The organism is Vibrio hippocampi, from assembly GCF_921292975.1.
Taxonomy (GTDB): Bacteria; Pseudomonadota; Gammaproteobacteria; order Enterobacterales; family Vibrionaceae; genus Vibrio; species Vibrio hippocampi.
The window spans coordinates 57,672-173,014 of record NZ_CAKLCM010000003.1 but is presented as its reverse complement, the minus strand read 5'-3'; the positions used below and the strand labels follow the sequence as shown (position 1 = coordinate 173,014).

Here is a 115,343-nt window from a genome sequence, read left to right as displayed (position 1 = left end):
GAATTTGCCGGAGTCAACTAGCCCTGATGGAAGTACAAAGCGAAGCTCACCAGAAGTCGTGGACAAAAGATCCTCAATTCTAGCTGCTTTGGTTTCATATACATTGTCGTCGGCTTTATCAACAGCATCACTTACTGTTTCGTCATCAGAACGATCACCACCAACTATTTCACCAAAATTCCCAGCATCAATTTTTAGTTCATTATTCGCGACTGAATATGTACCGGAAACTTGCATATACTCATTTTGATCTAATGTACCGTCTGAAAAAGCACCGGCTTCATAGTAATTGAAAGAGATTGTTTTACTATCTTCGTCATACAAATAGTCTGAATATTCAACTTTATAAGTTCCGTTTTCTATATCATCATAATAGTATTTCAATTGTTCATCAGAGAACAAGTAAATGTTAGGTAAATCTTCTGATGTGTTTGGTAGTGGTTCTACACCTTGAGACGCTAATTCCCAAAGTACTCCTGTTAACTGACCATTTTCAGGAGGGATAATTGACCCTTCATTTGATTGGTCACTACTATTGCAGCCTGAAATTAAGATAGAAGTAAATAATATAGAAAAAGAAAAACGATTTGTTATCATATAAAATCCTCACCCAATGTTGTCGTCAAGTTTAATGTGAATCTAAATTTGAAAATCAATTTAATAGACCAACCTAAATCAAGATAAAAAACAGAGATTTATTTTGTTAATTATAAAATTAAAATAAACTTTGCACTGACACCAAAATAAGTTCAATGTAAATAATTGATAATTGTTGCATCAATATTTGCCGGCAATACTCTAATACTTGGTGGCTCATACCTTGCTTTAAACTATAAGCGGTTATTCATTCTCGATAATTGCATCATGAAACGTCACTTCATCGGTGTGTTTCGTTGCGAATAAAAGCAGCGTAATATGTTATAAAACTACGCAGGATAGTTATGATACCCGAGATTCTTAGATATATTGCCGCCCGCATTGTGTAGCAATGCAATATAGTCGTGTTTTCTTTTTTCGTCGAATCGAATCGTTGGAAAAGATACTGAAATGGCGGCGATTGTTTGTCCGAAACGGTCGAAGACAGGAACTGCGATACATCTCAAGCCAGGTTCTTGTTCTTCAATATCTTCTGCAAAGTGCTGACGCTTGACTAGCCTTAGTTCGGCTAAAAGCTGTTCCACAGTCTCGTGCGTTTTGTCTGTGTGCTTTTTGAATTCTACGGGAGCAAGTAATGCTCTTACTTCTGCTTCAGGCATGTAACCCATAAGAACCTTGCCAATTGCTGTATTATAGAGAGGGTTACGTCGACCAATCCTAGAATGCATTCGTAGATGATAGCTTGAGTCTACTTTATGTAGATAGATAACAGATTCTTCATCGATAGAACCAAGCTCAACAGTTTCATTGAAAGCCTCACAGATTTCCTCCATCTCTTTGTGAGCTAGGTCTATCAGGTCAACATGGTCGAGTGCTTTTGAGCCAAGCTCGAACAACTTTGAAGTTAAGGCGTACTTATCTGCTTCACTCTCCTGATGCACAAACCCTAATGTTGTCATCGTTTTCAGAAAACGATAGGTTGTCGCTTTCGATATCCTCAATTGTTGAGAGAGTTCAGATACACCGGCTTCTTTTTGGTCAGCTAAAGCCGAGACAATATTAAATACCTTTAGTACCGAGGCCACGGATTCAGGTTGAGTTAATTTTTCCATTCTACGCTCTTACTTTAGTTTTGCGTTGATCAGGGCATCACGACCATGATATTGCGGACAGTTTGAAGCATATAACTGCCTTTTAAACTACTAGAAAATATGTCATCTCGGCATTGGAATTTTTCCTGGTTAGAGCTGATACGTTGCTTGGACTCTTTCAGTTGGTTCTCTAATTGATGTGTTTGATAAAGATTATGTAACTCTTGCTTTAATGCCAAGTTTTCCATTTTTATTTTTTTAATCCAAACATTTAGCCCTCTTTCTATCATCAAAATCACTATTTCATTTTGATAAATATTATTCCTGATTTAAAGGGTAAGTTTTGCACGATTGACAGGCAGATTTAGTCCTAATCTTTTTGTTCCCAGTAGAACTTAGTGGAAAGTTAAATTTAAGTGTAGATTTGATGCGAGTGATTTTTTATACAGTTCACTATAGATTACCACATTGAACAGCAGTTTTAATAACTTAATGTAATTAATAGAGAGACGATAAAAGGGAGTTAACAAAACTATTATTGTTAACTCCCTTATAAATCAAAGGTAATATTTTCTGATAAAGATTATTTTACCTCGCTTACAATTGCAATGATAAATATAACACGACTCTAATTAACTTATTCACTGAGCAAACTAACCACTGTTGCCTGGGCACTTTCACCACGATAGTTAGAGGTTTCGGCTAAACCTTGTCCGTCGCTATAACTTTCAAAGTCATCTAAGAAAATTACTTTTTCTTCATCGTTTGAGTAAACTTCAAAGTTGTCACCTAAAACTTCAAAACGACTTGTGTTTTTGACATCGCCTATTCGAAAAGAAATGAACTTAATCGGACCATTTACAACAGCGTATGGAACAGTCTTATTGGCAACCTCAACATCGTCTTGATTAATTACAAATGTAAATTCGTCGTTACCCCACGTCGCTTCGATTGAAAGAGGTTCACCAATGTCAAATTCACCAACTTCGTCAGAAAATGTTGATTGAGAATCACGATAACGAACCATACCTTTTCCATCTTCATCAGATTTATCACTCAACACGATCTCGCCATAGGTCTTACCTGTTGAAAAGCCTGTATCATAAAGCGTCACATAGGTATTGTTACGCTCAACTTCAGGTGCTTCATTGTCAGTATTTACACGGTAGATTGTGTCTAATTTGAACGTGCCAGAACTGATTCCATTATCAGTTGCAAGTGCAATACGAAGGTCACCAGCAACTTCTGATGAAACATCTTGAACCTTAACAAGTTTGTTCTCACCTGAGTCTGAGTCTGCATTCTCAACAGCATTTTTGACATCATCTCTGTCAGACAGGTCATTACCAGCCAATTGCCCGAAGTTATCGGTATCAATAATCAGTTGTTCATTTTCAAATGCGTATTGACCAGAAACTCTTGTAAACTCATCACTATCTAATACACCATCTGCAAATGCATCGTCATCGTAGTAATTGAATGTAATGGTTTTACTTTCTTCATCATTCGTAATATCAGAATATGCAACTTTATAAACACCATCTACTTGATCATCATAATAATATTTCAACTGTTCGTCAGAGAAGTAGTAGACATTAGGCAGGTTTTCTAATGTGTTTGTTTGAGAATCAACGTTCTGAGATGATAATTCCCAAAGAACTCCAGTTAGGTCGCCATCTACGGGAGGATCGATCGGGTTCGGATTTGAATCGTCATTGCTATTACAACCAGCAAGCAAGACTGAGGCACACAATATAGATAGCGCAATTTTGTATGATTTCATATATTATTCCCATCTAATATCAAAGTTAAATACAGCGCAACTCTTATACCCATAGTAATTAATAAAAGAGTTGTTTTAAAGTTCAGCTTCCGTTAATAACACTTATAATACAACGTAGATAATTGGCATGTGTAACACCAATTTTTGCCAAAACGAATGAATGCCTTACAACTCCATCAGAATAAACCACAAGCTATTGAATTCTTGTGATTAATCTTTATTTGGTCTAATTCTTCAAATCATTGAAACAATTAAATGTTTGACCAAGAACAAATTTGGAACAGCGTTAAAAACCATCCTTTAGATATTAACCCTCGCTTTAGGGAATGGAAACGCACCCACTATCTACAACTTACCTTAAAAAATCTCATGTTTTTTGAATAATAAATATAATTCCTCCTGAGTGTAAATTTGATACAAACTTGCATATTATCCTATAAATATTTTGCTTAAATAAAACTTTAGACATATTCCTTCATCGGCTAAGTTTTATTTAATGAGCCTTTCAAAAAAGAAAATCTCGTAACTAGGTCTTACTATAACAATATCCTATTTACCCACTTATCTAGTCTTGAGTAGCTATTATCCTCGATAACCACATTTGTTGTCTCTCTGCCATCCTCCGGACGGAGTACAATACCCCACGTAGTCGTGTCCTTTTCACGTGATCCATCTTGTGTGATGCCGTTTATTATATTGTTTGAAATCAAGTTACTACCCTGGACACCATTAAGCGAAATCCCTTCATATTGTTGACCGTATTTGTTCGTTGGTATAAGGGAGTCGGCAACAACTGAACCTAAATTATCTATATGATTATTGTCAATAACCACGTCGTTGGCTCTTTCTACACTAATTGGTCTAACGGAATTTGACACACTATTATTAGAAATATTTACGTTTGTTGCAGTCCAGCCGTCATACACTCTTTTTATGCTTAAACCCACAACGACATCATGCATTATATTACTCAGCATTTTTATATTGTCAGCACCACGTTTGCTAGTGATTCCATCATAAGCCCTTTCCACATAATTATTGGTTAATGTAAAGTGATCGCCATACTCCCCGGAAACCCCACCAGCTGAAACATAAATTGCTGCGTCACGAACTCCAAAGAAGCTGTTATTTCTGATTATCGCTTTCAATGCTCCCGTCATTAGAATGCCGCTATCTCCGCCTGCCATATAGTATGGTTCAGTGTCATTTTCAGTTCCGATAAAAACAATATTCTCTATTAGTAACTCATTGAGTTTGCTTTTTCCTGCGCTAGTAGCCCCTCTAACTGAAATAGCATCTGCAGTTTGTTTAGTTCCTTCTCTCCCGATCGGTGTCTTATAAGGAAGTGGCACTACTGTAGATACTTTGGCTTTAGCCATATTAAATGTACCGCCTGACCATTCAAAGTTCGCCATAGCACTCGCACCACCACATTCGTCTGATTTAGTAGAGTGAGTATCGAAACTAAACATATCGCCATCTAGCTGCTCAGTAGCTAAAAATTGGGCATCACTAGCGTCAACTTTAAGGTCGTTCCTCAAATATACTTTTGTATCCTGAGTGATGTAGTAAGTTCCAGTAAGTACCAACTCAACACCTGTATTAGTAGCTTGTTGTAGAGCTGCTTGAAGCTTACTTGTATCGCCTTGGGGGTTCACTGGAACAGAGGTACAGTTTTCAGCGGATACCGAATTTGATGCTAAAGTGATAATAAAAAGGGTTGTCGTTGTCATTGAATTATTGAAGTTCATAGTTTTTCTCTTATTTTGTTTCAGTTACTGTTTTTCGGTGTGTTATTATAATAACAGATAGTCAAGGTTTCGCTTTTACTATAATTTATTGTAACAGACCATTCTGCAAGAACTTTCATTGTCTATATGTATGTCAATATTTGCAAATGACCTTGATAGTTGAATAAATCAGGCAACTTAGAACTGGTCAACTGAATAAATCGTCACGACTTAGCATAATAAAAATAACATCGGAGATTAACAAGTAGAATGTAATATCAGTTGACCGTTTATCTAAAAACCAAAAAACCCTTAACGAGAAATAACTCATTAAGGGTTTTTATCATTTTATATTTATGCTACTGCAGACTCTTCTTTTACTTCAGTGGTCTCGAGTTCACGTTTAGATCTAACCAACAATGTACCAATTAGTGCTAAAATAGCAGCAATAATAACAAACAACATTCTTCCCCACAACGGGTTAGGGACGAGTGTTAAACAAAGAATAAATACTGATGCTGTAAGTACCATTTTACCTAGTACATTGTTCTGTTTGTTGTCCATTGCTACACTCTGTAAACAATCTTCAACGACAACTTCGGTGTCCACATTGGTGAAGAATTGCTTAACTTCAGCTTCACGTTTTGCGGGCAACCCCTTGTAAAAGAACTGAGAACAAACAAAGAACGGAAGTGTGATCGACATATGTCCAATCAAGCCTAGCGTTACTGATTTCATCTCTGTGTATTCGCGCGATGTAAGTGGCTGCTCTAATCCGAGAATCGATTGTAGAACTTCGGGTGTTAGAACAAACGCAATAAAGCCAGAAACACTCATACCTACGACGACTGTACCCCACCCAGCCCAATCAGGTGTTTTTCTTACAAAGAAACACATAATCGAAGGAATAAGGATTGGAAAACCGATCAGGGTACTGACTAACATAGTTAAATCAAAGAGACCGAACTGTTTCAACGACGTTAGGAAAAGAGCTGCAATAATGATGACTATACCGAATAGTGCTGTAAGTAATTTACTCACAAAAATCAGGTGTGATTCGGAGTTATTTTTACAGAAATATGGTTGATACACACTCTTAAGAATAATACCCGCATTACGATTTAACGCCGAGTCCATCGAAGACATGGTAGCAGCAAACATTGCAGCGAGCATCAAGCCAACCATTCCCACTGGCATTTCACGACTAACAAACATGAAGTAAGTCGCATCAGCTACTTTATTACCTAAGCCAGCTAAGCCCCAAGTACTTGTATCTGGGTAATGCGCCGCTACATACCAAGCAGGGACAAACCATAGCAGTGGACCAATAAGCATTAAAGTACCCGCTAGAACAGCTGCTTTACGTGCATTTTTCGTATCTTTTGCCGCGATGTAACGGTATGAGTCCACCATGTTATTAGTGCTGAAAAATTGTTTAATGAACATGAAGATAAACCAGCCAACAAACAGATACGCGTGGTTGTATCCATCACCAATGAATGGTTGCTCGGGAAGACCCGCTTCAAGAAGTGGTGTTAAACCTCCAGATTTCCATATCGCAACACCACCAGTGACCAAAGTCATTGTTGTTAGAATGATCATTTGCATGAAGTCCGATGCGATTACTGCCCAGCTGCCACCCACAAGAGACATAAACAACACAACAGAGCCAGCAACTATGATCGTTAGCTCTAAAGGAAGCCCAATTACGGCACTAGTGAATACAGCAAGCGCATTAATCCAAATGGATGCTTGGAGAACACTCAGCGGCACATTAGCCCATGTAAAAATCTGCTCATTCACTGGACCTAGTCGCATACGAACGCCTTCAAGTGGTGTTTCCACTCGCATTTGGCGTGCTTTCGCAGCAAAAAATAGGTAATTACACAAGTAACCAAGAGCATTTGCATAAAAAACTGTCGTCGCAACCGCAAATCCTCCAGTTAATGCTTTCCCCATGTGTCCAGTAAAAGTCATGGCGCTGACTGCCGTCATGAACGATGTCGACCCAACCATCCACCACAGCATTTTACCGCCACCACGAAAATAATCACTTGTGGAGTTACTAAAGGATTTAAACAATACCCCAATTGCCACAAGGAAGCCAAAGTAAACCAGTACGATTGCTATATCAACCATGTTTCTTCCCTTTCATTTTATTTTATTTCAACGTAATTTATTTTAACTTGTTCGTTTTTCCGAACATTAACAACAAATTTATATTTAGAATATATAGGTGACATATAAACAATGTAAAAAATGATACATTCTACACAACTTATAAATTACCCATGTACCATATGTGGACTAATTTAAATATCAATTATAACCAACATAGCTAACTTACTTTTTCTGGCTCATAAATGTAATGGTAATTTTTGGTAATTTTCAGGGCAAATTTTGCATAAAGATCAGCTTTGTTGCACAACTCAGTTTAGTCGTAGAGGCTATCTAAAACGTGACGTCACATCGATCGTTCAAAAAATGAATGAACTAACGTTAGTCAGTGGTTTGATAGTAAGGTATCGGCATGAAACAATAGAAAGAGAGAGTCAAATCATTGTTATCTATAGATAATAGTGATTCGATGAATAATCCCGCGACGCTATGTCAGATACCCATAATTGGCAGCATTAGAACTTCGTTATCGCATTATTTTTACACCGAAAGATTAGTTTCTCTCATTAAAGTGCCAAGTAAGCAATTAAGCTGACCGAGATGACTACCATAGTCGCTGAATAAACGTGGCGCTCCGACATACGCTTCATCAAATAAGCAGATATGGGAACACCAACAAATGAACCAATAAAAAAGAGTATTGCCGTATTTACATCCGACTGTCCACCTTTCGCATATCCTGCAGCTGCGATTGCTGACAAAGACAATGCGAGAACTACTGAAGAGCCAACGGCTTTCTTAATGTCAAGATGCAGCACGTTGTTGAGCACCGGTAGAAGCAGAACACCACCACCAACACCAGTAGAACCTAAAACTGAGCCACAGAACATACCAGACATGATAGCTTTTTTGGTGTTTGTCTTTGGGTTTGAAGTTACGGCAGTATACCCGACCGCAGCGCCCTTGTATTTTGAGAACACTGAAATCAGTGAGCCAACCATTACGATCGTAACAAGCCAAGTAATCGTCTGCTCCGTCGCTTGGGAATAATACGGATGTGTACTGAAGTAAACCACCATTTGTGTAACAACCAATGTGACCGGTACCGCACCGACAAACAGTAACGCTATCTTATTCCAAGACACGTTGCGCGCCTTAATATGAATCAGTGAAGCGTTAATCTTAACCATTGCAGAAATCATACTTGCTGTACCTACCGCTAACACAGGAGACATACCGCAAAACAACTGTAACATTGGTATTAACAGTACTCCTCCACCAACGCCTGTTAACCCCAGACACAACCCAAAAATGCTTCCAAGAAGCAGCTTCAAAACCACTGCATCCGCAGACCATACGTCCGTCAACAGATCATAGAACGGCATAAACCCTCTCCTTAACGCTATAAATAAAACATCTTTTCAATTAAAACAATCTAACGTATCAATTAGTTTTTGGTTTATGGCGTTGATCATATTTTGGCTTTTTTTTTTGCAGTACACTAACCCTACATATAACACGTAATGACGATCGTATGACCATACCAATACCACCATCACTACAACAAATGACAACTAGGCTCAATGTCAGCAAACGTGAAGCCGTGTACTTCAGCAATACTAAGGCATCAGGATTTTATCGGGTTGAAAGTGGGTTTATAGGGCTTTACCAGATAGCAGATACTGGGAAAGAATCATTGTTGAGGTTATACGGGAGAGGTTCATACTTTGGTTATCGTTCTCTGTTTACCAATCAGCACTATCCGGCTACTGCCAGGGCGATGGAAAACAGTGTTATCAGTAAAGTGAATATCCATACTTTTGAGGTATTGCAACAACTATCCCCCTCTTTGAACAAAGCTCTAACGACCGAAGTCTGCCAAGAGTTGGGAGAAGCGGAGCGACGTCTTGTCCAGTTCAGTGCTTTCAATGCTAAAAATAGAATTATCGATGCCATACAACATTTCTTCACATACTACCCCCATTACCCATGGACTTACCGTGAGATAAGCGAGTACAGCGCTACTGACGTGACGACTGTGATTCGTTTTTGTAAATCACTAAAACAATCAGGTGCACTAAGTGAACACCATCGTAAACCTCACCCTCTAGACCTATCAAAGTTGGATAGTGCTAGGCAGATGTTCAAGGAATCCGCCAAATGAAAAAATTGAGCCCGAAAAAGACGTCGTGGAGAGAACAAGGGATCGCACCTGATTATCGCTTCTCGCTCGCTAACGAACGTACCTACCTAGCTTGGATTAGAACATCACTAGCCTTGTTAGCAGGTGCAATTGCTCTCGATCAACTTACACCAGATCTTGCTAATCCATTAGTGCGACTATTGATTTCTTGTTTCTTATGTTTCTGTTCGGGAATAGTCGCTATCTATGCTTATCGACGATGGTCTCGTAATGAACAAGCGATGAGGCTAAACCAAGAGCTGCAATATACGTCGAATATGAAAATCATCAGTTCGACTATCTTAGTTCTCACCTTCATTATTGCCTTAGCAATCACTTTATGAGCGCCGTTAAAGGTCTGCAGTTAGAACGAACTGCCTTATCGTGGTTAAGAACTCAGTTAGTTCTGTTTGCAATCGGTGTTGTGTTGCTAAAAGTATCGGTGTCTGATTCGGCAACACTCCCTTATTTATGCGGCGCTGCGGCAATGCTTGTTGCAATAGTTTGCTCTCTCTCTCACGCTAGGATCATCAAACTTTTTACTTCAATAATAATAGTACTGATAGCGGTTACATACGCTCTAACAATGCTATCGGAATACTTCATAGGAAAAACATAATGAACCAAATTACTAATTGTCATGTGATGGCTAAGCCATCTGGATCGGTATGTAATATCGATTGTGACTACTGTTTTTACTTAGAGAAAGAAAAACTCTACCCTGATAGACAGAAAAACTGGCGTATGGATAACGCAACGCTTGAGACGTTTATCCAGCAATATATTGCGGCTCAGCAGAGCGATAATGTTCAGTTCGCATGGCAAGGCGGAGAACCTACCTTACTCGGAGTGGATTTTTATCGCTCCGTTGTTCAATTATGCGAACGTTATCAAGGCAACAAAACGATTTCTCACGCATTTCAAACCAATGGAATTTTGATCAACGATGAGTGGTGTGAGCTTTTCAAACAAAACGATTTTCTAATTGGCGTATCTATTGATGGTCCTGAGGATATGCATGATGCCTATCGTACTAACACCAGTGGCAAGGGTACCCATAGCAAAGTAGTCGAAGCTATTGAACTATTGAAAAAACATAAAGTCGAGTTTAATACTCTCACTGTTGTCAATGATAAGAACGTAAAACACCCTCTCAGGGTTTATCAATATTTAAAAAGCATTGGTTCGAATTTTATCCAATTTATCCCATTGGTAGAACGACAAGAATCTAACCAGTTAACAAACGATAGCTGGTTGGTAAATCCTGACCAAAAACACGGTAACGTCACTCCTTGGTCCGTCAAGCCAGATGATTATGGTCAGTTCCTCAATACTATCTTTGACTACTGGGTAACCAAGGATGTGGGTCGTATCTTTGTGCAACAGTTTGATACCACATTAACCACTTGGATTGGTCAACCTAGTCCAATATGCGTATTTTCGCCTAGGTGTGGGCATGCGTTTGCCTTAGAAGCGAATGGCGATCTATTTCAATGCGATCACTACGTATACCCAGAATATAAACTAGGTAATATTCACGACCGCACGATCCAATCAATGAATAATAGTGAAGAAGCTATTAACTTCGGACTAAACAAGTCAAAACAACTCAATAGTAAGTGTCAGTCATGTCGCTATCGATTCGCCTGCCACGGCGGCTGCCCGAAACATCGCTTTTTACCTGGACCAACGGGGGAACTCGACCATAACTATTTGTGTGAAGGCTATTTCAGTTTTTTCGATCATTCTCAGCATGCGATGGCTTACATGGCAAAACTGATAAAGAATGACCAATCTCCCGCCAAGATCATGGGGCAACTTGCTGATAAACCGACTGAGAAAGTTGCCAGAAATGACGTTTGCCCATGCGGTAGTGGTAAGAAATACAAACGCTGTTGTGCATAGACGACAATCCAACTATTGAAACACTCAGCCTGGTGACAAAAAAGTCCATAGTGGTGACACTATGGACTTTAGCCGTGAACATATTAATGTGCGTTAGCACAATCAATTACACTTCCATGATTTCTGGTTTCTTGCCTTCAATGCGATAGATCTCTTCAAGTAGAAGTTTTCGTAGCATCTCTTTAACCGGCTTCAGGTCCTCACTGGTCACCAAATTTTCCAACTGATTAGGATCGTCAACCAGATTGTACAAGAATTCTTCTTGGTACACCTCACTGTGTTTTTCTAGTAACCCACTTTGATCCGGAGCTGCCACTGAGTACGTCCATGTATCGGTACGAATAGCACGACCAATTTGTGATTCACTGATCTGAATGAAGCTAACATTGCTCCTTTTAGCTTTATCGATATACAGATCTTGTAACGGCTGACCTTGCATATAGCTTGGTACTTTAATTCCTGCAGCCTTGAGCAGAGTTGGAACCACATCAATGATGCTCGCGTGGTCATCAATCACCTGACCTGCTCTCGCTCTTGGATCGTAAATCACAAAAGGAATACGAATCGAAGAGTCATGGCATGAACGCTTGTATTCACCATTACGTGTCTTGAAGTGAGAACCGTGGTCACTCAGATAAACAATGATGGTGTTATCATCTAATCCTTTATCTTTTATCGCTTGACGGATTTTGCCCACATTTTGGTCAAGATTGTTACAACAACCTAGGTAGTCTGGGTACTCTTCCGCCCAATCACCATTAACAAAAGGCTCTAGATCGCCAGGGACTTTAAAGTTGCTCCATTTCTCTTGCGATCCATGTGGACCTTCATAGGTCTTTCTATCATTTTGATGATGCGGTTCTAGATAAGACAGGAATAAAAAGAACGGCTCTTCTTCTTGGTAGTTATCGATGTAATCGGTTGTCAGATCCGTCAAAAAGTCTGCACGATAAACATCTTCATCCCAACTTACCTTGTTACCATCAATGTCGAACATATGTCCGCCATAACCATGCGATGTGCCTTCTAGAATATCCGAAGCAATCCAGAAATCTTTATAGCCACCACGATACTGTTTTGGTATCGCCGTGAAACAGTTATCGATTATTTCGCCTGAACTTTCAGTCGGTGCCGCAACGACAAAACCTTCATGAGCGGTATTGTTTGAGGCAAGGTGCCACTTACCGACATAACCGACACTATATCCTTCATCGGACAAAAAGTGAGCCACGGTTTTTTGACCTTGCGGGAGGATGATATCGTTTCGGAAGCAACCCGTCTCCGTTGGATACAGACCGGTTTGCATTGTCGAACGTGTAGGACCACATACAGGGTTAACTGTGAATGCGTTTTCGAACATTACACCATCACGTGCAAGTTCATCAAGATTAGGGGTCACTGGCAGTTCTTGACCATAACAACCTAACGTATCCCAACGCTGTTGATCGCTAAAAATTACGATGATGTTCGGCTTTTTCATATTTACCTCTTGATACTTTATTGTTTCTTCGCGTTCGCTAATCGTAGTTACGCTAGATAAAACATCTCTGTTAACTCTACGGACTTAGGGCTTCTATCTGGATTCGTTTCCATAATATCTTCCATATAACGCCACCACTTTTGACAAGCATCAGTTTTTGAAACGCCGTTCCATTTATCAATGGATTCTAACTCGACATACCCGAACAAACAACCAGTATCTTCGTCTAGAAAAATCGAATAGTTGCTAGCACCAGCAGCTTTAATCGCCTCAATTAGTTCAGGAAAAACATGACCATGACGTTTTTTGTATTCTTCAAACTGACCAGGATTGACTTTGAGTTTAAACGCTTTTCTAATCACCTAACGCCTCCTCAAACCAGTGCTTTTTCATTCAACTTCACATTGAATGCAGACTCGAGCTGTTTGAACTCTTCTGGCTGAATAGTCTGTCGCTTACCACCCATAGCCAGAACTTTTACCAATATTTCCGCAGCCTTCTCCGCAGTATCCATCAAACCAAACGCCAGACTTAGATCTTCAGCTGAGCAGAAAGTACCGTGATGCGCCCAAATAGCAACGTCATACATCTTCATCAACTCACTCGTTTCTTCAGCAATGGCTCGACCGCCTGGCACCATCCAAGGAACAATACCCACGCCTTCTGGGAACACTACTGGACATTCAGTTGCCATCTCCCATAGCTCTCGAGTAAACGTTTCGGCCTCGAGCGGTAGAACGAATGTAAGCGCAATTAGGTTCGTCGTGTGAGAGTGCATCACCACTCGGTGCTGCCCACCCTTAGTATCAAACTTTACTGAATGGTTCATTAAATGCGCCGGCAACTCACTTGTTGGCTTCGCATCATTGATGAGACCCCACAATATTTTGTATTGGGCACCGTCTTCTGAAACTTGAATAATGCCAGCATTTTCTTCTATACATACTTCTACGTTGCGAAAATACTTGCCACTCCCAGTGACGATAAAGTATTCATTTGCTAGGTTAGGTACTTTTACACCAATATCCACCCATGACGTCGGCTCACTAAAAAATGGACTAGCCTGTTCAACTTCTGATTGAGTTAAACGATACGACAGGTTGCCACCATTGCGTTCATGCCACCCTTTTAACCAAGCGTCTTGTGTTGTCTTTTTAAACTCTTGTATAAATGCTAGCTTTTCCATTATTTGCCTCGCTTAAATTGAACGTTTTGCTCATAGATCTCAATCGACTTAAACCAATCTTCATTTGCCGGAACATCGTTGATTTCACAAAAGTAGTTCCAAATATCACCAAGTGGGTAAGTTTTTAACTCTTCCATCAGCACCAAGCGCTGTGTAAAGTCACCCTCATTTTGAAGCTTAGTCAGCTTGTCATGTGGCATGAGCATCGCTTCTAGTAGCGCTTTTTGCATATTGCGAGTACCTAGTACCCAAGCAGCGACGCGGTTAATACTGGCATCAAAGAAATCTAAGCCTAGGTATACGTTATCTAAGCTGTCAGTACGAACCAGTTCTTTGGCAATTTCTTTTACCTCATCATTTAGCGTAACAACATGGTCACTATCCCAACGTACCGGGCGAGTGACATGTAACGCGAGTTCATCTTGATAAAGTAGCATTGACGAAATCTTGTCTGCTACGGATTCAGTTGGGTGGTAATGACCATTATCCAACAAACACAGCTTATTGTTGGCGATGGCGTAACCCATATAAAACTCGTGCGAACCGACAGTATACGACTCAACACCAATACCGAATACTTTTGACTCTACGGAGTCTTTGTTGAATTGCTCATCAACTTCAACAGCAAAAATTTCGTCCAGTGAGTCTTTTAGACGTTGACGTGGTTCAAAGCGATTGCTTGGTGTGTCTTTATAACCGTCTGGGATCCAGATATTGGTTAGACACGTTTGCTCTAACTCTTGACCAAAATATTCACCAATCTTACGCGAAGCAATGCAGTGTTTAATCCAGAAATCGCGAACCCCTTTATCTGGGTGAGACAGTGTCAAACCATCGCTAGCGTTTGGATGTGAGAACAGGCTTGGGTTGAAATCTAGACCGAGATCACGCTCTTTAGCCCACTCTACCCAACCAGCAAAGTGTTCTGGCTTTAGCTCATCACGATCAACAACCACACCATACGTTTCCGCATATAGGGCATGAAGGTTAATTTTGTGCTTACCAGGAATGAGGCTTAGTGCTTTATCTAAATCGGCACGTAGTTCGTGCGCATTAGTCGCCTTACCAGGATAGCTACCCGTAGCAGAGATACCACCAGAAAGTTCATGAGCCACTTCCTCAAAGCCAGTAACATCATCACCCTGCCAACAGTGGATAGAAACTTTAACACGTTTTAGCTTCTCAAGAACGGCATCAACATCAATGCCCCATTTAGCGTAAAGTGACTTACTCTGTTCGTATCTATTTTTTAAACTCTGTTCCATGATAATTCCTAATTAAATGCTGTTTCTAATATAGTTCTTTGCTTGTTTTAAATGAGTAATTTCGCCCATTGATAACATTTGCACGATAATATTACCTACACCAGTAGCTTCTACTGGGCCGACAATAACTTCTTTATTCGTTTCCTGTTCAATTAACTCGTTAAGAAGCTGATTTTTACATCCGCCGCCAATAATATTAATCTTATCAACGGTTCTGCCAGTAACACTGACTAATTCTTCAATATAATGGTGGTAAGACTTTGCCAAACTTCGGTATACACAAATGCAGACTTCACCTATTGTTTTTGGGTGGTCTTGCCCTGATTCCTTACAATAAGCAACAATTTCTTCGATCATGTTTTCACTAACAAAGAAGCGTTCATTATTAACGTCGATTACTGATTTAAATTCACTTGCTTCTCTAGCAAGTTCCGCTAATTCTGCATATGAATATCTGAAATCTAGTATCCTTGACACCTCTTGAACTATCCAAAGTCCCATTATGTTCTTCAAAAATCTAAATCGCTTGTCGTAACCACCTTCATTAGTAAAATTACTCTCAAGCGAAATATCCGAAACGATCGGTTTCTCGAGTTCGATGCCTAATAGTGACCACGTACCAGAACTCAAAATGACACCATCGTCTTCTAGATCAAGAACACTCGCGATAAACGCCGATGCTGTATCGTGTGTTGCTGGTAATACGATCTCACAGTCAAACCCGACTATCTCTTGTATTGATGTTTTTAGGTTACCAATTCGATGTCCTGGATATTCAGGTTTACTGAAAATGTCAGCACTGATACCGCATACTTCTAATAAATCTTTGTCCCAATCGCCATTACCAATGTTTAACATTTGGGTGGTTGTTGAATTGGTATACTCGTTAACCTTCAGACCTGTAAGTAGATAGTTAATATAGTCAGGGATCATTAAGAATGATCTAGCCTTGCACTTATCTTTGATATCCAAAGAACTCATCTGATAAAGGGTATTAAATCCCATAAATTGAATAGCGGTTTTATTGTATATTTCACGTATTCCGACCTGTTCACAAATTTGGTCCATAATACCTTTTGTACGACTATCTCTATACGAAACGGTGTTACCAATGATATTATCTGCGCTATCAAGAAGAACAAAATCAACGCCCCATGTATCAACCCCTACACTTTTTGGTATTTTACCTATAGATACACATTGCTTTAATCCTTCAATAACATGACTAAAAAGCTTATCTAATTCCCAGCAAAGTTGACCGTCAACAGATGAAAGTTTATTTTCAAATCGATATATTTCTTCAAGCACTATTTGTTCATTTTCGATATATCCCAATAAGTGCCTTCCACTAGAAGCACCTATATCGACTGCCAAAAAGTAATTCATAACAATCTCCTAGTGTTTTATTAAATAATACAAGAAAAAGCAGTCGACAAAATGCTATAAATTGCCCTTAATGGTGTCATTTTTTGCAGAAAGCATGCTTAGTAATAAGCTCAAGATAAAGCCTCCTAACTTCAAGCACTTCAAGCCTTTAGAGTTCATATTCCACATTATTTATAGGGTAAGAGTATCACCAGCTTGTGCATTGTATTTATTTGAACTCAAAGAGACTGTGAACAATTGCTTCAAACGAATAGCACGCCAGCCCCGGTTGATCAGACAGTTATCCCGCTGATGGCAGTGAGTGGTTTGGTCCCGAAGCTATGGTATAAATCACAATCGTAAGGGACTGTTTTCGTACAACGATATTTTGGCTCAGTATCCGCTATAAGATCAGAAAAGAAATGAACTGATGATGCTATGTTCAGTTCATTGATAATGATTTGTTGGTAACAAACAAAAATAAAAACCAGTTACCAATAGGTGGTAACTGGTAAACGAGACTCTACGTAAATGAGGGGGGACGTAACAACATAATTACTATATAAAAGTAATTTAATTAGGGTTTATCTTCATGCTAGGTAAATAATAGACAAGTGACTATGCCCATTTTAGCCAAATATACGGTTTATTTTTGCCAATTAGTTAAAATAAACGAATTTACCTATGGAAACATACGCATAGAATTGTGACTTTACTCACCATAATTATGTAATAAAATCCTTTTGATACGAGAATGAAAATCAAGCGATTATGTAGCCCCTAACAAAGATTGTAACAGTAACGAACTACTTAAGGCATAATTAAAATCTCAATATATAATATAAATAATGACTAATTTAATCTTCCGACGCAAAATTTGCCCTATAACATTCCAAAAATTAATGTTGAATCATTCATCGGTAATCCGTAGATTTTAATATGATAGTTTTGTTACGAATACGATTTATTACTTAATAATAAAACATAAGGAATATTGATGAAAATTACTAATGATAACTTATCGAATAAACCACATCGTACCGCCATATCGTCTAGATTTAAAAAACATATGCTATTGTCTTCAATAATATTATCTGTTGGCACCACACCATTTAGCACTTTGGCGGACCAAAATACCACAGATAAAGAGCAAATGGTTGATTACTTTGCAAACAATGGATTTGGAAATTCTCTTGCAATAGTTCAAGCCCCAGCAGGGATATATGAAAACGGCATTACCTATCTTACTTATCAAGGTGATCTAGAAGATCCTTATGTAGTTTCATACAACCACGAGACAAAGGAATGGCAGGGACCGATTAAAGCTGGGTTCAGTGAATTGGGAAAAGATAATTATTGGGCACCTTCTGGTCGCGCCATAGATAATCACGGAAAGCCCACCATGATCATTGACGATCTTGGTTATATCCACATTTTCTTTGGAGGTCATGGGGGTAGTGCACGCCACGGCGACAATCCTTTAGGCGATGTTCATGATGGTAAAAATAAACATATTGTTTCTAAAAAACCACACGATATATCAGATTGGTTGGAGTTAGATAATATTCCTCCTTTTGGAAACTACAACCAAGCAGTAAAAATGGATAATGGTGATATCTATCTATTTTATCGCCATGGTGCTCATGAGAGTGATTGGGTATACCAAAAGTCCACAGACCATGGTCGCACTTTCGAAGAGCCTGTTTCATTCCTTAAGCATAAAGAACGTGACGACGTTGATGCTGTTGATAGTTGGTATGCTTGGGCAGTAAAAGGTCAAGGCGATGACATCATCATTACCTACGATTACCACCTATGTTGGAAAACCCATGCAAATAATGGTAGAGGACATACTACTGAACGACATAATGCCTATTATATGGTTTTCGATACAAAGAATGACACATGGCGAAATGTAAAAGGTGAAACTTTTGACTTGCCCGTCACTCGTGAATTAGCCGATGAAAAAACACTTGCTCTAGACACTAAAGATAAGTGGACTTTTAACGGCTCTGTTCATTTAGACCAAGATGGTAATCCTCATATTGGAACAAACATTGGCGTCGATTTGGGAGTTAAAAAGACCGGTGGTCCAAAACAGACTTCTCACGTTACCTGGACAGGTGAGGAGTGGGTAGGCGGAAATCCAGTCAACCCATCTGCCGTAAACTGGGGCGTTGACACTCGTGGTGATTTCTTTATTTCGTCACCACAAAAGGTGACCTTTGCACTAGGGTACAAAGAAAAGGGAGATGGTGTTATTTCTTATTTTTCTTCTGAAGATGGCGGCGAGACTTTCGCAAAAGGCAAAGAACTATTACGCAAACCTAAGTCTGGTTGGTCTATTTCCGCTATGATTACCAATGCCCACCCAGATGCTCGACTCTTTGTGGCAGAAAAAGCAAGAGGAGAGAAAAGATGGAGAAAGATGTACCTTCTCGGGGATAATGGTCCGATCCAGCGCTCTTTAACAGACGCAAACACTCGAACTAAATAGAGAAGACAGGTAAAGCCTCAACTCATCGATACCAAGGTGGGTTGAGGCTTTTGCTTTTAACCGCTATTTTGGGTTTAGTTTGACGCCATATAGATGGCTAAGTCTACATCGTAGTCATACTTTGCTTCCATACTCAGATTATTACACTCTTCAGAGCTCAGACTCCAAGATCGGTTCACAATTCTAGAACCCATTTCGTCAAAAAACTGCACTTGCTCCTGGGTATTGTTTGACGCTATAGCAACACCATACGCCTCACAAACATTTTGGTCTGTCATTGCATAAGCGCTCAATGACATACAAACTGTAACTACTGCAACAACTAATCTCATATTTTATCCTTACTTCAATGGTGGGTTTCATTAATAAATTTAGTCAACATCACAATTTTATCAAAAAATATTTTTCAATATTACCTATGACAGCAAATATAAACACTTAAAAGGGCTAAAATAGCCTGAGACGCAGTGTTGGGATGAACGGAAGGACAATAGAATTAATTGTAAACTCGTGGTATCTATTGCTTTGTTGAGGCAAACAATATGACGGAGGTGCAAATACCAACTGGTAGTATTTTTCTTATTCTAACTGCGTAACCACTAATAGTATTGAACTACTATGTTTATTATCCTTAAAAAGCAGGCTCTCAAAAGAGAGCCTGCTTTTTTTTAAATGTAAAAACCAAATAAATTACTACAAGTTAGAAGCTATATAAGAAGCCTACCCTTGTTCGAAGTTGGTAGTCCTCTGAAACATTGCTAACTGGAACGCCTGAAAAAGTAACAAATGGAGTCCAACCCTTAGCAACTCTGTAATACGCTTTTAGTTCAAGCAATTGTTTAAAGTCATGATGGTTATACTGCTTTACATTGTCTAAACTCTTGAAATAATCATATTGCAAACCTAAAGTTAACGCTTTTACTTTATAATTTAAATTAAATTGATATTGGCTTTTTTCGGCAGTATCACTGTCGTTATTACGAACAAAAAACTCATGCTTATACTTCAGTTCGGTAGACAAACCACCGCCAAGCTGGTAACGAAAACCCAGTTGTGGTTTCCACATCAGACCACTAGTTGATGATGTCACTTGAAGTTGTGGGGTTAATCTTATCGTGTCATTAACGTCGTAACGATAACCAAGCTGCACCTCACCACTACCCAACTGATATGTACTTAACGTTTTGCCCTTATGAGAAACTTGGGCGCCGAAGAACGTATTACCAGAACTACCACCGATTTTAATTAGCGTGGCATTTGTATTTTGCGGGATATTCGGATCAGACAAGCGCTCTTGACGGACCATCAACGTCGCTGAAAAAGCAGAAGTACTTAAAAGTGTGGATGCCACTACCAATGTTATTAGATTAAATTTTTTCATTTATCAATTCCCTTAATTTATTACTTTATAGCCAAATTTATTAATGGACTCTCTTTGACTTATTAAAAACTTTAGGTTGTCTACGATTTTATTTTCACAAATATACACATCAGTTGTAAGGACTATCTTTGTTAACAAACAAGACAATTTCTGCATATAAACTCGACAAAACAATCAAGATAGTAAACTCTATATTTGTATTACAATCTTACAAAAATCGGAGGTAACGCCTACATCAGCACAGTACAATACGATTTATTTAATTTAAACATGACAAGAAAAGGATATAAAACTTCGTTTCTATTTTCTACTCAGTTATAAACAATATTAATTCCGTTTTCGCGCAACATATGATATCTCGTTGAGCAACAATGATTATTGAAGATTGCAAATACAACGTGAATAATCATTTTTTTGGTTATATATGGTATAAAAGGTATTGCGGTATGAAAAACGTTGCTCTCTTACTCAGCGATGGATTTGAAGAAGGTGAGGCAATCAACGTAGTTGACATACTACGTCGTTTGCAGATTTCAGTTAAGATATTGTCCTGTGATTTAGAGGTTAACCTCACTTCCTATCATGGGGTAAAAATTGTTGCCGACGATTTATTATCTGCCAACAACAATTGTGACTTTGGTGCAATAATTCTTGTCGGTGGTCCACCTAATACCGACAAATTGGGTACCGATTGTAAAGTGCTTAGTTTTATTGAAAGACACATAGACATGGGAGCCTATATAGCCGCACTCTGCTCTTCTGGCGCAAAAGTTTTAGCCAAAAACTCGTTATTAGGTTCTCACCAGTATGTTTGTTGTGGCGACTTCCACCTAAACTACTCAGATGGTTCATATATCAATCAGCCGATAGTAATTGATGGTCAGTTTATTACAGGGCAAGACTATGGGTACACAATAGACTTCGCGTTTGCAGTCGCTGAGGTTATTCTAGGCGATATTAGAACACGATCAAGTGATATGAGTGATGTGGACTGGGTTGCAAGGCATATTAATTATCGTCGATTTACTGGCTACTAGCTTTAAACGCTGTCTAAAATCTACTAATTTCGATAAATAATTTATTTCCCAATAGAAAAATCTAAAACCGCACCTTAAATCCCCTCGATTAGGTAACAACTATCTTATCGAGGGTTAGTTTTAAATGAACAAACATGCCTAAACTAAATTCTACTCATGAACTAGAACGGTAATAGTGGCTAATCTGAACAGTCTCTTGCTTTGTAGCAAGAGACTGTTTTAAAATATTGGAAGAGTTAGGAAATGAATACATCGTTATCGGATTTATATTTTAAAAGGACCAACAAGACTATCATCCTATTAGCCCTATTTATATTTAGAGGTCTAAATCAATCACCTGTAAATAAAGAGGTCGAGAAGAACCCTTTGTGCGCTCCATTAGATAGTAATATAGCTTACCGTCCGTAATATGAACTTTACCATGGCTAAACTTTTTATCTGTCTTAGATTCATAGACACGCTCAAACTCGTTGGTACCGCCTTTAGCCTTTTCAACATATGGCTTTCCATTTTTATTCAAGCCGATTATATAAATATCATCACCAGCAGTATAGATATTGGAAGCGCCAACAAAATCCTCAGTAATAATAAACTCTTTTTCCCCAGCCGGCTTGTAAGAGTGTAGATGAATCATTTCAAAATCCGAACGCTTGTTATCTCTGGACTTAACACGACTGATCATGTGTATATCGCCCTTCTCTGTCACGGTCCAATCAAACTTTTGAACGATATGTACTGAGTCCTTTTCAGTATGTTTGATGTAGTCTCCTGGCTCAAAAACCTTAATTTCATCTGAATTAACAAGTGGGAATGTCATATTTTTACCTGCGTGGTTTTTCCATTGACCATCGCCACTTGGGTTGTCAGAGTATGCGTAGTAAACACCATTTTGATAAACAAACTTATCTTCCACATTAGCGCGTTGTTGGAAACCTACTCTAAGTTTACCATTTACGTACTTCATACTCCCGTATAGACCCCAGTCATATGCGTTACCATGAGACTTAGCATCTAAAACATTAAATTGTTTCCAGTCGGACCAGTGCTGTTGTTCTGCATCATAATGAGCAAATACATAGCCACCATTGTTGTTACCTCCTTTGCGCATGTAAACCAGCAAAGTTCCGTCATCGTTTGTGTAGAACGTAGGGTAAGTTAAACCATGGTAACTGTCGTAATCTATTTTCCCACTCAGTGTTAAGTGCTTATAATCCTTACCACCTTCGCTTAATGGACTTGTATCCTTAACAAAATTTTCAAGGGTGAACTCTTCATCTGAAACTTCCGCTGCTCCAGGTAAACTATATGAATAACGGAAATAATCTTCACTAAATGCTCCATCTACAGGTCGATCTTTGCCATAAGCGTGCATATCATAAAGCATATGAATTGTACCATCGACCGGGCTAATCGAAACGGCAATGGTGTTGTGTGATTCACCAATATGACGTTGATTCAGAAATCCTGTGTGCTGATGTGGAAACTCAATAGTTTGGATAGAGCCAGTCTTGGTATTAAGTCGACTTAGCATGACGTGCCTATCTTGCTTACCGCCACGATACCAAGTCATAAAAACGTAGTCTTTGTATGTTTTTACACTGTCTCCATGAGCAGAAATTTGCGGTCCAAATTTAAAATCATAGATATCAGTGCCATTATCCTCAGCATGTCGAGCAACTCGACGTCCATCAAAATGCAAAGCTCCATCCGTGATTCTGAATTCGTTCTCAAGGGTAATCGTAGCATTTGCCACTCCAGCAGTTACGAATAACATTGAACCCAACAATGCACTCGTACATAGGCTAAATTTAAACTTATCCATAGACATTCCTATAATAGTTACTTTTTCCGTAGATTTATCGCTCAATTATTATTAATTAGCATAGCGGTATTTGAAATATAAATAGTACTGTTTAGACGTTATCAATAAAGCGCACAACGATAAATACTAACTATTGCAGTAGGGCACAACAAAGTTTGCCTGATTCAGTCTATTACAACAAATAAGGGTATAGTAAAATGTAATATTGTCATATAAATAACTTTGCTTTTACGCTCTGTCCTGATCTATAAACTGGGCAAAAACGCCGTACAGGCAACATAGCGAAACAGCATTATATAGATAAAAAAGTTAATTCTTGCTATCGTGACCTATGTCCAAACAATCACACTTAATATATTACTATTGTTGATAATAGTCACATTTAAAACGATGATTCAATTTTACCCTATGTTTTGAGTGTATATTTAAAAGTCAGTATAGATTACCATGGCAAAACTTGATCTCTAGTAAGGCAATATTTGCATAGCATGTCAAAAATCGAACTAGGCACTAAGCGAGGTTTATTATGGATAGAGGGCTGTATGATTTCATGGAAAAAATGAAGTCTACTACTATTGAAGAAGAAGGGATAATCAATAAAAACTCTGGTATCGATAATAGCATTTTTACTGATAGGTATAGAAACATTATCTCTTTTGATAAAGTGTGTCCAAGAGGAAAAATGATATCCATAAGAAAACACACTCGTTTCATACATTACCCTGCACATAGCCATGATTACGTCGAGATCTGTTATATATTAAGTGGACATTCAGTACAAGTAATTGAAAATGAAAGGGTAGAACTTCTGACTGGGGATTTGCTATTTCTAGGTCCAGGAGTCACACATGAAATATATCCCACAGATGATAGTGACATCATAGTAAACTTTATTATACATAAAAAGTTTTTTAGCTATATCTTTGAGTTTATTAGTGAAACTTGTAATTTATCAAATTTTTTTACAGACGTGGTTTTTAAGAAGTCCTCCACTTCAGCGCTCATTTTCTCAACTAAAGGAAATAATAGGTTAGAGATGTCACTTAATGAGATGCTATCAGAATTAGATGGTGATAAGTTCCTAACTGAACCACGCGTTAAGTTCTTGCTTGGTATACTTGTGCTTGATCTAACTCTTGAAAAACCTAAGAAGATTGACAAGGTGTCTTATGACCAAGGAGTTCTTTGCAAGGTAATTACCTATATGGAAAAGAACTTAAAAAGTGCCAACTTAAATGAAATATCAGAAGAACTAAACTTGAAAAATTATAACCTTTCTAAGCTAATTAAAAAAGAAAGTGGTGTTACTTTCAACAACCTTCTAAGAGAAATTAGATTTAATAGATTCTGTGAAATAATTAAAATAAAAAATGTCAGCATTAATGACTTAGCGATAGAGGTGGGATTCTCAAATACTAGTGACTTCTATAAAAAGTTTAAAGCTAAATTTGGAGTTTCACCGAGAGAATACCGTAACACACATTAGACTATCTTATTGGTGCGACTACATTTTAAGGCGACGTAGTTCCTCAATGAAGCCCGTATATATGTGCGAAATCTATCCCCATTTTACTCTGTCTTACCGAGTGCGTATTTCTAAACATTGCGACCACCATTTGCTCCCCTCGTCAAATTCATCCATCATTTGCGCAAAACATTCACAATTTAGCCTCTTTAGTCAAATCTTCAAGAAATGTGAGCGATTTTGTGAGGAGAGGATAGACAACTTTCTGAATTCCTGATAATTATAGATTACAAAAGACAACTCAAATATAGGCATAAAAACGCCCAATAAGGTATATTGGGCGTTTTAACTAACGATAGTAAGCTATGTTGATATATGGTTACCAAAAGATCATGTCATAGTTTCTTGCGCAATCGTTTCTTCTTTCTCTGTTGGTTTGTTTGCAACTAGTTTTGACAAGGCTTCAACAAAATAATAGTCACCATAGATGAGAGAACAATTGACACCCAACCCTTTAGGACAATTGAAAGCCCCTCCTGTAAGAATTCCCTGCTGTTTATCTTCACCTATCGTACAATAGTGGTCATAGAGACTCTTCAGGATACGATTTGCGACATTGAAGAAGTGTGTTTTCTGTGTTTCATCCTCAACAAGCTCAGATATGAGTAACAAACCACTTGCAGCACAAGCTGCAGCGGAGGTATCTCTTGGTGTATTGGCATCTCTTGGTGCTCGGAAATCCCAATGTGGAATTGAGTCGTCAGGTAGTTGGTCGATGAAGAAGTCAGCCGTTTTTATCGCAGCCTCAAGGTATCTTAGTTCTTTGGTATATTTATAGCTTAATGCACAGCCATGGATTGCCCAAGACGCGCCTCGACTCCAAGCTGAGTCTTCATTGTAGCCTTGACCACCGTAATAGCTTTTCACACCACCAGTAATGTAGTCAAACTCTACCATATGTCTTACTGAACCATCCGATCGGATGAACTCTTTAAGCACGGTGTCAGCATGTGCCATAGCAATCAGTTTGAATCGTGGGGCATCTAGCTGCTCAGCAGCCCAATAAAGAAGAGGCAAATTCATCATACTATCGATAATGCTTAAGCCTTTCGGGTCTGCTGCACTAACATCATTTTTGTTCCAAGCAGTTAAAAAGCGTCCATTAATGTTAAATCGGCTTGCCAGATGACTCGCTGCTCTCAATGCTCGATTTTTTGAGCGCTCATTGCCAAACAACTCATACTGTTTGATTGACGTTAGTTGCCACATAAAGCCCACATCATGATGTATGTTGATATACTCATCGAGTGGACCATCCATAATGTTCTCACGCGCAATAGCAATATCTTTAAACGGCTGATAGTGCTCTTTTTCATAGAGTAACCATAGCAACCCAGGCCAAAAACCGACAACCCATGCCCAAGGAGCATGGGTATCTTCATACCTACCTTCAGATGTCATGGAAGGAAACTGTACTGAAATGTCTTCGCTAGTAAATTTGACTTTTTCTAATACATTTTTCCAAGCGTCATTTGCCCACGTTTTATTTGGAACCATTGTTATCCCTCTAGTTCTTTCGGTAATAGTTATATTTAAATTATTGTTTAAATATAAGGTAATCATTATTGAAAAAACATGTCTGTTTTTGGTCTATTCAGGGGTTATTTTTGCCCTCATCATTGACCGTATCCCGTATGATGATCAGGCTCTATTTAACCAATACGGTAAGCAGATAGGTCCAGCTCCTAGATACACCACAACCGCTTGCGCCAGTTTTCTAATACAGCGATTAAAACAGCTGTAATAATGTTCTCTCTACCACTCCGTGCTCTTCAAGGGTTTATGTGGACTCTATTTTTGAGCTTGTGAGCGTCCCTTTGACTTATCCTGATTAAACTTGCATAAGCAAGCACTCAAAAAAGGTTGAAGTTAATTATCTTAGTAACTCTAAAGGTGCAATTAGCCAGATAGCCGACATTACTCAATGCATTACGTAGAAAGGTTCAAACTCTATCGGGAGTTGGTGATTACGACATCACAAAATGTCATGAGGTACTTCGCAAGAAGGACTGTGTTCGCTGCATCCTCCTCGAAACAATGCAGGGTACTGGGAGAGAGGTCATTTGAGAACTGAATTGGTTGGTTCAACACGCCACTTACACCTGCTTCACTTTTGTAGACAAAAGTAGTTACCAAATAACATATTACCCCCTTTTGTTCCAAGAGGATAATATGTTACATCGCCATTTCGCAAGCTGATGAAACCAAGAGTAAGAATAGAGTCACAAATAAGATATTTTCAAACATCGACCCTAGAGCTTCCATTACTATCAACTTAAATTCCTTAGTCGTTACTCAACATTATGAATCCATTATTCAAGTCCATTTGATTTGGCAAACCCTAACCTAATGCAACGGGAACAAGACTTGCCTCAGTCAACCTACTAACTAATCGCTACATGGCTTTTTTATACAAAGCCAACACCTCTTCAGGGTTAGGCTGTCTTGGGTTACCACCCAAACAGACATCAGCCATTGCTTTATCAATCCAAACTTCGAGATCCGTTTCAGCAATACTCAGCTCACTAAACCCCGATGGAATACCAACTTCTATAGAGAGCTTATTGATTAACTCGACGGCAAGCGTCGCCGCCTGGGCATCATTTAAGTCAAATGTTATGCCACCCATTGCTTCCGCTACAGCGCGGAAAGGTTCTGGGTTTGTTTCTGAGTTAAACTCACAGACAACTGGCAATAGAATAGCATTGCACACACCATGTGGTAGGTCATGTGTGGCACCAGGTTGGTGCGCCATCGCGTGGACTAATCCTAAACCAGCACTGTTAAAAGACATTCCGGCTAAGAACTGTGCACACGCCATCTGCTCTCTCGCATTTAAGTTAGAACCATCTTCAACGGCAACTGGAAGCCATTTGGCAATGAGTCTAATCGCTTCAAGCGCTGTTGGTTTGGTAAGTGTATGTGCACCTGGCGTCACGTAAGACTCGATAGCATGTGTTAACGCATCCATACCAGTAGCGGCCGTAACTGATTTAGGTAGTCCGATCATTAGCGTCGGATCATTAACAGCAATATCTGGGATCTGCTTAGCATCTACAATGACCATTTTCACCGCATTATCTTCATCAGTAATGACAGAATTAGACGTCATTTCGGCAGAAGTGCCAGCCGTTGTGTTTATCGCGATAAAGAAGGCACCCTCATTTTTAACAAGCCCGACGCCATCAAAATCACAAATATCACCTTCATTTGAAGTTACAATACGAATAGCTTTGGCGCAATCCACTGGACTACCACCTCCTACTGCAATGAAACAATCACACTCTGATTCTTTGTAAAACGATGCACCTTTTCTCACCAAGCTTGCCGTCGGGTTTGGAGTCACTTCACTAAAAACAACATAATCAAAATCTGCGTCTTTTAGTGCCGAGAACAATGAATCTAAAATCCCAAGATCAACTAAATTTTTATCAGAAACGACCAAAGCCTTCTTCAAATTCTTCTGGCTAAGAATAGCCACAGATTCTTCAACCGCTCCTTCACCAGTAAAACTTAACTTCGGTACATTTAGTGCAAAAGCCATAACGGCATTCCTCTACATAAGATAACTGATTATATTGTAACCAAAGAAATGCAGTCATAACGTGGCTCAGCAGTGAAAGTAGACAAGACGACAATTAATTACAGTGATGTGCCAATTTATTAGTAACACAGTATAATAAATAAACAAAAAACCAGACCTATAACAAAGTCTGGTTTTAGTTTTTACTTATGAATGAAAGCTAGATCATTGCATTCTGTAAGAGATCTTCCTTATGCGTCAAAAAATTTTCATCTCGGAATTCTTGTGGCGTCATTCCATACGCATTCTTAAATACTTTACAAAAATAGCTTGAGCAGGAATATCCTAAATTGCTGGCAATACGAGAAACTGACCAGTCACTATACTGTAACATTTTTTCCGCACCAATTAATCGTTGACTATTAAGGTAGTGATTAAACCCAACTCCGACCTCTTTTTTGAACAACTTACTAAAATAGTGAGGACTTAAATAGACATACTCTGCAACATCCTCAAGCCTTAAGTCTTCAAAATAGTGTCGTTCAATATATCGAATTGCTTTGTGTATACGAGTATGATTTGACTTAATTGGGTGATCACTCGCAAACAATGACTTAATATCACTTTTATCATTAATAACCATTACATCCAACTTGCCCTTTACCGAATCATCAATCAATGTCTCTAATAAATCGGCAGAAGCCAATAATCTCTTACAATCAATTTGCGGAACTTGGTCATAGTACTCAAGGAGTTCAGGGTCTTTCATCCAACTCTTGTCAATTTCTTGCACGTCGTCCAAATTTACTGGATCGTCAAGCTTCACTTGACCACAAAGCGCAAAGCCTACAAGAGTTCCCCCTATTTCAATAGGAATTGAAAAATCCGTTAAACCAGCATGACACTTATAGATACATGGTCGATTAGCCTTAGTCGCCTCCAACCCTCCACATCGATCGCTTGCTCTACATTTCTCATTCAACACATGGTTGTTACGAATCTTTCTGCAAAACTTGCTAAAGTTGATGCTGTCCGATACTTCCTTCCCCTCTAGATTCACGAGAACGACAGCCAAACCGGTTGCATAAGCAAAGTTCTGTATTACTTTCGTGATACCTTGCGACTCCAAAATTAGATCCGTGTTCACTGTGACACCTTCTCAATATGGATGAATTGATTGAAAAGCAAACTACTCAGTACTTTACTTCATGGAGTGACCATATACCCAAGTTACTATGAGCATAAAGCGTGATGGTTTTTTGTAACAGTGGCTTAAGTAGCCTCACGTTCTTTCAATTGAGGCTTAACAACATCTACGCTTTTAATTATGGAGTCCCTATCTCTCTCACAGTCGTAGCATACCGACTTACTGCTTATAAATGAGATGAACCTAAAATACGATTTGTCACGTTTTTTCTTGCAAATCAGACATTTCTTAATTCCGTCAATTGACACACGCTACCCCTTTGGAAAGTGGTGTTTTAGTTTCTAAACTAATAAAAAAACCAGTCTGAAGACTGGTTACCAAGTTCCCAGTAAGGAACGAAGGACAAACCAAATCTAGCTAAGTCTTGGGACCACTTCGAATTTGCCTTAATCGACCAGAGTGCGTATATATTCTGCAATTCCATCCACTTGACGATCTTGGAATTGATTGTTACCTACAGCTTGCTTGACAAGGTCTTAACCAACAATATCGCAACTCGCTTTGTTAAATTACACATTACACAAAAATGAATAGCAATTAAAGTTTTTTTTGAAATGTCGTTTTATTTTAAGTTTTACTTCTGTGATGCACATCTACCTTGAAAAACACCGGTGGTTTTAAGTTTATGAAATAGTTTTTAAACCACTGGGTATATCTCTTTGAACGATAGTTCCTGCATTGATACAACACCTCAACCACACTATTGGAGACCATGTCTAGAAACATATCTTCACGCCAGTACTGATAAGAGAGCATGTAAGTTCGACCTTTTAGTTGTGCCAATATTCAAGAATACTGAGCGCTTGCTGTTTTTCTTCGTTCACTTTCATTTAAACATTCTTCTTATAATTCTCTATTTACTTTAGCGCACATTTGTATAAATCATTCGCCACTAGCGGGAAGCCGTATTTCTTACAAAACAACAGTATTAGATCTACTTTTAGCTTACTCAGTGTTGGGTAACATCATCAATGATGATATTTATCTCTTTACTTATACTATGAGTACCTTATCATTCCACTCAATATGCGATAAGTTTCTCATACTGGTGACCTGCAAATTGCTAATCTATGCTGTTGTTACTAGGGCGTGTTGATCTTTGCTGTACATATTTTTATCAGCAATACATCGGTAGCCACATTAACATAAATACCAGCGATACCATGCTGGCATAATTTCTTTCTAGCTTGTCGTATCTAGTTGAAATAGTTCGATAATGCTTAATTCTTGCAAAGGCATTTTCAACCAAATGACGGTATTTGTATAAGCACCAATCCATGCTTGTTTTGTCTATGTCTTGACCGTAATTGCGTTTGGCAATTACCGCTGCACCTCCATGCGCTCGAACTATAGAGCCATCAAGAAAGACCCACTCAAAGTCAGCCATGCTAGATAAGCTTTTGAAAAGTTTATCTAAAACACCTTTCTTTGACCAAAGGTTAAAGCGCCTGTAAACCGTACTCCACTCACCAAATTCAGTGGGTAAGTCACGCCATGGAATACCTGTTCTCATTCGGTAGAGTATTCCTTCAAATGTCATTCGGTGTTCAGTTTTATCGTAGACTCGACCTGTACTTTTCATGACTTGTAGTAGCAGATCCCAGCGAATGTCGGTTAACATTGTTCTTGGCATGGTTGGGCGTCATTGTTTGTTTTTGGCGAAAGAAATGATAACGCCTAACTATGTCGCTCAAAAATTACCCACGAAAGATCAACACGCCCTAGTAAACAAGGTCCTAATGAAAAAATAATTATTACCTGTATAGCCGCAACTATTTGTTACATCGAAATAAATTCACCTAAAGAAAGAGGTGAAGATTGCCCCCCCATAATGGAAAGTCGAAAGTTCAAAGCAGGACTGGCATTCTAGCGAGCTTGCTTGCTGCTGGTTTTGTTGTCTCGGGTCTGTTTGCTGATACATTGGTCGGATTGATTATCGGTATTATCCTTATCGACCTCGGTGTGTTCAGTGCTCAAGTATCAAACCAAGTCCGGGTATTTTCAATCGACCCACAAGCACAAAGTCGTATTAACGGTGTTTATATGCTGGCTTATTACCTTGGCGGCGCCTTTGGTTCATTTGCAGGTATTCAAGCGTTTGAACGCGCTGGCTGGCTTGGTGTCGTTGGCTTTAGTGTTGTCGTCGTGGCATTGGGGTTTATTGTTAACAGAGTGAGTAAACCATAGCCTACAAGTTTTAGGCTTGCTTCTGCCTTAAAGTATGCTGGAATCATTCCCCCCACACCACAGCTTTGACCGAAGGTGAGCTCGAAGCAGAACCATTATGCACAACTTGGGTCTGGTCGCAGAGAGATTCAGGCAACAGTTTTAAAAAGTGACTTGGGTATAACAGCACAACAAACCCACCAAAAAGACCGATAGTGTTTGCTCGAACACCATCGGTTTAGATGCACCGAAACTTAAAGCGGTTGTGCTTTTTTCTGTTGCCCAAAGCGATCGGCATCAACACCTTGCTTCCAGTAACCAACCGCAAAGATATTCAGTCGACTAAAACCGAGTTGTTCTTGAAGTACTGGACGTAAAGCCCGAATCGCCCCAGCTTCCAATCCCATAAATACGTGGCTATCTTGAGGCATGCTAGTTGCGGTCTCTGTCACCAACTCTACAAGAGTCTGCTCTGTTTCATCTTCAATATGCCAGTGCGTATTGCTGGATGAATCGTAATCAAGATCAATCACATCACTGCGGGTTGGAACAGAGATGATCGCCTTAACGGTAGTGCCTGATGGAAAACGGGGAACATAGCCATTGATTGCATTCATTGACGTTAGGTCAGCAACTAATAAATAACTATGATGCTGAAAGTTGGTCAATTTTAGTGGTCCCGGTCCAGCAATACCAACGGGGTCACCCACCTTGGCTTGTTTTGCCCACTCTGTCGCGGGCCCTTGGTGACGATTAATCACAAAGTCTAAATGAAGTGAATGGCTCTGTTTATCAAACTGACGGATCGTATAAGAGCGCTTCTTATGCTCGCCACTTTCATCTTGAGGAAGAAACACTTTAACGTAACTGCCTTGTTGATCCTCCGGGAAATCAGCAAGGCTGTCACCCGTCACCACAATCCTGCGCAGGTGAGAGGAAAGCTCAATCACTTCTTTAACTACGGTCGCTCTGACATTTGGCTTTTTTGGTTTCATAGATATTTCACTTCACTTGATTTCACAGCAATATATTTGATAAAGTCAACTATATTGCACATTAATTGACCTCGTCAACTAAATTAGGAACTATTATGACCCATCCTATGATCTCTGACGTTATCTTTAGCTTAGCCTACGCCTACAAAACTAGGATGCGAGATGAGCTTAATGCCAATGAATTAGGACTCAACGGCATGCACATTCGTTGCCTAACCTATATTTCAGCAACGCCAAACAGTACCGCTAACGACATTGTTCACCATTTTTCAAGAGATAAGGCGCAGATAGCCCGCTTGGTGAAAGAAATGATTAACAATGGGTGGATCGTAAAATCCCCTAACCCTGAAGATAAACGTAGCCAGCTGCTCTCTCTAACGGAAGATGGCGCCTCTATCGTCAAAAAAGCCGTTGCGGCACAAGCTAAGGTTCACCAGCTAATGCAAGACTCTTTATCAGAACAGGAGCTAAGTGACTTTATCGCGACAGCCAACAAGATCAAATCCAATCTGAGTTTTTAATGGCAGATTAACGAGCAATTAGGCCCAGTGGTCAAATAGTGGTTCACGCTCCAAATAGAACTCCAAATAGAAAAAGCCCCGCATGCTTTGAGGCAATACGGGGCTTTCTATCACTGAGGTTTTATCTAAATCTAATTAGATTTTACCGACTAGGTCTAGAGAGGGTGCAAGCGTCTCTTCACCTTCTTTCCATTTTGCAGGGCAAACTTCGCCTGGGTTCGCTGCAACGTATTGTGCTGCTTTCACTTTACGCATTAGGTCTTCTGCGTCACGGCCAATACCTTCTGCAGTGATTTCCATCGCTTGAATCACGCCTTCTGGGTCAACAAGGAAGGTGGCACGGTCTGCAAGACCTTGACCTTCACGCATCACGTTAAAGTTGTTAGTGATGTTGCCAGTTTGGTCGCCTAGCATGAAGTAGTTGATTTTGCCGATAGTGTCTGAGCTGTCGTGCCACGCTTTGTGAGTGAAATGCGTGTCAGTAGATACAGAGTAAACTTCAACACCACGCTTTTGTAGCTCTTCGTAATGGTCGGCTAGGTCGCCAAGTTCCGTTGGGCAAACAAAAGTAAAGTCAGCTGGGTAGAAGAAGAAGATAGCCCATTTACCAAGCACGTCTTGCTCTGTAACGTCTACGAATTCGCCGTTTTTGTATGCTGTTGCGCTAAATGGTTTGATTTGTGTGTTGATCATGGTTTGTCCCTCAATCGTTTAATCTGCTTTTAAATGGGTTGGCAACACTGTGTGTTCCGTTTCGTTGAGGTAATAATGCAATGAAACCGTTGATAATAAAATTCGACTGTCTCTATCAATTTAATAGGTAACACCTATATACCCAAGTTACCTCAAGATGCGAGGTGGCTTGGGTATATAACCGTTGCGCCTCTCCAGAAACAAAAAAGCCCCGCATACCTCGGGGAGTATACGGGGAAATGTAACAGGTAGTATCAATTTGGTATGTTAGCGTTGGGTGGTGAAACCCATTAGATCTTGCCGACTAGGTCTAGAGAGGGTGCAAGTGTCTCTTCACCTTCTTTCCATTTTGCTGGGCAAACTTCGCCAGGGTTCGCTGCAACGTATTGAGCGGCTTTCACTTTACGCAACAGGTCTTCTGCGTCACGGCCGATACCTTCTGCAGTGATTTCCATTGCTTGAATCACGCCTTCTGGGTCAACAAGGAAAGTCGCACGGTCTGCAAGACCTTGACCTTCACGCATCACGTTGAAGTTGTTAGTGATGTTGCCAGTTTGGTCGCCTACCATGAAGTAGTTGATCTTGCCGATAGTGTCTGAGCTGTCGTGCCACGCTTTGTGAGTGAAATGCGTGTCAGTTGATACAGAGTAAACCTCAACACCGCGCTTTTGCAGTTCTTCGTAGTGGTCAGCAATGTCGCCAAGTTCCGTTGGGCAAACAAAAGTAAAGTCAGCTGGGTAGAAGAAGAAGATAGCCCACTTACCAAGTACGTCTTGCTCTGTGATGTCTACAAATTCGCCGTTTTTGTATGCTGTTGCGCTAAATGGTTTGATTTGTGTGTTGATCATGGTTTGTCCCTCAATCGTTTTAATTTGCTTTTAAATGGTTGGGTAACACTGTGTGTTCCGTTTCGTTGAGGTAATAATGCTACGAACTCGATGATAAATAAAACTGACCGTTTCTATCAATTCAATAGCCTAATCCTATTAAACTTACTGGTATTAGCGATTAAGAGCGCAATAGCCGCCATTCTCTGATTGAAAGTCGCTTAAAGCAGCGGCTGTGCTTTTTTATTTTGCAACTTCAAATTATTGCAACTTCAGATTACTGCAACTTCAAGTTATTACGACTTCACCACACCATACGTTATTACTGGCTCGCAACACGTTGGTTAGGTATATTGTTGCACTCTGTAGTTGAGTCGGATTGATGCGATGTTATTAGCGCAAATTATCGGTGGGGTGGCGTTTGTTTGTGGTGTCATCGCATTTTTACAAAAACAAGATCTTCGCTTTCGAATCGGCATGGTCATCTTCTGTTTTATCATGGCTACCCACTTTACTATGATGGGGGCAACCGTCGCCGCGATTGGCAGTCTACTTAACGGTACCCGTGCACTTGTCTCAATAAAAACGCAATCTAAATGGGTGATGACTTTCTTTATCCTGATGCTTCTCGGCTGTACCTTAGGTCGCGTGCAGCACCCGATAGAGCTATTAACGATCATTGGCTCCGTCGCTGCAACCTGGTCAATGTTTAATCTGCAAGGCATCAAGATGCGTGGTGTGATCATGTTGAACTCGTTTTGCTGGTTAACCCACAACCTTTGGTTAGGTTCGATTGGTGGCAGTCTGGTTGAAGCCACGTTTGTCGTCGCCAACGGTATTACTATTTATAAGATGTACAAGATGAGTCAAAGCAAAGAGAGCAACAGCGTTGAAGCAAACTAGCTAGCCGAAGAAATCTATAACCAATAACCTCAACCCTATCGTCTTATCAATTTTCAAATGGTTGCTGTTGAAGATAGTCGGTGTTGGTGGTCAGTTTATGCAGTGTTCTCGACGCCACCAGACAATCTTTCATGACTCGCCAGTAGTAGTGATAATTCGGATCTTCGATCTCTTTCGGCGTACACCAACTCTCTTCGTCCGGCCATTGCGCATAAGCCAGCAGTACCTCAGGTTGCTGCGTATCGTGTAAACGAGATCCCAAGCTTCCCGCATATTGATGAAGGTATTTCGTCACTTCAAACCAAGCATGGCGAAACACCTCAACTCGACCGGCTTTGACTTCAAACTCATAAATGGCAATAAACATCAGCTCTCCTTCCTGTATCTGGCACTTTTCTGTATCTAGCAATTTTCTGTACTTTGCGTTTTCGGTACGGTGCAATTGCGACTGGACATGACAAACCTTAATTCCTAAAGTTAACTTTAGGTCAAGGATAAAAAGGAAAATTTTATGGATATGAGTGTGGGACAAGTGGCTCAACGAGCAGGGATTAGCGTTCCAACTCTGCATTTTTATGAGAAAAAGGGATTAATTAGCAGCAGCCGTAATGCAGGGAATCAGAGGCGTTACCATCGTCAAGTGCTGAGACGACTTGCGGTAATCAAGGCGGCACAAAATGTGGGTTTGACGCTCGGTGAGATCTCAGAAGCCCTCGCTCACCTTCCCAAAGATAAAGCGCCTAAGAAAGCACAATGGGAACAACTGTCGGCACAATGGCATCAAGAGTTAGAAGTTAAGATAAACAACCTTAAAGCGCTACAGAATCAATTGGGCAGTTGTATACAGTGCGGTTGTCTGTCGCTTGAAAGCTGTGCGCTCTATAATCCCGATGATCAAATGGGTGCCAAACGATCCGGTGCTAATTTGCTAGATAGCGAGTAATCGACCGATTTACAGTGTGAAACTCACTGTTTATGCCATAAGTCCCAATATGGTGGGGTGCCGTAATATTCAGAGAAGTAGTCAATAAACGCACGCACTTTTGGTGCCAGCAGACGCGAGCTTGGATAGACTGCCCAAATCGCGGCATCATCGACCAACGGATAGTCCTCTAAAATACGAACTAAACTGCCGGCTTGTAGATGTTGATAGGCAATCCAAGTGGCACACATGGCGATTCCCATCCCATCAGCGGCGGCATCACGCACCGCTTCACCATGATCAATCTTAATTTTGCCCTTCACCTTAACGTGCTGCGCTCCCTCTAAGGTTTCAAATGTCCATGAATCCAGCCCTGCTTGATTAATACAGAGGTGACTTTTCAATTCTGAGGGAGACTTCGGTACACCATGCGAGGCAATATAATCTGGCGAGGCACACATAATGCGCTTATCTGTCGCGAGCTTTTTGGCGATCAAACTGGAATCTCTCAGCTCGGCATTACGGATAGCAACATCAAAGCCGCCCTCAACCAAATCAACCATAGCGTCAGTTAAGCGAATATCCACCGAGAGATCGGGGTATTGAGCCAGAAATCCCTTAAGCGCCGGCATCAGGTGCATACGCCCAAACGAGGCTGGGGCAGTAATTCTTAGCGTTCCTTTCGGGCAAGCCTTCCCTGTTCCCACCGTCGCCTGAGCGGCATCAACATTGCTGATAATCTCTTCCGCATACGGTAATAGAGTCTCGCCTTCCTCAGTGAGCGAAACCTTACGCGTCGTCCGGTGAATTAATCGCGCGCCTATACTCTCTTCCAGTTTGCTGATGTGCATACTGGCAACCGGCGCTGACAATCCCAACTCCTTACCGGCTTGGCTAATGTTGTGTGTAGAAGCAATACGAACAAACAATCGCAAATGCTCTATGTTCATAAAAAATAATCCCTATGCGTTGACCACTTGCCCTTCGATAGCTGCGGATTAGGTAAAGGTTTTTAATATGTACCAAGCATATACACCCGCCAATGTATTCGCAACGCGGGCTGTGAATACAACCACGAGGCAGAGTGCGTTCAATCACCCGTTTGACAGGTAACATGTGGCGAGACTATCGTGTTTTATATGCGATTCGCTTTTAGAGGTGACCAGTGTTGACGTTGACACCTATCTGTTGACACCTATCTGAGTTTGATAATTCGCTATTACGATGAATCAGTTTTAAGAAATTATTTATAATAGTAAGGTCAATTATTTAGTATTATTTATGACAGAAATAGACAGTTCACCCACGGAGAACAGATGATGACAAAGACTATCCTAGTCACGGGCTCGACAGATGGTATTGGTTTTGAAACAGCAAAAATGCTGGTTGCGCAGGGACATAACCTGCTTATTCATGGTCGTAATCCGCAAAAACTGGCCGACGTACAGCAAGCCCTTGAGGCATTATCTGGCGAAGGCACGATTGAGAGCTATGCAGCCGACCTATCCAGCCTTGCCGATGTGGAAGCCTTAGCCGCCGCAGTGAAAGCAAAACACTCACACCTTGATGTTTTGATCAATAATGCCGGCGTCTACAATGTTCCCTCTGTGACAACCAAAGACAATCTAGACGTACGATTTGTGGTGAACACCATCGCTCCTTACCTGCTGACCCAACGCCTATTGAGCCTGTTTGATGCTTCTGGCCGAATTGTTAACCTCTCTTCTGCCGCGCAAGCACCAGTCAACCTCAATGCGTTAGTGAGCGCCGATGCGAACGCCGCCGATGGTGCTGTTTATGCACAAACTAAGCTCGCTATCACCATGTGGTCAGTTGATTTGGCTGCAAAACTGCAAGGACGCGGACCGTTGGTGGTCGCCGTCAACCCAGCGTCGTTCCTAGCGAGTAAAATGGTTAAAGAGGCGTATGGCGTAGCCGGTAATGACCTCAGCATTGGGGCTGATATTTTATGCCGCGCGGCACTGTCTGATGAATTTGCAGAGGCTTCAGGCAAATACTTTGATAATGATTCCGGTCGTTTTGCGCCGCCACATTCTGACGCAATGAATGCCAGTCAAAATCAACAAGTCGTCGCGGCTATTGAAGCGGTACTGGCAGAAAAACTTGGCGCTGAGTAAACACTAACAACACCCTACTTTAATAAGCCTCTCGAAATGAGAGGTTTTTTCATCGACTCGTCCCGTCAACTCATTTGCTCAATCAACACGTTAGAGAGTGTCCAAGCTATCTCCCCTCGAAATTATTAATTTTTCTTTAATACTAACTTCAAATTCTTCCCTATTATCAATAAATACTTAACTCGCTACACTGCTCAGCATTGAAATTCACACTGAGCTGAGGAGCTTAAAATGCACTACGAAGGTAAAATCTACCGTCCTTGGATGGAAGCAGAGAGCGTTTTGATTCAAACCACATTGGGCTGCAGCAATAACCAGTGTACTTTCTGCACCATGTTTGATGACAAGCGTTTTAAGGTCCGTGATCTTGAGGATATCTTTAAAGATATTGATGAAGCGCGAGTGATCTACCCAAAGGTAGAATCCATCTTCCTGATTGACGGCAACGTGATGGCAATGCGTACCGAGAAGCTGCTAAAGATTTTAGATAAAATCAAGGTCACTTTTCCAGAGTTACAACATCTTGCTCTCTATTCTGGATTTAACGACTTTAGACGTAAAAGCATTGCCGAACTTAAAGAACTTCGCGGCGCGGGGCTGACGACTGCCTACTCAGGCTTAGAATCTGGAGATCCGATTGTTCTTGAGCGTATTAAGAAAGGCATGACTCGTGAACATGCGATTGAGGGTATGGAATTGGCACGCGAAGCCAATATCCAAGTTCTGGCGTCATTTATCTTTGGCTTAGGCGGGCGAGAGCGCTCAGCGCAACATGCTGAGAACACCACTAGCCTACTCAATATAATGCGTCCAGACGCCATTGCACCGATGGCTTTAGCGATTCAGCCCGGTAGCGAACTTGAGCGTGAAGTACAGCGCGGTGAGTTTATCTTGCCAACGCCAATGCAACTGCTTGAGGAAGAGAAGCATCTTCTAGAAAATATGGATGACTTTCCTTGCTACTACTGGGGTGACCACGGTAACAACATCGCGACGATGAAAGGCATTTGGCCTGAAGTGCGTCAACCGTTTCTCGACAACATAAACAAACATATCGCCCTTAATCCGATGGCGAAAAAGAATGTTATCGAAACCTTTGCTTGGTGATCCTGAATACGAAAAAAAGCCCCTGCTTATACTCATTTTAGTCAAAGTATACAGGGGCTTTCTCGTCTAGCCTGATGTCGTTGTTATAATTTTTCAGCCTTTTTACCTCAACGCCGGAAGCGTTATTTTGGCGCAGTGTTCATCACCAAATAAAAAAAGCTATTAATGATATTAGCAGCCTATGAACAATCTGCTCAATAAAACTCCAATTCATCTCTTATACTGTGACCTCAAAAGGCGCAGACACATCAATGACCACCATTCTTTGTCATTGATTTCATGTTTGTTGTGATATCTATACCCAAGTGACCTCAAGATGCAGAATTCAGAGGCAATTTGGGGATATTACTGTTGCAGCTTCTGTTTTGCTGCCTCGACTTTAGAGAAATCCAGACCAAGTTCTTCAACTGCTTCTTTAATCAAAGCCGGATTCTGCATCACTTGTCCCATCAATTGCTGCAACTGTTCTTGTGGCAAACCAAGTTGGCTGATCGTCGCCATCGCCGCTAGTGGGTTTTCCGTTAACGCCTGAAATACGTCATTGATCTGCTCATCACTAATATTGTTGTCTTTCAGCAGTGCGATAATTGGGTTCATTTTTCTACCTTTTGAACGCTTAACATAAACGGCGCTCAGTTTAGCACTGGCTTGATCGTGATTGAAGTATTGTGTCGCGAGTGACGTCAAACAGCCTCTTTCATCAACCGTTGTTGCTCAAAGTTATATTCGCGTTTCACTCGTTGTGTCAATTTGATGGTTAACTCATAAGGAATTGTGCCGATCTTCTTAGCCACCACTTCAATAGGTAGGTTCGCCCCCCAAAGCTCTACTTGATCACCACATTGGTCATCACTGTGCAAACCAAGATCAACGACAATCATATCCATCGAAACTCGCCCGACAATTGGGACGCAGCGACCATTAATGTAAACCGGCGTTCCCTCAGGTGCCAATCTCGGGTAACCATCACCATAACCAAGGGCGATCACACCCAATTTCGTATCGCTATCCGATGACCAAGTGTCGCCATAACCCACCGTATCGCCTTTGCGATGGGGTCGTATTGCAATTAAGCTGGTGGTCAAGGTCATCACGGGGGTCAAACCAAAGTGTTGACCGACGGCCTCTTCAGTTGGAGAAATACCGTATAGCGCAATCCCCGCTCGAGCGACATTATATTGTGACTGGGGCCAAAGCAATATACCCGCCGAGTTAGCAATACTTTTCTGACCGATAAAGCCACTCGTCGCCGCATCGAAGCAAGCGATCTGCTGCTGGGTTTTGTCGCTGGCTTTGTTATCTGCGCAACTAAAGTGGCTGACAAAACCCAACTCACCTCGATGCTTTTCCGTTCGCTCAATACGCGCCACCACGTCTGCAATTTCTTGCGCTTGAAAACCCAATCGATGCATGCCGGTATCGAGCTTAACCCAAATCTTCACCTTGCAGGGAACGACGCTCGATTCTAAATGTTCAAGTTGGGTATCATTGTGAATCACCACATCAAAATCATAGTGTGCTGCCAGCAGCAAATCTTGCGGACAGAAGCAGCCCTCCAACAGCATGATGGGTTGAGTGATCCCCGCTTGACGCAACTCTATCGCCTCTTCGATTCGGGCAACTGCAAACTGGTCGGCTTCTGGCAATGCTTTCGCAACCTCAAGCGCATTATGTCCGTATGCATCACCCTTAATGACGGCGATCAGACGCTGATGACCGCTGTGCCGCTTTAATGCGTCATAATTCTGCCTTACTGCGGTAAGGTTGATACTGGCTATCGGTGATGTTTGCACGTCGCTCTCCTTATGCTTGATGTGAACATTGCACTCAAAGCTCTACTCCTAAGCTTCTTTACCGATAAGGCAAGTAATACGCCAACCTGGTTAACAGATAGCTTCAAGAGGGTGGGTAAACAACGACTGAGTCGCTATACAAAGACATCTCTCTTTTGCATCACCCAACGAAACACAAAACACTAACAATAAAAACAAATACAGAATAAACACCCAAGCAAAATCGTCAGTTCAATCCGTCTATCCCTATTCAAATTTCGATAGATTGCACCAATTTAGTGAGCACTCTTCACCAATTTGGCATGAATTAAGTAAATAATAGGCTTATATCACGGGCAATAAGCCTAAAAGTGCCGGTTAACCTTGTATAGAGCAGAGTTGAGTTTGTTATCGTTAAAAAAGTGGCATTTCATGCAATTTTCAAACTTTTGTTATATTCCGCTTATCGTTAATTAATTAGCAGATAAATCTACCGCACATCGCCATTAGTTGTTTATTTCATATAACAAGTCCCGATCAAATCAATACACTAGAAAATCCGGACCAAAAATGAAAATAAGCAATTGATTTAAAAGAGTTTAAACCTCCAATTAACTCTAAACGTTCGACAATACAAAAAACCACTTCATCTCACCTTGTCACGATTTTTGCACTGGTAAATCAAACATTATTCGTAAATCAACATGTGGAGAGCATGAGATGGAACTCAAACAACCTTATTTACTTTTTCTTGGTGATGCCGCCGATCCTCTTGCTGCTAAAGTCGCACAAGGTATTAAAACATGGCGACCTAACTCGTGTGTCGGTCAACTTCGACTTGAGGGTTGCAATGCGGATGTCGGTCTTGAAGACCTAACCATTGATCACGCGGTGCAAGCTGGGGCGAAAACCCTAGTGATTGGCGTTGCTAACCGTGGCGGTATTATCTCCGAGCAATGGATCTCGGTGCTGATTGAAGCCCTAGAAGCAGGAATGGATATTGCGGCTGGATTGCATAACAAGTTGGCGGATATTCCTCAATTAGTCGCTTGCGCTGAAAAGCATGGTCGTTCACTATTCGATGTGCGTTACCCAACACAAAGCTATCCGGTCGCGAGCGGAATCAAACGCAGTGGTAAGCGCCTACTTACTGTTGGAACTGATTGCTCAGTGGGTAAAATGTATACCTCTTTGGCGATTGATAAAGAGATGCAAGCTCAAGGGCTCGACTCGGATTTTCGCGCGACAGGACAAACCGGTATTCTAATCACTGGTAGCGGTGTCAGCGTTGACTGTGTTGTCGCCGACTTTATCGCCGGCGCGATTGAGTCCATTTCACCCGCGAATGACGAAAACCATTGGGATGTTATCGAGGGTCAAGGATCACTGTTCCACGCTTCATTTGCTGGCGTGACCATGGGTCTGATACACGGCTCACAACCTGATGCGATTGTACTTTGTCACGAACCTACTCGTGAGCATATGCGTGGGCTGCCCGACTATTCATTACCGGAATTAGCGCCGTGTATTGAAGCAAATCTAGCCGCAGCAAAACTAACCAACCCGAATGTGCAATGCGTGGGTATCTCAGTAAACACTTCAAACCTCTCTGAGGAAGAAGCGCTGCGCTATATGGATAAAGTCGAGAGCGCTTTTGATATTCCTGTGGTTGACCCATTCCGTCAGGGTGTCAGTCGTATTGTCGCCAAATTGAAGGAGCTGTAATGGAGCTAACCATTTCACAAGGTCAATACCCGATTAACGGCAGTTTTACTATCTCTCGCGGTAGCAAAACCTCGGTAGAGACAGTGATCGTCACCTTGCAGAAACAAGGCGTCGTTGGTCGTGGTGAGTGTGTACCTTATCCAAGGTATGATGAATCGGTGGACTCCGTTTCGGCGCAAATTCAGTCCATTAGCAGTGAAATCAATGCTGGCATTGACCGTCAAACCCTGCAATCTTTGCTGCCCTCGGGAGCCGCAAGAAATGCCATCGACAATGCTTTATGGGATTTAGAGTGTAAGTTAGCGCGCACAAGCATCTGGCACAAACTCGACTTGTCAGCCAAGCCGTTGCAAACCGCTTTTACCATCTCGCTTGCAGAGCCAAGTAAGATGGAGCAAGATGCACGCGACAACGCATTTCGTCCTTTACTTAAGCTCAAGTTGGGTGGTGCGGATGATCTACAAAGAGTGGCGGCAGTGCGTCGCGGCGCACCTAATGCTGACATCATTGTCGATGCCAATGAGGCATGGAGCGTCGAACTGTATCAACAATTGGTGCCTCATCTCGTCGAGCTAGGTGTCAGCATGATTGAGCAGCCCTTTCCAGCAGGCGAGGACCACATTTTGGCTGACTTACCGCGACCGATCACCATCTGTGCTGATGAATCGTGTCACGATAGACATAGCCTAGACCAGATCGCTAGCTGTTATGACATGATCAATATAAAGATCGATAAAACCGGTGGACTGACTGAGGCCTTGCTATTAAAACGCCAAGCGCAAGATTTAGGGTTAAAAGTGATGGTTGGCTGTATGCTCTCGTCATCACTCAGTATGGCACCCGCATTCGTACTGGCACAGGATGCCGACATTGTTGATCTCGATGGACCGCTGTTATTGGCGCAAGATATCGACAATGGCTTTGATTTTACTGACAACTTAATGCTGCCTTTTTCCAGCAAACTTTGGGGATAAGTAACCATGACTCGAACTGTTTATATCAATGGTCAATATATGGCTGAAACGGACGCTAAAGTGTCAATCTTTGACCGAGGTTTCCTGTTTGCGGATGCGGTTTATGAAGTGACTGCCGTATTGGAAGGTAAGCTAATCGATAACGCGGGACATATTGCTCGGCTGACTCGCTCATGCCAAGAGTTAGGCATTCCTATGCCTATCAGCGCAGAAGAGTTGACCGAGATCCAGCGCAGCTTGATTGAAAAAAATCAACTCCACGAAGGAGGCGTTTATCTGCAATTAACCCGAGGCTCTGAGGGTGATCGTGATTTTAGCTACAGCGAAGATATCAAACCTACGCTAGTGCTGTTTACTCAAGCCAGAGAGCTTATTCACTCACCGGTGGCGAAAAAAGGCATCAAGGTGCTGTCGATGGATGATATCCGCTGGCGACGCAGAGACATCAAAACCACCAGCTTACTGCCTGCCTGCATGGCAAAGCACATCGCCCATCAAGCCGGTTGTGACGATGTTTGGTTAATTGAACAGGGCTATGTCACCGAAGGGGGTTCGAGCAATGCCTATATCGTGACTGATGAAGGCAAGATCATCACACGTCCTTTGAGTAACGACATTTTGAGTGGTATCACCCGCGCTTCGCTAATGCTCCTTGCCAAAGATTGTGGATTAGTCATCGAAGAACGCGCCTTTACCATTGAAGAAGCCTACCAAGCCACGGAAGCTTTTGTCAGCTCCGCCACCACCTTTATCTGGCCCGTCACTCATATCGACGACCACGAAATTGGCGATGGTAAACCGGGTCCAATTGCTGCTAAGTTGCGTGAGATTTATATAAAAACGTCACTTGAAATGGCAGAGTAAATTTTTATTCAAGGTTCTAGGGGGTTAAAGGCCCTAGGCCCTAGGCTCTAGGTCCTAGAATTTAGGGGCCCCGTCTACTTTTGCGGGGTCATATCGCACCTAGCACCTAGCACCTAGCACCTAATTTAAACCTATCAAAAAACACACTATCATCTATCTTGTTCTGATAAACTCTGCATCAAGCATCAGTATTCAGGAATCGCATCAAATGAGCCAAGAACAACCCAATAACCCATTACACGGTTTAACCCTTGAACAAATCCTTGTGCGTCTGCATGAACACTATGGATGGAAAGGCTTAGATGCTGAAATCCAGATCAATTGTTTTTATAGCAACCCCTCAATCAAGTCGTCTCTTAAGTTTTTGCGTCGCACCCAATGGGCAAGAGATAAGGTTGAAGCGCTGTATATTGAGACATTTTGTAAGTAACAGGGGTTGAATCAGGTTGACCTCTGATTCAATTCAATCGTTGTCACTCACTTGATCTCCAATGACTCTTTTGATCTTGCATCTTTATCGCTGACATCTTCTCAATGTACTCACACCTGCCAGCATGACTTAGACGCCCTAGATTATTTACGTCAGGTCATATTATTTACGTCACGCTACATTATTAACGCCGCACCACATTATTCACGTCACGCCATATTATTTACGTCACGCCACATTAATTACGTCACACCATATTAATTACACCACCCCTTCATTTTTCACGTCACCCCTTCGTAGGAAGGGGTCTACTCACAGTAGTGTATTGCGCACGCTTTAAGTAGATACCGCAACAAGTGCGGTATGACGTCCTATTTTAATATGACTTCCACTTAAGAATGACGTCTTTTAAGTATCATATCTTGTGTAAGTAAAACGTCTTTTTAAGTAAGGCATTATCGTTACATGAAACCGAACTAACTCTTACCAATATTTTGAGCGTTCTGCGGCAGTTTCCTTGGCTTTTCTGTGGATTTATAGGACTCGCTGATAGTATTTGAGTTTCATATTAGTTGACAGCGATTTCAGTATTGCGTTGCTATTCCTTAATTTCGTATGAACCCTTTTCTGTCGGCGGCTAAAGGAGGTTGTTATGGCGAGACCAAAAACAAAAGAAGAGTTAATTTATCAAGCGAATGAGAATTTTATTAAGCTGTTTCAGTATATCGATTCTATGTCTGAAGATGTATTAGATACTGAATTTGACTTTTCCAGTGACAAAGGCAAAAAAGAATTACATTGGACCCGCGACCGAAATCTTCGTGATGTACTAATCCATTTGTACGAATGGCATAAGTTATTAATAAAATGGGCGAATTCCAACATATCGGGACAGAAAGCAAGCTTTCTACCTGAGCCATACAACTGGAAAACATACGGTCAAATGAATATTGAATTTTGGAAAAAGCATCAAAAAACTGAATTATTGGCTGCAAAGGATTTGGTGCACGAAAGTCATGAGGCTGCACTCAAGTTAGCGAGAAGTTTTACCAATGAAGAGCTTTTCACCAAACAGTATTTCGATTGGACAGGCACAACAACCCTAGGAAGTTACTGTGTTTCCGCGATGCCAAGCCACTATGATTGGGCATTAAAAAAACTCCGAGCCCATGTAAAAATGCAGTCATAGATTGTACATACGAGCAAACGACAAAGACAAAGACAAATATGTAACGTGTGACATTACTTTCTCCATCGAAGTAGTGGGCGCTTATCACGACAATAAATAAGGAGCAATAACATGAATCAACATGAAAAACTCAATTATGTAGAATTCGCAGCAAAGGACTTAGCGTCGACAAAATCGTTCTTCTCTTCCGTTTTTGGGTGGGAGTTTGTCGATTACGGTTCTGAATATGCGGCTTTTTCCGGTCAAGGTTTAGATGGTGGTTTCTTTAAAGCGGATTGTTGCAGCCAGACTCATACCGGCGCGGCACTTTTGGTATTCTATAGTGCCGACATTGACGCTACTTTAAATAAGGTCGCTCAGCATGGCGGGGAGATTATTCGCCCTATCTATGAGTTTCCGGGTGGTTGTCGTTTTCATTTTGTTGAGCCAAGCGGGAATGAGTTCGCCGTTTGGTCAGAAGCGCACGTATAATCAAAAGTTCAAAAGTGAAACCAAACGCTTGTTGGTTTCACTTACCGTTCTTGTTTGGTCTTAACGCCGCATTACTTGGAGGAAACATGGATTCAAAACAAGTCGTCCTAGCGTTTTGGGATGCGATGAAAACCAATGACTTTGCCAAAGCGAGTCAGTGGCTAAGTCCCGATTTTGAAGGTTTTTGGCCGCAATCCGGCGAGCTAACGATGGGTAGAGACAACTTTACCGCAATCAATTCCTTTTACCCTGCCAACGGTGTTTGGGAGTTTACCATTCACTCGATAGTTTGTGATGGCGCAACCGTTGTCACCGATGTGTCCATTACCGATAGTGTCCAAAAAGCACGCGCGATTACCTTTCATACGGTTGAAAACGGACTCATCCGCAAACAAAAAGAGTTTTGGCCCGACCCAATGGAAGCACAAGAGTGGCGAGCGAAGTGGGTGAAAGTCGTACAGGAATACACCCTCAATGTCTGACAAATTTATGCTTAGAGCCCTCGAACTATCACGTCATGCTTTACCAAGTTGTATTCCTAATCCACCTGTGGGCTGTGTCCTTGTGAAAGACAACGTAGTTATCGCTGAGGGATATACTCAAAGCGTTGGCGGGAATCACGCGGAGGTTGAAGCGCTAAACGCTTATTCAGGTTCGATGGACGGTGTTACCGCTTATGTCACCTTGGAGCCTTGTTCTTTTGTGGGTCGCACGCCTGCTTGTGCCAGCACATTGGTCAGTTCTGGTATTAAAAATGTGATGGTCGGTATGTTAGACCCAGATATTCGTAATAATGGTCGGGGGGTTGAAATACTCAAACAGGCGGGTATTTCAGTTCAGGTGGGTGTCTGTGAAACTCAAGTTGACGCATTCCTACAACCCTATCTGGGTAAGTCATAAAAGCATACAAGGACTGCGCTATCCAGCTCAGTGATAAACGATCAAAGTGTTCACCAAGAGTAATACTTGTATTTTTAGCCACTGTGACCTCCTTGATACCGAGTAATACCGAGTTATGGTATCAAGCTGTCTCTATCGCAAGTGGTCGACACCAAATTGGAATGACTGCACAATCATTACCCACACACAGATTGTCTACTCTAAGCTAGATCAACCACTACAACCGCTCAGCCAAGAAATCGATCAATAAACGTAATTTGGGCGCTAAGTATCGGTTCTGAGGATAGACTGCCCATATTGCTTCATTGGGGATTCGATATTGCTCGAGAACGGGAATCAATTGCCCGGACTCGATGTAAGAATCGAGAAAATGATCCGACAATTGCACCATGCCAATATCTTTTAAAGCGGCATCGAGTAACGCCACACCGCTATTGCAACGCAGGTTGCCTTTTACCTTGATATTGCGTTCCTTGTTGTTGTCATTAAAACGCCAATAATCTTGTGTGCCCAATAGGCAGTTATGGTGTTTTAAATCCAATAGTTTTTCGGGCACGCCATGTTTCTCAAGATAATTGGCTGAGGCACAGACATAGTTGGCTCGCTGACATAATTTTTTTGCCACCAAACTGGAATCTTGCTGTTTACCGATCCTGATGGCTAAGTCATAGCCCCCTTCAATCAGGTCAACATGGTGATTGGAAAGCTCCGTTATCACCTCAACTTGATCGTAGAGGGCAACAAAGTCATTGACTAATGGCAAGACTCTTTTTTCGCCGTAGGTCACTGGCGCGGTAAGCTTGATGATTCCTTGTGGTCGGCTTTGCAATTGAGTGATCGCTTGTTCAGCATTTTCCAAACCGTCTAGCAGATGGCGGCACTGCTGATAGAAAACCTCCGCCTCTTGCGTCAATGACACTCTGCGGGTACTGCGATAAAACAGCTTCACCTGTAGCCGGCTTTCTAAGGCGCTGATTTGCCGACTCACTTGAGCCGTGGAAATGCCCAACTTGGTTGCTGCAACGGAAAAACTCTGAACCTCAGCCACAGCGACAAATTCACTGATTCCATGCCACTTCATTATTACCCACCCGCAAAAGTCATTTTCAGTTTATCTAGATTATCATCATATAAGAAACAATTATAATAGTGGACATCATTTCGCCTAACAGACTTTCCATGAATAAAGATATCGACCTGCATCACGATCCGATACGCAAATTGCTATTTAAAATGACCACACCGGGCATGCTTGCAGGCTTGGTGATTACGTCTTATAGCTTGCTCAACATGGTGTTTGCGTCTCAGTTAGGGAGTGTTGAAGTGGCTTCGGTCGCTTTTGTCGCACCGCTGTTTGTGATGATCCAAGCCTTTGCATCCGGCGTCATTCGGGGCGGTGTCAGCATCATCGCCACGCTGTTGGGAGAGAAATCTCCGCAAGAGGCATCGGCATACGCAATTCAACTAAGATTACAGATACTGGTTTTGTCTGTACTGTTTTGTGGTTTAGGACTGCTGTTGCTGCCGTTTATTTTAGGCATCGCTAACCTCTCTGACGATCTCTACTCCCAATCGCTGATCTATTCACAAATTTTGTTTCTGTCTATTCCTATGTCGCTGGTTCACTTGCTTTATGAAAGCTTCTTTCGTTCTCAAGGCAAGATGGGCATTATTTCTAAAATCTCGATTTTTGGTATCGTCTGCAACGTTGCGCTCAATGCTCTATTCATTTTTGTACTCAAGTTTGAGATTGATGGCTTAGCCTATGCAACGCTACTCACCACTGTGATTCAAATGCTGGTGGCGGTTGTGATTTATCATCGTGGTCAGCATGAATTTTCTCTCGCATGGCGCACGCCTGCTGGCTTCTCAACCGCGCAGATCTGGCGCAAGCTCATGATCGTTGGCTTACCACTCTCCTTTTCACAAGCGAGCACTCACTTTGGCTTTATGGTACTGAATATTTTTATCGTCCAGTACGGTTATCAAGCGGTTGCGGCTTTTGCTATTGGTAACGCCATTCACTCACTACTGTTTAGTCCTGCAAAAGAGCTTGGCGCTGGACTCATTCCCCTGATGGCTCAAAACTGGGGGCGAGGCTCGGTCGAACGAGTTAGGGAAACCATTAGACTGGGGATGATCTACAGCGTTGTGTTTGGGATTGCCTCTGGCATCTTGATTCAAATCATCAAATACCCTATTGCTCGATTCCTGACTAAAGATGACGTCGTGACTTATCAGCACATTATGAACTACGTGAATTTAGTGGGTTGGACTGTCATCGCTTGGACAATCTTCCATACCTTACAAGCGATATTTAACAGTTTTCAGAAAACCATGTTTACCTTGTTTGTTGATGTCGTGCGCCTTTGGGGGCTTAGAATTCCAGGGATTGTTCTCTTTTATGCTTTCATTCCATCGATGCAGGAGTATGGGATCTGGAACACCATGTTTATCTCAAACATGATCACTGCCCTATTTGCTGTCATCTACTTTGTTAAGGTCATTCCGCCTATGCTTGATCGGCAAGCCTGTACCATGAATTCCATTGAGAGCGTTCCCAAACCACAAAGTGTGTAATCGCAAATCAAATACGTCAATCTCGGCTTGCTGATGTAAAGAACCGTCAATGAAACACAAATGAGTGTAAAGACGATTCCCATACCATTTATAAGGTCTAATATTACTTGGTATCCTTACTATTTGGGGCACTGAGTTATGTTCAGGTTTACGATTTTACTGACATTATGCTGGCTACCGAGCCTGTTACTCGAGTGGCACAATCTTGATAACTTTTTTGCATGGCGACATCACTTAATCATGTACACCGGGCTTTTGGGTCTTGGCTATATGAGCGCTGCGGTATTGCTGGCGGGTCGATTTGCTTGGGTAGAAAAGCGACTGGGTGGTCTCGACAAAAGTTATAAGCAGCACAAATACCTTGGCATCGCAGCAATCACCAGTTTAGCGGTGCATTGGTTAACGGTTCAAAGTGGTCAATGGTTAGTCGCCTCAGGCGTGTTGCAACGCCCTCGAAAAGGGGAAGGTAACCGCATCGTCGAAGGCATACCATGGCGTTCCATCAGCGAACAGGTTGGAGAAATCGCCTTTTACGCCTTGATTGTCTTCATAATTATCAGTCTAGTCGAAGCCATCGGTTACGCGAAATTCAAACTGACACATAAATTAGCGGGTGTTATTACCCTTGCGGCAGTATTTCACTCTGTCATGTTGCTGAAATGGGATCTGGGTGATATCCCGATGAATGTGTCTGTTCTGTTGCTGTCTGTGATAGCGGTATGGTGTTCAATCCTGTCACTTAGAGGCAAAATTGGGCAGAGTAAAAAGAGAGAAGGAACCGTGGTCTCCGTTACGCCTTATGCTGGCTTAGATGGAGAACCACAGGCGATTAGAGTCAGTATTTTATTAGCATCAAACGTCGATTATCGAGAAGGGCAATTTGCCTACTTAGACTTCCATGATGGTGAAGCGCCTCACCCATTCTCTATTCTTAGCTATGATCCCGAACTTAACCGAATGGATTTTGGTATCAAAGCATTGGGGGATTACACCAGCAAACTCGTTCATCAGTTGGCAGTGAATCAACCGGTGACGGTTGAAGGGGGTTATGGGCATTTTCAAATGAGTTCCGCTCAGCAGCAAATTTGGGTCGGTGCGGGTATTGGTATTGTGCCTTTTATCGCCCGTTTATATTGGCTAACCCGCTGGCAAGATAGTGATTCGTCCAGCAATAAACTCGCTAAAGTCCACTTATTCTACTGCGTTCAAAATCGTGCTGAAGCGTATTTTGAAACCGAAATCATACAGCTATTGAAGAAACTCAACTATGTCGAGTTACACTTGCTGGATGCTTCTCAACAACAGTTCCTTTCTGCCGATCAGCTAACCCATCTAACGCAAGCTGAATGGCTGGATGTTAGCTTCTGCGGTCCTAGCGGATTTCGAAAACAGTTACATCAAGGATTGGTTGCACAGGGAATGCCCGCCCATCGTTTCCATTATGAGTTGTTCGAAATGCGTTAGCGTCCCCGTTGATTGAAAGCCTTGACCAGCTCCTTGGGCTGGTCTTTATTTGAGTTGAACAAATAAAATTGATTGTCAGCAAAACAAACTCGATTGCTATACGCCACTTATTGCTTACTTGCTCACATTAACCGCTAAAATTCAACGATATAGTTAACGTATCGCCTATTTAGATTGCATCCATTTCGGCTATGTTCAACTAGGAGTCCTCATGGATATTATTCTGTTAGTCAGTCTTATCGCGCTCAATGGCGTCTTTGCTATGTCTGAGATCGCATTAGTGACTGCTAAGAGCAGTCGACTGAAAAAGTCAGCCCAACACAACCCGTCTGCTCGCCTCGCTCTCCAACTCAAAAGTAACCCAACTCAATTCCTTTCCACCATTCAAATTGGTATTACCGTCATCGGCATCCTAAGTGGTATTTTGGGTGAAGCAACCTTATCGCTTCCGCTGGAAAACTGGATGGTATTGCAAGGCGTTGAACAAAGTGTTGCCACCATCGCAGCAACGGGGATTGTGGTTATCAGCATCACCTATTTTGCAATTGTGATCGGTGAACTGGTTCCGAAACGCTTTGCGCAAAACAATGCCGAGCGCATTGCAGTGATCGTCGCCTACCCGATCCATTGGCTGGCAAAACTCACCATCCCTTTTGTCTTTTTACTGACGTTCTCCACCGACACCTTATTGAAGCTGCTGCGTCAAAATAATGATCAACAAGAGATTGTGACGGAAGAGGATATCTTTGCCGTGATGAGCGATGGTTCAGAGTGTGGCGCTATTGAGCCTCAAGAAAAAGAGATGATTGCCAACCTACTTCATCTTAACGACCGCTTGGCGCTGTCGCTGATGACACCACGTTGCGATATTCACTATCTCGATCTAGACCAACCGATAGAATCCATTATCAATGACTTGCGCCAAAGCCAACATTCGGTGTGGCCGGTCTGTAAAGGCGGATTGGGCAATACCATCGGCACAATATCGTCTAAGGTCTTGCTGGATGAATACCAGCAACTTTCCATTGCCAAACTGGCCAAATTGCTCAAACGTCCACGTTTTGCACCGGAATCTATTCGCGGTCTGCCTCTGCTCAACTACATGCAGCAAACCAGTTCTGAGATGGTGTTTATTGTCGATGAATACGGCGATGTGCAAGGCATCGTCACCCATCACGACCTGCTGAAATCCATCGCTGGAGAACTTGGAATGGCGACCCAAAGAGTCTGGGCTAAACAGTACAAAGACGGCTCTTGGCTGATGGATGCCTTGATCCCCATCACCGAGCTGAAACGTAAACTGCAACTGACTGAACTTGAAGGAGAACAAGAGGAAGGGTTTCAGACGTTAAATGGCTTTCTGATGTGCCGCACGGGTCGCCTGCCGACACAGGGCGAGATCATTGAATATCAGCAGTGGCAGTTTGAAGTGCTCTACGTTCGCAACAACCGCATCACGCAGGTCAAGGTGACCGAAAAAGTCGAGCAAGTTGAAGAAATGGAGCGGTCTTAATTGACGGCTCCTTGAGCTAGACCTTCATTCAAACGACACCTCAACCCTCATACCATGCTCATTTGGTATCGTCGTATAGGACCAACCATATTGGTGAATTAGTCGCTGGGTCAGTTCCAATCCAATACCAAAACCTAGGTCATCTTGATCACTGTGACCCTCCGTATTGCGGTTGATAATCGAGATACATCGCCCAGATTGCGTTATTTCCACCTCGCCATGTTGTGTATGTTGGAACGCATTGCGAATCAAATTACCCAGTACAATTCGACATAAACCACTAGGCAAATCCAACTCAGTATCATCCACCCTGACGGTCACCTCAACGCACTTTCCTTGCAAAAGATAGTGCAACTCCGACTCGATTTGCTGGGTTAAGTGACCCAATTTCAATATTTCACTGGGGAGCGATTTGCCCTCCTTGCGATTCAACCAGAGTAGGGTTTCCGTTAAATCCGTCATGGTAAAACCAGCACGCTCAATTCTATCTAAAACTGCCAACTGCTTTTCAGCGCTAAGTCCTTTGACGATCATCTTGCGCAGTAACTCCGCGTTGGTGCGTGTGACCGCAATCGGCGTCCTTAACTCGTGACTGGCATAGCCGAGAAATCTTTGCTCTCGTTCTAGACTTTCTTGCACCGAACTCAAACTGGAACGCACTAGCTCAGCGAGAGAATTTAACTCGCTATAGTGGAAATTAGGGGTTGGCTGGGTCAGTTGGTCTTTGTCCAAGCCTTTGGCCCAGTCTTTAAGACGCTCAACCGGCGTTGAGATATTCCTCTGCACCAGTACCAGCACGATGGCAAAAAACACAATAGCAACCAGACCTGTCAGGATGATGTAGAGAAACGGGGGCACATCCCTATGAAATGCGTCGCGCCCACCATCGAGTTCAGCGAGCGATAGCGCCACATATCTCACCTTGTCTGCTGTTTCCACCTTCATGGCAAAATAGCCAAAATCTGGTGGTGATAGCACAGGTATACCATCAATGTTTTTAATCAGTTGATTCGGTATCAGCTCTTCTTGATTAAGATGGTCTTGAATTACTTGCGGTAAATCGTGCCAGTGAGCGGCAATGGTCATTTGGTCAATCTGTACCGGTTGTTCATTGTCACCCAAAGGCACTTCCAAGGCCTGCGAGCGCATAAACCCGGTCATCGCGATATCCATGCCTGAGAATAAATAGTTGATCGCGGTAACCGTCATCACACCAATACTGCCCACTCCAGTAATCAGCATAACGATAACAAAATAGAGGCGGATACTCGGTCTAATCTTCACTTTTGACCTCTTATTTTAACGCAAAGCCATGGCCTTTAATGGTATGAATCAGTTTATGTGGCGCATTGGCATCAACGGATTTTCGCAGGTTAAACATATGTACCTTTAACGCATTACTATCTGGCCACTCATCGCCCCAGACGGTTTGCATTAACTTATCACGAGAAACGATATTCGGGCTTTCACGCAACAAACACTCCAGTATTTTTATGCCAATTGGCGACAGTTTAATCGTTTGATTGGCGCGAACAGCGGTTTTTTCTTGCAAGTCCAACTCCAAATCGGCCACCTTTAACTTTCTCACCTGCCCACTGCGACGACGTGAAAGCACCTGCGCCCGAACAATCAACTCTTCCATCGCAAATGGCTTGACGAGATAATCATCCGCACCTTTCGCAAAGCCTGTCAGTTTATCGTCCAATGTATCACACGCGGTTAACATCAAAATAGCCACATCAATGCCTTTGGCACGAATACGCTCACACACCTCTAAGCCATTCATTTTGGGCAGGTTAAGATCCAGCACCACGACGTCATAGCGGTTGTTCTCTATCAAGTGATAACCCGAGACACCGTTTGCCGCATGGTCACACTGGATGCCTTCTAATTCAAGGTAATCAATGACGGCAGTAGCAAGGTCAAGATCATCCTCGACCAGCAACAGTTGTAAATTCTCGACCATGACCGATTTCCTAATAAGATAAGTCCATTCAAACCCAGCTCATTTCGAGCAGAGCATCCAAAGTCACCTGTTACGCCTGTTCAACAAGGTCATACTGCCCTGCGACGCAATCTTTTATGTTTCTGACTCAGTACTTTTACATCATTTTAAATCATGAGTAATGACAGGGTTAACACTGTACAAGCTTGCTGAATCGCTTGTTTTTCCGTGAGCAACTTATTTTTGACCAACTCATTAAGACGCGATACCCACAGCAGACTGCCATTTACCACAACGATAGACAACACTAGTCTGCCGCTAAGATAGCGGAGAATGGGTTAAGAGAAGGTTAAGCGACAAAACAACCCGAGTAAACCGTCGAGATAGAACCCTTTGCTGACGGTTATGATTTACAGATATCTATAGAGGAAACCTTTATCAGCCTCAATTAATGATAGTTCATAAAAAATGGACACTAATCACCGCTTTTGCTATCCCAATAGGGTTTCACTGAAGTCATGTCTTTTAAAGGAACTACACTACTTCATATAGCGTACATTCACATATCGTACAGATCTTTCATGTATTCTAAGGACAAACAGCACAGATCATTTATTATCAAATTTAATTTGATAATAAATCAATCTGTAGACTGTTTACCGGTTGTAATCTTCACCGTACTATACATCCAACCCAACAAGGCAGCGCTCGGGTTTATTCAGCCCCTACAATAAGCTGCGTTAATCGAAATGAGGAACACCCTATGAGCAAGCTAACTATTGTCGCCAACATCGTTGCAAATGAAGACAAGATTGAACTCGTCAAAGCAGAGCTATTAAAACTGATTGATGTCACTCGTGCAGAAGAAGGTTGCATCAACTACGACCTTCATCAAGACAACGAAAATCCAGCACATTTCACATTCTACGAGAACTGGGCATCTCGCGAACTGTGGCAAACGCACATGGGCAATACTCACCTTGCTGAGTATATGGCGGCAACAGAAGGTAGTGTGGCAAGTTTCACAGTGAATGAAATGACGCAGATTGGCTAAGGTCGCTGAAGTCGATTTATTATTAAGGAGGTCATCATGACCTCCTTTTTATTGACTCACCGGTATCATTGAAAAAATGGCAATGACATCAAGCGTAAAACACCAGCGCCGAACCAGATCGCCATCATTGGAGGCTCTATTACCCTGTAATTTCACCTTATGAACTTTTTGCCCATCGTTGAATTGCCACTCATTTTGTAACACGTCATGCAGTTGATAAAGCAGGGCATTTTCTATACTACTTTAATGTTTTAGCTTTCAAATGACAGTTTATCACCAAAGGCTTGTTTCCAGTCATGGCCAAATTGAGCCACTGCTGGCTCAACCGCAGGGTGGGCAAACATCGCTGCTGCGACATCAACGGGTAACGTAATCGCCTCAATGCCAAGTTTCATCACTTCCATGGCTTGCTGAGTATTTTTAAAACTTGCCGCTAAAATTTTTGCCGGAAGTTGGTTTTGATCGAGAAGAAGCTGAAGGTCTGCGACTACCTCGACCCCATTGCCGTTCAAGGCATCAATTCTATTGACGTAAGGAGCAAGATAGTCCGCGCCACAAAGTGCCGCCAGAAACCCCTGTTGTGCCGAATATATTGCCGTCGCTAGTACCTTTATCCCTTGCGCTTTCGTAAGTTTAATTGCTGCTAGTCCGGTCTCTGTGGCTGGGATCTTAACGACCATATCATAAGGCAGTTCATTAATTTGCCTCGCTTCTTCTACCATCCCTTCAATGCTCGTGCTAACTACTTGCGCGTGGAAGCGAGGTTTACCTCCTAAAGCGTCTTGCATCTCTTTTAATGTTTCGTTTAATCCCTGCTTAGATTTGGCAAGGATAGTTGGATTCGTTGTAATGCCTTGTAAAGGCAAACATTGGTTAAAGCGCTTGGTTTGTGCCACGTCTGCCGTGTCTAAGTAAAGTTCAATCATGTCTATTTTCTCTTATTCAGTACAAAAGCAATTTTAGTGTTGAGCTAACTATAAATCCGGCAATGTTATTCGGTCTTGATACAGATCAATTGCAATTTCATTTGAAAGCATGCTAATTTCATATAATAAAAGCTAAGCCTGAATAATTGCGACTCTTCCTTAGTTAAACGTTTATGGCAGTACCGACAATGGCGATATAGGTAATAAGCATGTACTTCAACATTCAACGATTCTCAACTCATGATGGCGACGGCATTCGAACCATCCTATTTCTTAAAGGATGTAGCCTCGCGTGCCCATGGTGTCAAAACCCTGAAAGCCGCAGCAAAAAACAGTCGCTAATGTTTGATGAACGCAGTTGTTTGGACGACTGCTTGTTATGCAGTGATGTATGTGAAGGTATTGAGCGAACTAACGGCAAGATCACCGTCAATCGCAAGGTTATTGATGAAAGCCAGATCATGGCATTAAAAAACATCTGCCCAACGCAAGCCCTAAGCGTGGTTGGTGAAGATGGGCAATCTGATGAATTAGTTAATATTCTAATGAAAGACAAACCATTTTATCAACAGAGTAAAGGCGGGGTTACTTTCTCAGGAGGCGAACCGTTAATGCAAGCAACACTGGTCTCTGAGATTGCCGATAAGCTGCAGCAAAATGGCGTATCCACCGCGATTGAGACTTGTATGCATGTGCCGTGGAAAAACGTAGAGAAAGTGGCACCCTATATTGATAGCTGGCTAGCTGACCTAAAACATACCGATGATGGAAAGTTTTTAAGTTGGGCTAAGGGCTCAATAAAACGCATTAAAGATAACTTGAAAAAATTGGATGCTATAGCGAGCCGAATTGTCATTCGTGTACCCGTTGTTCCTGACTTTAATGATACCGATGATGAACTGAAACAAATTATCGATTTTGCAGCTTCACTTGATAACTGCAAAGAACTGCATTTACTGCCCTACCACACCTTAGGCATTAATAAATATCGTCTACTCGATATGCCGTACTTATGCTCGAATAAACCACTCAACAATCCAGAGCTACTAGAGAGGGTACAACAATACGCAAGTAAGCACACTCAACTTAACGTGACTGTAAGAGGTTAATTATGGAGTTAAATTTTCTTCCCGAACGTATCAAATCGCATAAATCTAAACTGGTTAATATCGTTACGCCGCCGATTTGTACCGAGCGCGCTCAGGCGTATACCAATGCTTACAAAGCCAACGAAGATAAGCCAGTCATTATCCAACGAGCCCTTGCGTTAAAGGAGCACCTTGAGACACGCACTATTTGGATCAAAAACGACGAACTAATAGTAGGTAACCAAGCCAGTAAACTACGCGCTGCACCTATATTTCCAGAGTACACTGTACGCTGGATCGAAGCAGAAATTGATGACCTTGCAGACAGACCAGGAGCTGGTTTCGCTGTCACCGCTGAAGACAAAGACGTTATCCACGCTTTAACACCATATTGGCGCGGTAAGACCGTACAAGATCGCTGCTATGGCCTATTTAGTGAAGAGCAGCAAGCAATCCTCGCAACCACGATAATCAAAGCCGAAGGTAATATGACTTCAGGCGATGCGCACCTTGCCGTTGATAATGAAAAAATATTGTCCTTAGGTATGAATAGCTTAATCGAAGAGGTTCGGCAATTCCGTGCTAAAAACGATACCGCAACGTTCGATGGACTAAAAAAAGAACAGTTCTACAAAGCCACAGAGATTGTGCTATTAGCCATCCAAAAACATATGGCAAGTTACGCAACACTCGCAACAGAGATGGCACAGATAGAAACTCGCCCTGAGCGAAAAGCAGAGCTTGAAACCATCGCAGATAACTGTCGTCATGTGGCTTACCACGCCCCAGAAAACTTTTGGCAAGCGTTGCAGCTAAGCTACTTTGTCCAACTTATGCTACAAATAGAATCAAATGGTCACTCAGTATCCTTTGGTCGTATGGATCAGTATTTAAACCACTACTATGTGACCGATATTGAACGTGGCCAAATAGAGAAAAGCGTTGCCATCGAGCTTCTACAAAGTTGCTGGTTAAAACTGCTGGAAGTGAACAAAATCCGTTCTGGTGCCCACTCCAAAGCCTCTGCCGGTTCGCCTTTGTACCAAAACGTCTGTATCGGCGGGCAAACACTTAATAACCATGGAGAGGCGAAAGATGCGGTTAACCCACTCTCGTGGGCAATTCTAGAGTCGTGTGGCCAGTTACGTTCTACTCAACCGAATCTCAGTGTTCGATATCACCAAGACCTAGATCAAGAGTTCTTAATGGGATGCATCGAAGTCATTAAGTGCGGATTTGGTATGCCTGCATTTAACAACGATGAGATAGTTATTCCCGAATTCATAAAGTTAGGCGTAGAAAAGCAAGATGCTTACAACTACGCCTCTATCGGATGCATTGAAACGGCGGTGCCCGGCAAATGGGGTTACCGATGTACTGGAATGAGTTTCATCAATTTCGCTCGTATCCTGCTAGCCGCCCTTAACAAAGGAGAAGACGCTACATCAGGCAAGACTTTCTTACCCCACGGTAAGTCTTTGGTAGACGGTAGCTTCAATAACTTTGATGAAATCATGGCATCTTGGGCTGATCAAGTGCGTTACTACACACGAAAGTCGATAGAAATTGATACCGTAGTCGACACCGTTCTCGAACAGCAAGCTCACGATATTTTCTGTTCATCATTAGTCGATAACTGCCTAGAACGCGGTAAAACCGTAAAAGAAGGGGGCGCTAAATATGACTGGGTTTCCGGTCTGCAAGTAGGAATAGCAAACCTTGGCAACAGCCTTGCAGCGATCAAACATATGATCTTCGATGATGCGCAGATCACTCAGCCTGAACTGGCAAAAGCACTGAAAGATAATTTTAAATCGTCTCAGCAGGAACTGCTTCGTCAACGTATCTTAAATTTTGCCCCAAAATATGGCAACGATGATGATTCCGTTGATTCGTTGCTGGCTGAAGCATACCAAGTCTATATTGATGAAGTTGAGAGGTTTGTAAACACCCGACACGACCGTGGTCCAATTGGCGGAGGTTATTACGCTGGAACCTCTTCCATCTCTGCAAATGTACCTTTTGGTGCCTCCACAATGGCAACCCCAGATGGACGAAAAGCCAATACTCCCCTCGCAGAAGGAGCAAGCCCATCTTCTGGCTCTGATCGTTTGGGTCCTACCGCTGTATATAACTCTGTTGGCAAAATCCCTTCCAATAAGATCTTGGGTGGCGTATTGCTCAACCAGAAACTAAACCCTGCTGCTGTTAAATCTGACGAAGATAAACTGAAGCTGTCGATGCTTATTAGAACTTTCTTCAATCACCATAAAGGGTGGCATGTTCAATACAACATCATTTCGCGAGAGAGTCTATTAGCCGCGAAGAAAAATCCTGAACAATATCGTGATTTAGTGGTACGGGTAGCGGGTTATTCGGCTTTCTTCACTGCGCTTTCTCCCGACACTCAAGATGACATTATCGCTCGTACGGAACATGAGATTTAATAAGTTGGATTAAAGGACTTGAATGATTACGTTTAATTTATATTTCAAGTCCTTTTCATATGAAACAAATAAGAGTTACAATAGCCCCAATTTTTATTTGGAGTAATATTGTGAACTCAAGACAAAACGAAATTCTGCAAATCGTAAACGAACGTAAACGTGTTCAGGTAAACGAGCTGGTAAAAGCGGTGAGTGTTTCCGGTGTTACCATACGGCAGGATCTCACTTATCTTGAGCAAGAGGGCTATCTAAAACGTGTACACGGCGCTGCGGTTGCGCTGCAGAGTGACGATATAGATACACGACTAGAAGTACGCTTTGATATAAAACAGACCTTAGCTTGCAAAGCGGCAGATCTGGTGGCTCCGAATGAAACCGTATTAATTGAGGGCGGAAGTGCAAACGCCTTGCTTGCCAGAACATTAGCAGCGCGTGGGGATGTAACTATCATTACCCCGTCAGCTTACATCGCCCATCTTATCCGTAACTCTTCTGCCAATATTATTCTCCTTGGCGGAGTATACCAACACCAAGGCGAGAGCTTAGTCGGTACATTAACCAAACTCTGCATTGCCAATATTCATTTTAGTACCGCATTTTTAGGTATTGACGGCTACCACCAAGATACAGGGTTCACCAGCAGAGATATGATGCGCGCCGAAATTGCAGATACCATCATCAATAAGAAGCGCCGAAATATAGTACTGACAGATTCAAGCAAATTTGGTCAAATTTATCCTTCCAGTATTAGTCAACCTAGCGAGTTCTCTATTCTACTCACCGATAATGGCGCACCCGAGGAAGACATTGCTTACCTAAGAGCACAAGGAATCGAAGTGATATTGGAGTAATGTCAACACCACTTGTTGACTGTTAGGTCTCTATCCCCTCAAATGGCGTTTTTCATATTTTATGAGCACCACTAGGATTTTACTGGTACTGTTTTTCCTACCTAGTTTTCATTTCCCTGCGCTCCATACAAATGGTTGAGTTCTACGTTTTTTCCTCAATAAAACCATGACGATAAAAATTCCTTCCAAGAATAAACCAAGAAATCGTGATATTGCCCGATACATTATAATACCTTTTACATGGAACGATTATATTTTGATCAAAATCATAATACTTACAAGTGAAATGGCAATACTTACATATAACACCTTAACAGGACTAAAGATTTATTCCGATAATGAGTAGAGGTCTATATGAATATTTTCAGTAGTATGCAAAAAATGGGGCGTAGTTTAATGCTTCCTGTCGCCTGTATGCCAGCCGCAGGGATTTTGTTAGGTATTGGTGGTAACTCAGAAGTTGCGAAGTTTCTACCTGATATTGTTGCACAAATCATGACCGAAGCTGGGTTAGGTGTGTTTGCCAATATGGCATTGCTATTTGCAATTGGTGTCGCACTTGGTTTCTCTAAAAATGATGGGGTCGCCGCACTAGCAGCAGCACTAGGTTACTTAACAATGACTCGCGTACTTAACGTGGTTGCAGAAGGCACCGACACGGGTGTGTTCGGCGGTATCATTATGGGGTTAGTTGCCGCAAAACTTTTTAACCGCTATCACACAATTAAGTTACCGACCTCTCTAGGCTTTTTCGGCGGTAAACGCTTTGTTCCCATCGTCACCTCTTTAGCTGCATGTGTGATGGCTGCGGTTCTTGCTATTGTATGGCCGCCTATTGGCACTGGCATAGCCACCTTCTCGCACTGGGCAGCTTACCAATCTCCAGAGGTCGCCTTTGGTATATACGGTATTGTTGAGCGCGCCCTTATCCCATTTGGTCTTCACCATATATGGAATGTGCCATTCCAATACGAAGTAGGATCATTTACTACTGCCGCTGGTGAAGTGGTCACAGGGGAAATTCCACGTTACCTCGCTGGCGACCCAACCGCTGGTAACTTGGCGGGGGGTTATATGTTTAAGATGTTTGGTCTGCCTGCCGCATGCCTTGCTATGTATGCCACCGCTAAAACCCGCAACAAAAAGCTGGTCGCCTCTATCCTGGGTTCTGCCGCGCTGACTTCGTTTTTAACAGGAATCACTGAGCCGATTGAATTCGCATTCTTATTCGTTGCGCCGCTACTTTACGTTGTACACGCACTGCTCGCAGGCTCTGCATTTGTGGTCATGATTCTATTAGACATTAAACACGGTACAACGTTTAGCCATGGTCTATTTGACTTTACCTTGCTATTTAGTCAATCCAGCAATGGTTGGTTGCTTCCTATTATTGGTATGTTATATGGCGTCACCTATTTCTTTATATTCACTGTACTGATCAAAGCGCTCGATTTAAAAACACCCGGTCGTGAAGATGAATCGGAATCCCAAGTTGAAGTTGACACTGACAACAATGAATTGGCGAAAAAGATTAGTACCGCTTTTGGGGGAAAGGCCAATATCAAAGATCTTGACGCATGTATTACTCGTCTACGTGTCACAGTACATGATAGTGATAAGGTGAATACCGATAAGCTAAAAGCACTAGGAGCCGCTGGCGTTTTCGTGACAGGAGATAACTACCAAGCAGTATTTGGAACTCACTCTGACATTATTAAGGGTCAGATGGAAGCTCTAGATTAAGCTGCTGTTTATCCAATTCTAATGGCTAGACACTCTGGTCCAGCTATTAGAATTATTTTGAAAATAGATACGACATTGCTAGCGTAGAACTTTAAGCCGTCGCTCTGAAATACAGGAGAAAGATTATGAAAAATTTAGCACTTGCTTTATTCACCATTTTTTATTTTCAACATAGTGTCGCTTTTGAACTTAAAACCGTCTCTATTCCTAGTGAAAACACAGAAAAAAATCATCAGGCGACGGTAATATTACCAGATGGCTATAACGCTGATACCGATTATTCCGTTGTTTATATTCTACATGGGTGGAGTGGCGACTATAAAAGCTGGCATGACGAAACTGCGATTGCTAAACAAGCGGATCTACACGATATTATTATCGTTTTACCCGATGGAAACTATGACAAATGGTATATTGATAGCGAACTAAAAAATAATTCAAACTATCAAACTTATATTGGTAAAGAGGTAGTGGCATTTATTGACGATAATTTTAATACTCACAAGGAAAAATCTCAACGAGCGATCACAGGGTTAAGTATGGGAGGCTATGGTGCCTTTAATATCGCACTCAACAACCTAGATACATTTGGTAATATCGGTAGCATCAGTGGTGGCGTTGATCCTAGAGCATTTAAATATAACTGGGGATTAGAGCAAGTGTTCGGTGATTACGATCAACAAACACAGTTCTGGGACAATAAAACCATAAAAAATAGCGTTCATAAGTTAATATTTCAGGGTGTTAATATCAGTATAGACTGTGGTATTGATGATTTCTTTATTCAATCTAATCGTGAACTACACCGAGTGATGATGGATCTAAAGATAGACCACGATTATACCGAACGCCCTGGAGGACATACATGGGATTATTGGGACAATGCCATTAAGTACCAAATGTTGTTTTTTAAAACTAAGTTTAATTCAGTTAACGAGTAATCCTTATCGAGCCCTACTATTGTAATACACATATGACCGAACATTTTAGTCCGGTTATATGTGTTCAAATAAAGCAGCAAGAGGATAACCTTTTGCTGCCTTTGGAATATAAGACTTACCTTACTCAACCGTTACCGCTTTCGCTAGGTTACGTGGTTGGTCGACATCGGTGCCTTTGATCAGGGCAATGTGATAAGACAGCAGTTGCATTGGCACGGTGTAGTAGATAGGCGCAATGATGTCATCAACGTGAGGCATCTTAATCAGCTTCATGTTTTCATCTTCTTCAAAGCCGGCATTCTCGTCTGCGAATACATACAGTAGACCGCCACGGGCACGTACTTCTTCGATGTTCGATTTTAGTTTCTCTAACAGTTCATTGCTTGGCGCTACCACTACGACTGGCATATCAGCATCAATCAGAGCCAATGGACCGTGTTTAAGTTCACCTGCCGCATAGGCTTCTGCGTGAATGTAAGAGATCTCTTTCAGTTTAAGAGACGCTTCCATCGCGATGGGATAGAACTCGCCACGACCAAGGAATAACGTGTGGTGTTTATCAGCAAAATCTGGGGCTAGCGCTTCGATCTGCTTGTCAAATGCCAGTGCTTTTTCGATGTGGGCTGGTAGCTCATGAAGCGATTTAACAATTTCAGCTTCACGCTCAGGGGTCATACGGCTTTGTAGGCGAGCGATTGAAACCACCATCATGAGCATTGCCGCTAATTGAGTGGTAAATGCTTTGGTTGATGCCACACCGATCTCGGTGCCCGCGCGTGTCATAAAGGCAAAGTCAGATTCACGAACCAGTGAAGAACCTGCGACGTTACAAATCGTCATCGCAGCCATATAGCCTTTCTCTTTCGCTAGACGAAGCGCAGCAAGCGTATCGGCAGTTTCACCGGATTGAGATAGCGTCACTAACAGGCTGTTAGGACGAACCACAAAATCACGGTAGCGGAATTCAGAGGCAATCTCGACATCGCAGCTAACACCTGCGATGGACTCAAACCAGTAGCGCGCTGCCATACCTGAGTTGTATGAAGTACCACAAGCGATGATCTGTACATGGTCAACCTTGCTCAGAATATCCACGGCGTTAACACCAATGCTTTCGGTTACCACGGTATCTTTGGTAATACGACCTTCCATCGTGTTGATCAGTGCGTGTGGCTGCTCAAAGATCTCTTTTTGCATAAAGTGACGGTATTTACCCTTGTCACCTGCATCGTGCTCTGCGTTCGATTCTGTGATTTCACGCTCGACTGGATTGCCTTGAGCATCCACCACATTGACTTCACGACGCGTGATCTCAGCCACATCACCTTCTTCAAGATACATGAAGCGGCGAGTCACACTTAATAGTGCAAGTTGGTCAGAAGCAAGGAAGTTCTCACCAACACCAAAACCGATCACGATTGGGCTACCAGAACGTGCAGCCACGATGCGGCTTGGGTCACGACGGTCAACAACCACTGTCCCGTAGGCACCATCAAGCTGAGCTGCGGTTTTTTGTAGCGCTTCGACTAAGGTTTCACTGGTGCGAAGTTCCCACTCAACAAGGTGAGCGATAACTTCTGTGTCGGTTTGTGATTGGAATACATAGCCACGCTCTTGAAGCACGGTACGCAACTCTTCATGGTTTTCGATGATACCGTTATGAACAACGGCAATATCGCCAGATACGTGTGGGTGAGCGTTCACTTCTGATGGTTCGCCGTGCGTTGCCCAACGTGTGTGTGCAATGCCTGTTCCGCCAACGACTTGTTGCTCTTCTACTGCATCCGCAAGTTCTTGCACTTTACCCAAGCGACGAACGCGAGTCATGTTGCTCTGGGCATCAACAACGGCAACACCCGCTGAGTCATAGCCACGGTATTCAAGGCGACGAAGACCTTCCACTAGAATTTCTGCTACATCACGTTGAGCGACGGCTCCAACAATTCCACACATATCAAACTCCTAATAATGATTTGTACTCGTAGCACGCTTTAAACTTAGCGCGACTACAATAATTTGGCTACTCGGCGCAAATAACTTTCACGCCGTTAGATTCAATTTCGCGGATGATTTGGCTGTCGATCCCCCTGTCTGTCACGACAATATCAATCGCCTCCCAAGCAAGTTCTAGATTAGGGATCTTTCTGCCAATCTTTTCTGATTCAATCATCACTACGACTTCGCGAGCTACCTCTGCCATCACTTGGCTCAAGCCCATTAACTCATTAAATGTGGTGGTTCCACGAGCAATGTCGACACCATCCGCACCAATAAATAGTTGGTCAAAGTCATAAGAACGCAGTACAGATTCGGCAACTTGACCTTGAAAAGATTCTGAATGACTGTCCCACGTGCCACCTGTCATTAACAGGGTCGGCTCGTTTTCCAGTTCGTTGATTTGATTCGCTAGGGAGAGAGAGTTGGTCATAATGACCAAGCCTTTTTTATCAGCCAGTTTTGAAACTAAAGTGCCCGTGGTACTACCGTAATCAATGACGATTCTATGGTGGTCTTTCACCAGTTCTGCCGCTGCGTTAGCAATCGCTGCTTTATTGGCAGTAGCATCATCAGATTCATAGAGAATGCCTTCAACCACTTCTTGTGGCAGTGCAACCGCGCCACCATAGCGACGCAATAATTGACCATTCTGCTCAAGTGAAGTGAGATCCTTTCGAATCGTAACCTCTGAAGTTTCAAATAACTCAGAAAGCACTTCAACGCTGACTTGACCTTGCTCCTGAACCATCTGAGCAATCGCATGGCGTCTCACTTGGGTATTACGTTTTCGCACAATAAGCTTCACTTCAAAACTAAATATGCGGCGCATTATTTCACAATGAAACTTAACAGGCAACAAAATTGGCTAAAATTGATTATATTGACGTGAGAAACTGGCAATTAAGTTTCGATTCGAAACTTAATTGATTGAGGTGTGATAAATTAATTGATTAAAGCAGAGGATTATCGCTACAAAGTGTGGCAACAAGCTCGGTGATCGCGAGGATAATCGTCGATTTGACTCGTTGATAATGGCGCTCTAAAAACATCGCCAACATGACCTCATCCAAACCATCGATCATCGTTTCATCGTAAACAATAGGCATGCTGTTTTGAATGGCTTGAACTTTGTTTAGCTCAAATATCACATCCACCTCAGTAAAACTCACCTTATTCTCTTTGAACTTGGTCCACTCTTTGAGGGTAACAAAGACTTCTATGTCATCAAAAACACCCTTGGATATCACGCCTAATCCCAGTAAAAGCTTGGCACGAACCATGATATCCCCTAAAGGTCCGTCACTTTTTAATAGGGGATCAACCACATACTTGACAGCATGATCCTCCTTACTGAACACGCGATTGATCAATGTATCTAAGGTGTCATCGATTGCATCGTAAGCCGCTAGCAGGCACTCACTCGCATCTTTCGCATCGGATAGCGCTTCCAAAAGTTCAGTTTCATTGGGCGGGTGTAGTGGCATAGGTTCTTCTTATAATACTATTGTGTTCGGAAATGAGAGCACCGACGTTCGGTGCCCTAAATTCACTATTTCAGAGCCAAATAAGCTTGATGGGCAAGTTTAACAATTTCTGACTCTGGGTCCAATTCCGAGTAATGGGCTAAGGTTTTATCAAAACCTTGCTCTGCAAACATCGCTTGTAATTCAACCGCTTGTGGATCATCGTCATTGGTGTATAAAAACGCGGCTGCGATCCCTTTAAGTAGATGAGCATTGGGGAGATCATACTCAAGTGTACCATTAAGTGGCTTAATCAAGCGATCTTGAGGGCTAAGTTTACGAATAGGCTGTCGACCGACGCGATCCACTTCGTCTCTTAAGAATGGATTGGCAAAGCGCCCCAATATTTTTTCGATATAAGCGGCATGCGCTTCTGGCTCAAAACCATAACGACGAATCAACACTTCACCACTCTCCTGCATCGCTGCGGTCACATCCGCACGAATAGCCGTGTCTTCTATTGATTCTTTAATGGTTTCATGACCAGCCAAAACCCCAAGATAAGCGGTAATCAAATGACCTGTATTCAGGGTGAATAGTTTGCGCTCAACAAACGCCATAAGATTATCGGTACACTCCATGCCCGCAATGTCTGGAATATCACCAACGAACTGAGTTTGATCAACGATCCATTCACTGAACGTTTCTACCGTCACCGCTAGCGGGTCGGTTTCTCCTACTTCTGCCGGAGGCACAATTCGGTCAACCGCAGAGTCAACAAAACCGATATGATTATCGGCAAACGCTTTGCCCTCTGCCGACAAATGCTCATAAACCATCTGTTTCAGTTGCGATGTCCCACGGACCATGTTTTCACAAGCAATAATATTTAGGGCTTGCTTATTGCGTAGTTGATCATGGTCTAGTTGATCGCTGCCGACATTGGCCCGCTTTTCTATGCCTTGCGCAATGGCACTTGCAATGATTTTAAGTACGGTGGGACCGACGGCTGTGGTCACTAAATCAACTTGGGAAATCAGATCAATCACATCTGAACTGGTTGAGTTGATAGCGGTGACATTATTAACGGTCTCGACCAAACAATCTTCACCAACAATTTTGACTGGATAAGAGTGTCGTTCAATCAGAGCATTGACCACGGTTTCATTCACATCAGCAAAAGTGACGTGAATCCCTGCATCTGCAAGCAGCTTACCGATAAATCCACGACCAATGTTACCTGCGCCAAAGTGGAGAGCTTTCATAACACCGTTTCCTATTTTAGATTTAAACATTAAACCGACTTAGGGATCAGTGGCCAACCTCACCACTGATCCCATACACTGTCGACGATTAGACGTTATTTACCTAGACCTTATTTACCATTAAGAATGCGTAATACATCTTCAACGTTTTCGGTCGTCTTCAAGCACTCTACCGCTTCATCATCATCCAAAGCACTCGTGATTGCCGTTATCACTTGAATATGTTCATCACCTTGCGCTGCAATCCCTATTACCATCTTGGCGACGTCATCTCCACCCTCGCCCCACTGGATACCCGCGGGGAACTGACAGAATACAATCCCTGTCGATTTAACAAATTGTTTTGCTTCGATGGTACCGTGAGGAACGGCAATTGACTCACCTAAGTATGTCGATACTAACTGTTCACGCTCAAGCATACCCTGAACATATTCAGGCTCAACATTGCCCAGTTGTACCAACTTCTCACCGGCAAACTTAATCACTTCTTCTTTGCTCGACGCCGTCATACCTAAGAAGATATTGTCACTTGAAAGCTGTAGCGTACCCTCGCCAGAACTCGCTGGTGCTGCTGATGCCGCTGGAGCTCGGCTCGCGTTACTCTGCTGAGCCTCAACCAGATTCGCAACAAGCCCGTCATAGAGAGCACCATCAAGGAAGTTATTCAATGAAATATGGTGCGAGTGCGGGACATGTTTACGTGCACGATCCGTGAGGTCGCGGTGGGTTATCACAATATCCGCATCATCCGGTAGGTTATTGATAGCGATATTGGTGACAAATATATCAAGGTTTGCTGCTTCGACTTTCTTACGCAACATACTGGCACCCATGGCACTCGAACCCATACCCGCATCACAAGCCACATAGATTTTACGAACCGCGGCAAAATCCACTGAAGCACCCGCTTGACCTTTAGAGGTCGCTTTCATGCTCGCCATCTGATTTGCTGCTTTTTCAAGAGAGTCACCCTCTTCTTCTTCAGCACTTGAAGTTTTCAGCAATAGCGACGCGACAATGAATGACACCGTTGCCGATGCAATCACGGATAGAATGACCCCAACAAATGAAGCCTTAGGCGTCATAAGCAGTACAGCGAAGATTGAGCCCGGTGACGCAGGTGAAACAAGACCGGCATCAAACATCGTCAGCACAAATACCCCAGTCATACCACCTGCAATAACCGCAAGGATAAGACGTGGATTCATCAGCACATATGGGAAGTAGATTTCGTGAATACCACCGAAGAAGTGGATGATGGCTGCGCCTGGTGCAGACTGCTTAGCGTTCCCCTTGCCAAAGAACATATAAGCCAACAATAAACCTAAACCTGGACCCGGGTTCGCCTCAATCAAGAAGAAAATTGAGCGACCCATTTCTTCCGCTTGTTGGATACCAAGTGGCGAGAAGATACCGTGGTTAATGGCATTGTTTAAGAATAGGATCTTCGCTGGTTCAACAAAAATAGATGTCAGTGGTAACAAGCCAGCATTAACTAAGAAGTTAACCCCTGCTGCTAGACCTGTAGAGAGAATTTTGACTGCTGGACCAATAACGATGAAAGCAAGAATGGCACACAGCATCCCGATAATGCCGGCAGAGAAGTTGTTAACCAACATCTCAAAACCACTTTTCACTTTACCCTCTACCGAATGGTCAAACTTTTTGATGGCCAAGCCACCTAACGGACCGACAATCATCGCTCCCATGAACATTGGGATGTCGGTACCGACAATCACACCCATTGTGGTGATCGCACCAACAACAGCACCGCGCTCGCCACCGACCATTTTACCACCGGTATAACCGATCAATAGCGGAAGTAAGTAGGTAATCATTGGGCCAACCATCGATCCTAAAGTTTCATTAGGAATCCAACCCGTTGGAATAAATAAAGCCGTAATCAAACCCCAAGCAATGAATGCACCTATGTTTGGCATTACCATGTTGGAGAGGAAACGACCAAAGTTCTGCACTTTGATTTTTGCTTCAGGAGATAGCATAAGGTCTTCCTCGTTATTAGATATTTAACTGTCACTAGGACAAAATGTGTTCATCAATAAGTCCTATAAAAAGTTATCACAAGCTGGTCAAAAGTCAGCCCAACCCAAATTTATGTGAACACTGTCAACATATAAAATAGTCCAAAAACAGATATGCGAGATCTAAATCACACTTTTAGCCTGTTTATAAATTACATTTCGCTTATTTTGACAAAGAGAGCAAGTTTTAACCGATACAAGTCACATTTCGCACCCCAATACACCATAAATAATTAGTGACCAAACTCTCATTTTGAGCAAATTATGCCCAAAAATAAGCCATGCGATGGCGAAGATGGTTAACAACAAAGCAGTTTGAAACAAAACGCATAACCCGAAAGAGTAGTTTTCGTAACTTTATTACATTTATTTAATATTAACGTCGAAGGTTATGTGAGTTCGATCAATGACATGGGGAATAGCAAGCTTCATTATGCAAGCGTTAGTTCTAGGTTCTAGGTTCTAGGTTCTAGGTTCTAGGTTCTAGGTTCTAGGTTCTAGGTTCTAGGTAGATGATGATTAGAGGTTGCAGAAACACAACAACACTGAGGTACTGAGATGATTTCTACTCTTTTATTTGATATGGACGGGCTTATTTTTGATACGGAGTGGGTCTATAAATCAAGCTGGCAGTATGCGGCTAAACAGCTAGGATTCGATCTAAATGACGACTTCTATCAGGGGTTTATTGGTGTTCAAGATCCACAGTGTGAGCAAATGTTGTGTGACAAATTTGGACCCAGTTTCGATCTTGGTCAGTTTAGAGTCCTCAAAGATCAGCGCAGCGCAGAATTACACCAGCAGGGTATCGACTATAAACCGGGTTTCCATGCTTTGTTTGCTTTGGCGAAACAAAAGCACCTCAAGACAGCTTTGGTCACGTCCTCGCATCTGCCACAAGTACGCCATAACTTTGCTGGTAGTGATTATCTCGATCAGTTCGATGTGATCGTAACAGCAGAAGATGTTGAAAACGGCAAACCGAAACCCGACTGCTACCTTAAAGCGTGTCGATTACTGGGAGTGACAGCGAGTGAATGTTTGGTTTTGGAAGACTCGAATAACGGCATTCGCTCTGGATATCACGCTGGCTGCCAAACCGTTATGATTCCAGATCTATTACCGCCACAGCCTGAAGTGGCAAAAATGGCGGACTATATTGTGGATTCCTTGGAACAAGTGGGACCTCTCCTCGATTGAGTTAACGTAAAAGGCTAACCAATATCAAAGTAGACTATATTAGAGCGTCCAATATCAAAGCATCAATGTGCCTTTAATGAGCGTCACCGCTTGACCACTAATCTCCACGCTATCTTGCTTAACTAAAGCGGCGACATAGCCGCCACGTTCCGAGTCTTGATAACCGACCAAATGGTGCTTGTCTAATCTACCTGACCAAAATGGCGCCAATGCACAAAATGCCGACCCAGTCACTGGGTCTTCATCAACGCCTACCCAAGGCGCAAAGTAACGCGCAGTAAAGTCCACATCACCGCGTGACGATTTAGCCGTAACAATAATCGCTCGACCATCGGTTTGCATAAGTTGGTGAAAATTAGGCTTGAGGTGATGCAACTGTTCTTCACTCTTGAGGACAAATAAATCTTTGCCTCCTTCTATCTCTTTATGACAGATAAGATCATCCTGCCGTAGACCGAGTGCCTGCAACTTAACCGAACTGTCTTGTGTGCTAGGAATGACATCATAGCGAGGGAAAGTCATTGAGATTCGAGCGCCTTGTTTAATGACTGGCAAGGTGCCTGAAAGCGTCTGAAACTGATATTGTCCAGTCGCATCCAGCAACCCCATCTCAGACATCACCTGCACCATTGCCAAGGTTCCGTGACCACAAAGTGCAACTTCACTTTTAGGCGTAAACCAGCGTAAACGCTGATCATTCAAAGTCAGAAAGGCGGTTTCCGATAACGCCATCTCTTTTGCAATGGACAACATCAACGACGTCGCAAGGGGGTCTTCGGTAATCACCACGCCGGCAGGATTACCTCGAAAGGGTTCATTGGTGAAAGCGTTCACTTGGAAAACATCTAGCTGCATAACGACTCCTTATTTCCCGTTAACTATCGCTAACTTGCAAATACATTTCGATCGCAACATAAATTATAGGTTGATGTTTAAATAAACCCCAGATATAAAAGAAGATTCGAACTTAGTCAGGAGAGCACTCTCCAAAATACGACAAAGAATTGTTGGCGAATATGGATAAGATTAACAATGAAGGATCATGATTTTAAGAAGTCGACAGCAAATCTAAAGAAAGCCGTACCGCTAATGGTGAAACACCATGTTCCCACTACTCCCGAAAACTACGCACTGTGGTACACCTACGTCTCGGAAATCGTGCCAGAGCTCAATAAAGAGATCGACCTACTACTGAAAAATTATGAGGCCATGCCGGTGGTAAGCGGTGAAGTTCTCTATCGCAATCATATCGCTGGTAAAGCGGAAGTAGATCTGGGCAACCTGAAGCAAAATATGGAAGCGATGGCAGTTGAACTTTCCAACTCCATGACTGACGCAATATCGGATACCTCGCACTTTGCCGAGGTTTTAACGACTAGCTTTGATTCTATCTCAACCAAACTGGAACAAGAAAAAACGCCGACACTCGATGAAGTCATGCCCATGATTCGCGAGTTAGTCGATGAAGCCCGAGACATTCGAGACTCCACCGACTTTTTACACGATCAGTTAAAAAGCGCGGGCGATGAGATCACTAAATTGAAAAAGCAACTTGCTCGCGTTCAGTGTGATGCCATGTTTGACAGCATGACCAAACTCTACAATCGAGGCACCTTTGACAAAGATCTATCGCTGTTTTGCGATGCTCAACAACCGTTAAGTCTAATATTGCTCGATATCGACCACTTCAAAAGCTTCAATGATGACTTAGGGCATGTGTTTGGAGACACCATACTCAAAGGCATCGCCGCTCGGTTGCTACAAAGCTGTCAAGGCGGCATCACTGCTTATCGTTTCGGAGGGGAAGAGTTTGCTCTCATTGTGCCCAATAAGCCGTTAAGGGTGGCGAGACAGATGGCAGAATCACTGCGTTTAGCTATTGAAAAAATGACCATTAAAGACCGCAGAAGGGGCAAAACGGTAGGCAATATTACCGCTTCATTTGGTGTCGCCGAATTGGCACCAGAAGACGATAGCATTCGCCTCTCTGAAAGAGCAGACAAGCAATTGTATAGTGCAAAACGTGCGGGTAGAAACCGCGTCATGCCTTACTAACCCATTCGCAACCACGCAAGATTCAGCACTCTACCGTTAAACCACAAACCCGAAAGCAAAGTACATTGGCTTTCGGGTTTGTGGTTTGTGGTTTGAGTAACAACTAAAAAGTTAGAGATCGAAACAAAAGCCTAGTTTGTAATCATCACCATTTTTGGCGGTATATTCTTTATCTTCATTGGACGCGGTAGCTCGCCCACATTGATCCCCTTTCACTAAGCTTACCCAATGTCTAATGCCACTCGCATGGTCACCATCTCTTTCGCCAAAGGTGGTACAACACTCAAGCAACACATCCTCAATATTCACTTGCTCTAGATGACCCGTGCCTGGTCTGCAACCAATCATCACCTCAACGTGTGTACCACTCGCGTCTCTCAACACAATGGAACAGGGGTGACATTTATCTCCGGTATAGGCAACAAAGTGTTTAGCATGCTGTAATCCCGAATGTTGACCGTCCTTGAAATAAGCTTGGACATGTTGATAATCTATTTCATAGCTCACCACATCTTGATGAGAACCTTTTTCTAATGGGAATAGGCGGTCCAGCAACTGCTTAGTTCTCAGCTGTTTTTCACCATTCACTTGTGACTGAGTCGCTTCGACAGCAAAGACCGCTTGGGCAATAAAGCTCAGTTGGTGATGGTCATTTTCAATCTTATTTTGTGTCAGCATATTCATCATCATTCCCCTATACGGTGTTGCAATCGCTACGAAATTATTCCTTGTCACTATCCCTTGTCACTGGCTATTTCCATTCTGTGACTCTGGTTAATTTGTATACTAGCTCGTTTTTTACTACAATTTCACAACAAAAATTTTACAGTGTGAATTTTACAAAATGACCGTATCGAAAAGCCTGATCCGTCAATCTCACTTTCTAGGCACTAAGGTGAGGAATTTACGCAAGCGTAACCACCTGACAATGGAAGACCTGTCAACACGTTGCGTGCGCATCAACCCTGAGTGCGCGCCATCGGTCTCCTACCTGTCGATGATTGAAAGAGGCAAACGGGTACCCAGTGTGGATATGCTGGAGGTCATTGCTGAAGTGTTCCAAAAACAACCTTCCTGGTTTCTAGATAACGAGCCAGAACCAGACGACATTACGCCTCTGAAAGGCAATCGAGGTGGAATAAGCGGGATGGCATTGGAGCCTAGCTTCCTGTTCTCCAATGATATTTTACAGATAGCAATACCTGAGATGTTATCGCAAACTGGCATTACTGGACGACAATTTGCTCACCTTTTGATTCGTGCTCACCAAGAAAGCCTGCAAAACCATTTCCCTGATTTGGAACGCGCCGCTGAAGAGATAGGTCACAAAAGATTAAACCTCTCCGTTGACGATCTGATCGACTTTGCCAGCCAACTTGGACTCAGTGTGCAATGGGTGAGTCGCACTCCCAAAGATGTTGTGGACGAATTAGGTATTAATGCGAAACAACTCGTGACCTCCTTCTTTGAACCCCCTAGTACCATCTATCTCAACGAGATCCTTAAAGCGTATCCAACCCGCCTCAAGTACGACTTAGCGGTCTATATTGGTCATCGTGTATTGCACAGCGCGGAAGGTTTGAAAAGCGTACTCAGTGTCGGGCATAACAATAACTGGGAAGACTTAGGCGCAAGCAACAGCTCAGCCCTCAATTCACAAGATATTTTAATGGCGTGGCGTGATTTTGAATCAAGCTTTTTCGCAGGCGCTTTGCTCTGCCCTAAAGTACCCTTTCGACAACTGCTTGATCGCTGCGGCTATGAAATTGATGCTCACCAACGGGCAGGGGTTTCTCCATCGGTAGCCATGCGTAGGATGACCGTCGTATCACCTTATCCACATTGGCACTACTTCGACGCCTATGGTCCGGGAAAATTAAAAGCTGTATATCGTGGTAATGGCATACCGCTACCTTGGGGTAACATGCGTATGGTTAACGATCCTTGCCAGCATTGGGCGGTATTTCGACGTCTTTCTGAACCACAACTTGGCACATCAGCGCAAATTTCAATACTCGATGTCGGTGGAGATCCACGAATTTACTGCTGTGAATCCATCAATATGACCGACCCTGCGGGTAACAACCGCGTTCTGTGTGCAGGCATTGATCTTAATCCCGCCATTGATGCACAAGGGGGACAAGCGCTGGATATTGCTCAAGAGTTGAAAGCACTTTGTGTTCAGCAAGGAGGCAGTGCGGCTATTCCTAGTTCGATTCGTAGTAACTTGCGAACCATTGCGAAGATATTAAACATTAACTGGATCGAGCGAGGAATTGAATCTGACGCTAGATTAATCTGCGAGCGCGGCGCGACCTGCCCGAGAGTACCTTGTTGTCATAAAAAAAGTTGACACCAAATGAGTGATCAGCACGACAGAGGCAACTAGCGATAAAAAAGCAAAAAAAAACCAGCCACAAAACAGGGTGACTGGTTATATACAATTGTGAACAATAAAGGGTTCACTAACAACGTCAGTTGGCTAGGTGACCCTCGGCTTAATAAGGGTCACTATAACTAATGCACCTATCGTGCCAACTTGTCATACCTGTGTTTTATAAACTTTTCACGTCTATTTGTTTGAAATATGCGCAATATGGCACCTAGCTATCAATAACTTTTGCAAAATATGGAGCATTATGCGAAAACCGCTTTTGCATAATGCAATCAGCGCTAGTAAATTCCAATTTTATCCGATCTGATTTCATATCATGCGACAGTATAATAATGCGGTACACGCTTACTTAATATCGATGTTTTCAAGTTTTAATAACTGCTTTTTGACCTCAATGCCTCCAGCATAACCCGTCAACGAACCGTTGGCGCCGATGACGCGATGACAAGGCACGACAATAGATATCGGGTTCTTTCCATTGGCGGCTCCCACGGCTCTGACCGCTTTAGGATTACCAATACGGTTGGCGAGTTGCTGGTAGCTTAACGATTCTCCAAACTCAATCTCGGTCAATGCCTGCCAAACTTGCTGCTGAAATGCCGTTCCCGTTGCTGCTAAAGGAAGATCAAATTGAGTGAGTTGACCTGCGAAATACGCCTGTAACTGCTGCTTTGCAAGCCGTAACACTTCATGTTGCTGGTTGTGCTCACCCAACTCGCTTGGCATGGTGGTGTGATTTTCAAACCAAATTCCAGTAAGACCGATATCGGTGGTCTGTATGGTGACAGTCCCCAAAGGGCTCTCCATTGTGGTGTAGTACTTCATTAATAATGACTCCAACAGTGTAAAGTGGCATAACTGCCCCAAGGTGAAAAATTTGCCTGAGCGTTTGTTAAGTGCTGCGTGAGATACTTTTTAACCACAAGATCACCATCAAGAAAGACATCCGGATCATGTCCAGCACGCATACGCACATAATTGACCGTCCATGGACCAATACCCTTAATATTCAGCCAGTCCTCAATATCTAATGACTCAGATTGACACATGTATTGAGCAAACCTCTTAAGCGTTTGTTTGCGCTGTTCGGGCATCCGCAAGAAGCTGAGATCCGCATTTGCTAACAGATCAGGAGGTGGAAAAACGAGCTGTTGTGACAAAGAATAGTTGAGGGTTTGGCAAAGTAGATTTAATTGACCGATCGCCGCTTTCACAGATACTTGCTGACCTAGAATCGCTCGAACCCCTGCCTCCCAAACAGACCACACACCGGGCACTCGAATTCCTGGGATACGCACAATCTTTTTGTCTTGAGCCACTAAATGCGCCTCGATATGCTGCGTATCCGCATTGATATCAAACAAGGACTTAATTTTATCGATCAGAGAATACAACTTTGTGGCATCATCGAGTTTAAATTCTACCTTTATACTCTTGTTTTTAAGCCTATTTTTGCTGATTCGGAACCAAGCCAAGTCACCTTCTAGATCGACAAAGCGTTGATAACTTTCACTATCCACAGACTCAACGCCTTCAATCGCTCTAAGTTGATAGAAATTGAGTAACCATTCCCAAGCAAAGTCTCCGCGATAACTGAGATAAAGCACATTTTGTCGCGGCTGCACAGATAACTGTTTTCGTACCTGAGTCGGTGTCAAATGAAGATATTTCTTAAACGCATCATTAAAGCGCCTTACGCTATTAAAACCACAAGCATAGGCCACCTCTCCAATCGCAAGGTGACTGTCGTGTAGCAGTTGTTTCGCGAACATTAATTGATGATACTGGCTATACATCTTTGGCGACATACCGAGATGAGTTTGGAACAGTTGTCTAAAGTAACGACTCGATATACCCAGCCTCTGACACAAATCTTCGATGTTTCCTTGATTCAATGCTCCCGCCTCTACCAATGCACGCCCACGCTGAAAACTGGTTTCTGTACCTTTCCAAGCCCAAGACTCGGGCGCGCTATCCGGTCGGCATCGCAAACAGGGTCTATAACCCGCTTGAATAGCGGCTGGCGCGTGGTCAAAGTACTCAACATTGTCTTCTTTTGGTAGCTTTGCAGGACAGATTGGGCGACAGAATATGCCCGTTGTTTTGACAGCAACGAAAAACGCTCCGTCAAAGCGTGCATCTCTTGATAAACGTGCGGTCCGATATTGTTGTAAATCCTGCGCCACTCTCATCTGTGTCGAATCCTATTGAACACCGTATAAAAACTTACCCAAAGTGTACCTTATATTAAAGTGACTCGTAGCCATTTTCGGAACTCAATCAGCGCCACAAAAACTTCACGGTTCAGTCATGAATATTTAAAGCTATCCGGTAAAAGTATCAGCAAACAAACTGGTTGGTCTTATCTCTTTTAATCACTGCACCTGTCGTTCAAGCGACCACCGATACCGTGGGTAACTCGATAAAACTGGTGCTCTGACCATCCGTTATTTAACTAATCAATACGACTTACTAGCCGCGTAAATCAACAGTTAGAAAAATTCACAGCACTGGCTATAATTTTTTTGGTTATGGTTTGTCCGGTCATAATTGGCAAAGTCCAATGGTTATCGTTATTGAATTGAGGGTGCTATGTCTAATTTCTCTAATACAGACTTTCGGCTAGGAAAAAAGCCGTTTTATGACAATAAAAAATTTCGCCGTGGGTTTGCAAAATCCGGTGATTTCACCATTGCTGAAGAGGATATCCTGATCCGTTATGGTGATACGTTAAGCTTACTTGAATCGGGCGAGCTACGACCCGAAACCGAATTAGAACAACAGTTCTTACAGGTACTCGCTCTGGAAAAAGCGCCAGAGAGTAAGATAGAAAAGGCATGGATGAAATATGTTCACCTTGCACGGGATAGAAAGAAGTTTCATACCCTAAACAGCAAGAAGTCCATTGCTGACAGTGAAAGTGATGATGGCTATTCTGATGCTTCAGATGTCAACGATGACATCATCGATAGTGATGACGATGGTGGCGACGATTAATCTACGATAGATTGATTCATGATAAAAAGGACAAGAATGACGAGCTAACAGCGACCGCTGCTCGTTTAGAGGTAGGTTAAACTCACCTTGTTATGATTCCAGCAATAAACCAAAAAAAAGCGGCTGATAATCAGCCGCTTATGGATTAATTAAGACTTATCGTCCTATTAGCTTTATGCTGTCGCTTCATCATCAGAAGCATTTTCAACAGTCTCATCAACGGCTTTAACAAGCAACAGACCTACACCCATTACGATTGCACCACACAAGATGAACACTAGACGACCCCATAGTGGGTTTGGTAGTAGGAACATAGCCATTACACCGACACCCGCGACTGCGATTAGTGAACCAAGCATACGACGCTGTTTGTTGTCCAGTTTCTTCTGAGCTGTAGACTCTGCCACTAGTGGCGTGTCTAGGTTTTCGAAGAACTTGTCTACGTCTTGCTGACGCTCGTCAGATAGAGGCTTGTAGAACAGAGTCGATAGGCAGAAGAAGCCAGCTGTAAAGATTAGGTGACCGATTAGACCGATAGCCACTTTAAGATCTGACCACTCACGACCCGTTAGAGGCTCTAGGTTAAACCAGCCTTGTACCATTTCTGCATTGATAACAAAACCAACGAAGTAAGAAACGATACCACCCATTACTAGCGTACCCCAACCAGCCCAGTCTGGCGTCTTCTTGATGAAGAAACCACAGAATGCAGGGATAGTCATTGGGAAGCCGATTAGGGCACCAACGTACATCATGGTATCGAACAGGCTCAGACCTTTTAGCGAGTTGATGAACAACGCGACTAGGATGATTGCGATACCGAAGAAAGTAGACGTTAGCTTAGAAACAAGTACTAGCTCTTTTTCAGACGCCTGTGGACGTAGAATCGGCTCGTAGAAGTTCTTAACGAAGATACCAGAGTTACGGTTTAGACCTGAGTCCATAGAAGACATAGTTGCAGCAAACATTGCAGCAATCAGTAGACCAACCATACCTGCAGGCATGTACTCTTGAACGAAGTATAGGTAAGCAAAGTCACCCGCTTTAGAACCCGCATCTGGGTACTGAGCGGCTAGGTCTACACCTTGACCTGCGATAAACCAAGATGGCATGAACCAAATTAGTGGACCCATAGTCATAAGGATACAAGCTAGAAGTGCTGCTTTTTTCGCGTTCTTAGAGTCTTTCGCCGCTAGGTAACGGTAAGAGTTAAGCATGTTGTTGGTGATGCTGAACTGCTTGAAGAAGATAAAGAATGCCCAGATACCAAAGATGCTTAGGTAGTTTAGGTTGTTACCTGAAACGAATGATGCACCTTCTTGTACAGGGAAGTTGTTCACGATCTCGCCAACACCGCCGCCTTGAATAATAGCAACAACAGCACAAGTCACGGTAACCGACATGATGATAACCATCTGCATGAAGTCAGATGCGATAACCGCCCAAGAGCCGCCAGTTACAGACATTACTAGAACAACAAGACCAGTTAGGATAATTGTTGTCGTCATGTCAAAGCCGAAGATACCCGATGCGATGATCGCTAGACCATTTAGCCAGATACCTGCTGAGATAACACTGTTTGGCATACCAGACCAAGTAAATACTTGCTCATTGAACTTACCAAAGCGCATACGAATTGCTTCAATTACCGTAACAACACGAAGTTGGCGGAATTTTGGCGCAAAGTATAGGTAGTTCATTAAGTAGCCAAAAGCGTTTGCTAAGAAGATAACTGCTACCGCAAAACCATCCGCATAAGCTTTACCTGCTGCACCGGTAAAGGTCCAAGCAGAAAACTGGGTCATAAACGCTGTTGCGCCTACCATCCACCAAAGCATGCTACCGCCGCCTCGGAAATAATCACTAGTTGTACTAGTGAATGTTCTGAACATCCAACCTATTGCAATCAAGAATAGGAAGTAGATACCTACAATAAAAACATTGAGATCCATCGTGAAAACCTTCTGATGAGTTATTCGATTGGGTGTGACTATAACAGCCACAAATGCATTTTGTACTACAATATAATAAATGCGTGACCTCGATCATGATTAGAGGTCTATCTATTGTATGACATTTTAGCTGCCTCATATTTTAAACATTATTTCACAAAAAATCATTACAAAATGTGATGTTTTGGGGGAATTTGAGGCGAATTGAGCAGCAAATGCACTATAACCGTGCAGGTAACTCAATAAAATAATTACTAAATGTTTAAAGAGTTAAATGAATTTAACGCTAATATTGTAGGACTAGTTGAACAAAAAAAACCCTCATACCACCTGTAATAGTATGAGGGTAAACGACATTAGGAGATCCATAATCTTAGCTGAGTGACGTCAACTTAGACTGTGGGGGTGTGAGAGGTGTACTAGAAGCACCGTCTCTTATTATTTATCAAGGTAGGTTTTACATCATTCTTCTCGCTTGGGGTCAAGAAGAACAATTTGGTTATGCCAAATCGCATAAATTTGCGCCTTAGCTGAATTCTAAAAATCACCTTATGCAATAGCATGATGTTGGGGTGTCACACCAGACGATTGACAATAGAGATCAAATAAGCACTCAGTGTCATATGCAACTCACTATTAAATGTAAACTGCACACAACCCCCGTCATACAAGGGTTTAGACCATTACTATAATGGAATAAGGCTCTATTTGAACGGCATTAATCTTAATGTATTACAAATAAAATTAATGCGACTCAGATCAATTTTTTGACACAATTTTATACATCACTTATATCGGTGTTTTTATGTTTATCAATATAATTGGTTGTAATTTAAAGAGTTTATGTGATTTCCTACAACTTTTAGCTGAATTGTCTTACGGAGATATCCCCTATATGATTCAAATCTCGGGATATGCCTGATCTATCTGCTTACCGTTATTGTATGACTTAACTGCGATCACAGTGACGTTTCGGTCGTTATGGGTGCTTCTCTCGTCAGTTTAATCATTGGTATGCTCGAAATCAGCGAGGTGCTTTCTACTGTTTTTGGTTCACTGCCAAGCTAGCAACGAAGAGAGAAGAAGAACTTTTAGGTGTAACTCTTTAATTCATCAGTCATTATTGGATCTTTACCCCATTTTCTGACAGAAAAGTAGTACAAGCCACTAAAGATCACCACCCATCAGTCGAAATAGAAGGCAACCATCGATTAAATTAAAAGCGATGCTGGCGATTCAACGTCCCGAGTGGATAAAAATATTGAACGATACTGATGTTAATCAGTTGACCGTCAAAAAGCATTTGGTCGATCTAGAGAGCGTATGAACAATCCTCTCTCTAACTCGCTAAATCAATAATAAAAATAAATTGAGCTGAGATACAACGAGGCTCACTTCGATCAGATTAAATGAGATACGGAGTATTAACACTGCTATGAACGTAATGAAATTGGGCTTTAAGTCTAAACTAATACTTGCTACCACAATTACCACCGCTGTTTCGCTAATCGCGACCAGCGTGCTGTCGTATAATTCGTTGCAAGACCAAGTTAACCAACGCATCCTTGGTAACATTGATGCCTCCCTATCTCGCGAAGTGACTCAACTAGAGGATCAGGTACAGCGAACCATTGACGCGGTTAATGCCGTTGCTGATGAACTAAAATCGGGAAAAGTCGACCATGTGCCTCAAGAAACGTTGATGCATATTGCTTATCAGGTTGGTGGTGTCGATAAAATGTTCGTCGGCTATGATGACGGCTCTTCTTATACTTCGCGCCCTTCTGAATCTTTCCCTAACGGTGTTGGCATCAAGAGCAAGTACGACCCTCGAACTCGTCCTTGGTATTCTGGTTCAAAGCGTCAGTCTGGTCTGTCACTCAGTGACCTTTTCTTCACAAAGAGTGACCAAACTCCAATGATCGGTGTGACCTACAACTTAGGTAACGGCGTTATCATGGCGGACATTCGTTTCAATAAGGTAAGGGAAGAGCTCGAAGGCTTGAACTACATCAGTGAAGCAAAAGCGTTTGTGATTGATGAAAAAGGCATGGTGGTTGCGTCGACTCTTGAAGGTGTCAATGCGCAAACTAACGTTCAAGACTCTATTCTTGCAAACCAAGTAAACCAGTTTGTTGCAAATCCAGGTCAGTTCTCAGAGAGCAATATCAATGGCGTTGACTCGCTAGTGGTGACAAAGCCTATCGAACTGGGCAAGCAAACGACATGGCAAATGGTTGTGGCAGTAAACAAAGACATCGCGCTGTCTGATCTCACCGCTGCAAGCCAAAAAGCCATCTTTACTATCCTTTTAGCGATTCTAGTTTCTATCGCTGCAGTGATTCTGATTCTAAATAAACTTTATCAGCCAATTCAGTCTCTAAAAGCGATCGTGAACGACCTTGCTCGTGGTAATGGTGACCTAACCCAGCGTTTAGAAGTGAAAAGCACCGATGACCTAGGTCAGATTGCGCTCAGCATCAACCAATTCATTGATGGTCTACAGGTGATGTTGCGCGATGTCCGTGCAGCGACGACTGAGTTGGGCAGCAAGACTCGAATCATCGAAGAAGGCTCTAAGCATACACACCACACGTTGGAAACGCACACCAACGAAACCACTCAGATCGTGACTGCGATTGATGAGCTATCAAACTCTTCTGTGGTGGTTGAGCAACACTCTGGTTCCGCTGCAGAAGCTGCAAACAAAGCGTCTGATTACAGTGATGAAACCAAACAGATCAACAGCGTTACTCAGCAGCATATCGTTGACCTAGAGCAACAAATTGCCAGCACATCGGAAGATATCGCTGAAATGGCAGACGAAACGCAAAGCATTCAGTCTATCGTTAATGTGATCGGTAGCATTGCAGAGCAGACTAACCTACTGGCACTGAACGCGTCGATTGAGGCAGCACGTGCAGGTGAACATGGTCGTGGTTTCGCGGTCGTTGCCGATGAAGTTCGTGCCCTTGCGAATCGTACTCAAGTCAGTACCTCTGAAATCGAAAATGCACTCACGAAACTTCAAGATAAGTCTGAGCGTCTGGTTTCTTCTATCGAACATACCAAACGCAACTGTAACGATACTCGTGAGCAAGTCGACCAAGCGGTAACGATGCTAGAAACACTGGATCAACAGATTGAGACTATCAGCGGCTTCAATGCTGAGATCTCGACCTCTTCAAGTGAGCAAAATACCGTTATTCAGAGCGTGAATGAGAACATTCACCGTATCAATGACTTGGTGATGGCTTTGAACGAACTGAGTGACAAGCAAGTCACTGAATCTGCGGACATCATGCTGCTTAACGAGCGTGTTGAAGGTCTAATTGGCCGCTTCAAAGTGTAACTCACAGATTGTCTAAATACGGGCCCTGAGGTGACTACCTCGGGGCTTTTTTTTGGTTGTTTTTTATCTATACCCAAGCCAAACTCAAACTTATGGTGTATGATTCGCCACCGTTCTATTTTGTATGACATAAGCCCACAACGAACCCCCATGAATAAAGTGACCCATCAAGCCATACTGCTATTGGTATTGGCCAATCTACTTGCGTCTTTTTCTGATGTTTCTCTAAAAGTACTCAACGGTGAAGTGCCGACATTCCAATACGTGTTTATTCGTCAGCTAATGAGTGTGTTGATCTTAATGCCTCTGTGGTTAAGACTGCCAAAACAGAAACGCTTTGAAGGGTGTGGCAAAATCGCCTTTTTGCGTGCGCAGTTCATCTTAGTCGGTAGTGCTTGTGCCATGGTCGCAATCACTCACCTGACACTCGCGACCGCTAACGCCATGTTTTACGTTGGTCCATTAATGATGTTGCCGCTTTCTATGGTTTTACTGGCTGAGCGTCCAACAAAGCAGAAAGCGATAGCGACTCTGATTGGCTTCTGCGGCGTGCTGATTGTTCTAAGACCGGACCAATTTCACTGGGCTATGATCGTTGCATTGGGGAGTGCTCTGGGTCTTGCTATGGGTAACATTCTGGTGAAGAAGCTGCCTTCCGATCACCACATTGTTTCAACCCTGTTCTGGACATCAGTCATGACCCTGCCGGTTTCTCTCGTTCTTGCCCTCAGAGAGTGGACCGATATTAATACCGTTCAGTTAGGGTGGATTTTGGCGATCAACCTGTTTGTTCTTGGATACCATGCTCTGGTCGTGTTGGCTTACAACAAAGCACCCGCGAACCAAATTGCGCTTGCTGAATACTCTGGTTTAGTCTTTGTCACGCTATTTGGTGTGATGTGGTTTGATGAAATCCCAGACCTATTGACCTTGATGGGTATTGCCTTAATTGTCGTGCCTATGATGCCTATTCGTTGGCACAAGCTAATAAGACGCAAGCCTACCCCAGCACAAACTCTTGCTGAGTAGTCGACCAGAGAGATAAAAAAAATTGCAGCCGATTGGCTGCAATTTTAGTTTTACCCGTTGGGTTATTTATGTTCGATATTCACCGTTGAGAAACTCACATCGAAGCGCTCGCCGGCATTATCGCTGTCAGGTTTAAATTGAGGATAGATACCCGCCTTGAAGTAGTAAGCGATGTCATTACCCGCCCAATCTTCTGACATGGTAACTGAATCGCCATCCTTATCTTGGAACGCGACACCCCAATTGATCTGCTTTTCAACCGCACCCGATTCGTCTTCTGTCGCCAGATAGATGCCATCTTCGTCAACTTGAATCACATACTGCCAATCCACATCTGCCGCATACGTGCCAAGCTCGATACTGAATGACCACTCATCACAGTTATTAACCGGGTTATCGTCGTCACACTTCTCATTGTCAGTAAAAAAGCCCTGATTCATAATGACACGTACTGGCTTGTTTTCACCTTCCCACAGCACTTTAACCAAAGCTTGCGAGATCTCCCAGCCATGAACCTGACCGACAACCACTTTAGGATCTTGACCGCTAATACTCGGGTATTCTTCAATACGCAACACTGAGGTCAATTTGTGAGTCTGTGTATTTGTAGCACTGTCATCAATAAACCAACTCGTCATTCGGTCATCGTTGCTGGTGCTACAGGTATCCAACGCTTGCGCATTGAACAGTTCACGCAACTCTGAACGAATGTAACTTGAGTTACTCGTTGATGTTCCGTAGCCCATATCAGTTCTGAAGTGCATACGACCATCAATCACATTGAAGAATGAAATATCGGTTTCGTACTCTTTATAAACCAGATCGGCATCGTCGCTTAAGACATCTTTACTGTCATCATCACAAAACGCAGGGACGACTTCCGCAGCAGAAGTGCCGCCATCACCATACCAATCATCTTTACTTGCTGGGATAGTGATCTTCCACTCATCGATATCCCAACCCGTGGTTGGCTCTGGATCGGGCTCTTCACTATTTTCTGATACGGTTAATTTAGAGAAGCGAGCTTCTGACCAATAATCCGCACCATTAACATCGTACTGGTTATAAACTCCGGCTTTAAAGTAGCTCAGTAGATCACCCCAATAGCTGATATCGTAGTCAACTTTTTCTTCACCCTCGACCGTAATGACTAAACGGCTATTGCCAACGGAAATATCAATATCCGTCATCGCGTCTAAATTCGCTTCACCAAGGCTAATTCGCTCATAAGAGTCGTTACAATCGGCGCTACCGTAATCGTCACTATCGGAGCTACAGTCTAGCGCATTGGTTTTGATGACTGCCCAGTAATGACCGTCAAGGTCGTCACGAGTCTCTTCATAGGTAACACGCAGCAATGGATGAGGGATATAGTCATCACCGCTATTATTGTGAACCTGCAAGAATGTCACTTCGTCGCCATCAACACTCACAGCAATCGCTTCATCAATATCAATCGGCTGGAAGCTCGCACTCATGGTATAGCCAACATCAGTCACGTCGAAGTTATTTTCTACACGCAATTCCGAGCGATTACTATCACCACGCATAGTGAAGACCATTTCTTCAGAGCCATCGTAAGCGTAGAAATAGTCGTCATAGTATTCATCATCAGCAATGGTGCTATTTTTAACTTCAAGCTTATCGCCATCGCTTAATGTCGGGTCCCAACGTTGCAATTTAGATTGGTCAATAACACTAGAGAATGCAGATAGCGAATAGGGAGCAACCACATCACCGTCGCCCGGCTCTTCTGGGTCAGTGACTTCTCCGTCACCAAAATCATTACCTGAGATCTGAACACCGTCTGAGCTACCATCAACGATGGCGGCAAACTCGTCCTCAGTGTCCGTCGTATTCGTCGCGAAGTTAGTAAAGGTGTTGTCCGTTACACTAGCCGCACAACTTTTACCATCAAACTGACCAACCCATACACCCGCGACGTCTGAAGAGGTTTGTTCCAAACTAAAATTGTTATTGTCAAACAGAGAGTCGTCCGCACGAGTACTGCCACAGTTCAAATAGATAATGCTATTCGCTGCATTCACCGTCTGCTTGTTGGTAAAGGAGCTATCAATGACTTTGACTAAACCACGCGAATAGATCCAAGCCGTAGGGTTACCCGTTAACTCGTCAAAACCGCTACCATCGAAACTGAGGTTCTCAAGAGTCACGTAAGTATCACCCGTGCCCACTTTACCGATATTGATGATAGAGCGTGAAGCACTTTCACTGCCACATGATTGACCATCACTGCTCTCTTCCATTTCAATATCTTCAAAATGAAGATTTGAGAGAGTAATGCCCCCGTGACCATCTGCCGAATCAGGAACGTCAAAACAGACATTGCCAGAAATCACGGCTTTTCCATCGCTAGACGAACTTGCCGCTGTCGCACTGCCAGTAAGGGTTATAGACTTATCAAGCGTAAACGTAACCGGTTCAGTCGAACTAAAATCACCAGAAAGCGTGATCGTATCGCCATCAGTGGCAGCTTCTAGCTCAGCCTGTAACTCTTCAACCGATTCCGCGTTACCATCAATCACGATTTCGGAGTCATCACCGCCGCCGCTACTTCCACCATCGCTGCTTCCGCCACAGCCGTAAACAAATAGACACGCCAGTGAAATCGCACCAGCTAAATATTTTTTCTTCATTGAAAACACTCTTTCCTATGTTTCTTATACAAACACTATCATCATACAATATCATCCTACTCTCAATTGCTAAATGTTTTCATTATCAGAAGTGGACATTGAGCATGTTATTAACCAAAGTATATGAATTTAATCACTTATTTAATTACTAGATAAAGTGTATGGGCGTTAAAACCTCGCGAAAAGCCACGCTTTTTGTATTATTTATCCATTTATCATAACCAACAAAGACCAACCCTCCTTGAGCCCCAAGCAGCATGATAGTTAGCGTTCAAGGTGTATCTTCTGTGCTGACTTCGAGAGTGATGCCATCGCGTATCGTTCTATGAGATAGCTGTATGAGATAGCTGTATGAAATAGTTCTATAAGATAGCTAGTGACGTGAGTTGTCTCGGAAGTTCGTTCTCGGTTAAAGTTACTACGACACGTTGAGGCAGCGATGCGTCATTTGGCTGGAAATATGAGTAATTGTATTGACTTGGTAGCCAACATTGTTGGTATAGAACATTGTTGGTATAGAACCATACTCTTAATATCAATAGACATTCACCGTTGCCTCTCCACAAACGTTCCCATCACAAGCAGTGAGCCTATGCTCACCTTTTAGTTCATCCAAATACAACACATTACTCGTCACCGAGCCATCCAAATACCATCGCACGTTATCGCTTGAAGCCCTTAAAGGTATCGTTTGACCCGCGTATGAATAAATATGACTGCCGTCTCTCGGCACAAGAATGTCAATCTTTCGATGATTTGTACTTTGGCGCCATAATGTCAAAGCATGAGGCCATTGGTGCATCTTCTCAATTTGGTCGTCTTCCCGAAGCGTTCTTGGGGTTAATCCATCGATAGTCCAAGCTCGTTTCTTTAGCCTACAATGCTCACTGCTCACCAATTTGGCATCGAGTCCACTTGGCCAGCAGATATCGGTTTGAACAACGGTCTCTGGCTTTTGCTGTTTGATCGTATCTTTTGGTAAAAGGTCAAAAACATCAAATAGCAAAGGGGCAGCTTGAGTTGCCCCTGTCTGTCCTACATACGGCGTTCCATCGGGTCGTCCAACCCAAACTCCAACGGTGTAGTCTGAACTGGTTCCAAGCGCCCAAGCATCTCTATAGCCATAGCTAGTGCCCGTCTTCCAAGCAACGTTACGACCATAGTTTGCTCTTGCTCGATCTGGTGGACGAATATCTTCCAGTATTGTTTTTACTATCCAAGCACTTTCTTCTGTCATTATTCGAGCTTCCCTCAGGCTTTCACTTGCCCCTAGTCTGGGCTTTATAGCTACACCTTGGCGGTTAAATGCTGAGTAATACATAACAAGCTCGCGCAACGTTGAACCACCTCCGCCTAACGCAACGGTTAAGTTGTCTTCTGGAAGGCGTAATGAGGCCCCGACGACTTCAAGCCGTTCGCTTAACGTCTGTGCCCCTACTCGATTGAGCAAAAAAACTGGAGCAATGTTCTTAGACTGTTGCAGAGCTTCAGATGCTGAGATACGACCTTGGAATTCTTGGTCAAAATTCTGAGGCTGGTAGTCACTAAAATCGGTTGGAATATCAAGTAGCAGACTCTCAGAATGAATCAGCCCCGCCTCAAACGCTTGTGCATAAATAAACGGTTTCAGTGTTGAGCCGGGCGAACGAACCGCTTTTGTCATATCCACATGCCCAAAGCTGGTCTGATTATCAATGTCGAGTGAGCCTTTGTAAGCTATTACATTTCCAGACTGATTTTCCATAACCAAAACTGCGATAGAAAGTTGGCTATTGAGTGTAGAGAATCGTTGAGCAATGACATCAGAGATATCCGATTGCAACTCACTGCTGATATGTGTCTGGATTTGGGTATGATTTGGATACCTTTTCTTCAGCTCTCGCGCTAACAGCGGCACCCCTTTTTTAATGGGTTTTCTCTGGGAAACTATCGGCTCTTGCGATAATAATTGATACGCGTTTTGGGTGAGTTTTCCATTAACCATTAGGCGTCGAAGTACCTTGTTTCTCGCACTTTTTGCCTTATCTGGGTAACGATCGGGTCGATAAACACTCGGTCTTTGCGGGACTACCGCTAACAATGCAGCGTCAATGATATTTAGCTCATGGGCAGATTTGCCAAAATAGCGTTGGCTTGCGACCTCTACCCCTTCAATATTCCCCCCCATTGGCGCATAAGTGAGATAAAACTCCAGTATCTCTTGTTTGCTATATTGTTGCTCTAGTTGAAGTGCACGAAAGATCTGTATTAATTTTCCCAAGTATGTGCGTTGATACGGAAAAAACAGTCTGACTACCTGCATAGTTAGCGTTGATCCTCCTGAAATCACACGACCATACGCAAGTCGTTGACCTACCGCGCGGATGAGCGCAAAAACATCGACTCCATAGTGATGGTAGAACCTTTTGTCTTCATAACTCAACAGTGTATCAATGTATATATTGGACACTTTATCCAGAGAAACTGGTGTTCTGAATACACCATTTTGATCGGCAAACTGCCGTAACACTTGCCCATCAGATGCCAAAACATTGGTGGCCTGACGAGAAGTATCCAATGTGGGTAAAGGAAACGCCCAATTTAGGGCGCTCCAAATTGAGTACATCAGCAGTGTTGATGCCAGTACAGCACCGCCGATGGCTTTCAGCTTTGCATTGACGTCTTTATCCTTCATTACCGCCAAATTTTCAGATAGTTAATGAAGCTAGCATCCTCATAAACAAAACGTTCCGGGGAGTACATGTCTTCAATGTAGACGTTTGGAACAACAGTATCAGTCGGCGTTTCTGCTCTCATCACATAATGGTAGACATATGTTCGCCCCGACTTATACGAACCGGCAGTGACAAATCGATCGTTGCGATACTCGATCATCTCGGCAGAACTATTCGTCATCTCTAATGCTTCAAGAATATCATTCGCTGCCGTATACGCGGGATCTTCAATCACCATGCCTGCTGGTATGTAGTCAATCATCATGCCACGAGCAATATCTTCTTCGAGTTCAAATTCCACCTTAGCAATCACAATGTCACCGACTTTAAACTGATGCGTGTACTTCTTGTTTCCTTTGTTGTCAAAGTAAGTACGTTTGACCCGCTCAACGTTAATGCTACTTGCAAGTGAAACTGGGTCAGCAAAACCCTCTATAGATTCCGTGGCATAGATGCTTTTCTCAGTATTGTTTCTAAACTGATCACCCAGCACCATTTCAATGGCATTTGCCGCTGAAATATTTTGGTGATTCTGTTGTAAATGAACAACCTGATTATTGAGCTTTTGTAAATCGAACCCAGCCATGGTTAATGCAAATTTCTCTTGTGTACTGAAGTATCGACGCCCCTTAATACGCTCTAAAATCTCCTCAGCGGCATGAATACGAAAACTCGCTAGGTTATTGTCTATAGGTCCCACTTTTTCTAGGTTAGTAATGATAGAGACAATCTTAGCAGCCGAAGATAATTGGGAATCATAGTCGTAGCCTGTACGTTTACCCCAACTATCGCCAAACACTCGTATACTGCTATCGATGAATCGTTGCCCTGTTTTCATATCGCCGAGTAAGTAAAACGTCCCACCCAAATAAGCTTGGCTCAGACTATCTGAGGTAGCGACTGATTTAAGATGTGTGGATGCATCAGCAAATGTCAGTTCTCCGTGTAATGCTAATACATATCCAATATATGCCTTGTCCTCACCTATCGCATCTGAGTTTCTTAGGTGTTGTTTTGCCCGACTCACTGTGCGATTGACCGTTTTCTCCGCCACAATCTCTGGGTACTGTTTTTGGACTTGCAGCAAGAAGTTTGCGACGTAACCAGTGAGCCAAGGTTCTTCGCTTGAATGAGATCCCCACAAACCAAATCCCCCATTAGACTTTTGAGCATTTTCAAGACGCGCTACAGCGGCTATCAACATATCCTTATCGGACATCTCGCCAACGACTTTATTCTTGAGTGGTTCCAGTGATTGTTCATTCAGCAACCAAGGGTAGGCTTTGCTTGTTGTTTGCTCAACGCAACCATAAGGATATCGGTAAAGACCTTGAGCAAATGAAAGAGGATCGACCTTTGGGGTATAACTAAAAGATACCGTACTCTCACCTTGAACAATGGGTAAAATCCCTGCCCACTGGCGTTGCGTAATCGCGAGACTCTGTCCCGGTGCAATAACTTTTGTTGTCTGTTTTGTTACGTATGGGGTACCCGAGCGCACCGGAACACGCCAACTTCGAGTAACATTGTAGACCTCACTTTCCACCGATAGTGTGAATGTGGCTAGACCCACTGAATGTCCGACACGCACATCGACTGGAAAAGCGAACTTTTCATTAGGATCGAGCTTAAAAGTTTTAGTTGTATTTCCAATCAGCTCCGCTCCCCCTTGCGTGGCGATGTCCAGTGTCACAATTTGGGGTTCATTCGTTTGGTTGGCGGCTTCGAGCATTATTTGACTCGTGCTTTCAATGGCAAAGAAGCGGGGTACAGACAGTTCCGCAACAATTGGGGCACTGACTTTAAGATCTTCAACGTGATGACCAAATCGATTTCGATCAATAACAGTGGCGACAACTTGAACTTCGCCATTGTAGTCAGGCACTTTAACTTCAATACGTGCCTCACCATTTTTATCTAGAGCAACGGGAGCAAATACGTGATTAAACGTTTTGCTTTCGACAAGTCCATCAAGTGGTCTACCACTACTGTCCGAATCACCATCACCACCATACCGATGAGTGATAAATGAAGATGGTCTTGTTTCAAACTGTCTAGAATAGAGGTCGATAATATCTGCAGTAAGGCGCTTTTGACCATAGAACTGATTAAAGATATCTGGCACATGATATCGAGAGAGATTCAAAATCCCCTTATCAGCAATAGTCAACACCACATAAGGGTCCTGCAAAGGCTCTTTCGTTTTTGCCTTAACTGTAATCCAATGCGTTTTGTATGGCTCGAATCGCCGAGGCATCTCAAGCTGAACATCGATTTTGTTGTTATCACGATTGAGCTTGATCGGTTGAACCGCTAATAGACGACGAGTATAAGCGTTTTCCGTGTTTACCAGAGTCGCAATTAAATATAAATCATGTCGTGCTAGTGATTCTGGCAGTTGGATCTGGGTGGTCAGTTTGCCTTCGGTACGCACCTGCTTTTGCACATAAGTCCGATCACCCACTAGCTCAAGCGAAACCATACCAGAGACCGGAGAGTTGATCTCTATATCGATTGACTCACCATCAAGGTAACTCTCCTTATTAACCGACATAGCCAGCTGATCTGGTTTTACTGGGACTTGCCTTTCGCCTTCTCTCCAGCCGACATAGAAACTGTATACTGTCTCTTGACCATCAGGTGACGTAGCCGTAACACGATAGTTACCCCATTCAACAGGAAAAGAAAGAGACTGGGGTTTAAGACCAAAGTCAATCTGCTTAAAATCTGTGAGACGCCATTTATCATCGCGATTCAAATCCCAGCCAGAGCCTTCACTATAAACCCAATAATAACCACCTCGGTTACGTTCTAGCTTAACGCTGACTTTACCGGAGACAGGATTATCGCCCTTATGATTGAGAAGAAGCAAAGAAAAATTCGCATCATCAAAATAGTTAAATTGCTCTGAATGCGGACGAATTCCCACTACGGAGTTTTGATTGGAAACCAATAGACGCGTTACCCGTGTCGTTGTTGCTCCACCACTTTCAAAAAGTTGATTACTTACGGTTAGACGAGCGGGTCCATCAAGAACACTTGGATCGATAGCAGTGAGCTGATATTCACCATGCCCTTCTTCATTCAATTCAATTTCGACATCATCAGGTGATTCATACGAACTAATGTAATGTTGTTTGCCAACGAAATAATCTTGGTATTGACCGGGAAAGAAATCAATTGATCTTAATACACTAGACGCCACGAATCGGTTACCCGCAGCCTTTTGTCCGTATAGATAGCGACCTGATGCGTATACTGACACCTCTTGTCCCGCGACAACAAATTCTGGGGAGTCAATGTCTAAGTCCATGCGTTCCGGGACAAACTCTGCAACGTTGAAGAAAAATTGTCCAAGACCATTTTCTTCACTCGCGTTCGTTTTCACCGACAGTGTCCACCTTCCAAGCTTAGCTGAACTAGGGATTGCGAACTCATAGGTAAATAGACCAGACCTAAGCTCATCTAGCGTTTCAGATACTGCAACTTTGCCATCAGGCTTAATCACCTCAACAAAAACACTGTTTTCCGCAGACAAGTGCCCGCTCACCTGCCTTAATACGATATTGAATGAGACTGTTTCAGCGGGTTTGAATAAGTCACGGTTCGAAAATATAAACGTACTGAGCGCTTTTTGCTGTGCTCCAGTCACATCAAAGTCAGACAAATCAAGAGGCACTTCTTTCAAAGGCAATATTGCCAAATGTTCTTGATGCTCGACTAGGATGATGTCCGTTTCTGCTCTTTCTTTATACTCAAACTGAGCAAACCCATTGTTGAGCTCAGCAGTAGCACGAACACCATCTTTACTGATAATGGTTACTTTGCCATGGCTAAGTGGTTCGCCAGATTTAAGATCTACCGCTTGAAGGGAGGCATTTTTTCCAAATACCTTAGCTTGTAAGCCGATATCAGACAGAAGTACATGGAAAACCTCGGGATCATCAAACAAATCTGATGGTTTTATTGCAATGATATACCAGCCATTTTCTAGCTCGTCGGGTAGAGTGAGATTGGATAATTTAGGTTCATTCGGACGACCTAAAGGCAGCTTGAAGGTGAGATCCGTCACGTGTTCAAAGTTTTTTCTTAATCGATTTGCACGCCACGAAAGAAGCTTATTCGTGTAAAAATACTCGTTAAAAAGGTCAGGAATATCATTCACTTTGTAAATAGAAAGACTCGCTGCGGTCGCGTTCACCGCTTCGATAGGAATGGCTCGGTTCCCACTCGCATTAACAAATGGACCCGTTCCTACGACGCGAATACTCGGTGACGCTTCATAAATTGAAATATGCTCTTGTTTATCGAGTCCATTTTTTCTACTGACACTACTTAGACTGACCTCAAACTCACCTAAGCCATATTTCTCAACATCGAGATATTGAAAGCTATGATCGTGGGATAATGCCCACTCTGCAGCGATATCAACACCATCCTTTTTAACAGGTAAGTAGATAGGTAACGTTGCGCCTTCAAGTTCTACGATAATGCTCGTTTTCGCGTCTATTCTACCTGTAGAAAGATGAGCCACTGAGACCGCCAATGCACTATGAGCAAATAGCATACTGATTAACAACCAAAGTGCTGCTATCAGTGAGGTAGGTAAGGTTTTCATTTTTGTATTCCATTAGTAAGCAAAGTTAGTACCTAAAAACGTAGAATCAATCACTGAGTTAGGCTTACTCACCGTCACACTAACTGTTGGTTAGTTAACTTGAACTCTTATTTGGTATCATTTTCGATTCAGGGTATTAAAGCGAGAGTAAATCCGTATCCTGATAAAAACCACCATGTAAATATCAAGTTAGCCTACACATATATACATCAACACCGAATAAGATTACTTAGCAATAATAAAAATCAAGAATCTCACACCGAATCAACACCAATAATACTCCCACACTAACTAAATAATAAAAATTATTTATCACGAAAATGGGAAACGTGATAACAACAACCTTATCCATCTGTGAACAGAGTTGAATAAAATCATCTTACCCATCATTTATAATTATTATTTTCATACTTTGCAATAAATAGAAGCTCTTCCATTTCGTTACATTCACTAACACACCCCCCATTTGAACTCGCCATCAAGCCAGCATCACTTAACAGTAAAATCAAAAAGTTAGTCATAAATTCTTATCAGAAACAAATATAATGCCTAGGCGAAAATAAATCTATATTATGAAAAATAACTTAGACAAGTAGGAATGGGTGCATATTAAGAGAAATTAAATCTTAGTATTTTCATAAGGATACTTAGAAACGAAAATCATCATGAAAAATTTCAAAGCGATTGACGCTCTGTAACAAATTAATTCAAATATAAAAAGTAAATATAACCCTATTGATTTAATAATTATCATTAATACATCCGCTGTGACTTATTTCTCATTATTAAGCCGAAAGAGTATCTAACATATTTGTCAGACATTAGGACAATTAAATCGTTCCAATGCTAAATATAAGATCAATCCAAGGGAATCAAATAATGAAAAAAGCATCTATTTTACTTATTGCAGCAGTGATGGCGCCAGCTGCTTTGGCAGCAAAGGGCTCGTTTTATTTAAACCAAGCCTATACCGATACCATTGAAGCGGGTATTGAAGTTAATGACAACAATGTTCTATTTGGTATCGAAAAAGATGATTCCGCTAGCCGTTTTCGTATGGAAGGCTATGTAGGGTATAAGTTTAATGACCACATTAGTTCAGTGCTAAAATACCGTGAGTCGGACAATGAGAAGCTATACGATGATACTCGTTGGCGTTCAGAGACGACTTTCTCGAAGCTAGGCACACCAGAATGGTTACTGAGAGATGTGCGTGTTCGTATCGACCACTTCCCAGAAACAAACTCTAATAACTCAGAGCGCGGTGAACTTCGTCTACGTAACAGAGTTCGTTTCGGCAAAAAATTCCAATGGGTATTCGTTCCAGAAATCCTTGACATTAACCACGTAGATAGCGACGACTCTTCACGCTGGCAAGTACAGCCAACCAATGAGTTCCACTACAAAGTAAACAAAGCGACGGTTTCTTATTACTTCTCTCCACGCTACACAGTGAGAGGGCAAGAAGGATGGAACCGTATTCGCCACACCTTTGAAGTACAACAACGTTTCGACAACAAGTGGCGCTTACGTGCTGGTCTACGTAAAGAATCAACTCGTGACATTCATAACGGCGCAACAGACTGGAAAGAGGATTTCCAATACCGTCTTTCTGCTGATTACATTTTCTAATCACGCCTCAAAAACCACACCTAAAAACCTAGACCTTCGGGTCTAGGTTTTTTTATCCAACTCAATTGCCACTCCTTACCAATAACCTTTCATTTCAATACCTACTTTTTATATCACTACCGATTGGTTACATTTTCTGCTTGTTATTTATTCGCTCATGATTGCAATAAACGTTTGCCCTGTTTCAAACGTGCAGAAGGTATGAGCTGAAAGTTTTGCGATTGACCTTTTGCCACTGCTCTATGGCTCCAGTGTGCCAGCGACAATTACCCATATAACCACATAATTTTATTAAACTTAAGAGAAGAGGCTAAAGCCTCTTCTCTTCTTCATATAAGCAGTATTTGTTGAATCATCGCATTCATCACAGGGTTTTCTGTATCAACACGGTTGGCAATGTGACACGTTTATCTTTTTTAACATTTTGTATAATTATAACACAAAAGCTGCTGGATTATTGAGCAACCCTCTCCTAGAAATATACTCGCAACCATAATAAAAACACCATAACTATAAAGAAACTATAGGGAAACGAAAGATGAACGTGAAAACAACTTTACCTGCGTTAATCGCAGTCGCCATCACGTCACCAGCCACATTCGCCGCTGATGATGGAGCCTACAAAGTGGCAGATAAGCCACTTAAACTCGATATCCACTTACACCAAAAAAAGTTTGTTTACAGCAATGACTGGCCCGTCGAAAAAGAGGCTGCACGTCTTACTAATATGCACCTTAACAATGTGGCTTCTATGGCAACCACTAAGAGTGAGGAAGCGTTTAACTTGTTAATCGCTTCAGGTGACCTACCTGATATTGTCGGCGGGTCAAGTATGCGTGATAACGTGAACACCTATGGTCCAGAAGGGGCATTTTTACCCCTAAACAAACTTATTGAAGAGCATGCGCCAAATATTCAAGCGTTCTTCGATAAAAACCCAGATATTGCATCTTCAATCAAAGCGGCAGATGGCAATATTTACTACATCCCTTATCTACCAGATGGTAAGTATGGGCGCGGTTACTTTATTCGTTACGACTGGTTGAACAAGCTTAACCTTGAAGTGCCACAGAACGTCGATGAAGTGTACGAAGTCCTCAAAGCATTCCGCGATCAAGATCCTAATGGCAACGGCAAAAAAGATGAGGTGCCATTCTTCGCTCGCCACTGGCAAGAAATGATACGCCTTGTGACCTTATGGGACGGCAGAATGTCAGGCTCTGATATCTTCCATGACTTCTATGTGAGTGACGGTAAAATTGCGCACGGTTACTCTGAAGAAGCCTATAAAGAAGGGATAAAAAACCTCGCCAAATGGTACAAAGAAGGGCTGATCGATGCAGAAATTTTCACTCGTGGCAGTCGCTCTCGTGAGTACTTACTATCCAATGATATTGGCGGTATGACTCATGATTGGTTTGCCTCCACCTCTGGTTATAACGACTCTTTAAAAGACAAAGTTCCAGGCTTTGAATTTAAAGCGTTTGTTCCGCCTGCGGGCATCAGCGGAAAACGCGTTGAAGAACACCGCCGCGCCAAAGTCAAACCTGATGGCTGGGCAATCTCCTACACCAACAAGCATCCCGTCGAAACCATCAAGTACTTCGACTTCTGGTTTACTCCGGAAGGTAAGCGCCTCGCAAACTTCGGGATCGAGGGTGAGCAATATGAAATAGTGGATGGTAAGCCTAAGTTCAAGGCGTCAGTACTCGAGTCTGATACCCCCGTCAACGCGCAACTTTGGGCTATTGGTGCTCAAATTCAGCGTGGCTTCCCAATGGACTATAGTTACGAAGTTCAATGGTCAAACAAATACGCGCTAGAAGGCATTAAACTTTACGACCAAGGCGACTATCTACTTGAACCGTTTATGGGTGTGTCGATGAACGCCAAAGAGAAAGACGTGTACGATAAACATTGGGTAACCGTCCGCGACTACATGCTTGAAATGCAACAAGCATGGATTCTTGGATCGCGTGATGTCGAAAAAGACTGGCCTCAATATCAAGAAACCATCAAGCGAATGGGCTTCCCTCAAGTGATCGAAGTGATGCAGTCGGCTTACGATCGTGCTTATAAGTAAAGATTCCATTGAGGCTTTGACCTCAAATTAAAATATGACAAAAGGGTGCACTTAGCACCCTTCCTTCTTTTTATTCCCCAAAAAACCCAACAACTTTCATGCCGTCAAGCGTATTTCGGCTTGGTTTTCTATGTCCAAATGTAAGCAAGAGATACATCACCTTACTAGCGCTGGCAAAAAAAACGCACTCAACAGGCATTAAAAATAATTATTAATCATAAACTTAATGATTACCCCACCTCGTTCGGGTTCATATTCAGTTACTTTTTTGAAAATTTGTAAACGATCAACATCACATACAAATTAAAAGTCGTTCTTTAGCATATTTGTCATACATAACAACAATGTTTACAACAACAATATTTATAACAACAATGCTAATAGGGAAAATTCTCATGCACAGCTTTAATAAAATCGCCATTGGCGTCATCTCGGTCGTTGCCGTGTCTTCAGTGAGTGCTGCGTCTCTCGATTTCCGTCAAGAGTATCGAAACAAACAAGATCAATATAATAGCCGTGTAAAAATCAGCGGCAGTTCTGGTAAGCATTTCTTTGGCCTTGAAGCCAAACAAACCGGTAAACCCTTCTCTGATATAGAGCGCGGTGACAACGAGTTCGAATACGGCTACCGCTTTGATCTCGACAAGCACTGGCGTATTCAACCTTCGATGCCAATTACCTTTGCTAACGGTAACACCACCTATAAGCCGCAGGTTAGAGTTCAATATAAATTTGATAATGGTCTTACTGCCCAACTACGTTACCGTCACCAATTCAGAAACTACTCTGAAGACAACACAACAACCGGTCGTGACGGTGAAAAATACGGCTATGTAAACAGTAGTAAGATCACTGCAAACCTAAACTGGAACGTTGGCTACTGGCAGTTTGGTCTTGAAGGTAACTATGACGAGGACTTCATTAGCGACAAATGGAGCAAAGGCACCAATGGTCAATACGAGTGGGACTACAACCTGAAAGTCGGCTATAAGCAGAAAGGTTGGGATTGGAGACCTTACTTTGAGCTAGGTAATATTGGCTGTGCATCAAGTGCTTGTGAGGACGATCGCGGTAGCCGCCAGCTACGAAGTCGTGTCGGTATCACCTACAGCTTCTAATCGGACTTGCTAATAAGGCTTAGTGGTAGACTAAACAAGATTCACTCAAAGCTGTAATAAATAGGCCAGAACTGTGTCACCAACGACATACCAATCTGGCCTCTCATTTTTTGCAAGACTAAGACTGGCTATCTCTCTTTTTTCGCTATCTATGTTCTTCACTAGCCATCTCTTTTCAGTAACCAAACTCGGTTCCCCCATTACCTACTATCAAAACTGCTCAACACAAAAACACGTATTGCCCTACAAATACTACCGATAAACATGCAAGCAAAAACATTAATAGTTGGACATTACTTATACAGCGCGAACTGAGTCATCGTATCAATTTGTGATAATTTTGTTTTATCCTGTTAAGAAAAATGCCTCAAACCCCTTAAAAACAAGGACTTTAAATAGACAACTGAGCTCATACTCAATAAAAAGTTTCAACTCGTGTATATGATTTTCGACATTTGTCACACAATATAACTTAAAAATCTGCAACAATTTGTCTTACATAAACAAAATCATAATTATGCTTATTTAAGGAAATTTAGTAGGATGAGCACTCTTAAAAATCTTTCAGTGGTCCTTATCACTTCGCTTGCTACTTCCGCAGCGAGCGCAGCTTATCTTGATGTTCGCCAAGGGTACACGTCTGAGACTAGCGAGTATGAAACTCGTATCAAACTCGGTGGTTCATTTGATAATCACTTTTTCTCTGTTGAAGCGAACAACCAAGGCAAACCATTCAGTGATTGGTCTCGCGGCGACAACGAAGTCGAGTACGGTTACAATTTTCAAGTAAACAAAAACTGGTCAATTCAACCAAGCCTGCCAATCAATTTCGACGACAACAAAAGAACGTTCAAGCCTCAGGTTATGTTCACTCGCGCGTTTGATAACGGCGTGACTGCAAAATTCCGTTACCGTCATGAGTTTGAAAACTATGTTGATGGTGAATCAGTGACAGGTCGTGATGGCAAAGAGCATACTCACCTAGATCGCAGCAAGCTAACGGCGTGGATTGCTTATGACTGGAAAGATTTCTACTTCGAACTTGAAGGTAACTGGGCTGAAGACTATGTACACAATGACTGGTGGAGTGGTAATGGTCACAACGGCCAATACGACTGGGATTACAACTTAGTTGTTGCATACCAACCACAAGATTGGTCTGTAAAGCCTTACTTTGAATTCGGCAACGTCGCTTGCATTAGTGATGAAGGCGACTGCGACGGCTCTACTCGTGAAGAGCGATTCCGCGTTGGTGTTACTTACAACTTCTAATCACAGCAAATGAGATTAGGCGCGGTGGCTCTATTTATAGACAAAATTGGTTTATAAACGGAACTGGTCTACAGACAAGACTGGTTCATATACAGAGACCGAGCTTAACGTTTTATACTGCTGGTTTTATAAAAAATGGCACTCGCAATGAGTGCCATTTTTGTTGCATGAAAAAGTGTAAGTGACTACTGACTCATGCGATAGAGCTTACCAACACAGGGATGCTGTTTGTGGAATAAACGCTGTGCCTGAGCCAAAAATAGCTCAGCAGTCGCAATCGCATCAATAAGTGCATCATGCCCATTGTATTCAGGAAGCCCATAACGTTCGCGAGTTTCCGATAGACGCACATCGATATTGGATTCTTTATTGATCGCTCTCGCCATCGCCTTTTCAATCGCCAAGGTATCAAACCACATCACAGGTAAATCCCCCATACCATAACGTTGTTGCAGGTAACGCTTAACAAAGGCTGACTCAATCACACAACCGTGGGCAATCAATACCTTGCCTTTAGAGGCAGCAAACAGCCTCTCCATACCTTCATCAAGAGAGATACCGTTTTGTAGCATTTCTGGCATGATGTGGTTGATCACCGCCGTTTCAGCCTTCACCGTATCTGGGGACTCGATAAATATCTGAGTAGCGGTTTCTAAGTCGATGTTATAGTTTGAAATCTCAACCCATCCCATACTTAAAATGGTATTGGTTTCGGCCTCTAAGCCCGTTGTTTCAAAATCCAAAACCAAGTAATCCAACCCGGTGGCTTCATCTTCAATATCCGGTAAATCAGGCGTCAAATAGACCTGCAAATTCTCGGGTAAATCTTGACGAGCCATATAACGCTCGCGATGACGAACGAAATATTGGTATACATGAAACTGGTTCATGACATTGGTGAATAGTCCAACCATGCGTTACATCCTACTCATAAAACGAATCTTAGCAGCATCTTGCAAGCTTGATATAATTCGGAACGCATCCTTTAAATGCCCACGCTCAAAGCTACCAAAGCTATCTGGATTGATGTGGTTATCCGGCTCTTCACCTCGTTTAAGGGCTTGTAGCTGATTCTGCTGTCTAAACATCAAGATATATTGGTATGCGTTGATGATGTTCTTGTAAGCGTCGTCACTCATAATGCCGTTTTCGTTCGCTTTAGCAAAGCGCTCGTCCGTCGATGACGAGTCACACTCCACCGCCAAACCATAGATCCGCGCCAAATCAATGATCAAGTTAATCGCGTACTTTTTGATATTAAGTGTCTTCTTGTTTTCTCCACCCTTATCAAGTACGAGATTATTGAATACACCGAGAGGCGGATTGATGCTGATCGCTTCACGTACCAAGATGCCTAAAAACTCTCGATTATTACGGATGTTGGCATGCATTTCGTCACGCAGCATATCCGCGTAGCTTGTCTCACCATACACACAGCGTATTTCCAAAAACACACTGATGTTGAGCAAGCGTTCGTATTCGGGGTTCGCTACCCATTTCTTGTAATAATGACGCCAAGTTTTCAGTGGTTGACACCATTTGCTATTCGCCGCCATATAATTGCCAGGACAGAGTGGGAATCCACATGCCGCGAGACCATTAGCGACGTATTGGGACAGGTGGCGGAAATAAATCTTATCGTTCTCAGTCGCATCGTCACTTAACACCAGTGCGTTATCCTGATCCGATAACATATGAACTTCATTTCGAGCATGAGAACCCGCAACAATCCAAGAGAACTTGCAAGGTGGCTCACCCAACTTATCAATTGCGATTTGAATTAAGCGACGGTTGTAGGCATCCATGATCATCGACATCACACGACCGATCACTTGTGGCGCTACTTTGCCCTCAACCAGCGCTTCAAAGATCGCCTGACGTTCAGCTGTGAAACTGGCGAGATCTCTGACACTTGCGGCATATTTAATTTTTTCAATCAAGAACACCGCCTGCACTCGGTGGTTTTGCACCAAGTGTGTGGTGGTTAACAAGCCCACCACCTTGCCCTCGGATACAACAGGCAGACCACGAACGTTGTACTGCATCATTAAAGACACAGCATGTAATACCAGATCATCCGGTGCAACGGTAAGAGGATTGGGGGTCATAACTTCACGAATAGACGCATTAATGTCATGACCATCCGCGATGACTCGCTTGGTCATATCACGATCTGTCATTAATCCGACTAACTTGCCGTTCTCACAAACGACAGCGGTTGATGAACGCTTGATCACGCGCATCTCATGGGCCACTTTCTTGATCGAATCACTCGCTTGAACGATCGCAATCACGCCACTAGCAATGTCTGATACCTTTTTGATAAACAGACCTTTCTCTTTATTTGACCAGACAACATCCAATGCTGACTTCAGACGCACTTGAGCCTGCGAAGCAAAATATTCGGCATATTCTGGGTGACGAAGGAAAATAGACTCAAGAAAGGAATGTGGCACCAAATAAAGCAAGGTGTTTTCAATGGCAACGGCTTGGTAACCCGATTCCTCCTCGACGTTATCGTCTAAGAAGGTAAAACCGAACAGATCCTCAGGACCTAACCTTGCTCTAAGAACGCCATCACTTTTTCTTTGTTCCATCGATCCCGTACGAATGACGTAAAGAAACTTCTGTTTCTCAGTGCTTTCAACATCCCCATCGATATTAGTGGCGTTTCCCACTAAACCTTTAACAGGATCAATGACATCACCTTTCCCTAAATAGGTAATTTTGATGTGAGATGCTACCTCGCGTAATAAAGCACGATCCAACTTATTGAACGGATCGATCTGACTCAAAAATTGAGTGATGTTAGGAAACAAGGCGTGCGACATTCAGTAAGCTCCAAGCTAAGTTTTGTCTTATTATATCAGCAGAAAAAGTAATTGGGACGTTATAAAATGCACAAAAGGCAGCATAAATGCTGCCTTTTTGTTTAAAGTGTTAGCTGGATACTAGCTCACCATTGGCAATCTGTGATTTTCCTCGCGTAAATGATTTGCTGACGCTTCACGCGCCTTATCACTATCACCGGCCATAATGGCGTCGTAAATCGCTCTATGTTCGTTGATACAAGTTGAACCACCGGCTGAAGAATGTTGAATAAAATTGATAAACATAGTGGTTAAAATGTTACCAAACGGCAGGTAAAAATCGTTACCCGTTGAGTTAAAAATTAGGCTGTGGAAACGTGTATCAACATCTAGCCATTTGTATTGATCGAAGTTTTCTTCTTTAGACACTTCAACCATCTCTTGGAAGGTTGCTGAAAGCTCAATACGTTGCTCTGCTGTCGCAAATTTTGCAGCGAGCGCACACGCTTCAGGCTCGATAGCACGGCGCAAACCAAGGAATTGACCACAGAATTGTTCGACATCATTTAGACCGTCCATCCACTCGATAAGTTGTGGATCTAAGAAGTTCCAATAAGCGCGATCAACAACACGTGTGCCGATTTTTGGACGTGATTCTAATAAACCTTTAGAAGTAAGAAGTTTGACTGCTTCGCGTAATGCAGTACGACTAATCCCGAATTGCTCGCATAGAGCCATTTCACCGGGAATAATAGAGCCCTCTGCAAGATTGCCCGACAAGATACCTCGAGCTATCTCACGAGCAACTTGAACGTGGATACTTCGTTTGGACCCCGATATTGAATTAAAATTTCCTGACATGAGTGTTATCGCTTACCATGAATTTATGTATTATTTTAGCAGGTATTCTACCATCATTCCGTATACCAACAATGTGACGCCACGCAGTTAATGGCAACTCACTCACGCCATCTGCTCATAAAACTCGCATATCAAAGGGCAAAATACCCCTGTTTTTTGTGGTTCTCTTCACACATTCAGATATAATATACCGTCACCTTGTCATATTAATGTCTTTTATCATGAATTACACTTGACGCGGTAAAGTGCTATTGTATGATTAATAAATTATGCCTAGTAAACTGATAAAAATGGATTTGGAGCGTTGTCGCACTTGACCGAAAACATCTCTATCACAAGCTGACAAAATCAAATTCTCCGTGCTAGAGCGGCTTAAGAGAGCGTTCAAACCTCTCTGCACAAGCCGGAAAATCTAGCCTCTACTCTCAGTTCCCTGAACGATACAAGGGTGCAAGCAAAGGTTCTATATATTATGGCTACGTTTCATACGGTAGCGGATTCAAGTCGCAGGATTCACGTCCAGGTCGCAAAGGAAATTGCCAGTAAGATTCTCACAGGTGAGCTAAAGGAAGGTGAAAAACTTCCTAGTGAACTTGAGTTATGTGAAAAATTTGGTATTAGCCGCACCGCTCTTCGTGAATCGACTAAGCTACTTACAGCCAAAGGACTGATTGCTTCCAAGCCAAAAGTGGGCACGAATGTTAACCCACGCAATGAATGGCATTTTCTTGACCCGCAGTTTTTAGATTGGGTAAAAGACACCAACAATGTTCAACCGTTTCTGATTCAATTCCTTGGTTTGCGTAAAGCCATCGAACCAGAAGCGTGCGCAATGGCAGCGACCAACGCCTCAATTGAACATAGAAAAGTGCTTTCCGTGTGCTTTCAGAACATGAAACACGCGGCTACGATTCACGATTATGCCGTTTGGACTGAAAACGATCACGAATTTCATAAAACGATTTTCCTGGCAACAGCAAATCCGTTTTACATTCCCTTCTCTAATATACTTGATGCTATCTTTAAAACATTTATCGATGAAGCCTCCGTCGGTGGTCGATTCTGTATCGAAGAACACCAAGATATTTATGAAGCGATTATGTCTGGCGACGCGTTAACCGCGAGGTCAGCATCAAAACTACTACTTGAAGACCACAACCAGAGACTTGCGCTCTTGGATGCGGTTTAATTAACTAACAAACCACGACAAGTAAGAGGTTAGCAATGTTTATTTATAACAAAGATGTACAGCTAGAAGATACAGGTGGCGGTGTAAGCCGCAAAGTTATGGCTCACTCTGAAAACATCATGTCTGTTGAAGTATACTTCGAAGAAGGCGCGATCGGTGCACTACACAGCCACCCACACGAGCAAATCACTTACGTTGTTTCAGGTGAATTCGAGTTCACTATCGGTGACGAAACTAAGATCGTAAAAGCGGGTGACACTCTATACAAAGTGCCAAACATCGTACACGGTTGTAAGTGTCTGAAGAAAGGTATGCTTCTAGACAACTTCACACCACGTCGTGATGACTTTTTGTAATTAGTCGCTGCTTGTAATTAATAACTGTTAGTTACATCACATATTTTAAACGGTCTATGCCCATGCATAGACCGTTTTTTTATTTATTTGAACTTGATTGCGACTATGAAAAGAGAGTCTCATTCATGTCACAGTATTAACAAACAAATATTTACCAAAGATAGCCAAATGATAAAATTAAATAAATCCTTACAGTTTAGAAAAATAAAAAATGATGGAAAATGGCAAGGAAAGTATCCACATAAAAATTTCCAATGAAATTGCTAGAAAGATAATTACTGGACAGTTCACGGATAGCGTACTACCCACGGAAATGGAACTTTCAGATTATTATGCAGTTAGCAGAAATAGCGTCAGAGAAGCTTTAAAAATCCTCACCTCTAAAGGTCTTTTGTCTTCCAAGCAGAAATCTGGAACTAAAGTAACACCTCGCACCGAGTGGAACTTTCTTGACCCTCAGCTATTTGAATGGTTCTCTGAACTTCCAGAGATGTCGGATATTATCGATAAGTTTATCCGGATTCAAAAAGTATTAATACCAGAGGCTTGCGCCGATGCAGCTAAGTTTGCGACTAGCGAGCAGCGCATTCAACTTTCTCGTATTTATCAATCAATAGAATCACAATCTTATACCTCCGAGTGTGCATTAAGCACCCATTTACATTGTGAGTTTTACAAATCGCTGCTGTTGGCATCAAATAATGAGTTATTTTCTCCCTACGCCAAAATTCTTGATATTGTTTTTGCAACTCAATCACAACACACGTCCGCATTAACCCAATGTAACTTAACTCTTTTCCAAGCCATTTATAATTCAATTATGATTGCTGACGAAAAACTGGCTAGAGTAGAAGCTGAAAAGTTGTTTGCTTAATCAGCCTTTAATCATTTAATTTGCGTCACCTCCAATCTGTCGATTGTTGCCACCCTAGCGGTGGCTTTTTTATTGCCTGCCTTTAAATAAACTTTATTGTTATTCGCATCACCTTTAAATAATCGTCCTTCGGCACGGGATTATTGCTATTAACAAGAGCTTATTATTATTCACAAGGGCTTGTTACTATTAAAAAGGCTCCGAAGTTTATTGTGATAACTTAGAGACAATAATCAGCTATTCCAATTTCGGTTGAGATTCTCACACCATGACAATTTCAACCCCGTTCACATATCAATAATTCGTTTGACCTCATACGAACAATACCCACCAGCTCACTGCAAATCTCAATTGATGGTAAATATAATTCGATGTCTACGCAAAGTGGACTAGGAAATTCAGCGCTTGATTCAATCGGGTGTAGATAACCCGCATTTGTCGCATAAATGGCGACCAGTAAACCTAATGCGCGATAGAGTACAAGCATAAATGCTAAGAAAAACCAGACTTAATTCAGTGTGTTATGGATTACTTAGTAAAGGAGGAGGTATGAGAGTGAGCGATTGGACTGGATAAAATAGGTCAGACATAAAAAAAGGAAGGGCCCGACCCCTTCCTTTTTAATCATACTAATTGCTTAGTTTAGTTGCTTTCAGCTTCTTCCATAGCTTGTTCAACTTTGTCATCTACCGCTTTAACAAGTAGTAGACCAACACCTAGAACGATACCGCCACAAAGAACGAAAATCATACGACCCCACATTGGGTTAGGGAGAGCAAACATGGTCATAACACCCACACCTGCAACCGCAATCAGTGTACCAAGCATCTTACGCTGTCTGTTATCTAGTTTCTTCTGAGCTACAGACTCAGCAACAAGTGGCGTTGCCAGGTTGTTGAAGAATAGATCCACGTCTTTTTGACGCTCTGCAGATAGAGGCTTGTAGAACAGCGTTGATAGGCAGAAGAAGCCAGCTGTGAAGATTAGGTGGGCAATCAGACCAACCGCAACCTTAACGTCAGACCACTCACGCTTAGTTAGTTCGTTTAGACCAAACCAACCTTCAATCATGTCAGAAGTGATAACGAAACCTACGATGTAAGAAACGATACCACCTACAACTAGCGTACCCCAACCAGCCCAGTCTGGCGTCTTCTTGATGAAGAAGCCGCAGAATGCAGGGATTGTCATTGGGAAGCCGATTAGGGCACCAACGTACATCATGGTATCGAACAAGCTCAGACCTTTTAGCGAGTTGATGAACATCGCGATAAGGATGATAGCAACACCAAATACTGTTGACGTTACTTTAGAAACGAATACTAGCTCTTTCTCAGTCGCATCTGGACGTAGAATTGGCTGGTAGAAGTTCTTAACGAAGATACCAGAGTTACGGTTTAGACCCGAGTCCATAGAAGACATCGTTGCAGCAAACATTGCAGAAACGAGTAGGCCAACCATACCCGCAGGCATGTACTCTTGTACGAAGTATAGGTAAGCGAAGTCAGCCGCTTTCTTACCTGCCTCTGGGTAAGCAGCAGCAAGGTCAATACCTTGACCAGCAACGAACCAAGAAGGCATGAACCAGATAGCTGGACCCATTGTCATAAGAATACAAGCAAGAAGTGCTGCTTTTTTCGCGTTCTTAGAGTCTTTCGCCGCTAGGTAACGGTAAGAGTTAAGCATGTTGTTGGTAATAGAGAACTGCTTGAAGAAGATAAAGACAGCCCAAATACCGAAGATGCTTACATAGTTCAGGTTGTTACCAGAAGCGAAAGACATACCTTCATCAACTGGGAAGTTGTTGATGATTTCGCCAACGCCACCACCCTGGATGATAGCAACAACCGCACAGGTCACTGTTACCGCCATGATGATTACCATCTGCATAAAGTCAGATGCGATAACCGCCCAAGAACCACCTGTAACCGACATAAGCAGTACAACAGCACCTGTTGCAATGATTGTCGTCGTCATATCGAAACCGAAGATACCTGATGCGATGATCGCTAGACCATTTAGCCAGATACCTGCCGAGATAACGCTGTTTGGCATACTTGACCAAGTAAATACTTGCTCGTTGTACTTACCAAAACGCATACGAATCGCTTCAATTACCGTAACAACACGAAGTTGACGGAATTTTGGTGCGAAGTATAGATAGTTCATTAAATAACCGAATGCGTTAGCAATAAAAATCACTGCTACTGCAAAACCGTCATTATATGCTTTACCAGCTGCGCCGGTGAACGTCCAAGCAGAGAACTGAGTCATAAACGCAGTTGCACCTACCATCCACCAAAGCATTTGACCGCCCCCGCGGAAGTAGTCACTGGTGCTATTTGTAAATGTACGGAACATCCAACCTATTGCCATAAGGAATAGGAAATAGATGAGTACGATGAGAGTGTTTAAATCCATGATACTTCGATCCTTTAGTTTTACTAATTGTTACAGTTCAATCTTATCTATTTAATAATAACTTTTGTAATACAATATGCCCATTCGTGAGCTGTGTATCGTTTTTCTGTTTCTAAAGGCTCAACAAAGTTAACTGCGTCATATTTTGTTATTCATTAGTACTTCTGCAGCAATAAATAACCTGTGATTTATATCAAATCTCATTCAGTGAGAACCACCAAATAGCTCAAATTGATATAAACAAATCGCCACTAATTAATGTGAGCAATATCACCAAGAAAGGTAAATTACAATAAATTCAAAGACTTAACACCATTCCATTTTGCATCTAACACTCATTGGCACAACCTGCAAACTTTCCCCCCGGATAAATGCAACAATTGATTAAAAAGTGTGATCACAACACCTATAATGATAATTTGTATTACAGTAGCAACAAAAAAATTGAACTAATTCACAGAATAATCTCGGTTCCGCCGCTAACATTTGTCATACATTAATTGAGATTAAGAATTTTAATTAATTTTTAAGTCGCCAATTAGAAAAGTTAAACAATAAATAAAACTTAATAATTGGCGTTATATGAATCGATAACTTCATATACAAAAATCTTATATAAATAAAGGGAATATCAGTATGAAACTCAAGCAAACCGCACTAGCAGTGGGACTTATCGTTGCAGCAAGTTCAGCGTCAGCTCTAACACTAGACTTCCGTCATGAATATCGTGCGGATACGACTTATACCAAAACTGACGGTTCAAAAGGTTCGGTTGATGAGCGTCACCAATCTCGTGTAAAAATTGGCGAAAGCTTCAAAATAAACAGCGATTGGAAACACAGCACGAGCTTAGAAATTAAGTTCCACAGTGATGACAAGAAAGAAGGCGGTTCTAATAGCTCGCAGTTTATGCAAGACCTCTATGTTTACGGTATGGAGCTTGACAACACCGCAACTTACAAAATTGACAAAAACTGGTATCTACAAGTTGGTATGCCAATCGCTTGGGACTGGGATGAGCCAGAAGCGCACAACGGTTCATGGATGATGAAAAAAGTCACCTATAAGCCACAGTTCCGTCTTGGTTACAAAGCAAATATGGGTCTAACCAACGCTCTACGTCTACGTATGGAATTTGCTGATTTCCGCGATGACCGATTTGCTGACAGCAACATGGAAACTGGCGAAAAATTATCGATGGGTAAAAAAGCCAAGTGGACTTACACCGGTGCATACAAAATCAAAGCATTGCCTAAGCTAGGTCTATCTTGGGAAGGTAACTACGTTAAATCTCTAGACAACGTAAAACTATACGATGGTAAAGATTGGGAATGGGATTTCGGTGTTAAAGTTGCTTATAAACTAGGTAACTGGACTCCATTCGCAGAGCTTTGGTCAACAGATATCAGCTCTTCATCAGATGACCGTGAAGCGAAATACCGTCTAGGTATCAAGTACAAGTTCTAAACCTTGTTCAATCTAATAAAACCATAGACGTTTTATTATCGTGATAATGCCTAGGTATATCCTAGGCATTTTAATCTCTCTATATCTAAATTGAGTCATTTTTTATTTGTAGAGGCGAGTTAAAGATTTACTGGGTACACTTTTATGACGGTTCATAAGTCACTCAAATCGTTTGCAGCACTTGCTGTTATCACTGCTTTTTCTAGCCACGCTGACACACCTCCTTATTCTTACAGTCAATATCAATCGGTATTGGACGACTCTTATTTACAAGCCCCCACTAGCACTAAGCTAATTAAGCAAGGGGATTTTGCTGGTCAATATAACCAATACTTCCATGTGCCTGATAATGGCAACACATGGATGACATTTACGGTAGAAGGTGATCACAAGCGCTCCGAGCTTCGCCAAGTTTATGAATGGTACACCGATGACGGTGACGTGAATAAAATGATTGGTGAGGTTTACATTCAATCGCCGCTTGAGGGCGAAGTTGACCAAATCACCTTTATGCAGATCCATGATGTCACCAATAATGGCAATGCCATCAACCTGCCACTGCTGCGTTTAGTTTGGTATCGAGAACGTGACGGCATCGAGAATGGTCTTTGGGCTGTGATTAAACAAGATGCAGACGAAAATAGTGACCAATATGACAAAATCTTTATTTCTCAACACGACGACACTCAAGCCGTAAAAATCGAAGTCCGTGTCGAGAATAATATGATGACCGTTAAAAAAGATGGCGTCGCTGTGGATGGAATTTCTAAATACGATGTTTCCTATTGGAGTCATTTAGAAAGTTATTTTAAAGCCGGTGTATATAACCAGGATTCTGGTCGCGGCACTGTGCAATTTAAAACTCTGAAATATTACACGCAATAATTCGACCCAACGTCACCAATCACCACATTTCCTTAAGGATCCATTATTCGTGGCTGGTTGTAAGGCACATTATTTTATTTAAGTTGCTACAAGGCAACGAGGAGAACTTATGTCTGGTGTTCAGTTAAATAACATCGTGAAGGCGTATGGCGACGTGAGCGTCGTTCATGGAATCAATTTAGAAGTTAAATCTAAAGAGTTCATCGTATTAGTTGGGCCTTCGGGCTGCGGCAAATCGACAACTCTGCGTATGTTAGCGGGTCTGGAAGAAATCACTGGTGGTGAAATTCAAATTGAAGACCGTGTTGTTAATAATGTCGCACCCAAAGATCGTGATGTTGCGATGGTATTCCAAAACTACGCACTCTACCCTCACCTTAGCGTGGCCGACAACATCGCTTTCGGTCTTAAGATCCGTAAAGTTCCTAAGCCAGAAATTAAAAAAGCCGTCGCCGACGTCGCCGAAATTTTGGGGCTAACTAAACTGCTTGACCGTCGTCCAGCCGACTTATCTGGTGGTCAGCGTCAGCGTGTTGCTATGGGTCGTGCGATTGTTCGTCACCCAAAAGTATTCTTGTTCGATGAGCCACTATCTAACTTAGATGCCAAGCTGCGTACGCAAATGCGTGCAGAAATCAAACGCCTACACTCGCGCCTTGGCGTAACCAGTGTTTACGTGACCCACGATCAGGTCGAAGCCATGACGCTAGCGGATCGGATCGTAGTCATGAGTGACGGTCGTATCGAGCAAATCGGCACACCAATGGAACTGTTCAACAGCCCAGTCAACACCTTCGTGGCTACCTTTATCGGTTCACCTCCGATGAACCTAATCGATGCGGTTGCTGAAAAACGTGAAGATGGTTGGTACGGTGTATTTGATGGTATTCACTGTAAACTTCCCGATGTCGCGGGCATTGAAGATGGTGCGCAAATTATCGTCGGTATCCGTCCAGAATACACCGACTTACAGCCACAAGATAATGCTTCAACCATTCCAGTTAACATCGACTTAGTTGAAACCTTGGGTTCTGAAGCTCTGCTACACACTCAATTCAATGGCAAGCCTTTTGTTGTTAAAGCAGAAACTCATGGTCGTATCGATCACCTGCAACACGTTGAAAACTTTTACTTCACTGTAGACGCTATCACGGTATTCAATAAGGAAACCGGTATGGCGCTAGAGCGTATTACTGTCAACTAATCTGGAGAGGTAGTATGGAAAATACACATACTCAAGCTGGAACCCCAAAGCAGACGCAATCTGCGTTAGCGAAGAAGGTTCATTGGCTTATTCAGCACTTCAAAAAAGAGTGGCAGTTGTACGTGTTATTAGCGCCCACCATTCTTTGGTTTCTAATATTCTTGTACAAGCCGATGTACGGTCTACAGATCGCCTTTAAAGACTACAGTGTGTTTAAAGGTATCGCGAACAGTCCTTGGGTCGGTTTTGAACACTTCCAAACACTGTTCCATAACGACCAGTTCTTACGGGCAATTAAAAACACCGTCATCATCAGTGGCGCAAACCTCGTGTTTGGTTTCCCAGTCCCTATTATTTTAGCTTTGATGTTCAATGAGATCCTCAATCCTAAATTTAAGCGTACTGCGCAAACGATTGTTTACTTACCTCACTTTATTTCGGCTGTCATCATCGCAGGTATCGTTATTACTGCGTTCTCGCCGTCGACGGGTGTGGTGAACTTGTTGCTTAACGCTTTGGGTTATGACTCTGTTTACTTCTTAACCAAACCAGAATGGTTCCGCACCATCTTTATCGGAACGGGCATTTGGC

The 115,343-nt window shown here is 42.5% G+C and carries 93 protein-coding genes and 2 pseudogenes (2 of these 95 cut by a window edge); 47 read left to right on the top strand and 48 right to left on the bottom strand.

Features of this window, described 5'->3' with window-relative positions; genetic code table 11:
* From L9Q39_RS13895 to L9Q39_RS13870, 6 genes are all read right to left on the bottom strand, one after another.
* Nucleotides 1–597 carry the beginning of a hypothetical protein gene (locus tag L9Q39_RS13895; protein WP_237485709.1) on the bottom strand. It extends 1,338 nt beyond the left edge of the window, so only the first 597 of its 1,935 coding nucleotides appear in the window; it begins with the start codon at nucleotides 595–597; its stop codon lies beyond the left edge, outside the window.
* Nucleotides 598–926: 329 nt separating this feature from the next.
* Nucleotides 927–1,709: a DNA-binding transcriptional regulator KdgR gene (gene kdgR / locus L9Q39_RS13890; protein ID WP_237485708.1), complete on the bottom strand. Its 783-nt coding sequence runs from the start codon at nucleotides 1,707–1,709 to the stop codon at nucleotides 927–929.
* A 616-nt stretch (nucleotides 1,710–2,325) separates the two neighbouring features.
* Nucleotides 2,326–3,471 carry an MSCRAMM family adhesin SdrC gene (locus L9Q39_RS13885; RefSeq protein WP_237485707.1) on the bottom strand — a complete coding sequence of 382 codons (1,146 nt, stop codon included), beginning with the start codon at nucleotides 3,469–3,471 and terminating at the stop codon, nucleotides 2,326–2,328.
* A 536-nt stretch (nucleotides 3,472–4,007) separates the two neighbouring features.
* Nucleotides 4,008–5,222, bottom strand: coding sequence for a right-handed parallel beta-helix repeat-containing protein (locus tag L9Q39_RS13880; RefSeq protein WP_237485706.1), 1,215 nt, complete (start codon nucleotides 5,220–5,222; stop codon nucleotides 4,008–4,010).
* A 333-nt stretch (nucleotides 5,223–5,555) separates the two neighbouring features.
* A complete protein-coding gene (locus L9Q39_RS13875; protein WP_237485705.1) occupies nucleotides 5,556–7,340 on the bottom strand; it encodes a sodium:solute symporter family transporter in 1,785 nt (594 codons plus the stop codon).
* A 545-nt stretch (nucleotides 7,341–7,885) separates the two neighbouring features.
* On the bottom strand, nucleotides 7,886–8,704 hold the full coding sequence (locus L9Q39_RS13870; RefSeq protein WP_237485704.1) for a sulfite exporter TauE/SafE family protein: 819 nt from the start codon (nucleotides 8,702–8,704) through the stop codon (nucleotides 7,886–7,888).
* A 149-nt stretch (nucleotides 8,705–8,853) separates the two neighbouring features.
* Between L9Q39_RS13870 and L9Q39_RS13865 the strand changes: the two genes are divergently transcribed.
* From L9Q39_RS13865 to L9Q39_RS13855, 4 genes are read left to right on the top strand one after another with little or no spacing between them, the layout of a single operon-like run.
* On the top strand, nucleotides 8,854–9,483 hold the full coding sequence (locus L9Q39_RS13865; RefSeq protein ID WP_237485703.1) for a Crp/Fnr family transcriptional regulator: 630 nt from the start codon (nucleotides 8,854–8,856) through the stop codon (nucleotides 9,481–9,483).
* Nucleotides 9,480–9,845 (top strand): YidH family protein, encoded by a 366-nt coding sequence (locus L9Q39_RS13860; protein ID WP_237485702.1) that lies wholly within the window; start codon nucleotides 9,480–9,482, stop codon nucleotides 9,843–9,845. Before L9Q39_RS13865 ends, L9Q39_RS13860 begins: the two co-directional genes overlap by 4 nt.
* On the top strand, nucleotides 9,842–10,120 hold the full coding sequence (locus tag L9Q39_RS20700; protein ID WP_354004654.1) for a DUF202 domain-containing protein: 279 nt from the start codon (nucleotides 9,842–9,844) through the stop codon (nucleotides 10,118–10,120). The genes L9Q39_RS13860 and L9Q39_RS20700 overlap by 4 nt, the downstream gene beginning before the upstream one ends.
* Nucleotides 10,120–11,406 (top strand): anaerobic sulfatase maturase, encoded by a 1,287-nt coding sequence (locus tag L9Q39_RS13855; protein ID WP_237485701.1) that lies wholly within the window; start codon nucleotides 10,120–10,122, stop codon nucleotides 11,404–11,406. The genes L9Q39_RS20700 and L9Q39_RS13855 overlap by 1 nt, the downstream gene beginning before the upstream one ends.
* Before the next feature lie 106 nt (nucleotides 11,407–11,512).
* Here the strand turns inward: L9Q39_RS13855 and L9Q39_RS13850 are convergent, their stop codons facing one another.
* Genes L9Q39_RS13850 through rhaB form a run of 5 tightly spaced genes read right to left on the bottom strand, consistent with a single transcriptional unit; the run spans nucleotide 11,513 to nucleotide 16,723 of the window.
* Entirely contained in the window at nucleotides 11,513–12,886 is a 1,374-nt protein-coding gene (locus tag L9Q39_RS13850; RefSeq protein ID WP_237485700.1) for a sulfatase family protein, read from the bottom strand.
* 47 nt (nucleotides 12,887–12,933) lie between these two features.
* Complete coding sequence (gene rhaM, locus L9Q39_RS13845; protein ID WP_237485699.1) at nucleotides 12,934–13,248, bottom strand: L-rhamnose mutarotase; 315 nt, start codon at nucleotides 13,246–13,248, stop codon at nucleotides 12,934–12,936.
* Nucleotides 13,249–13,259: 11 nt separating this feature from the next.
* On the bottom strand, nucleotides 13,260–14,072 hold the full coding sequence (rhaD, locus tag L9Q39_RS13840) for a rhamnulose-1-phosphate aldolase (RefSeq protein WP_237485698.1): 813 nt from the start codon (nucleotides 14,070–14,072) through the stop codon (nucleotides 13,260–13,262).
* The gene (locus L9Q39_RS13835) at nucleotides 14,072–15,337 is read right to left on the bottom strand and encodes an L-rhamnose isomerase (RefSeq protein ID WP_237485697.1); all 1,266 of its coding nucleotides are present in this window, start codon (nucleotides 15,335–15,337) and stop codon (nucleotides 14,072–14,074) included. Before L9Q39_RS13835 ends, rhaD begins: the two co-directional genes overlap by 1 nt.
* A 12-nt stretch (nucleotides 15,338–15,349) precedes the next feature.
* Entirely contained in the window at nucleotides 15,350–16,723 is a 1,374-nt protein-coding gene (rhaB, locus tag L9Q39_RS13830) for a rhamnulokinase (protein WP_237485696.1), read from the bottom strand.
* 976 nt (nucleotides 16,724–17,699) lie between these two features.
* On the opposite strand from rhaB, the gene L9Q39_RS13825 reads away from it, so the two are divergent.
* On the top strand, nucleotides 17,700–19,199 hold the full coding sequence (locus tag L9Q39_RS13825) for a BNR-4 repeat-containing protein (RefSeq protein ID WP_237485695.1): 1,500 nt from the start codon (nucleotides 17,700–17,702) through the stop codon (nucleotides 19,197–19,199).
* A gap of 74 nt (nucleotides 19,200–19,273) precedes the next feature.
* On the opposite strand, the gene L9Q39_RS13820 is transcribed toward L9Q39_RS13825, so the two are convergent.
* Together L9Q39_RS13820 and L9Q39_RS13815 are read right to left on the bottom strand one after the other, a co-directional pair.
* Nucleotides 19,274–19,531, bottom strand: coding sequence for a hypothetical protein (locus L9Q39_RS13820; protein WP_237485694.1), 258 nt, complete (start codon nucleotides 19,529–19,531; stop codon nucleotides 19,274–19,276).
* A gap of 368 nt (nucleotides 19,532–19,899) precedes the next feature.
* A complete protein-coding gene (locus L9Q39_RS13815) occupies nucleotides 19,900–20,580 on the bottom strand; it encodes an oligogalacturonate-specific porin KdgM family protein (protein WP_237485693.1) in 681 nt (226 codons plus the stop codon).
* 371 nt (nucleotides 20,581–20,951) lie between these two features.
* Here L9Q39_RS13815 and L9Q39_RS13810 point away from each other — a divergent pair, with 371 nt between their 5' ends.
* Nucleotides 20,952–21,617 carry a DJ-1/PfpI family protein gene (locus tag L9Q39_RS13810; RefSeq protein WP_237485692.1) on the top strand — a complete coding sequence of 222 codons (666 nt, stop codon included), beginning with the start codon at nucleotides 20,952–20,954 and terminating at the stop codon, nucleotides 21,615–21,617.
* A 316-nt stretch (nucleotides 21,618–21,933) separates the two neighbouring features.
* Here L9Q39_RS13810 and L9Q39_RS13805 read toward each other — a convergent pair whose 3' ends face one another.
* A complete protein-coding gene (locus L9Q39_RS13805; RefSeq protein WP_237485691.1) occupies nucleotides 21,934–23,439 on the bottom strand; it encodes a BNR-4 repeat-containing protein in 1,506 nt (501 codons plus the stop codon).
* A 526-nt stretch (nucleotides 23,440–23,965) separates the two neighbouring features.
* Between L9Q39_RS13805 and L9Q39_RS13800 the strand changes: the two genes are divergently transcribed.
* Nucleotides 23,966–24,925, top strand: coding sequence for an AraC family transcriptional regulator (locus L9Q39_RS13800; RefSeq protein WP_237485690.1), 960 nt, complete (start codon nucleotides 23,966–23,968; stop codon nucleotides 24,923–24,925).
* A gap of 369 nt (nucleotides 24,926–25,294) precedes the next feature.
* On the opposite strand, the gene L9Q39_RS13795 is transcribed toward L9Q39_RS13800, so the two are convergent.
* The 4 genes from L9Q39_RS13795 to L9Q39_RS13775 form a co-directional block, all read right to left on the bottom strand.
* The gene (locus L9Q39_RS13795) at nucleotides 25,295–26,461 is read right to left on the bottom strand and encodes a glycoside hydrolase family protein (RefSeq protein WP_237485689.1); all 1,167 of its coding nucleotides are present in this window, start codon (nucleotides 26,459–26,461) and stop codon (nucleotides 25,295–25,297) included.
* Between the two features lie 898 nt (nucleotides 26,462–27,359).
* Nucleotides 27,360–28,508: a lactaldehyde reductase gene (fucO, locus tag L9Q39_RS13785; protein WP_237485688.1), complete on the bottom strand. Its 1,149-nt coding sequence runs from the start codon at nucleotides 28,506–28,508 to the stop codon at nucleotides 27,360–27,362.
* 199 nt (nucleotides 28,509–28,707) lie between these two features.
* Nucleotides 28,708–29,634 carry a PocR ligand-binding domain-containing protein gene (locus tag L9Q39_RS13780; protein WP_237485687.1) on the bottom strand — a complete coding sequence of 309 codons (927 nt, stop codon included), beginning with the start codon at nucleotides 29,632–29,634 and terminating at the stop codon, nucleotides 28,708–28,710.
* A gap of 1,177 nt (nucleotides 29,635–30,811) precedes the next feature.
* Nucleotides 30,812–31,327, bottom strand: coding sequence for a transposase (locus L9Q39_RS13775; protein WP_237485686.1), 516 nt, complete (start codon nucleotides 31,325–31,327; stop codon nucleotides 30,812–30,814).
* 245 nt (nucleotides 31,328–31,572) lie between these two features.
* Between L9Q39_RS13775 and L9Q39_RS13770 the strand changes: the two are divergent.
* A pseudogene (locus L9Q39_RS13770) lies at nucleotides 31,573–31,881 on the top strand (MFS transporter); the annotation flags it as partial.
* A gap of 233 nt (nucleotides 31,882–32,114) precedes the next feature.
* On the opposite strand, the gene L9Q39_RS13765 reads toward L9Q39_RS13770, so the two are convergent.
* The gene (locus tag L9Q39_RS13765; protein WP_237485685.1) at nucleotides 32,115–32,855 is read right to left on the bottom strand and encodes a siderophore-interacting protein; all 741 of its coding nucleotides are present in this window, start codon (nucleotides 32,853–32,855) and stop codon (nucleotides 32,115–32,117) included.
* A 95-nt stretch (nucleotides 32,856–32,950) separates the two neighbouring features.
* Here L9Q39_RS13765 and L9Q39_RS13760 point away from each other — a divergent pair, with 95 nt between their 5' ends.
* Entirely contained in the window at nucleotides 32,951–33,376 is a 426-nt protein-coding gene (locus L9Q39_RS13760) for a MarR family winged helix-turn-helix transcriptional regulator (protein ID WP_237485684.1), read from the top strand.
* 135 nt (nucleotides 33,377–33,511) lie between these two features.
* Here L9Q39_RS13760 and ahpC (L9Q39_RS13755) read toward each other — a convergent pair whose 3' ends face one another.
* Nucleotides 33,512–34,069, bottom strand: coding sequence for an alkyl hydroperoxide reductase subunit C (ahpC, locus tag L9Q39_RS13755; RefSeq protein WP_237485683.1), 558 nt, complete (start codon nucleotides 34,067–34,069; stop codon nucleotides 33,512–33,514).
* A gap of 290 nt (nucleotides 34,070–34,359) precedes the next feature.
* A complete protein-coding gene (ahpC, locus tag L9Q39_RS13750; protein ID WP_237485682.1) occupies nucleotides 34,360–34,917 on the bottom strand; it encodes an alkyl hydroperoxide reductase subunit C in 558 nt (185 codons plus the stop codon).
* Between the two features lie 366 nt (nucleotides 34,918–35,283).
* On the opposite strand from ahpC (L9Q39_RS13750), the gene L9Q39_RS13745 reads away from it, so the two are divergent.
* Nucleotides 35,284–35,799, top strand: coding sequence for a YgjV family protein (locus L9Q39_RS13745; protein ID WP_237485681.1), 516 nt, complete (start codon nucleotides 35,284–35,286; stop codon nucleotides 35,797–35,799).
* 46 nt (nucleotides 35,800–35,845) lie between these two features.
* Here the strand turns inward: L9Q39_RS13745 and L9Q39_RS13740 are convergent, their stop codons facing one another.
* Nucleotides 35,846–36,166: an antibiotic biosynthesis monooxygenase family protein gene (locus L9Q39_RS13740; RefSeq protein ID WP_237485680.1), complete on the bottom strand. Its 321-nt coding sequence runs from the start codon at nucleotides 36,164–36,166 to the stop codon at nucleotides 35,846–35,848.
* Nucleotides 36,167–36,310: 144 nt separating this feature from the next.
* Here L9Q39_RS13740 and soxR point away from each other — a divergent pair, with 144 nt between their 5' ends.
* A complete protein-coding gene (gene soxR, locus L9Q39_RS13735) occupies nucleotides 36,311–36,742 on the top strand; it encodes a redox-sensitive transcriptional activator SoxR (RefSeq protein ID WP_237485679.1) in 432 nt (143 codons plus the stop codon).
* A 23-nt stretch (nucleotides 36,743–36,765) separates the two neighbouring features.
* On the opposite strand, the gene L9Q39_RS13730 is transcribed toward soxR, so the two are convergent.
* Entirely contained in the window at nucleotides 36,766–37,671 is a 906-nt protein-coding gene (locus L9Q39_RS13730) for a LysR family transcriptional regulator (RefSeq protein ID WP_237485678.1), read from the bottom strand.
* 369 nt (nucleotides 37,672–38,040) lie between these two features.
* On the opposite strand from L9Q39_RS13730, the gene L9Q39_RS13725 reads away from it, so the two are divergent.
* Both L9Q39_RS13725 and L9Q39_RS13720 read left to right on the top strand, forming a co-directional pair.
* Nucleotides 38,041–38,859, top strand: a complete 819-nt coding sequence (locus L9Q39_RS13725) for an SDR family NAD(P)-dependent oxidoreductase (RefSeq protein ID WP_237487026.1) — start codon at nucleotides 38,041–38,043, stop codon at nucleotides 38,857–38,859.
* Nucleotides 38,860–39,090: 231 nt separating this feature from the next.
* Nucleotides 39,091–39,966, top strand: a complete 876-nt coding sequence (locus L9Q39_RS13720) for a radical SAM protein (protein WP_237485677.1) — start codon at nucleotides 39,091–39,093, stop codon at nucleotides 39,964–39,966.
* Between the two features lie 345 nt (nucleotides 39,967–40,311).
* On the opposite strand, the gene L9Q39_RS13715 is transcribed toward L9Q39_RS13720, so the two are convergent.
* Both L9Q39_RS13715 and alr read right to left on the bottom strand, forming a co-directional pair.
* A complete protein-coding gene (locus tag L9Q39_RS13715; protein WP_237487024.1) occupies nucleotides 40,312–40,563 on the bottom strand; it encodes a DUF2999 family protein in 252 nt (83 codons plus the stop codon).
* An 86-nt stretch (nucleotides 40,564–40,649) separates the two neighbouring features.
* Nucleotides 40,650–41,759 (bottom strand): alanine racemase, encoded by a 1,110-nt coding sequence (gene alr, locus L9Q39_RS13710; protein ID WP_237485676.1) that lies wholly within the window; start codon nucleotides 41,757–41,759, stop codon nucleotides 40,650–40,652.
* A 699-nt stretch (nucleotides 41,760–42,458) separates the two neighbouring features.
* Here alr and dgcN point away from each other — a divergent pair.
* From dgcN to L9Q39_RS13670, 8 genes are all read left to right on the top strand, one after another.
* The gene (gene dgcN, locus L9Q39_RS13705) at nucleotides 42,459–43,463 is read left to right on the top strand and encodes an N-acetyltransferase DgcN (protein WP_237485675.1); all 1,005 of its coding nucleotides are present in this window, start codon (nucleotides 42,459–42,461) and stop codon (nucleotides 43,461–43,463) included.
* Nucleotides 43,463–44,437 carry an N-acetyl-D-Glu racemase DgcA gene (dgcA, locus tag L9Q39_RS13700; RefSeq protein WP_237485674.1) on the top strand — a complete coding sequence of 325 codons (975 nt, stop codon included), beginning with the start codon at nucleotides 43,463–43,465 and terminating at the stop codon, nucleotides 44,435–44,437. Before dgcN ends, dgcA begins: the two co-directional genes overlap by 1 nt.
* A 6-nt stretch (nucleotides 44,438–44,443) precedes the next feature.
* A complete protein-coding gene (locus L9Q39_RS13695; RefSeq protein WP_237485673.1) occupies nucleotides 44,444–45,301 on the top strand; it encodes a D-amino-acid transaminase in 858 nt (285 codons plus the stop codon).
* Between the two features lie 208 nt (nucleotides 45,302–45,509).
* Nucleotides 45,510–45,731 (top strand): VF530 family protein, encoded by a 222-nt coding sequence (locus L9Q39_RS13690; RefSeq protein WP_237485672.1) that lies wholly within the window; start codon nucleotides 45,510–45,512, stop codon nucleotides 45,729–45,731.
* 652 nt (nucleotides 45,732–46,383) lie between these two features.
* Nucleotides 46,384–46,920 carry a ClbS/DfsB family four-helix bundle protein gene (locus L9Q39_RS13685; RefSeq protein WP_237485671.1) on the top strand — a complete coding sequence of 179 codons (537 nt, stop codon included), beginning with the start codon at nucleotides 46,384–46,386 and terminating at the stop codon, nucleotides 46,918–46,920.
* A 111-nt stretch (nucleotides 46,921–47,031) separates the two neighbouring features.
* Nucleotides 47,032–47,391, top strand: a complete 360-nt coding sequence (locus tag L9Q39_RS13680) for a VOC family protein (RefSeq protein WP_237485670.1) — start codon at nucleotides 47,032–47,034, stop codon at nucleotides 47,389–47,391.
* Between the two features lie 86 nt (nucleotides 47,392–47,477).
* Nucleotides 47,478–47,873, top strand: coding sequence for a nuclear transport factor 2 family protein (locus L9Q39_RS13675; protein ID WP_237485669.1), 396 nt, complete (start codon nucleotides 47,478–47,480; stop codon nucleotides 47,871–47,873).
* Complete coding sequence (locus L9Q39_RS13670) at nucleotides 47,866–48,291, top strand: bifunctional diaminohydroxyphosphoribosylaminopyrimidine deaminase/5-amino-6-(5-phosphoribosylamino)uracil reductase RibD (RefSeq protein WP_237485668.1); 426 nt, start codon at nucleotides 47,866–47,868, stop codon at nucleotides 48,289–48,291. The genes L9Q39_RS13675 and L9Q39_RS13670 overlap by 8 nt, the downstream gene beginning before the upstream one ends.
* Before the next feature lie 217 nt (nucleotides 48,292–48,508).
* On the opposite strand, the gene L9Q39_RS13665 is transcribed toward L9Q39_RS13670, so the two are convergent.
* On the bottom strand, nucleotides 48,509–49,372 hold the full coding sequence (locus L9Q39_RS13665) for a LysR family transcriptional regulator (RefSeq protein ID WP_435532840.1): 864 nt from the start codon (nucleotides 49,370–49,372) through the stop codon (nucleotides 48,509–48,511).
* 98 nt (nucleotides 49,373–49,470) lie between these two features.
* Here L9Q39_RS13665 and L9Q39_RS13660 point away from each other — a divergent pair, with 98 nt between their 5' ends.
* The 3 genes from L9Q39_RS13660 (at nucleotide 49,471) to L9Q39_RS13650 (ending at nucleotide 53,848) form a co-directional block, all read left to right on the top strand.
* The gene (locus L9Q39_RS13660) at nucleotides 49,471–50,871 is read left to right on the top strand and encodes an MATE family efflux transporter (RefSeq protein WP_237485667.1); all 1,401 of its coding nucleotides are present in this window, start codon (nucleotides 49,471–49,473) and stop codon (nucleotides 50,869–50,871) included.
* A 138-nt stretch (nucleotides 50,872–51,009) separates the two neighbouring features.
* Nucleotides 51,010–52,335, top strand: a complete 1,326-nt coding sequence (locus L9Q39_RS13655) for a ferredoxin reductase family protein (protein WP_237485666.1) — start codon at nucleotides 51,010–51,012, stop codon at nucleotides 52,333–52,335.
* 211 nt (nucleotides 52,336–52,546) lie between these two features.
* Nucleotides 52,547–53,848: a hemolysin family protein gene (locus L9Q39_RS13650; RefSeq protein ID WP_237485665.1), complete on the top strand. Its 1,302-nt coding sequence runs from the start codon at nucleotides 52,547–52,549 to the stop codon at nucleotides 53,846–53,848.
* 24 nt (nucleotides 53,849–53,872) lie between these two features.
* Here L9Q39_RS13650 and L9Q39_RS13645 read toward each other — a convergent pair whose 3' ends face one another.
* The 3 genes from L9Q39_RS13645 to L9Q39_RS13635 form a co-directional block, all read right to left on the bottom strand.
* On the bottom strand, nucleotides 53,873–55,132 hold the full coding sequence (locus tag L9Q39_RS13645; RefSeq protein WP_237485664.1) for a sensor histidine kinase: 1,260 nt from the start codon (nucleotides 55,130–55,132) through the stop codon (nucleotides 53,873–53,875).
* 10 nt (nucleotides 55,133–55,142) lie between these two features.
* On the bottom strand, nucleotides 55,143–55,814 hold the full coding sequence (locus L9Q39_RS13640; protein WP_237485663.1) for a response regulator transcription factor: 672 nt from the start codon (nucleotides 55,812–55,814) through the stop codon (nucleotides 55,143–55,145).
* A 146-nt stretch (nucleotides 55,815–55,960) separates the two neighbouring features.
* The gene (locus L9Q39_RS13635; RefSeq protein WP_237485662.1) at nucleotides 55,961–56,101 is read right to left on the bottom strand and encodes a hypothetical protein; all 141 of its coding nucleotides are present in this window, start codon (nucleotides 56,099–56,101) and stop codon (nucleotides 55,961–55,963) included.
* 455 nt (nucleotides 56,102–56,556) lie between these two features.
* On the opposite strand from L9Q39_RS13635, the gene L9Q39_RS13630 reads away from it, so the two are divergent.
* Complete coding sequence (locus tag L9Q39_RS13630; RefSeq protein ID WP_237485661.1) at nucleotides 56,557–56,847, top strand: putative quinol monooxygenase; 291 nt, start codon at nucleotides 56,557–56,559, stop codon at nucleotides 56,845–56,847.
* Nucleotides 56,848–56,901: 54 nt separating this feature from the next.
* Here the strand turns inward: L9Q39_RS13630 and L9Q39_RS13625 are convergent.
* Together L9Q39_RS13625 and L9Q39_RS13620 are read right to left on the bottom strand one after the other, a co-directional pair.
* Nucleotides 56,902–57,078, bottom strand: a pseudogene (locus L9Q39_RS13625) (LysR family transcriptional regulator); the annotation flags it as partial.
* Between the two features lie 20 nt (nucleotides 57,079–57,098).
* Nucleotides 57,099–57,773, bottom strand: a complete 675-nt coding sequence (locus L9Q39_RS13620; protein WP_237485660.1) for a fructose-6-phosphate aldolase — start codon at nucleotides 57,771–57,773, stop codon at nucleotides 57,099–57,101.
* A 209-nt stretch (nucleotides 57,774–57,982) separates the two neighbouring features.
* On the opposite strand from L9Q39_RS13620, the gene L9Q39_RS13615 reads away from it, so the two are divergent.
* The 5 genes from L9Q39_RS13615 to L9Q39_RS13595 all read left to right on the top strand — a co-directional run bounded on the left by L9Q39_RS13615 (nucleotide 57,983) and on the right by L9Q39_RS13595 (nucleotide 64,843).
* Nucleotides 57,983–58,882, top strand: a complete 900-nt coding sequence (locus tag L9Q39_RS13615; protein WP_237485659.1) for a glycyl-radical enzyme activating protein — start codon at nucleotides 57,983–57,985, stop codon at nucleotides 58,880–58,882.
* Between the two features lie 2 nt (nucleotides 58,883–58,884).
* Entirely contained in the window at nucleotides 58,885–61,308 is a 2,424-nt protein-coding gene (locus L9Q39_RS13610) for a formate C-acetyltransferase/glycerol dehydratase family glycyl radical enzyme (protein WP_237485658.1), read from the top strand.
* 110 nt (nucleotides 61,309–61,418) lie between these two features.
* Complete coding sequence (locus tag L9Q39_RS13605; protein ID WP_237485657.1) at nucleotides 61,419–62,159, top strand: DeoR/GlpR family DNA-binding transcription regulator; 741 nt, start codon at nucleotides 61,419–61,421, stop codon at nucleotides 62,157–62,159.
* A gap of 354 nt (nucleotides 62,160–62,513) precedes the next feature.
* The gene (gene ptsG, locus L9Q39_RS13600; protein ID WP_237485656.1) at nucleotides 62,514–63,902 is read left to right on the top strand and encodes a PTS glucose transporter subunit IIBC; all 1,389 of its coding nucleotides are present in this window, start codon (nucleotides 62,514–62,516) and stop codon (nucleotides 63,900–63,902) included.
* 125 nt (nucleotides 63,903–64,027) lie between these two features.
* Nucleotides 64,028–64,843 carry an alpha/beta hydrolase gene (locus tag L9Q39_RS13595; protein ID WP_237485655.1) on the top strand — a complete coding sequence of 272 codons (816 nt, stop codon included), beginning with the start codon at nucleotides 64,028–64,030 and terminating at the stop codon, nucleotides 64,841–64,843.
* A gap of 120 nt (nucleotides 64,844–64,963) precedes the next feature.
* On the opposite strand, the gene glmS is transcribed toward L9Q39_RS13595, so the two are convergent.
* The 5 genes from glmS to L9Q39_RS13570 form a co-directional block, all read right to left on the bottom strand.
* Entirely contained in the window at nucleotides 64,964–66,796 is a 1,833-nt protein-coding gene (gene glmS / locus L9Q39_RS13590; RefSeq protein WP_237485654.1) for a glutamine--fructose-6-phosphate transaminase (isomerizing), read from the bottom strand.
* A 67-nt stretch (nucleotides 66,797–66,863) separates the two neighbouring features.
* Nucleotides 66,864–67,634 carry a DeoR/GlpR family DNA-binding transcription regulator gene (locus L9Q39_RS13585; RefSeq protein ID WP_237487021.1) on the bottom strand — a complete coding sequence of 257 codons (771 nt, stop codon included), beginning with the start codon at nucleotides 67,632–67,634 and terminating at the stop codon, nucleotides 66,864–66,866.
* A gap of 157 nt (nucleotides 67,635–67,791) precedes the next feature.
* Nucleotides 67,792–68,325 (bottom strand): MltR family transcriptional regulator, encoded by a 534-nt coding sequence (locus tag L9Q39_RS13580; protein ID WP_237485653.1) that lies wholly within the window; start codon nucleotides 68,323–68,325, stop codon nucleotides 67,792–67,794.
* A gap of 65 nt (nucleotides 68,326–68,390) precedes the next feature.
* Nucleotides 68,391–69,569: a mannitol-1-phosphate 5-dehydrogenase gene (locus L9Q39_RS13575; protein ID WP_237485652.1), complete on the bottom strand. Its 1,179-nt coding sequence runs from the start codon at nucleotides 69,567–69,569 to the stop codon at nucleotides 68,391–68,393.
* Nucleotides 69,570–69,679: 110 nt separating this feature from the next.
* Complete coding sequence (locus L9Q39_RS13570) at nucleotides 69,680–71,572, bottom strand: PTS mannitol transporter subunit IICBA (protein ID WP_237485651.1); 1,893 nt, start codon at nucleotides 71,570–71,572, stop codon at nucleotides 69,680–69,682.
* Nucleotides 71,573–72,169: 597 nt separating this feature from the next.
* Between L9Q39_RS13570 and L9Q39_RS13565 the strand changes: the two genes are divergently transcribed.
* Nucleotides 72,170–72,811, top strand: coding sequence for an HAD family hydrolase (locus L9Q39_RS13565; protein WP_237485650.1), 642 nt, complete (start codon nucleotides 72,170–72,172; stop codon nucleotides 72,809–72,811).
* A gap of 54 nt (nucleotides 72,812–72,865) precedes the next feature.
* On the opposite strand, the gene L9Q39_RS13560 is transcribed toward L9Q39_RS13565, so the two are convergent.
* Complete coding sequence (locus L9Q39_RS13560) at nucleotides 72,866–73,666, bottom strand: PhzF family phenazine biosynthesis protein (protein ID WP_237485649.1); 801 nt, start codon at nucleotides 73,664–73,666, stop codon at nucleotides 72,866–72,868.
* A 177-nt stretch (nucleotides 73,667–73,843) separates the two neighbouring features.
* Between L9Q39_RS13560 and L9Q39_RS13555 the strand changes: the two genes are divergently transcribed.
* Nucleotides 73,844–74,866, top strand: coding sequence for a GGDEF domain-containing protein (locus tag L9Q39_RS13555; protein WP_237485648.1), 1,023 nt, complete (start codon nucleotides 73,844–73,846; stop codon nucleotides 74,864–74,866).
* Nucleotides 74,867–74,977: 111 nt separating this feature from the next.
* Here L9Q39_RS13555 and L9Q39_RS13550 read toward each other — a convergent pair whose 3' ends face one another.
* The gene (locus L9Q39_RS13550; RefSeq protein WP_237485647.1) at nucleotides 74,978–75,550 is read right to left on the bottom strand and encodes an aldolase/citrate lyase/malate synthase family protein; all 573 of its coding nucleotides are present in this window, start codon (nucleotides 75,548–75,550) and stop codon (nucleotides 74,978–74,980) included.
* A 160-nt stretch (nucleotides 75,551–75,710) separates the two neighbouring features.
* Between L9Q39_RS13550 and L9Q39_RS13545 the strand changes: the two genes are divergently transcribed.
* Nucleotides 75,711–77,219, top strand: a complete 1,509-nt coding sequence (locus L9Q39_RS13545) for a DUF3612 domain-containing protein (RefSeq protein WP_237485646.1) — start codon at nucleotides 75,711–75,713, stop codon at nucleotides 77,217–77,219.
* 387 nt (nucleotides 77,220–77,606) lie between these two features.
* On the opposite strand, the gene L9Q39_RS13540 is transcribed toward L9Q39_RS13545, so the two are convergent.
* On the bottom strand, nucleotides 77,607–78,086 hold the full coding sequence (locus tag L9Q39_RS13540; RefSeq protein ID WP_237485645.1) for a methylated-DNA--[protein]-cysteine S-methyltransferase: 480 nt from the start codon (nucleotides 78,084–78,086) through the stop codon (nucleotides 77,607–77,609).
* Nucleotides 78,086–79,453 carry a DNA-3-methyladenine glycosylase 2 family protein gene (locus tag L9Q39_RS13535; protein WP_237485644.1) on the bottom strand — a complete coding sequence of 456 codons (1,368 nt, stop codon included), beginning with the start codon at nucleotides 79,451–79,453 and terminating at the stop codon, nucleotides 78,086–78,088. The genes L9Q39_RS13540 and L9Q39_RS13535 overlap by 1 nt, the downstream gene beginning before the upstream one ends.
* A 400-nt stretch (nucleotides 79,454–79,853) precedes the next feature.
* Here L9Q39_RS13535 and L9Q39_RS13530 point away from each other — a divergent pair, with 400 nt between their 5' ends.
* Nucleotides 79,854–80,258, top strand: a complete 405-nt coding sequence (locus L9Q39_RS13530; RefSeq protein ID WP_237485643.1) for a MaoP family protein — start codon at nucleotides 79,854–79,856, stop codon at nucleotides 80,256–80,258.
* Nucleotides 80,259–80,431: 173 nt separating this feature from the next.
* On the opposite strand, the gene L9Q39_RS13525 is transcribed toward L9Q39_RS13530, so the two are convergent.
* Entirely contained in the window at nucleotides 80,432–82,210 is a 1,779-nt protein-coding gene (locus L9Q39_RS13525; protein ID WP_237485642.1) for a sodium:solute symporter family protein, read from the bottom strand.
* A gap of 1,435 nt (nucleotides 82,211–83,645) precedes the next feature.
* Between L9Q39_RS13525 and L9Q39_RS13520 the strand changes: the two genes are divergently transcribed.
* Both L9Q39_RS13520 and L9Q39_RS13515 read left to right on the top strand, forming a co-directional pair.
* Complete coding sequence (locus L9Q39_RS13520) at nucleotides 83,646–85,562, top strand: methyl-accepting chemotaxis protein (protein WP_237485641.1); 1,917 nt, start codon at nucleotides 83,646–83,648, stop codon at nucleotides 85,560–85,562.
* Nucleotides 85,563–85,712: 150 nt separating this feature from the next.
* The gene (locus L9Q39_RS13515; RefSeq protein WP_237485640.1) at nucleotides 85,713–86,591 is read left to right on the top strand and encodes a DMT family transporter; all 879 of its coding nucleotides are present in this window, start codon (nucleotides 85,713–85,715) and stop codon (nucleotides 86,589–86,591) included.
* 62 nt (nucleotides 86,592–86,653) lie between these two features.
* On the opposite strand, the gene L9Q39_RS13510 is transcribed toward L9Q39_RS13515, so the two are convergent.
* The 3 genes from L9Q39_RS13510 to L9Q39_RS13500 form a co-directional block, all read right to left on the bottom strand.
* The gene (locus tag L9Q39_RS13510) at nucleotides 86,654–89,248 is read right to left on the bottom strand and encodes a polysaccharide lyase family 7 protein (RefSeq protein WP_237485639.1); all 2,595 of its coding nucleotides are present in this window, start codon (nucleotides 89,246–89,248) and stop codon (nucleotides 86,654–86,656) included.
* Between the two features lie 535 nt (nucleotides 89,249–89,783).
* Nucleotides 89,784–91,922, bottom strand: coding sequence for a penicillin-binding protein 1C (gene pbpC, locus L9Q39_RS13505; RefSeq protein WP_237485638.1), 2,139 nt, complete (start codon nucleotides 91,920–91,922; stop codon nucleotides 89,784–89,786).
* A complete protein-coding gene (locus L9Q39_RS13500) occupies nucleotides 91,922–96,580 on the bottom strand; it encodes an alpha-2-macroglobulin family protein (protein ID WP_237485637.1) in 4,659 nt (1,552 codons plus the stop codon). Before L9Q39_RS13500 ends, pbpC begins: the two co-directional genes overlap by 1 nt.
* An 879-nt stretch (nucleotides 96,581–97,459) precedes the next feature.
* Between L9Q39_RS13500 and L9Q39_RS13495 the strand changes: the two genes are divergently transcribed.
* The 4 genes from L9Q39_RS13495 to L9Q39_RS13480 all read left to right on the top strand — a co-directional run bounded on the left by L9Q39_RS13495 (nucleotide 97,460) and on the right by L9Q39_RS13480 (nucleotide 102,685).
* Nucleotides 97,460–98,212, top strand: coding sequence for a hypothetical protein (locus L9Q39_RS13495; RefSeq protein WP_237485636.1), 753 nt, complete (start codon nucleotides 97,460–97,462; stop codon nucleotides 98,210–98,212).
* A 538-nt stretch (nucleotides 98,213–98,750) separates the two neighbouring features.
* Entirely contained in the window at nucleotides 98,751–100,295 is a 1,545-nt protein-coding gene (locus L9Q39_RS13490; protein ID WP_237485635.1) for an extracellular solute-binding protein, read from the top strand.
* Nucleotides 100,296–100,690: 395 nt separating this feature from the next.
* Nucleotides 100,691–101,413 carry an oligogalacturonate-specific porin KdgM family protein gene (locus L9Q39_RS13485; RefSeq protein WP_237485634.1) on the top strand — a complete coding sequence of 241 codons (723 nt, stop codon included), beginning with the start codon at nucleotides 100,691–100,693 and terminating at the stop codon, nucleotides 101,411–101,413.
* A gap of 543 nt (nucleotides 101,414–101,956) precedes the next feature.
* On the top strand, nucleotides 101,957–102,685 hold the full coding sequence (locus tag L9Q39_RS13480) for an oligogalacturonate-specific porin KdgM family protein (RefSeq protein WP_237485633.1): 729 nt from the start codon (nucleotides 101,957–101,959) through the stop codon (nucleotides 102,683–102,685).
* Nucleotides 102,686–102,870: 185 nt separating this feature from the next.
* Here the strand turns inward: L9Q39_RS13480 and L9Q39_RS13475 are convergent, their stop codons facing one another.
* The 3 genes from L9Q39_RS13475 to L9Q39_RS13465 all read right to left on the bottom strand — a co-directional run bounded on the left by L9Q39_RS13475 (nucleotide 102,871) and on the right by L9Q39_RS13465 (nucleotide 106,356).
* Nucleotides 102,871–103,599, bottom strand: a complete 729-nt coding sequence (locus tag L9Q39_RS13475) for a 3'-5' exonuclease (protein WP_237485632.1) — start codon at nucleotides 103,597–103,599, stop codon at nucleotides 102,871–102,873.
* Nucleotides 103,600–103,602: 3 nt separating this feature from the next.
* Nucleotides 103,603–105,516 (bottom strand): DUF294 nucleotidyltransferase-like domain-containing protein, encoded by a 1,914-nt coding sequence (locus tag L9Q39_RS13470; protein WP_237485631.1) that lies wholly within the window; start codon nucleotides 105,514–105,516, stop codon nucleotides 103,603–103,605.
* A 120-nt stretch (nucleotides 105,517–105,636) separates the two neighbouring features.
* Nucleotides 105,637–106,356 carry a FadR/GntR family transcriptional regulator gene (locus L9Q39_RS13465; RefSeq protein ID WP_237485630.1) on the bottom strand — a complete coding sequence of 240 codons (720 nt, stop codon included), beginning with the start codon at nucleotides 106,354–106,356 and terminating at the stop codon, nucleotides 105,637–105,639.
* Between the two features lie 472 nt (nucleotides 106,357–106,828).
* On the opposite strand from L9Q39_RS13465, the gene L9Q39_RS13460 reads away from it, so the two are divergent.
* From L9Q39_RS13460 to L9Q39_RS13450, 3 genes are all read left to right on the top strand, one after another.
* Nucleotides 106,829–107,545 (top strand): FadR/GntR family transcriptional regulator, encoded by a 717-nt coding sequence (locus L9Q39_RS13460; protein WP_237485629.1) that lies wholly within the window; start codon nucleotides 106,829–106,831, stop codon nucleotides 107,543–107,545.
* Between the two features lie 35 nt (nucleotides 107,546–107,580).
* Nucleotides 107,581–107,901, top strand: a complete 321-nt coding sequence (locus L9Q39_RS13455) for a cupin domain-containing protein (RefSeq protein ID WP_237485628.1) — start codon at nucleotides 107,581–107,583, stop codon at nucleotides 107,899–107,901.
* A gap of 211 nt (nucleotides 107,902–108,112) precedes the next feature.
* A complete protein-coding gene (locus L9Q39_RS13450; protein WP_237485627.1) occupies nucleotides 108,113–108,775 on the top strand; it encodes a FadR/GntR family transcriptional regulator in 663 nt (220 codons plus the stop codon).
* A gap of 642 nt (nucleotides 108,776–109,417) precedes the next feature.
* On the opposite strand, the gene L9Q39_RS13445 is transcribed toward L9Q39_RS13450, so the two are convergent.
* Nucleotides 109,418–111,196: a sodium:solute symporter family transporter gene (locus L9Q39_RS13445; protein ID WP_237485626.1), complete on the bottom strand. Its 1,779-nt coding sequence runs from the start codon at nucleotides 111,194–111,196 to the stop codon at nucleotides 109,418–109,420.
* 636 nt (nucleotides 111,197–111,832) lie between these two features.
* Here L9Q39_RS13445 and L9Q39_RS13440 point away from each other — a divergent pair.
* The 4 genes from L9Q39_RS13440 to L9Q39_RS13425 all read left to right on the top strand — a co-directional run.
* Nucleotides 111,833–112,663, top strand: coding sequence for an oligogalacturonate-specific porin KdgM family protein (locus tag L9Q39_RS13440; protein WP_237485625.1), 831 nt, complete (start codon nucleotides 111,833–111,835; stop codon nucleotides 112,661–112,663).
* Nucleotides 112,664–112,807: 144 nt separating this feature from the next.
* The gene (locus L9Q39_RS13435) at nucleotides 112,808–113,548 is read left to right on the top strand and encodes a polysaccharide lyase family 7 protein (protein WP_237485624.1); all 741 of its coding nucleotides are present in this window, start codon (nucleotides 112,808–112,810) and stop codon (nucleotides 113,546–113,548) included.
* Nucleotides 113,549–113,657: 109 nt separating this feature from the next.
* Nucleotides 113,658–114,752 (top strand): ABC transporter ATP-binding protein, encoded by a 1,095-nt coding sequence (locus L9Q39_RS13430; RefSeq protein WP_237485623.1) that lies wholly within the window; start codon nucleotides 113,658–113,660, stop codon nucleotides 114,750–114,752.
* A gap of 14 nt (nucleotides 114,753–114,766) precedes the next feature.
* Nucleotides 114,767–115,343, top strand: partial view of an ABC transporter permease gene (locus L9Q39_RS13425; protein ID WP_237485622.1) — the 5' portion only. It continues 392 nt past the right edge of the window; the window shows 577 of its 969 coding nt (coding positions 1–577); it begins with the start codon at nucleotides 114,767–114,769; its stop codon lies off the right edge, out of view.

Excerpts from the sequence above, each read along its gene's own strand:
- L9Q39_RS13740 (WP_237485680.1), bottom strand. The coding sequence starts at position 36,166 with ATGTTTATTGCCATTTATGAGTTTGAAGTCAAAGCCGGTCGAGTTGAG.
- L9Q39_RS13545 (WP_237485646.1), top strand. The coding sequence starts at position 75,711 with ATGACCGTATCGAAAAGCCTGATCCGTCAATCTCACTTTCTAGGCACT.
- L9Q39_RS13550 (WP_237485647.1), bottom strand. The coding sequence starts at position 75,550 with ATGAATATGCTGACACAAAATAAGATTGAAAATGACCATCACCAACTG.
- rhaD (WP_237485698.1), bottom strand. The coding sequence starts at position 14,072 with ATGGAAAAGCTAGCATTTATACAAGAGTTTAAAAAGACAACACAAGAC.
- L9Q39_RS13435 (WP_237485624.1), top strand. The coding sequence starts at position 112,808 with ATGACGGTTCATAAGTCACTCAAATCGTTTGCAGCACTTGCTGTTATC.
- L9Q39_RS13825 (WP_237485695.1), top strand. The coding sequence starts at position 17,700 with ATGAAAATTACTAATGATAACTTATCGAATAAACCACATCGTACCGCC.
- L9Q39_RS13815 (WP_237485693.1), bottom strand. The coding sequence starts at position 20,580 with ATGAAAAAATTTAATCTAATAACATTGGTAGTGGCATCCACACTTTTA.
- L9Q39_RS13745 (WP_237485681.1), top strand. The coding sequence starts at position 35,284 with ATGTTATTAGCGCAAATTATCGGTGGGGTGGCGTTTGTTTGTGGTGTC.
- L9Q39_RS13665 (WP_435532840.1), bottom strand. The coding sequence starts at position 49,372 with ATGAAGTGGCATGGAATCAGTGAATTTGTCGCTGTGGCTGAGGTTCAG.
- L9Q39_RS13555 (WP_237485648.1), top strand. The coding sequence starts at position 73,844 with ATGAAGGATCATGATTTTAAGAAGTCGACAGCAAATCTAAAGAAAGCC.
- L9Q39_RS13800 (WP_237485690.1), top strand. The coding sequence starts at position 23,966 with ATGGATAGAGGGCTGTATGATTTCATGGAAAAAATGAAGTCTACTACT.
- L9Q39_RS13535 (WP_237485644.1), bottom strand. The coding sequence starts at position 79,453 with ATGAGAGTGGCGCAGGATTTACAACAATATCGGACCGCACGTTTATCA.
- fucO (WP_237485688.1), bottom strand. The coding sequence starts at position 28,508 with ATGGCTTTTGCACTAAATGTACCGAAGTTAAGTTTTACTGGTGAAGGA.
- L9Q39_RS20700 (WP_354004654.1), top strand. The coding sequence starts at position 9,842 with ATGAGCGCCGTTAAAGGTCTGCAGTTAGAACGAACTGCCTTATCGTGG.
- L9Q39_RS13885 (WP_237485707.1), bottom strand. The coding sequence starts at position 3,471 with ATGAAATCATACAAAATTGCGCTATCTATATTGTGTGCCTCAGTCTTG.
- L9Q39_RS13805 (WP_237485691.1), bottom strand. The coding sequence starts at position 23,439 with ATGGATAAGTTTAAATTTAGCCTATGTACGAGTGCATTGTTGGGTTCA.
- L9Q39_RS13650 (WP_237485665.1), top strand. The coding sequence starts at position 52,547 with ATGGATATTATTCTGTTAGTCAGTCTTATCGCGCTCAATGGCGTCTTT.
- L9Q39_RS13765 (WP_237485685.1), bottom strand. The coding sequence starts at position 32,855 with ATGAAACCAAAAAAGCCAAATGTCAGAGCGACCGTAGTTAAAGAAGTG.
- L9Q39_RS13515 (WP_237485640.1), top strand. The coding sequence starts at position 85,713 with ATGAATAAAGTGACCCATCAAGCCATACTGCTATTGGTATTGGCCAAT.
- L9Q39_RS13570 (WP_237485651.1), bottom strand. The coding sequence starts at position 71,572 with ATGCTATCTCCTGAAGCAAAAATCAAAGTGCAGAACTTTGGTCGTTTC.
- L9Q39_RS13485 (WP_237485634.1), top strand. The coding sequence starts at position 100,691 with ATGCACAGCTTTAATAAAATCGCCATTGGCGTCATCTCGGTCGTTGCC.
- glmS (WP_237485654.1), bottom strand. The coding sequence starts at position 66,796 with ATGTGTGGAATTGTTGGAGCCGTCGCTCAACGTGATGTAGCAGAAATT.
- L9Q39_RS13680 (WP_237485670.1), top strand. The coding sequence starts at position 47,032 with ATGAATCAACATGAAAAACTCAATTATGTAGAATTCGCAGCAAAGGAC.
- L9Q39_RS13495 (WP_237485636.1), top strand. The coding sequence starts at position 97,460 with ATGAAAAAAGCATCTATTTTACTTATTGCAGCAGTGATGGCGCCAGCT.
- L9Q39_RS13715 (WP_237487024.1), bottom strand. The coding sequence starts at position 40,563 with ATGAACCCAATTATCGCACTGCTGAAAGACAACAATATTAGTGATGAG.
- L9Q39_RS13810 (WP_237485692.1), top strand. The coding sequence starts at position 20,952 with ATGATTATTGAAGATTGCAAATACAACGTGAATAATCATTTTTTTGGT.
- L9Q39_RS13880 (WP_237485706.1), bottom strand. The coding sequence starts at position 5,222 with ATGAACTTCAATAATTCAATGACAACGACAACCCTTTTTATTATCACT.
- L9Q39_RS13540 (WP_237485645.1), bottom strand. The coding sequence starts at position 78,086 with ATGAAGTACTACACCACAATGGAGAGCCCTTTGGGGACTGTCACCATA.
- L9Q39_RS13475 (WP_237485632.1), bottom strand. The coding sequence starts at position 103,599 with ATGGTTGGACTATTCACCAATGTCATGAACCAGTTTCATGTATACCAA.
- L9Q39_RS13695 (WP_237485673.1), top strand. The coding sequence starts at position 44,444 with ATGACTCGAACTGTTTATATCAATGGTCAATATATGGCTGAAACGGAC.
- L9Q39_RS13525 (WP_237485642.1), bottom strand. The coding sequence starts at position 82,210 with ATGGATCTCAATGTTTTTATTGTAGGTATCTACTTCCTATTCTTGATT.
- L9Q39_RS13620 (WP_237485660.1), bottom strand. The coding sequence starts at position 57,773 with ATGATTGAACTTTACTTAGACACGGCAGACGTGGCACAAACCAAGCGC.
- L9Q39_RS13630 (WP_237485661.1), top strand. The coding sequence starts at position 56,557 with ATGAGCAAGCTAACTATTGTCGCCAACATCGTTGCAAATGAAGACAAG.
- L9Q39_RS13660 (WP_237485667.1), top strand. The coding sequence starts at position 49,471 with ATGAATAAAGATATCGACCTGCATCACGATCCGATACGCAAATTGCTA.
- L9Q39_RS13675 (WP_237485669.1), top strand. The coding sequence starts at position 47,478 with ATGGATTCAAAACAAGTCGTCCTAGCGTTTTGGGATGCGATGAAAACC.
- L9Q39_RS13465 (WP_237485630.1), bottom strand. The coding sequence starts at position 106,356 with ATGTCAGGAAATTTTAATTCAATATCGGGGTCCAAACGAAGTATCCAC.
- dgcA (WP_237485674.1), top strand. The coding sequence starts at position 43,463 with ATGGAGCTAACCATTTCACAAGGTCAATACCCGATTAACGGCAGTTTT.
- L9Q39_RS13760 (WP_237485684.1), top strand. The coding sequence starts at position 32,951 with ATGACCCATCCTATGATCTCTGACGTTATCTTTAGCTTAGCCTACGCC.
- ahpC (WP_237485682.1), bottom strand. The coding sequence starts at position 34,917 with ATGATCAACACACAAATCAAACCATTTAGCGCAACAGCATACAAAAAC.
- L9Q39_RS13865 (WP_237485703.1), top strand. The coding sequence starts at position 8,854 with ATGACCATACCAATACCACCATCACTACAACAAATGACAACTAGGCTC.
- pbpC (WP_237485638.1), bottom strand. The coding sequence starts at position 91,922 with ATGAAGGATAAAGACGTCAATGCAAAGCTGAAAGCCATCGGCGGTGCT.
- soxR (WP_237485679.1), top strand. The coding sequence starts at position 36,311 with ATGGATATGAGTGTGGGACAAGTGGCTCAACGAGCAGGGATTAGCGTT.
- ahpC (WP_237485683.1), bottom strand. The coding sequence starts at position 34,069 with ATGATCAACACACAAATCAAACCATTTAGCGCAACAGCATACAAAAAC.
- L9Q39_RS13725 (WP_237487026.1), top strand. The coding sequence starts at position 38,041 with ATGACAAAGACTATCCTAGTCACGGGCTCGACAGATGGTATTGGTTTT.
- L9Q39_RS13470 (WP_237485631.1), bottom strand. The coding sequence starts at position 105,516 with ATGTCGCACGCCTTGTTTCCTAACATCACTCAATTTTTGAGTCAGATC.
- L9Q39_RS13500 (WP_237485637.1), bottom strand. The coding sequence starts at position 96,580 with ATGAAAACCTTACCTACCTCACTGATAGCAGCACTTTGGTTGTTAATC.
- L9Q39_RS13595 (WP_237485655.1), top strand. The coding sequence starts at position 64,028 with ATGAAAAATTTAGCACTTGCTTTATTCACCATTTTTTATTTTCAACAT.
- L9Q39_RS13795 (WP_237485689.1), bottom strand. The coding sequence starts at position 26,461 with ATGGTTCCAAATAAAACGTGGGCAAATGACGCTTGGAAAAATGTATTA.
- L9Q39_RS13430 (WP_237485623.1), top strand. The coding sequence starts at position 113,658 with ATGTCTGGTGTTCAGTTAAATAACATCGTGAAGGCGTATGGCGACGTG.
- L9Q39_RS13850 (WP_237485700.1), bottom strand. The coding sequence starts at position 12,886 with ATGAAAAAGCCGAACATCATCGTAATTTTTAGCGATCAACAGCGTTGG.
- L9Q39_RS13870 (WP_237485704.1), bottom strand. The coding sequence starts at position 8,704 with ATGCCGTTCTATGATCTGTTGACGGACGTATGGTCTGCGGATGCAGTG.
- L9Q39_RS13450 (WP_237485627.1), top strand. The coding sequence starts at position 108,113 with ATGATGGAAAATGGCAAGGAAAGTATCCACATAAAAATTTCCAATGAA.
- L9Q39_RS13775 (WP_237485686.1), bottom strand. The coding sequence starts at position 31,327 with ATGCCAAGAACAATGTTAACCGACATTCGCTGGGATCTGCTACTACAA.
- L9Q39_RS13640 (WP_237485663.1), bottom strand. The coding sequence starts at position 55,814 with ATGGTCGAGAATTTACAACTGTTGCTGGTCGAGGATGATCTTGACCTT.
- L9Q39_RS13670 (WP_237485668.1), top strand. The coding sequence starts at position 47,866 with ATGTCTGACAAATTTATGCTTAGAGCCCTCGAACTATCACGTCATGCT.
- L9Q39_RS13685 (WP_237485671.1), top strand. The coding sequence starts at position 46,384 with ATGGCGAGACCAAAAACAAAAGAAGAGTTAATTTATCAAGCGAATGAG.
- L9Q39_RS13720 (WP_237485677.1), top strand. The coding sequence starts at position 39,091 with ATGCACTACGAAGGTAAAATCTACCGTCCTTGGATGGAAGCAGAGAGC.
- rhaB (WP_237485696.1), bottom strand. The coding sequence starts at position 16,723 with ATGAATTACTTTTTGGCAGTCGATATAGGTGCTTCTAGTGGAAGGCAC.
- L9Q39_RS13560 (WP_237485649.1), bottom strand. The coding sequence starts at position 73,666 with ATGCAGCTAGATGTTTTCCAAGTGAACGCTTTCACCAATGAACCCTTT.
- L9Q39_RS13835 (WP_237485697.1), bottom strand. The coding sequence starts at position 15,337 with ATGGAACAGAGTTTAAAAAATAGATACGAACAGAGTAAGTCACTTTAC.
- L9Q39_RS13690 (WP_237485672.1), top strand. The coding sequence starts at position 45,510 with ATGAGCCAAGAACAACCCAATAACCCATTACACGGTTTAACCCTTGAA.
- L9Q39_RS13490 (WP_237485635.1), top strand. The coding sequence starts at position 98,751 with ATGAACGTGAAAACAACTTTACCTGCGTTAATCGCAGTCGCCATCACG.
- L9Q39_RS13615 (WP_237485659.1), top strand. The coding sequence starts at position 57,983 with ATGTACTTCAACATTCAACGATTCTCAACTCATGATGGCGACGGCATT.
- ptsG (WP_237485656.1), top strand. The coding sequence starts at position 62,514 with ATGAATATTTTCAGTAGTATGCAAAAAATGGGGCGTAGTTTAATGCTT.
- L9Q39_RS13480 (WP_237485633.1), top strand. The coding sequence starts at position 101,957 with ATGAGCACTCTTAAAAATCTTTCAGTGGTCCTTATCACTTCGCTTGCT.
- L9Q39_RS13460 (WP_237485629.1), top strand. The coding sequence starts at position 106,829 with ATGGCTACGTTTCATACGGTAGCGGATTCAAGTCGCAGGATTCACGTC.
- L9Q39_RS13730 (WP_237485678.1), bottom strand. The coding sequence starts at position 37,671 with ATGAACATAGAGCATTTGCGATTGTTTGTTCGTATTGCTTCTACACAC.
- L9Q39_RS13530 (WP_237485643.1), top strand. The coding sequence starts at position 79,854 with ATGTCTAATTTCTCTAATACAGACTTTCGGCTAGGAAAAAAGCCGTTT.
- L9Q39_RS13510 (WP_237485639.1), bottom strand. The coding sequence starts at position 89,248 with ATGAAGAAAAAATATTTAGCTGGTGCGATTTCACTGGCGTGTCTATTT.
- L9Q39_RS13610 (WP_237485658.1), top strand. The coding sequence starts at position 58,885 with ATGGAGTTAAATTTTCTTCCCGAACGTATCAAATCGCATAAATCTAAA.
- L9Q39_RS13875 (WP_237485705.1), bottom strand. The coding sequence starts at position 7,340 with ATGGTTGATATAGCAATCGTACTGGTTTACTTTGGCTTCCTTGTGGCA.
- L9Q39_RS13855 (WP_237485701.1), top strand. The coding sequence starts at position 10,120 with ATGAACCAAATTACTAATTGTCATGTGATGGCTAAGCCATCTGGATCG.
- L9Q39_RS13440 (WP_237485625.1), top strand. The coding sequence starts at position 111,833 with ATGAAACTCAAGCAAACCGCACTAGCAGTGGGACTTATCGTTGCAGCA.
- L9Q39_RS13655 (WP_237485666.1), top strand. The coding sequence starts at position 51,010 with ATGTTCAGGTTTACGATTTTACTGACATTATGCTGGCTACCGAGCCTG.
- L9Q39_RS13565 (WP_237485650.1), top strand. The coding sequence starts at position 72,170 with ATGATTTCTACTCTTTTATTTGATATGGACGGGCTTATTTTTGATACG.
- L9Q39_RS13580 (WP_237485653.1), bottom strand. The coding sequence starts at position 68,325 with ATGCCACTACACCCGCCCAATGAAACTGAACTTTTGGAAGCGCTATCC.
- kdgR (WP_237485708.1), bottom strand. The coding sequence starts at position 1,709 with ATGGAAAAATTAACTCAACCTGAATCCGTGGCCTCGGTACTAAAGGTA.
- L9Q39_RS13445 (WP_237485626.1), bottom strand. The coding sequence starts at position 111,196 with ATGGATTTAAACACTCTCATCGTACTCATCTATTTCCTATTCCTTATG.
- L9Q39_RS13820 (WP_237485694.1), bottom strand. The coding sequence starts at position 19,531 with ATGAGATTAGTTGTTGCAGTAGTTACAGTTTGTATGTCATTGAGCGCT.
- L9Q39_RS13455 (WP_237485628.1), top strand. The coding sequence starts at position 107,581 with ATGTTTATTTATAACAAAGATGTACAGCTAGAAGATACAGGTGGCGGT.
- L9Q39_RS13860 (WP_237485702.1), top strand. The coding sequence starts at position 9,480 with ATGAAAAAATTGAGCCCGAAAAAGACGTCGTGGAGAGAACAAGGGATC.
- L9Q39_RS13520 (WP_237485641.1), top strand. The coding sequence starts at position 83,646 with ATGAACGTAATGAAATTGGGCTTTAAGTCTAAACTAATACTTGCTACC.
- L9Q39_RS13575 (WP_237485652.1), bottom strand. The coding sequence starts at position 69,569 with ATGAAAGCTCTCCACTTTGGCGCAGGTAACATTGGTCGTGGATTTATC.
- dgcN (WP_237485675.1), top strand. The coding sequence starts at position 42,459 with ATGGAACTCAAACAACCTTATTTACTTTTTCTTGGTGATGCCGCCGAT.